Genomic DNA, 113,889 nt, shown 5'->3' with positions numbered 1-113,889 from the left:
CTGATAACGGAGAATGCCAACCGGGAAGGGAGGATATTGCTATAAACGATGCGGGCATTGCACCACCAACAGCGCTTTTTAACGTTATGGCGTCTGTTGTGTGGTGCGAATAGTGAGATTAGCTAAACATCAGGATTTAGTGATCAGGAAGCGGACCGTATCAGCATAGTTTTGTACGAACGCGTTAAGGTCATCAGATTTCAGTCCTTTCGGATTGATCATATATTTACCGTTGATAAAAATGGCGGGCACACCGGTTAAATCTACGGCTTTAGCCATTTCTTGCTGTTTGGCGGTTAGTGATTTCACGGCAAAACTATTCCATGCAGCATCATAATCACTGGCACTGACGCCCGCGCTGATAAATACGTTACGTATATCGTCCGCCGATTTAATGGTTTGTTTTTTCTGCACGGCATCAAAAAGCAACGGTTTAACTTTATCTTGCACGTTCAACAGCATGGCGACGGACCAGGCGTGCGTCATGTCTTGCCCCAGAGGGCCTAAAAAGTCGACGTGGTATTCGGTGAGTTTGACGTCAGCAGGCAAAACTTTTTTCACGTTATCAGTGATTTCAAAAACTTCATCGTACTGATAGCAGGAAGGACAATAGAATGAGAAAAACTTCAGCGCTGCCGGGGCTGAAGCGACGGGTTTTTCCAGTGAGATAAACTCTTTGCCGTCGGTAAATGGTGCTGCCTGAGCGCTAACGGTAAAAAGTAACCCAATCAGGGGTAATAAATATTTTTTCATTTCCATATACTCTAAATAACATTCAATAAACAAATTTTCTGCGAATGAATACGATCTTCATTGCGTCGGGCTATAATACGATAATCACCTAAAAATGCGCTGACCCTTACTTTCATTTACGCATCAATACGTAGCGGACAGTATTTATGTACTGTTATGGGAATATCCTTTGGTACTCTTCGTAAATAGTGAATGATCACTTCCGTGATATTTTCGTAATTACTTTGGCAATGTTATATTGTAATAAATAAAAACGGAAATATGATTAATTATCATTTGATTTATAAAACGTGAGCAGCAACGCGTTGCGCTATGTTCTGTCAACGCAGCCGTAAGATTTTCTTTTTCTTGTAGCGTTTGAATGAATAGGGTAAGTGTCAGTGATGAGCAACCAAAATGGATATCGCTATGATTGACCACCTGGATCATCTGGTATTGACCTCCAATAATGAAGAGGCATGCGTTCGTTTTTATGTCGAACTTTTAGGGATGAGGCTGGAAACCTTCGCGCAAGGGAGGAAAGCCTTCGTCTTTGGCAATCAGAAAATTAACCTCCACATTCGGGGAAAAGAGTTTGAACCCAAAGCTTACGCGCCAACGCCGGGGGCGCTGGATTTGTGTTTTATCACCACGCGTGCGCTGGAAGAGGTGATAGCCACGTTTCAAACGCACGGGGTCGATATTGTTGAGGGGCCGGTTGCACGAACCGGTGCGATGGGACCGATTCGCTCGGTTTATGTCAGAGATCCCGATCTCAATCTGATTGAAATCGCGGTATATCCTGCTGATGACAGGACATAACTTTACAGCGCAAAGGTTGCCAAAACCTGGTGAGTGGTTAAGATAACTCGCATCAATCAGTGAGGGTATAATGGCGAAACGTCAACGGATGGGATGGTGGTTCCTCTGTCTGGCATGTGTTGTGGTGATGGTTTGCACCGCACAACGCATGGCGGGTCTGCACGCGTTGCAGATGGACACCGTTGCCACAAGCGTGGTCGTAAGCGCACAAGCGCAGACCGATGAGGCCTCGTCCGTTACCCCTTGTGAACTGAGCGCGAAGTCATTACTGGCGGCGCCCCCGGTACTGTTCGAAGGCGCTATTCTGGTGCTGTGTCTGCTGCTGTCGCTGCTGGCGCCAGTGCGGGCGTTTCGTCTGCCTTTTTTCCCACCGCGAGCCATCTCGCCGCCCACGCTAAGGGTACATCTGCGATTTTGCGTCTTCCGTGAATGACAGAACAGCCGTTGCTGACTGTTAGATAATTATTCACGGAGAAAATATATGATGACTGTTTTCAGGCAGGCGCTGTTCTGTCTGTTATTGCTATGGCTGCCCGTATCCTGGGCGGCTGAACCCGGCTGGCTGCGTTCACCCGATAACGATCACGCCAGCGTACGGTTACGCGCTGATACGTCCTCAGGCGGCGAAACTCGTCTGTTGCTGGATGTTAAACTGGAGGACGGCTGGAAAACCTACTGGCGTTCGCCGGGCGAGGGAGGCGTCGCGCCATCTATCGCCTGGCAAGGGGAAATACCTGCGGTCGACTGGTTCTGGCCAACCCCTGCACGCTTTGAGGTCGCTAATATCACGACCCAGGGCTATCACGATAATGTGACGTTCCCGATGGTTGTGCGCGGCAGATCGCCCGCCACGCTTAGCGGTGTTTTGACGCTATCCACCTGTAGCAACGTTTGCCTGTTGACGGATTTTCCTTTTTCCGTGACCTCCACGACCCAGGACCCGACTTTTGCGCATGACTATGCGCAGGCAATGGGGCAGATCCCGCTTGCCAGCGGCCTGACCGATACTTTGCGCGCTGGCGCACGGGCCGGCGAGCTGGTCGTCGAGGCTCACCGCGCGGGAGGCTGGACTGCGCCTGGGCTGTATCTGGACGCCGTTGATGATGCTGATTTTGGCATGCCGCAAATTCACGTCGCAGGTGAGACGTTACGCGCCACGGTACCTGTTCATGACGGTTGGGGGGAAGGCGCGCCGGATTTACGCGGTAAGTCGGTCACGCTGGTGCTGGCAGATAACGGTGTTGCCCAGGAAAGTCGTCTTGCGATTGGCGAAGCCCCGGTTATTGAGAACGCCTCACTCCCATTGTGGCAGGTGGTGCTAATGGCGCTGCTGGGCGGTTTGATCCTCAACCTGATGCCCTGTGTGTTACCGGTTCTCGGCATGAAACTGGGCTCTATTTTGCTGGTTGAGGAAAAAAGCCGTCGCCAGATCCGCCGTCAATTCCTCGCATCGGTAGCCGGGATCCTGGTCTCCTTTATGGCCCTGGCGCTATTGATGACAGTGCTACGTTTAACCAATCAGGCGCTGGGCTGGGGGATCCAGTTTCAGAACCCGTGGTTCATTGGCGTCATGGTCGTGGTGATGCTGACGTTCAGCGCCAGCCTGTTCGGGTGGTTTGAATTCCGCCTGCCTTCGGCGATGACCACCACGCTGGCGACTCACGGTGGCAACGGCTTGTCGGGACATTTCTGGCAAGGCGCATTTGCGACCCTGCTCGCCACGCCGTGCAGCGCCCCGTTTCTGGGAACAGCGGTAGCGGTGGCATTGACCGCTTCGCTGCCAACGTTGTGGGGACTGTTTATCGCACTTGGTCTGGGGATGAGCTTGCCGTGGCTGCTGGTGGCTCTGCGTCCCGGTCTGGCGCTGCGTTTGCCGCGTCCGGGACGCTGGATGAATATTTTGCGGCGTCTTCTCGGTGTCATGATGCTGGGGTCGGCTATCTGGCTTGCGACGTTGCTGCTCCCACATTTAGGGCTGGCCGGACACGCTAGCGCTAAAGAAAGCGTGAACTGGCAACCGCTTAGCGAGCAGGCGATTGAGGATGCGCTTGCGCAACATAAGCGAGTGTTCATTGACGTCACTGCCGACTGGTGCATCACTTGTAAGGTCAACAAATACAACGTGTTGCATAAAGATGACGTACAGGCCGCTTTGCAACAGCCGGATGTAGTGGCGCTGCGCGGCGACTGGACGCTCCCTTCTGAAGCCATCACCGAATTTCTGAAAAAACGCGGCCAGGTTGCTGTGCCGTATAACCAAATTTATGGCCCCGGTCTGCCGGAAGGCCAGGCGTTACCAACGTTGTTAACCCGCGATGCGGTATTGCAAACGTTGACCGACGCCAAAGGAGTAACCCCATGAAAATAATGATTGTTCTGCTGTTAACCCTGTTTTCTGCCGTCAGCGTAGCGAAAGAGCCTGCACCGTTTACACCGGAACAGGAAAAGCAAATTGAAGCATTAATCCAGGAGGCCCTGTTTAACGATCCCAACAGCCCGCGGATTGGCGCTAAGCAGGCGAAACTGACCCTGATAAACTTCACCGATTACAACTGCCCGTACTGCAAGCAACTGGATCCCATGCTGGAAAAAATTGTGCAGAAATATCCTGACGTGGCGGTAGTGATTAAACCGCTGCCGTTTAAAGGGGAAAGTTCGGAACTGGCGGCGCGGACCGTGCTGACTACCTGGCTTGAGCATCCGCAGCAGTTTCTGGCGCTACATGAAAAACTGATGCAGAAAAAGGGTTACCATACCGACGTCAGTATCAAACAGGCGCAGGAAAAATCGGGAGCCAGTCCGGTGGCGTTGGATGCCCAAAGTGCTGAAACGCTAAGCACTAACCTGCAACTGGCGCGACTGGTGGGCGTGCAGGGCACCCCCGCAACGATTATTGGTGATGAGCTTATTCCCGGTGCGGTGCCGTGGGAAACCCTTGAGGAAGTGGTCAAAGAAAAGCTGGCGGCGGCCAATGCTCAGTAAACTGCGCCGCTGGCTGCGCGAAGGGCTGATCTTACTGGCGCTGTTGGCAGGGGCGATGCTGCTGATGGATGTCTGGCGCGCGCCGCAGCTCCCTGGATCTTTTGACAGCACGCCTTTGCAAACGCTGGATGGTGAAACCGTCACGCTGGCGGCGCTCAGCAAAGACGAGCCGGTGCTGCTTTATTTCTGGGCGAGCTGGTGCGGCGTTTGCCGCTTCACGACGCCGGAAGTCGCCAGGCTGCGTTCGGAAGGGGAAAACGTGATGACCATTGCGTTACGCTCCGGCAGTGAAGCTGAGGTGTCTCGTTGGCTGTCGCGTAAAGGCGTGGACTTTCCGGTCATCAATGATGCGAACGGGGCAATTTCCCGCAGTTGGGCGATTAGCGTCACGCCCACGCTGGTGGTAGTGTCACAAGGTCGGGTGGTGTCAACAACCAGCGGCTGGACCAGCTACTGGGGCATGAAGCTGCGGCTGTGGTGGGCAAAAACGTTCTGATAATGTGCCGGGGAAACCCGGCATTTTTTATATTATTACCCGTAAGCGGGAAGACATATTTCGTTGCCTGGCGAAGCGAGTGCCGCGATTAACGTCCAGAATGGGTCATCTTCTCTTTTTCAGGAAAGTGCAACATGACGAGTTCGTTAGCGTTTGGGCCCGCTCTGGTGATGATGATTGCCGCCACGTTTGTCCTCGCCGGGATGGTAAAAGGCGTCACTGGTATGGGATTGCCCACCGTGGCTATGGGGATCCTCGGATCGCTTATTTCGCCGGTTGCGGCGGCGGCCATGCTGCTGTTGCCTTCGCTGATTAGCAATCTGTTTCAGTTTGGCGGTGGCGGAAATACGCGTCAATTAGTCAAACGACTGTGGCCGATGTTATTGACGGTGGTGGTGGCGACATTGCTTGCCAGCGCCTGGATTACCGGCGGCGACACCACCCGTACCCAGTTTGCGCTCGGCGTGGCGCTGGTGGCTTACGCTATCTGGACGCTGGCCGGAAAGAAAATCGCAGTGGCTCCGCAGCATGAAAAACCGTACTCCCTCGTCATAGGATTTGTTACGGGCTTATTGACTGGTGGAACCGGTGTATTCGTGATGCCCGCCGTGCCCTGGATCCAGTCATTGGGTTTTGAGAAAGATGAGCTGGTTCAGGCGCTCGGGATCTCTTTTACGTTTTCGACATTGGCTTTGGCGCTTGGTCTGTGGTGGCACAACGCGCTGCCCGTACAGTCGTTGAGCTTATCGGCTTTGGCCATTGTTCCTGCGCTGATTGGTCAGTGGTTAGGAACCCGTGTACGACGGGTTATTTCTCCGCTCGTGTTTAAACGCTGTTTTCTGTTTTGTTTGGTCGGGTTGGGTATCGAGATGATGCTGCGTGCGGTGTGACCTGTGCGGTGACTTTAGAACGCATTCATGGCATCGTTAATTCAGACATTCAGGGTCAAAGAGGTCGCTATGGCATCAGTGATGTTAAGTGAGGAAGAGGGCGCTCTGGAGTCGCGAATGGCGCTCACCGCGGCGGCGATGGCCGATAAATCGCGCTCGCGAATGTTGTGCGCCCTGATGGATGGCCGCGCCTGGACCGCGACCGAACTCAGCGCAGTGGCGGATGTATCAGCGTCAACCGCCAGTGCGCATCTGGCGCGTCTGTGCGAACAACGTTTTGTTGTGGCGCTCGCGCAGGGCAGACATCGTTATTTTCGCCTTGCAGGCTCCGATATCGCTGAACTGCTGGAGCGCCTGATGGGCGTGGCGTGGGCTACATCTACGCCACGAAAAATCACGACGCCGCCAGGCTTACGACATGCCCGAACCTGCTACGATCATCTCGCTGGCGAGGTGGCGGTGAGGTTGTTCGATACGCTGGTTTCCCGTCAGTGGTTAACGCCGGATGGTGAAACGCTGACCTCTCTTGGGCAGGAAAAACTGGCACAAATGGGGATTGTCCTGGCTGCGAGCGCATCGCGGCGGAAATTAACCTGCGGTTGTCTGGACTGGAGTGAACGACGTTACCATCCCGGCGGTGTGCTTGGCGCATCGCTGCTACGCTGGCTGATTGAAAAACGATGGATAAAAACGGAGCTGAGTGGTCGCCGCGTCACCTTCACCCCGATTGGCATTCGCAAATTAGAAACCGAGTTCGGTATTAAAACGACACCGTAGATGGTGCGTTTTGCGAAAGCGTTCCGGGAAATATGTCATATTTCTGTCACACTCTGTTGTGATTGATAACAACAAGAGGTCGTAGGGATGAATAAATCGTTAATCGCCGCAGCCGTGGCAGGGGCTGTATTAATGTCAACCGCCGCGCAGGCGCAGACCGCGCCGGAAGGCTATCAGCTTCAGCAAGTATTGATGATGAGTCGGCATAACTTACGCGCACCTTTAGCCAATAATGGCAGTGTTCTTGAGCAGTCCACCCCCAAACAATGGCCAGAATGGGATGTCCCCGGCGGACAACTCACCACCAAAGGCGGCGTGCTGGAAATCTATATGGGCCACTATATGCGAGAGTGGCTGGCAGAGCAGGGGATGGTGAAATCGGGCGAATGTCCGGCGCCGGGTACGGTCTATACCTATGCTAACAGCCTGCAGCGTACGGTCGCGACGGCGCAGTTCTTTGTCACCGGTGCTTTCCCGGGTTGCGACGTCCCGGTCCATCATCAGGAAAAAATGGGCACCATGGATCCCACCTTTAACCCGGTGATCACCGATGATTCCGCCGCCTTCAGCCAGCAGGCGGTTCAGGCAATGGAGAAAGAGCGTAGCCAAATGCAGCTCAACGACAGCTATCAGTTGCTTGAGCAAATGACCGACTATAAAGACTCTCCGTCCTGCAAAGAAAAACAGCAGTGTTCCCTGACCGATGCCAAAGATACGTTTAGCGCGAAATACCAGCAGGAGCCTGGGGTTTCGGGGCCGCTGAAGGTCGGGAATTCGCTGGTTGATGCCTTCACGCTGCAATATTACGAAGGCTTCCCGATGGACAAGGTCGCCTGGGGCGAGATTAAATCCGATCAACAGTGGAAGGTTCTGTCGAAGCTGAAAAATGGCTATCAGGACAGCCTGTTCACCTCCCCGGAAGTGGCGCAGAATGTCGCCAAACCGCTGGTGAAGTATATTGATAATGCGCTGGTTACTGAACGCGTAAAAGCGCCAAAAATAACCGTGCTGGTGGGGCATGACTCAAACATCGCATCGCTGCTCACCGCGCTGGATTTCAAACCGTACCAGCTTCACGATCAGAACGAGCGTACGCCGATTGGCGGGAAGATTGTCTTCCAGCGCTGGCATGACAGCAACGCGAATCGTGATCTGATGAAAATCGAGTACGTGTATCAGAGCTCGCAGCAGTTGCGTAATGCAGACGTTCTGACTCTGAAATCCCCGGCGCAGCGTGTAACGCTGGAGCTGAAAGGGTGTCCGATAGATGCGGATGGCTTTTGCCCGATAGATAAGTTCGACAGCGTGTTGAATGAGGCGGCTAAGTAAAAGAAAAACTCCCCCGTGTTCGCGGGGGAGTCTGAGCGCTAGACGTTTTTGCGTTCGATAGTCTGTTCACCCCAAAAGAGCGAATCTTTGTCTGTTTTCTTAAAGGCTTTGATGAGCACCTCGTCGCTACCTTCTTCCCAAATTTTTTCTGCCAGTTTCTCGTCATAATGCGCGACTTCAAAAATGGCTTCGGCTATTTCCGGCGATGTATTGCGCAGACTTGCCCATTCGCCGACGCGATGGGCTTTCGCTTCTTGAGTTGGCATTCGAATCCTCCTGTTGAAGATTAGCCGTTGAGTTTTACTGCCAGACCTGCGACATATTCACCCTGATAGCGGGCGATAGATAATTCTTCCTGACTTGGCTGGCGTGAGCCGTCGCCTCCGGCGATGGTGGTTGCGCCGTAAGGGGTACCGCCGCGAACTTGAGAAACATCAAACAGCTCTTGCGCCGCGTAACCGATAGGCACAATCACCATCCCATGGTGAGCAAGCGTAGTCCAGGTTGATGTAATGGTTTGTTCCTGACCGCCGCCGGTTCCTGTCGAGCTGAATACGCTGGCGAGTTTGCCGTACAGGCCGCCTGAAGCCCACAGCCCGCCAGTCTGGTCGAGGAAGGTGCGCATCTGACCGGACATATTGCCAAAGCGTGTGGGGGTACCAAAAATAATGGCATCGTAATCTGCCAGTTCTTGCGGGGTTGCGACTGGTGCGTTTTGTGTTTTGCCGCCAGCTTTGAGGAAAATCTCCGGCTGCATGGTCTCTGGTACGCGTTTAATAATCACTTCCGCGCCATCAACCTTATTTGCGCCTTCTGCGACTGCATGGGCCATAGTTTCAATGTGTCCGTACATGGAATAATAAAGCACCAGAACTTTTGCCATTTTACACTACTCCTCGAGTTAACCGTGTCCGTAGCGACTCGCTACCTACCTTTAAAGATATGACGTACTGTCAGGAGTGCAAATTTCACAATCACTTCTTTGATTTATAACAATTTTTATAACAACTTCTCTTGTTGCAAAATGATACATATTTAACCGGGTGGAATTTGGTAGTCATAAGAAAGACTTATTGATTTCTCGCTGTGATTATTTCTCTATCACCGCCAATCCTGTTGCAGGATATTACAGTTAGCGGCTGCTCAGGCCACGCTTCACTATGCTTAATCCCACGCAGTTATTTTCAGGGTATCGCCCGTAACGCTGCGTGAGGTATCACTCCTCAGTACCTATGCAATATGATGTCTAATCAATGACGGAGGTCAGTAATGGCAAACCATCGAGGCGGTTCCGGCAACTTTGCGGAAGATCGCGAAAGAGCATCAGAAGCAGGTCGAAAAGGTGGCCAGCACAGCGGGGGCAACTTTAAGAATGACCCGCAACGCGCTTCAGAGGCAGGCAAAAAAGGGGGCAAAAATAGCCACGGCAACAACAAATCGTAATTGCTGGGCTAGCTGTCAGATATGCCGTGACGGCTGAGGATCAGAGTCAGACGTTACGTAGCCACCCACCGCCGCCGGTTTCTTCCGGCGGTTTTTTTTGTCTGCAAGGTTGAACTGTAACAAAACGCAACGCAGACTAACGACATTCAGTTAATCGGGTGTCTCATGTCATTACTTTCTCGTTATTCCTTCTCTGTTAAACCTCAGGAAGCGATCCTCATTGTGATCACTATGTTCTGGGGTGGCACGTTTTTGGCCGTGCAATATGCCGTTACCCTGAGCGGACCTTTTTTCTTTGTCGGCGTGCGTTTTGCCACCGCTGCGCTGGCGGTCGCGCTTTTGTCACTACGCACATTGCATAAACTGACGTGGCTGGAAGTCAAAGCAGGCGTTGCGATCGGTATCGCAATTGCGTTGGGCTATAGTCTGCAAACCTGGGGGCTACAGTTTATTCCCAGCAGTAAATCGGCGTTTATTACCGCGATGTATGTGCCGTTGGTACCGCTTTTACAATGGCTGTGTCTGGGGCGTATGCCCGGCCTGATGCCGTGTGTCGGCATTGTGCTGGCCTTTATCGGGTTGATTTTTCTCGCCGGACCAGGAGGCAATTTGCTGGCTTTAGGCGAAGGAGAGTGGATCACACTCGCCGGCGCGGTGGCGATTGCGGCAGAAATTATCCTGATTAGCGCGTGGGCGGGAAAAGTGGATGTGCGGCGGGTAACGGTGGTACAACTGGCAACCGCTTCGATAGTGGCGTTTATTGCCATGGCTCCGGCCGGAGAGTCCGTGCCGCCGATGTCTACGGGATTGCTGGTGGTGGCGCTGGGATTGGGGATTTTCAGTGCGATTATTCAGGTCACCATGAACTGGGCACAGCGCAGCGTTTCGCCGACGCGCGCGACGGTCATTTATACCGGTGAGCCGGTGTGGGCGGGGATCTTTGGTCGCCTTGCGGGGGAGCGCTTACCGCTACTGGCTTTGCTCGGCGCAGCATTCATTATTGTTGGCGTGCTGGTCAGCGAACTGAAGTTCAAAAAGAAAAAAGGGGGAGTGCAAGAGGCACCGCCGGAGTCGCTTTAATTTAACCATTCACCGCGTGATTTGGTATGCTGACGCCCTCACAAGAAGGAGAGGGCGCATGGTCCAACGCGCAGAGAAAAAAACAGGTAAGCGCTCGCAGGCCGTCAGTGCAAAACGCCAGGCCATATTAACCGCGGCATTAAATATCTTCTCCCAATATGGGATCCACGGCACGCGTCTCGAACAGGTCGCTGAGCAGGCGGGTGTGTCAAAAACGAATCTGCTTTATTACTTCCCGTCAAAAGAGGTGCTCTATATTGCCGTTTTGCGGCAAATCCTCGACGTCTGGCTGGCTCCGTTGAAGGCTTTTCGCGAAGACTTTGCGCCGCTGGTGGCCATTAAAGAATACATTCGCCTTAAGCTGGAAGTGTCGCGCGATTACCCTCAGGCTTCACGACTGTTTTGTATGGAGATGCTGGCAGGTGCGCCTTTATTGATGGCTGAATTAACGGGCGATCTCAAAACGCTAATTGATGAGAAATCGGCGCTGATTGCCGGTTGGATCAAAAGTGGGAAACTGGCTCCGGTCGATCCGCATCATCTGATTTTTATGATTTGGGCTTCAACCCAGCACTACGCCGACTTTGCCCCACAGGTAGAGGCGGTAACGGGCGCAACGCTGCGTGATGAAGCCTTTTTTAACCAAACGGTGGAGAGCGTGCAGCGGATGATTATTGAAGGGATCCGCGTGCGTTAACTGGCTGGCGGTAACGGACAGCTTAAATCGCCCTCTTCGCACTGTAAGAGTGAGGCGAGAAACGCTTCACGCTCGTTGGTTTTATCCGTCAGGCACTGGCTGGAAATCATCGCCTGGGCGCTACCGCCTTCGGTGCCGGAACTGATTAACGCGCAGTCCGCATCGCGCAGGGTTATCCATGAGATTTGCGCTTTTTTCAGTAAATCGCGCTGGGTCGGGGCGGCGCGCTTAAGCGCATTCTGATAAGTGTCATTAAGTTTGGTGTCGGCCGCCTTAAACTGCTCTGCCGCACAGGTGTTCATCTCAATCTGAGTGTTCGCGTTGGCGCAGTCATCCGCCAGCGCCTGGCCGCTCAACAGCAGCGCTGCACATGTCAGTACGATTCGTTTCATGCTTCCCTCTGGCTCCATAAAAAAGGCCCCGTTACCGGAGTCATGCTTGTCAGTTAACGAGGATGAGTGGCACATACGGAGGTAATGAATCTGTTGCCTCCGGTATATTGCTACGTTCACCTTATGTTTGTCACTTCTCTGAAACGATCCTCCCTGTGAACGTGTTAAGGGTACTATCGCCGTACCCTTAACAATCCCGGCTCCCGGCGGGAAAATTGCCACTTCGTGGTCCCCTCCGTTTATTCCTCCAGGCTACCGGGCCGGGCGCGAGGAAACTTCCCTGTAAAACGCGCCCTGAACCCGCATCCCTGCGGGTTCTCCCGGCCTTCCGGAAACACGTCGGCAATTTTCAGCCGGACCAGCCCACACCTGACCCCTGCGTTTTTTATCTGAACAGCAAAACAGTGTTAGCTGGAAGTCAGTGCGTTGCAGCGATGACCTCGTTCCGGCTGAAAATCGATGAGGCGTTGACGGCTGACCGGGTCTGCCCGCAGGGATGCGGGCAGAGGGGGCGGCCTGCAGGGACGCAGGCCCGGCCCCGACCCGAAGGCAGACGGCATAAGACGAATGAATCGCGCAGCGACGATTTTCCCGCCGGGAGCCTGGGATGCAAGGGAGGCGGCGGTGAGCCTCTCTTGCACGTTCACGGGTGTCTGAGCCTCAGAAAAGTGACACCACTGAGGTGAACGGAACCCTGAGCCGAAATCACATGTTCGCCGTAATGCTTAATTGACAGGCATTACCCCCTAACCGGAGCCTTAATTAACCACAACCTTAGCCGATTGTCATCAGGCTGGCGTTACCCCCGGCAGCGGCGGTATTGACGCTCAGGGAGCGTTCAATGTACAGCCTCTCCAGCAGAATATTGCTTTCGCCACGGGCAAAGCCCTGGACTGATACAATCGCCCCTTCGCGGGCAGCTACCGCTTCGCACAGTGAACGCAGTTGATCGGAATCGCCGTGGAAAATAACGGCATCAAACGGCTGCGTGGTGATGTTGTCCGCTTTGGCAAACTGAATGCGCCCGGAGACGGCGGCTGGCAGACGTTTTGCCAGTTCACGATGGAACGCATCATCTGGCCACAGGATTAAGCTACCAACGGAAGCCACGGCGGCAACCTGTACCAGCGCGTCCTGTTCATCATCAGCGATACACAGTACGCGTTCACGCGGCAACAGCGTCCAGGTATTGCGCTCGCCAGTGGGTCCTGGCAGCAGACGCTGAGTACCGGCCTGCGCCAGTTCGCCAAACTGCTGGCAGAGCGCATGCAGTGAGGGCCGATCGGTTGCCCATTCGCTGAGCGCTTCCAGCGGCTGAACGAGTGCAGCTTTAAGCTGCGCATCGACCGGGTAGTCTGCATCCTGACGGGCCAGCGTAATGCCTAATGCATTTTCTGGGCGGTTAGCCAGCAGGCGATACAGATACAGCGGTCCACCTGCTTTTGGCCCGGTACCAGACAAGCCTTCGCCACCGAATGGCTGAACGCCGACAACGGCACCGACCATATTGCGGTTAACGTACAGGTTCCCCACGTGTGCCGATCCTGTGACCTGGGCGATGGTTTCATCGATACGAGTGTGTACGCCCAGCGTCAGGCCGTAGCCGGAAGCATTAATTTGCTCAATCAGGTTGCCCAGATTGTTACGGGTGTAGCGCACGACGTGCAGTACCGGACCAAACACCTCTTTTTGTAATTCGTCGAAGCTTTCCAGCTCGATCAGAGTCGGAGCAATAAAGGTACCGGTTTGCCATTCACGCGCATCGTCGCTGTTTTCGCGCACGGCCTGAAACACCGGACGTCCTTTGGCGCGCATGGCCTGAATATGGCGTTCAATATTGGTTTTGGCTTCTTCATCAATTACCGGCCCAATATCGGTGGTCAGGCGACCTGGATTACCCATGCGACATTCCGCCATCGCGCCGCGCAGCATTTTCAGCGTATGGTCGGCTACATCATCCTGCAGACACAGGACGCGCAGCGCGGAGCAGCGCTGTCCGGCGCTGTCAAACGCTGAAGCCAGAACGTCGACCACGACCTGTTCCGTCAACGCGGAGGAGTCGACAATCATTGCGTTCATCCCACCGGTTTCGGCGATAAGCGGGATTGGACGCCCCTGAGCATCAAGGCGGGTGGCAATATTGCGTTGCAACAGCGTGGCGACTTCCGTTGAGCCGGTAAACATGACGCCGCGTACGCGCTCATCGGAAGTGAGCTGCGCCCCGACGGTTTCACCCTGACCAGGCAACAGTTGCACCACGCCCGGCGGTACACCCGCTTCGAGCAAAATAGCGATGCCCTGGGCGGCAATTAACGGGGTTTGTTCCGCCGGTTTCGCCAGCACGCTGTTACCCGCCGCCAGCGCGGCGGCAATCTGCCCGGTGAAAATGGCCAGCGGGAAGTTCCATGGGCTGATACAAACCACCGGTCCTAACGGTCGATGGGTTTCATTATCGAAATCATCGCGAACCTGACCGGCATAATAATGCAGGAAGTCTACCGCTTCGCGCACTTCCGCAATGGCGTTGCTGAAGGTTTTACCCGCTTCGCGTACCAGGATGCCAATCAACTGCTGCATCTGACCTTCCATCAGAACGGCGGCACGATGCAAAATGGCGGCGCGCTCTTGTGGCGGTGTGGCGAACCAGATCGGCGCGTTATTCGCTGCGTTCTGTAACGCCTGTTCTACTTCAGCGTGAGTCGCCTCACGCACGTAACCGACAATGTCTTTCGGCTCGGCCGGGTTAACGACTGGTGTCATTTCGCCGTCAGCAACCGGGTGTTCCAGAATGGGTTTAGCGTGCCATTTTTGTAGCGCGCTGTTGAGCAGGGCAGAGGACAGCGAGGCCAGACGATGTTCGTTAGCTAAATCCAGCCCGCCTGAGTTTTCGCGGCCTTTACCGTACAGGTCACGCGGCAGGGCAATCTTCGGATGCGGCAGACCGGCCTGACCTTCTTGCTGCGCCAGTTTTTCAACAGCCTCGACCGGATCGGCAACCAGTTCATCCAGCGGCAGGGTCGTGTCGGCAATGCGGTTGACGAACGAGGTGTTGGCGCCGTTTTCCAGCAGACGACGCACCAGGTAAGCCAGCAGCGTTTCGTGCGTGCCGACCGGTGCATAAATGCGGCATGGACGATTCAGTTTGCCATCCGCAACTTTGCCGGTGACCTGCTCATACAGCGGTTCGCCCATGCCGTGCAGGCACTGGAACTCGTACTGACCCGGATAGTAGTTTTGACCGGCTAACTGATAAATCGCCGCCAGCGTATGGGCGTTGTGGGTGGCGAACTGCGGGTAGATCAGATTCGGTACGGCAAGCAGCTTTTTCGCACAGGCCAGGTAGGAAACGTCGGTGTACACCTTACGGGTGTAGACCGGATAACCTTCCAGACCGTCCATCTGGGCACGTTTAATTTCGCTATCCCAGTAGGCGCCCTTAACCAGACGGATCATCAGGCGGCGGCGGCTGCGCGTGGCGAGGTCAATCAGGTAGTCGATAACATACGGGCAGCGCTTCTGGTAGGCCTGGATAACAAAACCGATCCCGTTCCAGCCTGCCAGTTCGGGTTCAAAGCACAGTTTTTCCAGCAGATCGAGGGAGATCTCCAGTCGGTCAGCCTCTTCGGCGTCGATATTAATGCCGATGTCGTACTGACGTGCCAGCAGAGTAAGCGAGTTCAGACGAGGATAGAGTTCATCCATCACGCGATCGTACTGCGCACGGCTGTAACGCGGATGCAGTGCCGACAGCTTGATAGAAATACCTGGCCCTTCGTAGATACCGCGCCCGTTAGAGGCTTTACCAATGGCGTGGATCGCCTGCTGGTATGAAACCATATAAGCCTGTGCATCGGCGGCGGTCAGGGCCGCTTCGCCCAGCATGTCATAGGAGTAACGGAAGCCTTTTTCTTCCAGTTTACGCGCGTTAGCCAGCGCTTCAGCGATGGTCTCCCCGGTGACAAACTGCTCGCCCATCAAGCGCATGGCCATGTCGACGCCTTTACGCACCAGAGGCTCACCGCTCTTGCCGATAATACGGTTGAGTGAGCGTGAGAGGCTGGCTTCGTTATGCGTTGAAACCAGACGACCGGTAAACAACAGCCCCCAGGTCGCCGCGTTGACGAACAGAGACGGGCTGCGGCCAATGTGCGACTGCCAGTTACCGTTGCTGATCTTGTCGCGGATTAACGCATCGCGGGTCGCTTTATCTGGAATACGCAGCAAGGCTTCGGCCAGACACATCAGCGCGACGCCTTCCTGTGAAGAAAGGGAGAATTCCTGCAATAAACCTTGTACCATCCCGGCGCGACCGCTGGCGGTATTCTGGTTACGCAGTTTGTCTGCCAGATCGTATGCCAGCTTATGCGCCTGCTCGGCGATGGGCTGCGGCAGACGAGCTTGCTCCATCAGCATAGGTACGGCGTCAGTTTCGGCGCGGCGGTAAGCAGCGGTGATTGCCGCGCGGGAAACTGACTGCGGCAGGATCTGTTCAGCAAATTCCAGGAAAGGCTGATGCGCTTCATTTTGCAGCGTGGTCGACTCATCGCCCTCATTCGCAGCACCCGCCAGCAGGGCCGGTAGTTCAGGAAGCGCGTCGTCATTTTCTAGTCTTTCGAGATAATTAAAAATGGCTTGTTTGATCAGCCAATGTGGCGTGCGATCGATTCGTGATGCTGCTGTTTTAATACGCTCGCGAGTGGCGTCATCCAGCTTAACCCCCATCGTGGTGGTTCCCATGCCGTTTACTCCTGTTGTACTGAAATACGGGTCTGATAGTTACCGAGAAATATCCACTATGTTGCAACTTTGTGCAACCGTGTTAAATGTGACTTGGTTTGCAAGCTTGGAAATGAATGAAATGTTAATAAACGTGAGTGTTTTGACGGGGGCTATAAAAGTTGCCGAATCTTTTTCTCTGCGGTAGTTAACACTTTTAAAAGGTGCAACCGAAAAAAGTGTGAGAGAGTGCAACCTACAGAAAAATGCTATCTACTCTGGATCAAATTTGATGTAAATGGTGTGTTAAATCGATTGTGAATGACCATCGCTTCCGGCAGGATACGGTCGCCCTGGTAAACATAGATATCTTTGCCACGTTCCGGCAGGGTAATAAAACGGCAAGCCACGGCATTGCTGATACATAATTTTGGAGAGTTTTGATGGCTATTAGCACACCGATGTTAGTGACATTCTGTGTCTATATTTTCGGCATGATATTGATAGGGTTTATTGCATGGCGTTCAACCAAAAACTTTGACGATTACATTCTGGGTGGACGCAGTCTGGGTCCATTCGTGACCGCGTTATCCGCCGGGGCATCTGACATGAGCGGCTGGTTGCTGATGGGGCTGCCTGGCGCGATTTTCCTGTCGGGGATTTCAGAAAGCTGGATCGCTATTGGCCTTATTTTGGGTGCGTGGATCAACTGGAAACTGGTGGCCGGACGTTTACGCGTGCATACCGAATACAATAACAATGCGCTGACGTTACCAGATTACTTTACCGGTCGCTTTGAAGATAAAAGCCGAATTTTGCGTATTATCTCCGCGCTGGTTATTCTGCTGTTTTTCACCATCTATTGTGCTTCCGGTATTGTGGCAGGGGCGCGTCTGTTTGAAAGCACCTTTGGCATGAGTTACGAAACAGCGCTGTGGGCGGGGGCGGCCGCGACGATTATTTATACCTTTATCGGTGGTTTCCTCGCGGTAAGCTGGACCGATACCGTCCAGGCCAGCCTGATGATCTTCGCCCTGATCCTGACGCCGGTGATGGTAGTCATTGGCGTGGGTGGGTTTGACGATTCGCTGGAAGTGATTAAACAAAAGAGCATTGAGAACGTGGACATGTTCAAAGGGCTGAATTTTGTTGCCATTATTTCCCTGATGGGCTGGGGTCTGGGCTATTTCGGTCAGCCGCATATTCTGGCGCGCTTTATGGCGGCTGATTCTCACCATAGCATTGTTCATGCCCGCCGCATCAGTATGACCTGGATGATCCTGTGTCTGGCAGGTGCAGTTGCCGTTGGCTTCTTTGGTATCGCTTACTTTAACAACAACCCACAGCTTGCCGGTGCCGTTAACCAGAACGCCGAACGCGTGTTTATTGAACTGGCGCAAATCCTGTTCAACCCGTGGATTGCCGGTATTCTGCTGTCTGCGATCCTCGCAGCGGTGATGTCGACCCTGAGCTGCCAGCTGCTGGTGTGTTCCAGCGCAATCACCGAAGACTTGTATAAAGCGTTCCTGCGTAAAAATGCCAGCCAGAAAGAGCTGGTATGGATTGGTCGCATCATGGTGCTGGTTGTGGCGCTGGTGTCTATCGCGCTGGCGGCGAACCCGGAGAACCGTGTGCTTGGTCTGGTAAGCTACGCCTGGGCCGGCTTTGGCGCGGCGTTTGGTCCGGTGGTTCTGTTCTCCGTAATGTGGTCGCGTATGACGCGTAACGGCGCGCTGGCCGGGATGCTCATCGGTGCGGTGACGGTAATCGTCTGGAAGCAGTTTGCCTGGTTGGGTCTGTATGAAATCATCCCGGGCTTTATTTTCGGCAGTATCGGTATTGTGGTCTTCAGCCTGTTGGGTAAAGCGCCTTCAGCCGCTATGCAGCAACGTTTTGCCGAGGCTGATGCGCATTATCACACAGCTCCGCCATCGCGTTTACAGGCAGAGTAATCCGCCTCGCTCCTTAAGCCCGCCGCGTGCGGGCTTTTTTATTTGTCCCCGCTGCAAAACCGCCCTAATCGTTACCCGCCTAACTGTTTACATTAAGTCATCATTCTCAAAACATTCTGCTTGAGTTTTTCTTTACTGTAATGATAATCACTATCACTGTAATTTACTTTTCTTTTCATCAATTGACTGAGAATAACGTTTAAGGGTTCTTCGCATGTTTGTTCCATTACTTATTATGTTGCGCGAAGGGTTAGAGGCCGCGCTGATAGTCAGCCTGATTGCCAGCTACCTGAAACGGACTCAGCGTGGTCGATGGATTGGTGTGATGTGGATTGGTGTTCTGCTGGCGGCGGCGTTATGCCTGGCGTTAGGCGTTTTCATCAATGAAACCACCGGTGAATTTCCGCAAAAGGAACAGGAGCTGTTTGAAGGCATCGTGGCGGTCATTGCCGTGGTGATCCTCACCTGGATGGTGTTCTGGATGCGTAAAGTTTCGCGCAACGTCAAAGTCCAGCTTGAACAGGCTGTCGATAACGCGTTGCAACGCGGCAATCATCACGGCTGGGCGCTGGTGATGATGGTCTTTTTTGCCGTTGCCCGTGAAGGCCTGGAATCGGTGTTCTTCCTGCTGGCGGCATTCCAGCAGGATGTAGGCATTTGGCCACCGTTAGGTGCGATGCTGGGGCTGGCCACCGCGGTGGTACTGGGTTACTTGATTTACCTCGGCGGCATTCGCCTCAACCTCGGGGCATTCTTCAAATGGACCAGCCTGTTCATTTTGCTGGTGGCCGCTGGTCTTGCCGCTGGGGCCATCCGCGCGTTCCACGAAGCCGGGTTATGGAATCATTTTCAGGATGTGGCGTTTGACATGAGCAGCGTGCTTTCAACGCATTCGCTGTTTGGCACATTGATGGAAGGTATTTTCGGCTATCAGGAAGCGCCGAGCGTCAGTGAAGTCGCCGTTTGGTTTATCTACCTGATTCCGGCATTGATTATGTTTGCACTGCCGCCGCGTTCAGGCACTACGGCATCGCGTACCGCACCCTGATAAAAACGCGATGCAGAATACTCATTAGTTACAACATACTTATTTATAGGGATAGGTTATGACGTTTAATTTTCGCCGTAGTGCGCTGCAGTTGGGTATTGCCGCGCTGTTTGCCTCCGCTTTTTCTGCACAAGCCGCCGATATTCCGCAGGTGAAAGTCACGGTTAACGACAAACAGTGTGAGCCGATGACGATCACGGTTAACGCTGGGAAAACGCAGTTCATCATCCAGAACCACAGCCAGAAAGCGCTGGAGTGGGAGATCCTTAAAGGGGTTATGGTGGTTGAAGAACGTGAAAACATTGCGCCGGGCTTTAGCCAGAAAATGACAGCTAACCTGCAGCCAGGTGAATATGATATGACCTGCGGTCTGTTGACCAACCCGAAAGGCAAACTAATTGTAAAAGGTAGCGCAACGGCGGATGCCGCGCAGGGCGATGCTCTGCTGAGCCTAAGTGGCGCGATTACTGAATACAAAGCCTATGTGACAGCCGAAACTGCACAACTGGTTGCGGGCACCAAAGCATTCACCGATGCGATTAAAGCTGGCGATCTGGAAAAAGCGAAATCGCTGTATGCGCCAACTCGTCAGCATTATGAGCGTATTGAACCGATTGCTGAACTGTTCTCCGATCTCGACGGCAGCATCGATGCACGTGAAGATGATTATGAGCAAAAAGCCGCCGATCCTAAATTCACCGGCTTCCACCGTCTGGAGAAAGCGTTGTTCGGCGACAACACCACCAAAGGTATGGACAAGTATGCCGACCAATTAAACCGCGATGTTCTTGACCTGCAAACGCGTATTAGCGAACTGGCCTTCCCACCGTCAAAAGTGGTTGGCGGGGCAGCAGGACTGATTGAAGAAGTCGCTGCCAGCAAAATTAGCGGAGAAGAGGATCGCTACAGCCATACCGATCTGTGGGATTTCCAGGCCAATATCGATGGCGCGCAGAAAATCGTCGATCTCCTGCGCCCTCAGTTACAAAAATCCAATGCTGAGCTGTTGGCGAAGGTGGATGCGAACTTCAAAAAAGTCGATACCATTCTGAGTAAGTACCGTACCAAAGACGGTTTTGAAACCTATGACAAACTGACCGACGCCGATCGCAATGCGCTGAAAGGGCCAATCACGACGCTGGCGGAAGACTTGTCGCAATTACGCGGTGTTCTGGGTCTGGATTAAGCAAAATGCAGCAAGATAATGAAAACGGCGTGAGCGAACCTTCACGCCGACGTTTACTGAAAGGGATGGGCGCCCTGGGTGGGGCGCTGGCGCTGGCGGGTGGATGTCCGGTTGCCCACGCGCAAAAACCACAAAGCGCGCCGGGAACGTTGTCCCCCGATGCGCGTAGTGAAGTGCAGCCGTTTTATGGTCAGCATCAGGCAGGGATCCTGACGCCACAGCAGGCATCGATGATGCTGGTGGCGTTCGATGTTCTCGCCAGCGATAAGGCTGATCTGGAACGCTTGTTCCGCTTGCTGACCACCCGATTTGCGTTTCTGACCACGGGCGGGCCGGCGCCGGATACGCCGAACCCGCGTTTACCCCCTATGGATTCCGGTATCCTCGGCGCATACATTGCGCCAGACAACCTGACGATGACGTTGTCAGTCGGCGCCTCGCTATTTGATGAACGTTATGGCCTGAAATCGCAGATGCCGAAAAAGCTGCAAAAAATGACCCGCTTCCCGAATGATTCGCTGGATGCGGCGCTGTGCCATGGTGATTTGCTGCTGCAGATTTGTGCCAACACGCAGGACACCGTTATCCATGCGCTGCGCGATATCATTAAACATACGCCCGATCTCCTTAGCGTGCGCTGGAAACGTGAAGGGTTTATTTCCGACCATGCCGCGCGCAGCAAAGGCAAAGAGACCCCGGTCAACTTGCTTGGCTTTAAGGACGGCACCGCGAATCCGGACGCGACGGATGCGAAGTTGATGCAAGACGTGGTGTGGGTTACGGACGGGCAGGGCGAACCTGTCTGGGCGCAAGGTGGTAGCTATCAGGCCGTCAGGCTCATTCAGTTTCGCGTCGAGTTCTGGGATCGTACGCCGCTGAAAGAGCAGCAAACGATATTTGGTCGAGATAAACACACCGGCGCGCCGCTGGGTATGCAGCACGAGCACGATGTGCCTGACTATGCCAGCGATCCCGAAGGTGAGGTGATTGCGCTTGACAGTCATATCCGCCTGGCGAATCCGCGCACGAAAGAGACCGAGTCCAGCCTGATGATGCGCCGTGGCTACAGCTATTCGCTCGGTGTGACCCCATCCGGTCAACTGGATATGGGACTGTTGTTTGTCTGCTATCAACACGATCTGGAAAAAGGCTTTTTGACTGTGCAGAAACGCCTCAACGGTGAAGCGCTGGAAGAGTATGTCAAACCAATTGGTGGGGGCTACTTCTTTGCTTTGCCGGGTGTCAAAACCGCTGATCAATATCTGGGACAATCTCTACTCGAAGCCTGATGATCACGCCCCGTTGTACAGCGGGGCTTTTCCTGACATCTGTATGAATGAACAAATTATTTTTTATGATCGGTATGAGACTGAAATAATTCTGTCATCTCTCTGCAAGAGACTGTCTCTGGTGATTAGATAGAATTTAAGTTAACGGCAAGTAAAAATATTGTTGCATTAACGAAAGATTATGATGTAATTATAAGAAACAGCGGTAGTTCCCGGCGGTGATAGTCGTTCACTATGGAGATCGCGATGGAAAAGTCCTGTATTGGACACATTTTTCACAGTAGCTGCAGTACGTTACGCGGACGTTTCTCTTCCGGTAGCCACCTCGTCACCGCTAAATCTCTCTCCCTTTCACTTCTTATCTTCGTAACTGACACCTTGTACGGTGCGCGTAGCCGTGTGTGGCGTCTTATCCGAAAGCAAGCAATGGCTTACAAGGAAGCCAACCCTCAGATGTTCGTGCGCATAATCGTGCCGCCAACGGCGCGTGTGATGTATACCTACAACTCAAGGTGCTATCCATGGGAAGACAAAAAGCAGTGATCAAAGCTCGTCGTGAAGCAAAACGTGTGCTGAGGCGGGATTCGCGTAGCCATAAACAACGTGAAGATGAATCGGTCACCTCGCTTGTACAGATGGGCGGCGTAGAAGCGATTGGTATGGCGCGTGATAGTCGCGACGCCACGCCAATCACGGCGCGGAATGAAGCTCAGGCCCAGTACCTGAATGCTATCGAGAGTAAACAGCTGATCTTCGCTACAGGTGAAGCCGGGTGTGGTAAAACTTGGATCAGCGCGGCAAAAGCAGCAGAGGCCCTGATCCACAAAGACGTGGACAGGATCATTGTAACCCGTCCAGTTCTGCAAGCTGATGAAGACCTCGGCTTCTTACCTGGAGATGTTTCCGAGAAGTTTGCGCCTTATTTTCGTCCAGTGTATGACGTGCTGGTGAAACGTCTGGGCGCCTCCTTCATGCAATATTGCCTGCGGCCTGAGATTGGTAAGGTGGAAATCGCGCCATTCGCCTATATGCGTGGACGCACATTTGAAAATGCAGTGGTCATTCTTGACGAGGCTCAGAATGTTACTGCAGCGCAGATGAAGATGTTTTTGACTCGCCTCGGAGAGAATGTGACGGTGATTGTGAACGGGGATGTGACCCAGTGCGATCTACCCGCCCACGTTCGCTCAGGGCTAAGCGATGCGCTGGCCCGTTTCGAAGAAGATGATATGGTTGGGATTGTTCGTTTCAATAAAGACGATTGCGTCCGTTCGGCACTCTGTCAGCGGACGCTCAATGCTTACAACTGATAAGTACTCCGTCTTCAAGGCCCGGGAAACCGGGCTTTGTTATTTGACGTCAGCAGATTACTTTCTTTTGCTGCTCCAGTAGTTGGCGCAGGCCTGGTCAAACAGCTGGTTATTTTCGTCTATTTTCTTTAGCGCTTGTGCCAGAAAGGTCAGCAGGTCATCCTTATAAATCCCGCCTACCGTAGTTTCTTTTCGTAAGATCCCATTGCTGGTGTAGGTTTTTTTAATGGTGACGTTATGCCTGACGTTGCAAATAACCATTCGCTGATACTCTTCGTAGAATCGGCTGTCAGGATCGAAAAACGTATTTATTTCATTCGGTGTACGTTTGAGGATTTTTCGCGAGAAAACCTTCAACGGAATAAATCCTGCTTCGTCTGCCTGCGACATGAGCTCATCAAGCAAAGTTCCTTCTATGTTTAACATGCCGTTATTTTCCTGATTGCTTGAGAAAGCGGTAGTTACAGAATAAGAGTGGTTTAGATAATGTGCAACGGGGCAGGGGATGATGCCTGATAGCACGTTGCTTATCAGACCTACAGGTTAACGCTATTCAGGACGGCTCACATGCGAAAAAAAAGCCCGTACTTGCGTACGAGCTCTTTCTCGAATATGGCGGTGAGGGGGGGATTCGAACCCCCGATACGTTGCCGTATACACACTTTCCAGGCGTGCTCCTTCAGCCACTCGGACACCTCACCATATTGTTGTTCCTGTGCTACCGGAACGGGCGCTAATTTAGGGAAATACCGCTCCGTCGTCAATCAACTTTTTGAAAAAAACGTGCATTTACACAAACTTCAATCAATGTGCAGCTTAAATAAGCGGGAATTGTTTTTTTTGCCAGCACCCTAAAATTTGCTACTCTGATGTTCCCTCGAAAAATGATGATTATAAGTGCGAGTACGTTCCGCATAACAATGTTCAGGAGACGCTATGGATATAATTTTCTATCACCCAACATTCGATACAACCTGGTGGCTTAATGCGCTGACAAAGGCCATACCTGGCGCGCGGGTCCGTGAGTGGAAGGCAGGTGATAATGCGCATGCTGACTACGCGCTGGTCTGGCATCCTCCGGTTGAAATGCTCGCCGGACGAAAATTAAAAGCCGTATTTGCGCTGGGTGCGGGCGTCGATTCTATTCTCAGTAAACTAAACGCTCATCCGGAAATGTTGGATGCGTCGATCCCGCTTTTCCGTCTGGAAGATACGGGGATGGGCCTGCAAATGCAGGAATATGCGGTTAGTCAGGTATTGCACTGGTTCCGTCGCTTTGATGACTACCAGGCATTAAAAAACCAGGCGAAATGGCAACCGTTGCCAGAATATACTCGCGATGAGTTTAGCGTCGGGATCATGGGCGCTGGTGTTTTAGGCGCAAAAGTTGCAGAAAGTCTGCAAGCATGGGGGTTCCCGCTACGCTGCTGGAGTCGTACGCGTAAATCCTGGTCTGGTGTGGAAAGCTTCGCCGGTACCGAGGAACTGAGCGCGTTTTTGAGTCAAACTCGCGTGCTGATCAACCTCCTGCCTAATACGGCAGAAACCGTAGGCATTATTAACGCTGATTTACTCAGCCAATTGCAGGATGGCGCTTACGTGCTCAACCTGGCGCGCGGCGTTCATCTCAATGAAGACGATCTTCTGGCATCGCTGGACAGCGGCAAAGTGAAAGGTGCCATGCTGGATGTCTATAGCCGTGAACCGCTGCCGGAAACCAGCCCGCTATGGAAACATCCGCGTGTGGCAATGACGCCGCATATCGCCGCGGTAACACGCCCGGCAGAGGCGGTGGACTACATCTCCCTTACGATTTTGGACCTGGAAAGTGGGAAATCCGTAACGGGTCAGGTCGATCGCGTTCGGGGATATTGATGGTAACCCGGCAAGTGCCGGGTTTGAGCTAATAAATGGCGACGATACCTGCTATCCTTGACGGAAAATGACTACAGGAGAGAGTTATGTATCCCGTTGACCTGCATATGCATACCGTCGCCAGTACCCACGCCTACAGCACCTTAAGTGATTACATCGCCGAAGCCCATCGCAAAGGCATCAAGCTGTTTGCCATAACCGATCATGGACCGGACATGGCGGATGCGCCTCATCACTGGCACTTTATTAATATGCGCATTTGGCCTCGTATCGTCGATGGCGTAGGGATCCTGCGCGGTATCGAGGCGAATATTAAGAATATTGAAGGCGAAATCGACTGTTCAGGTCCGATGTTTACCTCCCTGGATCTCATCATCGCGGGCTTCCATGAGCCGGTTTTTGCACCTCACGATAAGGACACCAATACCCAGGCAATGATAGCCACGATGGCCAGTGGTCACGTGCACATCATCAGCCATCCGGGGAATCCCAAATATCCCGTGGATATCACAGCGATTGCGCAGGCGGCGGCAAAATACCAGGTCGCGCTGGAAATCAATAACTCCTCGTTTTTGCATTCGCGTAAGGGGAGTGAGGACAATTGTCGCGCGGTCGCTGCGGCGGTGCGTGATGCCGGGGGCTGGGTGGCGTTAGGGTCGGATTCACATACCGCTTTCACACTGGGTGAATTTGGTGAATGCCGTAAAATTCTGGATGATGTAAATTTCCCGGAAGACAGAATTTTAAACGTCACCCCTAAACGCCTGCTGGCGTTTCTGGAATCGCGAGGCATGGAGCCGATCGCGGAATTTGCTGAACTGTAATTGTTACTAACTGGAATATATCAATGAACGAGTTTTCTATCCTGTGTCGTGTACTGGGCTCGCTGTTTTACCGCCAACCGCAGGACCCTTTACTGGTTCCTCTGTTTACCCTGATTAGTGAAGGTAAACTGTCCGCCAACTGGCCGCTGGAACAGGACGAACTGCTCACTCGTCTGCAGAAAAGCTGCGATATGCCTCAGCTGGCTGCGGATTACAACGCGCTGTTTGTCGGCGACGAGTGTGCGGTGCCGCCTTACCGTAGCGCCTGGGTAGAAGGGGCGAAAGAATCCGATGTTCGTGCTTTTCTTTCTGTCCGCGGAATGCCGCTGGCAGATACGCCTGCAGATCATATTGGCACGCTGTTGCTGGCGGCTTCATGGCTTGAAGACCAGTCTGCGGAAGATGAAAGTGAAGCACTCGAAACCTTGTTTGTGGAATACCTGTTGCCCTGGTGCGGCACGTTCCTTGGCAAAGTTGAAGCGCACGCAAACACACAGTTCTGGCGTACCATGGCACCGTTAACGCGTGATGCCATTGGCGCGATGTGGGACGAATTGCAGGAAGATACTGAAGAGTAAATGTGATTTAGATCTCATTAAACTGCAACTCAAATTACATCATTGCATGAATTGTGTGCACGATCTCATTCCCATGCCGTTTTTCTGCTAAGATACGCGGCATGAACATACTTCTCTCAATTGCAATCACAACGGGCATTCTCTCTGGGATTTGGGGATGGGTGGCCGTATCTCTTGGTTTACTCAGTTGGGCTGGCTTTCTGGGCTGCACGGCCTATTTTGCCTGTCCGCAGGGTGGGCTGAAAGGGTTGTGGATCTCGGCGTGTACGCTGCTAAGCGGTGTGGTGTGGGCGTTGGTGATTATTAACGGTAGCGCGCTTGCCCCGCATATGGACATTATTGGTTATGTCATGACGGGAATTGTCGCGTTTCTAATGTGTATTCAGGCAAAGCAATGGTTGCTTTCATTTGTGCCGGGTACCTTTATTGGCGCATGCGCAACGTTTGCAGGGCAGGGTGACTGGCAGTTGGTCGTGCCTTCTCTGGCGCTGGGGCTGGTATTCGGCTATGCGATGAAAAACAGCGGATTGTGGCTGGCATCTCGTCGTGAGAATCGGCTATCGTCGACGCTGACCAGTAAATAAAAAAGCGTGAGGGTTTTCCTCACGCTTTTTATGCTGTATCGACCACTCAGGATTCCGGAGGTACCGACAAATGGCGGTATTTAACCAGGATGTCATTATCAACTTGTTTCTTATCCTGCAAATCCCACAATCCGCGATCAATCCCGTCATTAATCAGGAAGATAACACCGGTTTCAATTGCTGACATCAGACAAAGCATAACCGGTTCGTTAGAGGTGTAGCCAATTTCACCTTCCAACAGTCGCTGGTAGTCAATGAAGCGGAATACCCCAGCCTGCACTTCATAAGACAAGATAGTTTTGCTGGTATTCACCGATGAGAGGATTTCACCGGTACTAACGTTAACCACACGCAGGTTGACCGCTATCTGGTCGAGCTGGTACTGCGTATCGGCGCCAATACCGAAATAGCGCGCACCAACGCCACCCGATTTAACGTTGCTTTCATAACCAATAATTGACCCTTCTACCATGATGTTTGCCGCGGTCAGAGACTGCAGAGGGATCCGGTTATTAATGGCAACTGTGCCGTTTTCCTGAGCCGCACGAATGATTTTTCGTTCGTTAAGCAAGTTCTGCAATCCCTGACGTTCCAGCGGAACGAACCAACGAGAATCCTTCAATGCGGTGACAAGCATCGCCGTGGCGCTTTGCGGGACGGCGGTTGAGAAGTTACTTGCCGGATAAGGTTTAAACTGGCCAGTCTCATCCTGAATATTGTATACCGAGACAAAAATCTTACCTGTAGGCATGGGCAGGTGCGTCAAGTCTTTATAGCTTTGGGCTCGGGGCATTAATGTCGGCTTAGCGGCTTCTTGCGGCGGGGCTGTTAAACATCCGCTGAGTAAAATTACTGCCACCATGATAAGTAAGCGCTGCATGATTTTTTCCTTTCGTGGCTATAATTTAGAAATCGGTCGACTGATTTTGTAAACCCGACACTTCAATAGTCGACGTTCTCCCCGTTTTCCTGTCCGTGACATTCAGTTGCAGTTGTCCATCCCGGTTGGCGATATCAACGATAAAATCGCTGGTTACCATCCTTCCCGGCTTACCGGTATTGATATTGGTAAGTAAGCCACCGAGTATTTGTGACTGGATCGCCTGGGTAAAGTTATCCAGCGCTGTTGGGGTTTCAATCCCGTAGTCGCCGGCACTCGGATCTTTATACGAGTTTTGCGCCTGGGCGCTGTTCAGTAAAAAAGAGCCGTTATTTGGGTTACCACCAAAGTTAGGGTTGCGGAACTGGAACGTCATATTTCCGGCCCAACTTAATGGTGAAATCAGCATGAGCAAAACCACTGCATGTTTGACACGCATGAAAGCCTCCGGACAAAATCATGTTTTAGAATTCATCGCGCGCTAAATCGCTCGTGCTTAATAGTGTTTGATCTATTTGCCGACGATTTAATGCTTCCTCTGTTTCTGCCAATGCAAAGACCACAATTTTGTCGAAGTCTCTTTTCGTCGGGAATAAAAAAGTCTGGAAGATAACGTCCTGATTGACCGTTATGGTGATCCAACTTCCCCAACGTGCACTGGGTCTTTCATTAATGGTTAAGTTTCCTGTGTACTTACTTTCCCACTTGTCACTAAAGGCCCGGTAAAAATCATGGCCAATGGAAGAGACAGTGTGGTCAGTTAACAGTCCGGGAACCTCCACCTCTACAGCCGCGTGTAGATTCCCGGCAGCAAGGAACAAATTTGCTGCCACAATCCAGGTCAAATAGCGTTTCATGGCTTTATCGCCTGAGGTTATCATTGGCCCACGAGACCGCCTGCGTACGATTTTTGACAGCTATCTTTTTGAAAAGATTATAAAGATGTGTTTTCACCGTATTTTCACTAATAAATAGTGAACGCGCGATTTCAATATTTGAGGCGCCGATACGCAGTTTATTAAGGATCTCTTTTTCACGGTGCGTAAGTAATGCCGACTCCGTGCTGTTATAGCGGTAGTTCCCGGAATGCGTAATCAGGTAGCTGGCGAGCTTTTGCGAAAAGTAGCATTCGCCCCGCAACACACCCTGCAAACCGCTGACTACACGCTGCTCATCTTCAGTTGCGTAAAATACGCCATTGATATGCGGCCAGTTTTCAATATCCCGGTAAGGATAATCATCTGGGGTATTCAACAATAAAGTTTTTATATTGTTGTTTTTTCTGCTCAAATTATCTTGCCAGTAATGGATCAGTTTTTTATCTGCCTCCATCATATCCAGTAAAACAATGCAGCTGGAGGATATATCATCCAGAGAACGTTGAATATTATGTAGTTTTCCGGTTAACGCCAGCGATTGCTTTAAATGCTGTAATAACGCAGTTGCCTGCAGGGATGGTTTAGTGATCAACAATAATGTATGACCATGAATACTATGGACTTCATTAAACATGATGAAACTCCACTTTTTTAGTCGCACACCTGACAGTTGCCTCTACTAAAATAGAGGCACCAGAAGTACTGACAGATGTTGCACTGCTGTGTAGAAATAAAACTTCGACCCAACGGGGTGAAAATATTAAAACAAATGGACTTCAACTGATTTCAATCTAGCTATTACAAATCTTAAAGCAAGTGTTAAACATGTTACATAATGTAAATTTATATATTAAAATGTGATTTTTGCGTTTTTGTGGAGTTTAGATTTGATAGTAAAGTTGTACATTTTAGCGTTACTGCATAGATTTAAAAAATCATACAAATTATAATATCTTATTGAATTTTAAGAGATAAAATTATAATTAGATGGTTTTAGATTTCTAATGAATTTTGATTTTTTTGTCTCACTTTAAGTTGAACAATTTTAGATAGAAAAAAATGACACTTGTCACGACTTGTACCGAGGACAATCCCACTACCGTCTGCAAGACCCAGAAAACGCGGGAAACGCGTTTTTTTGTTACTGCATAGAAATTCACTCATCGGGTTACAAAAGAAATAAAATCCAGAGCTATAACGGTGTTAATTGCGGTTAATTAGTACTTTGGGGTGAATCTGGATATAAAAATACAACTGGTGGGTGAGTTATTTAAAATGTTTCAACGGACATACTCTTCATCGTAACGTGGCGTTAACAAATGTAAGTCACGTTAACAATAATTTGAGTGGTAAATAATTTAACCTTATGTACGACCAGGTCCAGGGTGACAACATGAAAAACAAGTTGTTATTTATGATGTTTACAATGCTGGGTGTGCCTGGGATTGCATCCGCTACAAGTTATGATTTAGCTAACTCAGAATATAACTTTGCGGTAAATGAATTAAGTAAGTCTTCATTTAATCAGGCAGCCATTATTGGTCAGGTTGGCACTGCGAACAGTGCAAATACTCGACAGGGGGGCTCGAAGTTATTGTCGGTTATTTCGCAAGAAGGTTCTGGTAACCGAGCGAAAACAGACCAGACGGGATCATATAACTTTGCATATATTGATCAAACGGGTAGTTCCAATGACGCGAGTATTAAACAAGGTTCATACGGTAATACGGCGGTAATTATCCAGAAAGGTTCTGGTAATAAAGCCAATATTACTCAGTACGGTACACAAAAAACAGCAGTTGTGGTGCAGAGACAGTCGCAAATGGCAATTCGCGTTACTCAACGCTAATCCATTAACGACGATTAAATCAATCCGATGGGGGTTTACCATGAAACTTTTAAAAGTGGCAGCATTCGCAGCAATCGTAGTTTCTGGCAGTGCTCTGGCTGGTGTTGTTCCGCAATGGGGCGGCAATCATCATGGTGGCGGTAGTAATTATGGCCCAGACTCTTCACTGAGTATCTACCAATATGGGTCAAACAACGCTGCGAATGCTCTGCAAAGTGATGCGCGTAAATCAGATGTCACCATCACACAACAGGGGCGTGGTAACGGGGCTGTAGTTGGTCAGGGCGCTGATGACAGTACCATTAGCCTGAAACAGACTGGCTTCCAGAACAATGCCACTATCGATCAGTGGAATGCTAAAAATGCTGATATTAGTGTAACCCAGTTCGGTGGCCGTAACGGTGCGTTGGTTAATCAGACCGCTTCTGACTCCAATGTGCTGATTCAGCAAGTTGGCTTTGGCAACAACGCTACAGCTAACCAACACTAATTCAGTTTTCTGACTGATAATAAACAGGGCGTGAGCCCTGTTTTTTTTTCGGGAGAATATGATGCATACGCTATTACTCATTGCCGCGCTGGCAAATCAAATAACATTCAATACAACTCAGCAAGGTGATATGTACACCATTATTCCTCAGGTGACGTTAACCCAACCGTGCGTATGTGAGGTACAAGTCCTTGCCATACGTAAAGGGCAGGGGGGACAAAGCCAGTCGCAGCAGAAAATAAGCCTTTCGGTCCCTGCTAATCGACCGATTGAATTAACCAAACTGAGCTTTAATATTTCATCTGAGGACTCGGTCAAAATTATCGTTACCGTTTCAGATGGGCAGTCTCTGCATCTGTCGCAACAATGGCCTGACTCAAACAGTCACCCATAATTTTTTGCTGTATTTGCATTAAGGGTGTGGCTGGGAATGCGCTGCTGTTCTATGAATATAGAAGCGTGTGAGCGTTTGTATTTGATCGTTAATCGTAGCGGTGAAGGATCATTTCGATCCCTCAAAGATGGCTAATCATTGAGGAACCCTTATGTGTACATTATTAAAGCGTATTTTAAGTACCAGTTTATGTGCTTTTTCTCTTTTAACCCTCCCTGCAATTGCGCAGCAAATCACAACCGGCGGGGTTATTCATTTTCGCGGAGCGATAGTTGAATCACCTTGCGACGTTAACAGACAGCAGCAGCAAATTGAATTGTCATGTATCCGCAACGGCACCAACCAGAATAGTCTTTACAACCCGCAGCAGCTCGCGACAGCCCCTCAGAATGTGCAGGAAATTGCCACAGTCAAAATGCACTACCTCAATGAACAGAAAAACATGGCGATTCTTAATATTGAATATAAATGACTCGCTGTGGCGTAGATATGCACACTTACGGTTAAAAAGAGAGATTTAAGGGAAAACCCTGCTGTACACTTAACGAATGGTGTTTTGTCAGGGGGAACTTATGCAATCACGTGTTCATGTGTTACATGGCGATATTACGACTGTCGCTGTTGATGTGATTGTCAATGCGGCGAATTCATCGCTACTGGGAGGCGGTGGCGTCGATGGCGCAATCCATCGCGCTGCCGGACCTGCATTACTGGAGGCCTGCAAACAGGTTATCCAGCAACAAGGAGAATGCCCGACAGGGCATGCGGTGATCACTCTGGCGGGAGCGCTTGCGGCAAAAGCGGTCATTCATACCGTAGGACCCGTCTGGCAAGGGGGAGGTCATCATGAGGCCGAACGCCTCGAAGAAGCCTACTTAAACACCCTGCAACTGGCCCTGGCCAATGGTTATCACTCCATTGCTTTTCCGGCGATTAGCACCGGGGCTTATGGCTATCCACGCGCCGCAGCGGCAGAAATAGCGGTGAAAACGGTGCTGAAATTTATTACCCGCCGCGCACTTCCTGATCAGATATACTTCGTGTGCTTTGATGACGAAAACGCTCAACTTTATAAGAGATTGCTAACACAACAAGGCGATGATCACACGGACTGATATGACGCGACTCGAGCGTGCCATCACACCCCTTTGCGAAGACCACCCGGGAGAATGCGGCATTCTTGCGTTGGATGACAGCCTGGATGCGTTTGCTGCTCGCTATCGGTTAACGGAAATGGCGGAACGTACCCTGGATGTGCAGTATTACATCTGGGAAAACGACATGTCTGGGCTATTGTTATTTTCCGTTCTGCTGGCCGCAGCGAAGCGAGGCGTACGGGTGCGTTTGCTGCTGGATGATAACAACACGCCGGGTTTGGACGACACGCTGCGTCTGCTGGATAAGCACCCCAATATAGAAGTTCGCCTCTTCAATCCGTTTTCCTTTCGCATCCTGCGCGCGCTGGGCTATTTAACCGATTTTGCCCGGCTTAATCGGCGCATGCACAATAAAAGTTATACCGCTGACGGCGTGGTGACCCTCGTTGGTGGGCGTAATATTGGCGATGCCTATTTTGGCGCGGGTGAGCAACCGCTGTTTTCCGACCTGGACGTCATGGCTATCGGGCCGGTTGTCAAAGATGTGGCAGATGATTTTGAGCGTTACTGGCACTGTCGCTCGGTTTCAACGTTACAAAATGTGCTTGAGATGTCTGAGCCAGATTCTGTGCAGCGTATTGAGCTACCCGAATCCTGGTATAACGATGATATTACCCGCCGCTATCTGCATAAGCTGGAAACCAGCCAGTTTATGTCCAGTCTCGATCAAAGATCGCTGCCGCTGATTTGGGCCAAAACGCGTTTGCTGAGCGATGATCCTGCAAAAGGAGAAGGGAAAGCGCCGCGCCACTCGCTATTACCGCAGCGTTTGTTTGATGTAATGGGCTCGCCGACCGAACGTATTGATATTATTTCTGCCTACTTTGTGCCGACGCGTGCCGGTGTGGCGCAGCTCCTGAGACTGGTAAGAAAAGGCGTCAAGATTGCCATTTTAACCAATTCACTGGCGGCGAATGATGTGGCGATCGTCCATGCGGGCTATGCGCGCTGGCGAAAAAAACTACTGCGCTACGGTGTAGAATTATACGAACTTAAACCGACCCGCGATCGCGTCTCGGTCGTTCACGATCGTGGATTAACCGGGAATTCAGGGTCCAGCCTGCATGCGAAAACGTTCAGTATTGATGATCGCAAAGTGTTTATCGGCTCGCTTAATTTTGATCCTCGTTCGACGCTGCTCAATACAGAAATGGGATTTGTGATTGAGAGTGAAGTGCTGGCCGAATTGATTCATAAACGGTTTATGCAAAGCCAGCGTGATATGGCCTGGCAGCTACGCCTTGACCGTTGGGGGAGAATTAATTGGGTCGACCGACTTTCTGGCAGTGAACAGGTCCTGAAAAAAGAACCCGCCACAGGATTCTGGAAGCGGGTTCTGGTAAAGCTGGCGTCCGTGTTACCCATTGAATGGCTGCTTTGAACCACACAATGATTGAGGGAAAAACTAGCCGGCTACGGCCTTGTTTTTATCCTGCTTAACGGGCGGTTTACCCGAAAAGAGAAACTTCAGCACCGGTATGCGTAAATGGATTTCGTACAGTATTACCGCAATCCCAACCACAAACAGCAGACCGCAGAGAAAACCCAGCAGATTCGACGTGATATGCGGAGTGATGTAAGCGCCAAAAAACAGCGTTAACGGGTGGTGCACCAGATAGATAAACAGCGACGCGTTGACAAAATAGGTCACGCGGGCAGACTGGAAATTAAGCAAACGGTGACCCAACGAAAAGACGACGTTCACCATCCACAGTCCCATGACCATGGTAATGACATATTCGGTTTCATACATCCAGGCATCGCCGTTGCCATAACGCTGATTGAGCAGGTATGCCACAAATGCGAATGCAGCACCGAGCGTGCAACCGCGTGACGGTGTGGTAAACAGCGCTTTCAGATTCGGGTTGATAAACGCCAGTGCGCCGAGGATAAAGAATGGCGCATAGAACAGCGTTTGCATAACGATAAAATTGAACATGCCATCGCTGAGAATCGAAGGGTAGAGGATGAAAATTGTCCTTCTGACGGCAGCGTAACCGACACCTAACAAGATGAAGATCAGCGATAATTTAGTCATCGACACCGCCGGGGCGCTGGCGGCATCACTACGCGTCAGTCTGTTTTTCATCTGGGTGAACACCCACATGCTCACGGTCGTTAATACGACCAGAACCAGTAAAAACCACAGATGGGAAATCAGCTCCCAGGCCAGCGCATTGTATTTATCGTAGCCGCTGAGAGTATGCCAACTGTCTGCTTTTCCCTTTACGTATTGCAGCATGATAAATTGCGGCAGCGTAAGTAATGGAATCGCGGTCAGCATCGGGATCCCCACGCGTTCTACACGCACCTTCCACCAGCGCTTTAGCGGATAGCGCAAAAATAGCATGTAGGAAAAATAACCCGAAATGACAAAGAAGACCTGCATGCGAAAAGCATGGATAAAGTCGTTAAACAGGGTCAACCACCACGACGGTTCAGCACTGTTCACGTGCCAGGTGTGGGTCGAGTAAATCAATGAAATATGGAATGGGATCCCTAACAACATTAGCCAGGCACGGATGGAGTCAAGAAAATATTCGCGTGGTGGTGATACAGAGCTCATAGACAGTTATGTATTCTCAGACTTTTCGTCTTATCCCTAAGACGAATAATGGTTACATTCGAGGGCAACCCTACACGAAGTCCAACAACCTGTCTCCAGGATAAGCACGCAAAGTGAAAACAGGTAGTTGAACCTGATTAAACCATGAGCCAGCGCGCGAACAATACAGGGATTCAGTTGTCGGAATACCCGATTATCCATTAAAATGGATCGGATCAATATAAGCACACAAAGGGGGAAGTGCTTACTAATTATGAAACATAAACTACAAATGATGAAAATGCGTTGGTTGGGTGCAGCAGTTATGTTAACGCTGTACACATCATCGAGCTGGGCGTTCAGCATCGATGATGTTGCAAAACAAGCTCAATCCTTAGCCGGTAAAGGCTATGAGGCGCCAAAAAGTAACTTGCCCTCCGTTTTCCGCGACATGAAATATGCGGATTATCAGCAGATCCAGTTTAACCGCGATAAAGCCTACTGGAGCAATCTCAAGACCCCATTTAAGCTCGAGTTCTACCACCAGGGTATGTACTTCGACACGCCGGTCAAAATCAACGAAGTTACCGCTACAGCGGTGAAAAGAATCAAATACAGCCCGGATTATTTTAATTTTGGCGATGTTCAGCATGATAAAGACACGGTAAAAGATCTCGGTTTCGCCGGGTTCAAAGTGCTGTATCCGATCAACAGCAAAGATAAAAACGACGAAATCGTCAGCATGCTCGGTGCCAGCTATTTCCGTGTTTTGGGGGCAGGGCAGGTCTACGGTCTGTCTGCGCGCGGTCTCGCGATTGATACCGCTCTGCCTTCTGGCGAAGAATTTCCCCGCTTCCGTGAGTTTTGGATCGAGCGTCCGAAACCGACTGACAAACGTTTGACCATTTATGCCTTGCTGGATTCTCCGCGCGCAACCGGAGCGTATCGCTTTGTCATCATTCCGGGTCGTGACACGGTAGTCGATGTTCAGTCCAAAGTTTATCTGCGCGACAAAGTGGGCAAGCTGGGCGTGGCACCGTTAACCAGTATGTTCCTGTACGGACCAAACCAGCCTTCTCCGGCGACCAACTATCGTCCGGAACTGCATGACTCTAACGGTTTGTCGATCCACGCTGGCAACGGCGAGTGGATTTGGCGTCCGCTGAATAACCCGAAACATCTGGCGGTGAGCAGCTTTGCGATGGAAAATCCGCAAGGTTTCGGCCTGCTGCAGCGTGGCCGTCAGTTCTCGCGTTTTGAAGATATCGACGATCGTTACGATCTGCGCCCAAGCGCCTGGATCACGCCAAAAGGTGATTGGGGTAAAGGTAAGATTGAGTTAGTTGAAATCCCAACTAACGATGAAACGAACGATAACATCGTTGCGTACTGGACGCCGGATCAACTGCCTGAAGCCGGCAAAGAGATGAACTTCAAGTACACCCTGACGTTCACGCGTGACGAAGACAAGCTTCATGCCCCTGATAGCGCCTGGGTCCAGCAGACTCGTCGTTCTACCGGTGATGTAAAACAGTCTAATCTCATTCGTCAGCCTGATGGCACTATCGCGTTTGTGGTGGACTTTACCGGCACGGATATGAAAAAGCTGCCGCAGGATACCCCGGTTACCGCACAAACCAGTATTGGCGACAACGGCGAGATCGTTGAAAGTACTGTGCGCTACAACCCGGTAACTAAAGGTTGGCGTTTGGTATTGCGCGTGAAAGTGAAAGATGTGAAGAAAACCACTGAAATGCGTGCTGCCTTGGTCAATGCCGATCAGACGCTGAGTGAAACCTGGAGCTACCAGTTACCTGCCAATGAATAAGACAACTGAGTATATTGACGCAATGCCGCTTTCGGATATCGAAAAAGCGGCACTGCCGAAAACTGACATCCGCGCCGTTCATCAGGCGCTGGATGCCGAGCATCGTACGTACTCGCGCGAAGATGATTCACCGCAGGGTTCGGTGAAAGCTCGCCTGGAGCAGGCGTGGCCTGATTCTCTGGCCAAAGAGCAGTTGGTTAAGGACGATGAGGGGCGCGATCAACTGCAGGCGATGCCAAAAGCAACGCGTACCTCTATGTTCCCCGATCCCTGGCGTACCAACCCGGTTGGCCGCTTTTGGGATCGCCTGCGCGGGCGCGATGTGACTCCGCGTTATCTTTCGCGTTTGACGAAAGAAGAACAGGAGAGCGAGCAAAAATGGCGTACGGTTGGCACCATCCGCCGCTATACGTTGTTGATCTTAACGCTGGCGCAAACGGTCGTCGCAACCTGGTATATGAAGACGATCCTTCCGTATCAGGGTTGGGCATTCATTAATCCTGTTGACATGATGGGGCAGGATTTATGGGTCTCCTTTATGCAACTGCTGCCCTACATGCTCCAGACCGGCATTCTCATTTTGTTTGCCGTGCTTTTCTGTTGGGTTTCAGCAGGATTCTGGACCGCGCTGATGGGCTTCCTGCAACTGTTGATTGGGCGAGATAAGTACAGTATCTCCGCCTCAACGGTTGGGGACGAGCCGTTAAATCCCGAGCACCGGACCGCGTTGATTATGCCGATCTGTAACGAGGACGTTGACCGCGTATTCGCGGGACTTCGCGCCACGTGGGAGTCGGTCAAAGCGACGGGCAACGCCGAGCATTTTGATGTTTACATCCTGAGCGACAGCTACAACCCCGATATCTGCGTAGCAGAACAAAAAGCGTGGATGGAGCTGATTGCCGAAGTGCAAGGCGAAGGGCAGATTTTCTACCGTCGTCGTCGTCGTCGCGTGAAGCGTAAAAGCGGCAATATTGATGACTTCTGCCGTCGCTGGGGAAATCAGTACAGCTACATGGTGGTGCTGGACGCTGACTCCGTGATGAGCGGTGACTGTCTGAGCGGGCTGGTGCGCCTGATGGAAGCGAATCCAAATGCCGGGATTATCCAGTCTTCACCGAAGGCTTCCGGTATGGATACGCTGTATGCACGCTGTCAGCAGTTTGCGACCCGTGTTTATGGTCCGTTGTTTACCGCTGGACTTCACTTCTGGCAATTGGGGGAATCGCACTACTGGGGCCATAACGCGATTATTCGCGTGAAGCCGTTTATCGAACACTGTGCGCTTGCGCCGTTACCGGGCGAAGGCTCGTTTGCGGGTTCGATTCTCTCCCACGACTTCGTCGAAGCGGCGTTGATGCGTCGTGCCGGCTGGGGCGTGTGGATTGCTTACGATCTGCCGGGCTCTTATGAAGAGCTACCGCCGAACCTGCTGGATGAACTCAAGCGTGACCGTCGCTGGTGTCATGGCAACCTGATGAACTTCCGTCTGTTCCTGGTGAAGGGGATGCACCCGGTTCACCGTGCGGTGTTCCTGACCGGCGTTATGTCCTATCTTTCCGCGCCGCTGTGGTTTATGTTCCTCGCGTTATCGACCGCATTGCAGGTGGTGCATGCGTTGACGGAACCACAGTACTTCCTGCAACCGCGCCAGCTGTTTCCGGTATGGCCGCAGTGGCGTCCTGAACTGGCGATCGCGCTGTTTGCTTCTACGATGGTGCTGCTGTTCCTGCCGAAGCTGCTGAGTATTTTGCTCATCTGGTGTAAAGGGACGAAAGAGTACGGCGGGTTTATCCGCGTCACGCTGTCGCTGCTGCTGGAGGTTCTGTTCTCCGTGCTGCTGGCGCCGGTACGTATGCTGTTCCATACCGTCTTCGTCGTGAGCGCCTTCCTCGGTTGGGAAGTGGTGTGGAATTCACCGCAGCGTGATGACGATTCCACCCCGTGGGGTGAAGCATTTATGCGTCACGGTTCTCAGTTACTGCTGGGGCTGGTGTGGGCGGTAGGAATGGCCTGGCTGGATCTGCGTTTCCTGTTCTGGCTGGCGCCGATTGTCTTCTCGCTGATCCTGTCGCCATTTGTTTCCGTGATTTCCAGCCGTTCCACGGTTGGGTTACGTACCAAGCGCTGGAAGCTGTTCCTGATCCCGGAAGAGTATTCTCCGCCGCAGGTGCTGGTGGATACGGATACCTACCTGGTGATGAACCGCAATCGTACGCTGGACGACGGCTTTATGCATGCGGTGTTTAACCCGTCATTTAATGCACTGGCAACGGCAATGGCGACTGCACGCCACCGCGCGAGTAACGTGCTTGAGATTGCCCGTGACCGCCATGTGGAGCAGGCGCTGAACGAAACGCCGGAGAAACTAAACCGTGACCGCCGTCTGGTGCTGTTGAGCGATCCGGTGACGATGGCGCGTTTGCACTATCGCGTCTGGAATTCACCTGATAAGTATTCTTCGTGGGTGAATTACTACCAGGGACTGACCCTGAATCCGCTGGCGCTCAGGAAAAAGTAAGCGTTAAGTAACGTGAAAATACCGGCCTGGTGCCGGTATTTTTTTATACTAAATAAAAGAGCCGTGAGGTATCAGGTGCGAATATTGGCAGTAGCAATCATGGTGTGCTTGCTGAGTGGATGCGGCAGTATTATTAGCCGAACTATCCCAGGGCAAGGGCACGGAAACCAATACTATCCTGGCGTGCAATGGGATGTCCGGGACTCCGCGTGGCGCTACGTCACCATCCTCGACTTGCCATTTTCGCTGGTGTTTGATACCTTGCTGCTCCCGCTCGACATTCACCACGGACCTTACGAGTAAGCTATCGCTCATTCCATTCATCGGCCGCGGTCTGACCCTCTTCAGTATCCAGGGGAGGTTCCAACTGGAATTCACCTTCATCCCATTCGTGAAGCGTGTTTTCTTCCTGCCACTCCTGACGGATTTCAATTTCATCATAGTCGCCATCAAAAACGCTTTGGGCCGCTTCACCACTCAGCATTGGCAGGCATTCACCCTCGCCCTCATCCTCATCAGCAAAGAATTCCGCCTGCCACATAATGTCACCATCCTGTAGCACGTATTTTTGTACGCTTAGCTGTTGAACGCTGGCTTCGTCGGGCTCAAGGTCAGGGTTATCAGCCAGAAATTCTTCACGAGCGGCATCAATGGCTTCTTCCAGCGTGGCATACATGGTCATCAGAGTCTCCCTTTGATTTAATGAAGTATTCAGGGAAATAATAGTTGATTCTCCGATATTGCAAGTATGAATGCACAAAAATCATCCCGTGGCCTCAGTGTTCCGGCGACGGCGCAGACTATTCCACGAGTAGAAAGCGTTAAACAGTACGACGCCCGCGGTCACGCAGAAGACGGCGCGAAAACCGTAGTTGGCGGATATTGCCGCCCCCATTAACGGTCCCGTTACGTTACCGATATCGCGAAATGACTGGTTATAACTGAAAATACGCCCGGCGATCTGATTGGTTGAGTTATAGACCAGCAGCGTTTGAACTGCCGGGAGCAGAGCCCCGTCAGCGGCCCCCAATAAAAAGCGCAAAACGGCAAGTTGCCAGGGCGATTGTACAAACGACATTGGAATAAGCAGCAGCACGGAGATGACCAGAGCAACAATCAGGATCTTCTCTGGGCCAATTCGGTCACCTAATTTGCCGAGCCGCGGGGCGCTAATTAACGCAGCCACGCCTGGTACGGAAGCAATCATCCCGCTGATAAAGGCGATGTTACTGACGTTGCCAGCCAACTCTCGAACGTACAGCGTCAGAATTGGCGCGATGGACCCGGTTGCCACCTGGATTATCAGCGTTGTGACAAACAGGCTCAGCACCAGTTTGGGATTTTTTAACGAGGCCACGACTTCGCGAATGTGCAGCATCTCTTTCTTGCTCACCGGTTGGAAACGTTCGCGAATAAAAAATAGCGTCAGGATAAAACAGAGCAGCAGTACGCTGGCGGTGATGAAAAATACCGGGCGTAGTCCGTACTGATCCGCGAGCAGCCCGCCTGCCAACGGTCCGAGCAGTGCGCCGCTGACGCCGCCGGTGGAAAGCGTTCCCAGCGCCCAGCCGCTTTTATTGCGCGGAACCTGGGTGGCGATGAGTGCATTGGCGTTGGGAATGAAACCACCGAGCAGACCCAACAGGGCACGCAGGACCAGGAACTGCCAGATATTTTGCGCCAGCCCCATCAGCAGCATCACAATCGCCATACCCAATGCGGAACGCAGCAGCATGATTTTTCGCCCTTTGCGATCGGCAAGGCCACCCCAGAAAGGAGAGGCGATGGCGGAAAAGAGAAAAGTGATGCTGAAGACCAGACCTGACCACATATTCAGGGCGCTATGACCCGTGACGCCGAGGCTCTCGACATAGAGGGGCAAAAAGGGCATAACCAGGCTAAATGCTGCACCGGTTAAAAAACAACCCAACCAGGCAACGGTGAGGTTACGTTTCCAGTTTATGGGAGCATCTGAGGGTGACATAGCGTTCCGCAGTGTGGCGCGCTGTTTGCGCTATCGATTGAATATAAGCAAGCAGGCTAATTATGCGCCTGGTAGATAGTGGCTGCAATGCGGATAGCAGTTAAACCTAAAGCGGGCAGGGAAGGTGTTGCAGTCCACAGGACTGCAACCGTGCTTTAGTACAGGGAAGGTGAACCTTCAGGACGCGTCTTGAAACGACGGTGTAGCCACATATACTGCTCTGGGGCCATCATGATGCATTGCTCAACAATCTTATTCATCCACGCTGCCGTAGTCTCCGCGTTGTCTAACGGCGGTGAACACTCCGGAGGCAGCATAATCAATTGATAACCTTTACCGTCAGGTTTGCGGCGGGGAACAAACGGTACCAGGCAGGCATTCGACATGCGTGAAAGCATCCAGGTCCCGGAGGTTGTTGCGGCCTGTTCAACAGCAAAAAGCGGGACAAATACGCTGGCGCGGGGACCGTAGTCATGATCCGGCGCATACCAGACCACTTCGCCTTTTTTCAACGCTTTAATCATTCCTTTCAGGTCTTTACGATCGAGCATTGATTTATTAGAGCGCATACGGCCCCAGGTTTGTAGCCAGTCGAGCAGTGGGTTGTCGTTAGGGCGATATACGCCTATCCCCGGCTCCTGCAAACCAAACTGACGCGCACCCAGTTCAAGGGTCAGAAAGTGCAGACCCACTAACAAAATTCCCCGTTTTTGCGCCTGAACGTCGCGGATATGTTCCATCCCGATAACTTCCGTCCAGCGTGAAATGCGCTTGTCAGACCAAAACCAGGCCATTCCGGTTTCCATCACGCCCATGCCCACGGACTCGAAGTTCTTGATGATCATCTGCTGGCGTTCCTGCTCGCTCATTTGCGGGAAGCACAGTTCCAGATTACGGGAAACAATTTTTGCCCGACGTTTCATCAAACGTAATGCCAGACGACCTAATGCGCAGCCCAACTTGTAAAGAACCGGGTAGGGTAACTGCACGATTAACCAAAGGATGCCAATGCCCAGCCAGGTTAACCAATAACGTGGATGCAGTAACGCAGCCGAAAACTTGGGTAAATTCGTCATGTCTATCCTGTCTTCAAACGACCAATTGCCTGTATTGTCGCATTTTTTCGCGCATATCAAAAATTTGTGACGGGAGAACGGTGATTAAACCAGCAATTGTTGTTGCACTTTTATATTGGAGTAAGAAATGTAGCGTAAAATGTGTGGATGTAAATTGGCGGTGTTTGCTTTATTATGCCGCCGATTTTCATTTTCTCCCTATTTGCAGGATACGTACACCATGCCAGTGTTACACAACCGCATTTCGAACGATGCGCTCAAAGCCAAAATGTTGGCTGAGACCGAGCCGCGCACGACGATCTCATTCTATAAATATTTCACCATCGCCAATCCTCAGCACACGCGTGATGCGCTGTACCAGATGTTCATTGCATTGAGCGTCTTCGGGCGCGTTTATCTTGCCCATGAAGGAATCAATGCGCAAATCAGCGTACCGCAAAGCAACGTCGAGGCATTCCGCCAGCAGCTTTATGCGTTTGATCCCGCATTCGCCGGGTTACGTCTGAATATCGCGCTGGATGATGATGGTAAATCGTTCTGGGTGCTGCGCATGAAAGTGCGTGAACGCATCGTGGCGGATGGCATTGACGATCCGCAATTTGACGCCAGCAACGTAGGTGATTACCTGAAGGCGGCGGAAGTAAACGCCATGCTGGACGATCCTGACGCGGTATTCATTGATATGCGCAACCACTATGAATATGAAGTGGGCCATTTCGAGAATGCGCTGGAAATCCCGGCAGACACGTTCCGCGACCAGTTACCGAAAGCCGTTGAAATGATGCAGGCGCATAAAGATAAAAAAATCGTTATGTATTGCACGGGCGGGATCCGTTGTGAGAAAGCCAGCGCCTGGATGAAACACAACGGATTTAGCAAAGTCTGGCACATTGAGGGCGGTATTATTGAATATGCCCGCAAGGCACGTGAACAGGGGCTTCCTGTGCGTTTTGTCGGTAAAAACTTCGTTTTTGATGAGCGTATGGGCGAAAGGATTTCTGAAGATGTTATTGCACATTGCCATCAGTGCGGAACGGCGTGCGACAGCCATACTAATTGCAAAAATGATGGCTGCCATCTGTTGTTTATCCAGTGTCCGGCCTGCGCGCAGAAGTATAACGGCTGCTGTAGCGAGTTGTGTAGCGAAGAGAGTAAGTTGCCGGAAGAAGAGCAACGTCGTCTTCGCGCCGGACGTGAAAATGGCAACAAAATCTTTAATAAGTCACGCGGTCGCCTGAATACCAAACTGGGTATTCCGGATCCTGCGCAATAGTCATCATGCCGGATGGCGGCTTTAGCCCCATCCGGCAACTCATACGCTACTTCTGTTGGACGCCTTCCACTGAGATGATCAGATCGACTTCCTGAGACGCCGGGCCGAGATCGGTGGTGATGTTGAAGTCCTTCAGCTTAATTTTACCTTGTGCTTCAAAACCTGCACGCGTGCCACCCCACGGATCGCCGCCCTGACCGATCAGCTTCGCATCCAGCGTAACCGGTTTAGTGACGCCGTTCAGGGTGAGATTACCGGTGATATCCAGGTCGTTCCCCTCTTTCTTCACGCTGGTAGAGCTAAAGGTCGCCTGCGGGAATTTGGCCACGTTAAGGAAATCTGCGCTACGCAGGTGCTTGTCGCGTTCGGCGTGATTGGTGTCAACGCTGTTGGTGTTGATGGTGACGTTAACCTTATCGGCTGCGGGATTTTTTTCATCAAAGGTAAAAGTCCCGTCGAAATCTTTAAATGTGCCGTACAGCCAACTGTAACCCAGGTGCTGAATACGGAAATTAACAAAGGCATGCTGTCCTTCTTTGTCAATTTTGTAATCTGCCGCCACGGCTGACCCGGTGGTGAATAACAGAGAGGCGAGTGTAAGTCCCAGCAGGTTTTTTTTCATTTTAAGCTCCATAGTCAGATGACGATTTTCCCAACATGCGATTCAGGGTATCGTCGTTATCGATAAAGTGATGTTTCAGGGCCATCAGTCCGTGCAGAAGCGATAAAACCACCACAGTCCACGCAAGCCACAGGTGCAGACTACCGGCGAGGTCGGCCTGAGCGCCCGCATTGGCAAGGGTGGCAGGAATGTCGAACCAACCAAATACGCTTATCGCTTTGCCATCAGCGGTGGAAATCAAATACCCGCTGATGACAATTGAAAAGAGCAATGTGTATAGCGCGAGGTGACCCAGTGCCGCCGCGATGCGGGTGAAACGGGAATAACTTGCCAGCGCAGGAGGAGGAGGGGAGATCAACCGCCAGACGACGCGGATAACCAGCCCCATCATGAGCACAACGCCGATGCTTTTATGCAGTTCAGGGGCCTGGTGATACCAGCCGTCGTAATAGCTGAGTGTGACCATCCACAATCCCAGCGCAAACATGCCATATACAGCAATCGCAATCAGCCAGTGTAAAGCGGCAGACACCACGCCATAGCGTTGTGGAGTATTATTGAATTGCATAAGTGCACCGTTAGATATTTCAGAAGTGAATGAAAATGGCGCGTAAAAGACATTAATGCAACTAATAAATAACAATAATGGTGATATTTGTTTTTGATTCAATAAAATTGATTGAATTGTGAAGTAATCATCAAGGAATTAGTAGGGGTGGATGACATTAAGGCTTGGTTTCTGGGTGTTTAAGGTGTTTTTCTTGTTCAGTTAATTGCAATGAAAATTAAGTTAATATCAGTTTATGTCAATTAGTGTCAGCGTTGCGGGTTCAGAAAAACATAATATATATCACATCCATAATTGCCAGCAGCGACCATAAAATAATGTAGAGCATAAGATGCTCGCGAATATTATTAACCAGATAGTGAAAGATGCGGCGCATCAACGTTATTCCTGTCATTAAAAATGGCCTCACCAACGAGGCCATTCATTTATTATCGCTTAAAACGATTTAGCCTGAAGGGAGTCAGGTCAAAGTCAGACGGTTTGTCCTGGGCGAAGTCTGCCGCAATCTCTCCGAGGACGGCGGCAAACTTAAAGCCATGTCCGCTCAGCCCGGTGATGATCAGCGTGTTGTCATGCTCCGGTAGAGTATCAATAATAAAGTCTTCATCTGGTGAGTTATCATAGGTGCAGGACGCACCGTGCAGACAGCAGCCTACGCCTGGCAGAATTGTGCGCAGGAATGGGAAGGCTTCAGAACCATCGCTGGCTACAGCGGCAAACGGCTTGCGCTCTTCTGCCGAATGAATTACCTGTCCGCCATTGTGCTTACCAATTTTTAGCTCGTCGTTTTCTGCCGGGAAACCGTAGAATTGATCGCCATTTGGTAGCTCTCCGGTGAAGGCAGGGAAGTTATTCTTAACGCTGTAACGCCCATCGGCTTGATACCAGGCGAACACTTTGCGTACCGGTTGTATCGGTAGTTCAGGGACTAATGCCTGTACCCAGGTTCCGGCGCTGATCACCGCTTTTTGCGCGTGATAGTCACCATCGGCGGTTTCTACCGTGACGCCATCATCACTATGACGAATTGCGCTGACCGGGCATTTAAATAGCTGCGCACAGCCTGCTTCTTCCGCCAGACGGATCCAGGTTTTAATCGCTAACTCACTACGTAAAAAACCAGACTCCGCTTCAAACAGACCGATATAGTTTTCAGGTACGCGAATCTCTGGCCAGCGCGCCATAATGGCTGCTGCATCCAGTTGTTCAACATTGAGTTGCCACTGTTTTGCGCTTTGCGCCGCGGTCGCTAAGAAGGTTGAATCTGCCGGACCAAGGTTGATGACACCAGAGCGCACAAAAATCGGCTCTTCATTTTGGGTGGATAATTCATCCCATAATGTTTGCGCACGCAGCACCAGCGGAACATATTTTTCACCTTCGCCATAGGCATGACGAATTAATCGAGTGTCGCCGTGGTGGCTGCCCTGCTGATGCGGTGGCATATGCGCATCGATCATCAGAACCTTCAGACCGGCGCGAGTGGCATAGTATCCGGCTGCGGCGCCCACGGAACCGCTGCCAATTATGATTAAGTCGTATTTCATCCGCTTCTCTCTGCAATCGCGATAGTAGCAGGGTAAATAAGTGACCCGGAATATTCAACCTGGAAATAAGAAAGGCACCGGAAAGGTGCCTTTTGATGGTTGGATGTATCAGATTTAATGTCGCTGATACTCATTTACCTGGTAATCGCCGGATTCAATTTTAGCGATTCCTGCTTCTAATATCGAAATAAATTGCCTGGCAACATCAGTGGTTAACCAGAGCGTTTGACCAACTTCAGTCCCATCCGGGTCTGGACGATTCGGGGTCTGGTAGTGCAAACGCAGCATCAGCGCATCGTAGCTATCAACAGTGCTGATGTCCCATCCTACTAACGGATGAGTCTGAATGACTTCATTATTCTTTTCCATCATGCCCCCTAATTCGTGTTACTAGACAACGGTTTTCGAGGTTCAATGCGTTTTTTCTGAAGCAACTTCAGTATATCAATAAATAAGGGTATTCATTGAAAATTTAAAGAGGTAAGCACATAAAATTTTCGTTTTCAGCGTTATCTGACTAACAAACCGACATGTTATTCATTTTTTTTAAGCATGTTGCACAATTATTTTGGTGTTGTGGTTAAAAGATAACCAGGGATTTATTATTAAAATATAAGTTTGCCAGAAGGAATGAACGATTGATTAAAAGATGGTGTGTATAAAAAAGCCGGGGCGACCCGGCAAACAAACATCACTGCATATCATTATTTATTCATTGATGAACCAGTCATCCGCGCTTTCCCAGGTCTCCTGGAGGATCTCGCTGATGCGTTCTTTATCCTCTTTGGTGGCACCAATAACCGACAGATTGTTTGCGCCGGCATAACGGACGGTAACGTTACCTTCGTTATCCGGAAAATGGTGCTGAATACGGCGGGAGAGTTCACCTGCCAGCGCGTCAATTGCACCAGCAGGTAAAGGTGAAGTTTTGGCAATAGTGACTTCAATACGCATAGTAGCCCCCTGTGGAATATACTGTTTATTTATACAGTTATTCTCACCAGTTGGCTACACTTTTTTTAGCTTTTCACGGACCAGTGTACCGTTTCGCCACCCAGGAAAGGCACCAGCGTATCATCTTGCAGCGCAATGCTCTCCGGGACTTTGTGCTCCACGCGTTCCAGCTCAATAAAGGTGTCATTCACCGGCAAACCGTAGAACTGTGGGCCATTGAGTGAGCAGAAGGCTTCAAAATGGTCCAGCGCATTCATCTCTTCAAACACGGTGGCATAACTGCCCAGTGCGGTCGGCGCATTAAAGCAGCCCGCACAGCCACAGCTTGACTCTTTGCGATGACGCGCATGCGGCGCTGAGTCGGTACCGAGGAAGGCGCGGTTAAACCCGCTGGCGACCAGCTCACGCAGCGCCTGTTGATGGACGTTACGTTTGAGGATCGGCAGGCAGTACAGATGAGGGCGAATCCCGCCGACCAGCATGTGGTTGCGGTTAAACATCAGGTGCTGCGGCGTAATGGTCGCCGCCAGAAGGTCATTGCCGTCGCGCACGTATTCGGCAGCATCTTTAGTCGTGATATGTTCGAACACCACTTTCAGCGCAGTTAAACGCTGACGCAGTGGTTCCATTACCGTCTCAATAAAGCGCGCCTCGCGATCGAAAATATCGATATCCGCATGCGTCACTTCGCCGTGCACCAGCAGAGGCATACCCAATTTTTCCATCCGTTCCAGCACTGGCATGATGGCATCAATAGAGGTTACGCCATGCGTCGAGTTGGTGGTGGCATTGGCCGGATAGAGTTTTGCGGCGGTGAACACGCCTTCGTTGAATCCACGTTCCAGCTCATTGGGATCCAGCGTATCCGTTAAGTAGCAGGTCATTAATGGCGTGAAGTCGTGTCCGGCAGGTACCGCGTCAAGAATTCGCTGGCGGTAAGCGATAGCCGCGTCCACCGTGGTGACGGGCGGAGCCAGGTTCGGCATGACAATGGCGCGGCCATAAACTTCGCTGGTATAGGGCACGACAGTTTTTAACATGTCGCCATCGCGAAAGTGAAGATGCCAGTCGTCTGGGCGGCGGATCTTTAAAACCTGGGATGGTGCAGTCATCAATATGCTCCGGCTGAGGATAGTCTTTTTTGCCGGAAACAAAGGATAAGCGGAAACGTTTTCGTTTGCACGAAAAAAAAGGGCGCATCGGCGCCCTCTGTCATATTAGTCGGTGAACGGGATAATGATTTCTCCCGGTTTCACCTCAATGCCTTTCGCCAGTTTTTTCGCCAGCGCTTCCCCCTGGCTGCTGTCATCCCGCAGAATGTACGCTGGCTGCTGGTTGAAATAGTTGCGCAGCGACTGATTTAAATAAGGCATCAGCGTTTGCAGTACCGACTGCATTTTTTCCGGCGTGACGGTAGCGTCCACGACTTCCATTTCTTGCAGATAAATCGCGCCTTTTTCTTTATTGAAAACCGGTAAGGCTTTTAGCTTCAGCTTCATGGTCGCTTTCTGACTGCCAAACAGGGAGTTCATGTCCAGGTTGGCGTCTCCGGTCAGCGTCACTTTATTGGGTTCTTCACGGCCTATCTGGCTGGCGAGATTGTTCAGTACGATATGTGCTTCAGCGACACCAGGCAGACCGATATCTTTTGAAAAGTTATTATTCTTCGCCAGGGCCTGATTAATCTCTTGCTCGCTAACCGTGTATTGCGTGAGTTGATTACAACCAACCAACAGGCCGCTGACAATTAGTGCAGCGGCAAAAAAAAACTTTTTCATGGGGTTCCTCAACATGATGCTTGTGGTGTAATCGTGACACAAAGCATCATCGAGCACCAGCGCTGCGGGTAACAGCAGAAAAAACTGAAAAAAGCGCGTACGCCAGATTGGCTATCAGGCGTCAGGCTCCAGCATACCACGCGTTGGGCGTTTGAGACTGAATTGCCAGCCCAGCGCCAGGAAAGTGATAAAGCCGATAATGCCGAGCATCATCCAGGGCAGCTCCGGTTGTGCCAGGGCTTTACCCATGTCAAACAGCCAGCCGCCGCCGATATAACCAATGGCGCCGCCGATGGCGAGTCCCAGTCGACTGAAACCCATATAGCTTCCCCGGGCACGTGCATTCGCCAGCGAGGCGCTTAGGGTCTCACGCGCCGGTTCGGCGATGATTGAGCCAATATAGAACGTGCAAATCAGGGTGAACAACTGCTGCAAATTTCCGACCAGGCCGATGGGCATCATGCTTAAAGACATCACCAGCAGACCGGCCATCAGGCGATGCTCAAGGCGAAAGCGTTTTTCACTCCAGCGGGCAATCGGGTAGAGCAACGTTAAAGAGAGGCACGCCTCGATGGCATACATCCATTTCACAGCGGCCGGTGAGCCAGCGATGTCGTTTACCATTATTGGCAGCATCAGCATCACTTGTACCGCCAGCATGTAATAGCCCGCCAGCGTCAGCACATAAGTGACAAAGCGCTTGTCATGCATCACGTGGCTCATTCCTTCGCGCACCGGAATTTTCACCGTTGACAGCTTCCATGCCGGAAGTAGCCAGGCGTTAAACGCCGCGCACAGAACGAACAAAATTGCGCCGGTGGCACACACCAGACGGAAATCGTATTGCAATAACCAACTGCCGAGCAACGCGCCAACCACGGCCCCGGCGCTATCCTGCATCATCAGAATAGAGAAAAAACGCCCGCGCTTTTCCGGACGGATCAGTTTGACCACCAGCGCCGAGCGGGGAGGGTCGAACAACGTGCCGCCCAGCCCGGAAAGAAAGCAGGAAAACCATAGCAACCACGGTTCATGGGCAATGCCCATGGTGGCGAATCCGGCAGCGCGCATCAGCATGCCGGTGACGATCATCGGTTTTGCCCCGAAACGGTCAGCAATAGCACCGCCGAAGATACCTAAACCTTGCTGGATAAATTGACGTAATCCAAGCGCGATACCGACCATCACGGCGGCCCAGCCCATTTGATCGACGAAACGAATTGAGATCAGCGGGAAAACGACGAAGAAACCCAGCACGACCAGCATGTTATCGATAAGAAGGAAGTATTTACCCAGGTTCCTTGCCTGCGAGACTTGCGACATTTCCCCTCCAGGGAAAAACTCGTCACTCTGGATAGAGTTTAAAAGATAAGCACCTCCTATTCTGCGGTGTCGTCATCGCTTTTCCCACCCTTCGCGGGACAATATTTTTTTATCAAAAGTCCGTCTTGATAGAGAGTTTTCATCAAAATGTGTGAATAATTCAAAAAATGGCATTTTGCTCTTTTCACAGGGCGTATTTGCGCAGGTATAGTAATGCGAATAGCGTATTGAAGACGTTACGGGAAGGAGTAGGTATAGAATGTTTGGCTATCGCAGTAACGTGCCAAAAGTGCGCTTAACCACGGACCGCCTGGTCGTGCGTTTAGTGCATGAGCGTGATGCCTGGCGTCTGGCAGATTATTACGCAGAAAATCGTCATTTCTTAAAGCCCTGGGAGCCTATTCGCGATGAAAGCCACTGTTATCCATCAGGCTGGCAGGCGCGTCTGAGCATGATCTCTGAGTTTCATAAACAGGGCACCGCTTATTACTTTGCGCTGCTCGATCCGGAAGAAAAAGAGATTATTGGCGTCGCGAACTTCTCGAACGTCGTGCGGGGATCTTTCCACGCCTGTTATCTCGGTTACTCCATTGCGCAGAAGTGGCAGGGGCAGGGGCTGATGTATGAAGCCTTAACCTCGGCCATCCGCTATATGCAGCGCACGCAGCATATTCACCGCATTATGGCTAACTACATGCCACATAATAAACGCAGCGGTGACCTACTGGCGCGACTGGGTTTTGAAAAAGAAGGGTATGCCAAAGACTACCTGCTGATTGACGGGCAGTGGCGCGATCACGTGCTGACGGCGTTGACCACATCAGAATGGACCCCCGGCCGCTAAGTTTCAGATGCAGCCATGATTAATGGAGAAGACGATGAAATACGAATTAACCGCCACCGAAGCACGGGTGATTGGCTGTTTATTAGAAAAACAAGTAACTACGCCTGAACAGTATCCGCTCTCCGTTAACGGAGTCGTAACCGCCTGCAATCAAAAAACGAATCGTGAACCCGTGATGAACCTGTCGGAATCCGACGTGCAGGATCAGCTTGATAACCTGGTGAAACGGCATTTCCTGCGCACGGTGAGTGGCTTTGGTAATCGCGTCACCAAATATGAGCAGCGTTTCTGCAACTCTGAGTTTGGTAATCTTAAGCTCAGCGCGGGGGAAGTCGCGCTCATTACCACGCTGTTGCTGCGCGGCGCTCAAACACCAGGTGAACTGCGTAGCCGCGCCTCCCGGATGTACGAATTCAGCGACATGGCCGAAGTAGAGTCGACACTGGAGAAACTGGCAACCCGGGAAGATGGTCCTTATGTCGTTCGCCTGGCGCGTGAGCCGGGCAAACGTGAAAGCCGTTATATGCACCTGTTTTGCGGTGACGTTGATGAAGCGATGACAACGGTAGATGAACTTCCGGCAGCTTCGGGCGATCTACAGGCGCGCGTTGAAGCGCTGGAAACAGACGTCGCGGAGCTTAAGCAACGGCTTGATTCCTTGCTGGCGCACCTGGGAGACTGATGTGAATAAATTACGTATCGGCGTTGTCGGGCTCGGCGGGATTGCGCAAAAGGCCTGGCTGCCCGTGCTGGGCGCTAGTGCAGACTGGACGCTGGAAGGGGCATTTTCACCTTCGCGGGAAAAAGCGCAGCGTATCTGTGATACCTGGCGGATACCCTACGTTGATTCACTGGTTAATCTGGCGCAAACCTGCGATGCGGTTTTCGTCCATTCCAGTACCGCAACGCACTATGCGGTGGTCAGCGAACTGCTGAATGCCGGGGTTCACGTGTGCGTGGATAAACCGCTGGCGGAAAACCTGCGCGAGGCTGAACAATTGGTGGAGCTGGCCGAGCGGAAAAAGCTGACGCTGATGGTGGGGTTTAACCGTCGATTTGCGCCGCTGTATCAGGATCTCAAATCCCAGTTGGGCAATGCGGCGTCCGTACGCATGGATAAGCACCGGACGGACAGCGTCGGGCCGCACGATCTGCGCATCACTTTGCTGGACGACTATCTGCACGTTGTCGATACCGCATTGTGGCTGGCGGGAGAGAAAGCGCAGTTAAATAACGGTACGCTGTTAACCAATGACTCCGGCGCGATGCTCTATGCGGAGCACCATTTTTCTGCCGGGCAAATGCAGGTAACGACCAGTATGCATCGCCGCGCCGGTAGCCAGCGCGAGAGCGTGCAGGCGGTGACGGATGGTGGCCTGATTGACGTTACGGATATGCGGGAATGGCGGGAAGAGCGCGGGCAAGGTGTGGTGCACAAGCCGGTAGCAGGCTGGCAAACTACCCTGGAGCAGCGTGGTTTTGCCGGATGCGCACGTCATTTCATTGAGTGCGTGCAAAATCAGACGGTTCCCCAGACGGCAGGTGAGCAGGCGCTCCTGGCCCAGCGCGTTGTCGAAAAGCTGTGGCGGGAGGCAATGGCTGAATAACCCCCTGTAACATCTGGCGGTAGTAATTCATTGTAATCCAGGTACTATATGCCAACTCAAAAATAACACCTCTTTTCAACCATAGGCTGGTTTGTCGGCCTGATAAGACGCTACGGCGTCGCCATCAGGCACAGCAAAAGTGCCGGATGGCGGCGATCATGCCTTATCCGACCTACGGGCAGGTTTGTCGGGGTTTTGCCTCAGAGTCTGGAATACAACATAGATGAATTTATTAAAGTCGCTGGCAGCCGTCAGCTCGATGACGATGTTTTCACGTGTGCTGGGTTTTGCGCGTGATGCGATTGTCGCCAGAATCTTTGGCGCAGGGATGGCGACTGATGCCTTTTTTGTGGCGTTCAAACTTCCTAACCTGCTGCGCCGAATCTTTGCTGAGGGCGCTTTTTCGCAGGCGTTTGTGCCTATTCTTGCCGAATATAAAAGTAAGCAGGGTGAGGATGCGACCCGCGTCTTTGTCTCTTACGTTTCCGGGCTGTTGACTCTGGCGCTGGCCGTGGTGACGGTCGCTGGGATGCTGGCTGCCCCGTGGGTGATTTTAGTCACCGCGCCTGGGTTTGCCGACACCGCGGACAAATTTGCGCTGACCACTCAACTGCTACGGATCACCTTTCCGTATATTCTGCTGATCTCGCTGGCTTCGCTGGTGGGTGCGATCCTGAATACCTGGAATCGCTTTTCCATTCCGGCGTTTGCGCCGACCTTTCTGAATATCAGCATGATCGGTTTCGCGCTGTTTGCTGCGCCTTATTTTCACCCTCCGGTGCTGGCGCTGGCGTGGGCCGTTACCGTTGGCGGTGTGCTACAGCTGATTTATCAGCTTCCGCACCTGAAGAAAATTGGCATGCTGGTGCTGCCGCGCGTGAACTTCCGTGATGCGGGGGCGATGCGCGTCGTCAAGCAAATGGGCCCGGCGATCCTTGGGGTATCTGTCAGCCAGATTTCACTGATCATCAATACGATTTTCGCTTCATTTCTGGCCTCTGGCTCAGTGTCATGGATGTATTATGCTGACCGTCTGATGGAGTTTCCGTCTGGCGTACTTGGCGTCGCGTTGGGGACTATCCTGCTGCCCTCGCTGTCCAAAAGTTTTTCCAGCGGTAATCATGATGAGTATTGCCGTCTGATGGACTGGGGCCTGCGTTTGTGTTTTCTGCTGGCATTACCGAGCGCCGTGGCGTTGGGGATTCTGGCCAAACCGCTGACGGTTTCTCTGTTCCAGTACGGTAAATTTACCGCCTTTGACGCCGCGATGACGCAGCGCGCGCTGGTGGCATACTCGGTAGGTTTGATTGGCTTGATCGTGGTGAAAGTGTTGGCCCCAGGTTTTTATTCGCGCCAGGATATTAAAACGCCAGTCAAGATTGCCATTGTCACGCTGATTATGACCCAGGTAATGAACCTGGCGTTTATTGGACCGCTGAAACATGCCGGGCTGTCGCTGTCGATTGGTCTGGCGGCGTGTCTGAACGCTTCACTGCTGTACTGGCAACTGCGTAAACAGAAAATTTTTACCCCACAACCGGGTTGGGCCTGGTTCCTGGCGCGACTGGTGATTTCTGTGCTGGTGATGTCGGCGGCGCTGGTTGGGATGCTATACATCATGCCGGACTGGTCGCAGGGAACGATGTTATGGCGTCTGCTGCGTCTGATGGCCGTTGTGGTGGCAGGTATTGCTGCTTACTTCGCTGCGCTCGCGGTGCTGGGCTTTAAAGTGAAAGAGTTTGTGCGCCGGACGGCGTAACAGATTAATGCCGGATGGCGGCATGACGCCGTATCCGGCCTACAAACGCGTAGGCCTGATAAGCAAAACGTTATCAGGCTAGCATCAGATAGAGAATTTTTTCCCGCCGCGGTGCGCAGCAGAGGTTTGACCGTTTGCGCCATACAGCGCCGGTTCCTGGTGCGGTTTCAGCACTTGAATCGCTTGTTGATTGCGCTCGATCTGCCCTTCCAGCAGCCAACCGTTGTGCTGGTTGAGTTCGCGTAGGTCCTGTGTTTTCCGGGTAATGGTCTGCCAACGCTCGGCAATTTCATCATTGGCGCTGCGCGTGGCGTCATGCTCCAGACGGCGCTGCTGCTCCAGATAATCAAGGGTTGCCAGCAAAGAGCTTTTTTCTTCTGTAATACGCTGTAGCTGGCTGCCGTTAATATATCCTGCGGAAAGCTGCTGCTGTTCAGCATCCATTACCGTTTTCAGGTCATTGAGGACGGTCGTCATCTGGTCAAGGATTTCTGACAAACGAGTCATACTTTATTTACTCTGTAAGTAGCTCTGCGCCTCGCGGATCAGCGAGTCGGCAATTTTTCCGGTGTCCATTTTCAGCTCGCCATTACGGATCGCGGTTTTCAGTGCTTCCACGCGTTCCATATTGATGTCATTGGTGCCGGGCTGCATCAGTTTGGCCTGGGCGTCGCTCAGCATGACGCTGGTGCTGGTGGTGGCGGTGGTTTTTTCCTTCCGCGTTTTTTGTACCGGCGCATCGCTGGTTTCACGTGGCTGAACGGTACTTACTGGCTTCAATGGTGAGGTACGATCAATGCTCATTTTGTTTATCCTCATCGAGGGGTTACGCTATAGCGGCCCGCTGTAATCATTGGTTGTTTATCTATCGGCACACGCTAAAAAATCTTTAACCTATTATAGGTTAATAAGAATATTCCCATCAGAATCGACGACACCGCTCACCACCTGGCCTGAAATCATCCGTACTCGGGCATTCTGGGCGACGGCGGCATTGTTCAGCGCTTTACCTTCGGCATTCACCCGAAAGCCATCTCCGTTGGCGATAACCAGGACGCGCTGACCGGCCTTGATTCGCCATGCCTGGCGCAACATGGAAAGCTGTATCGGCTGACCAGGCACCAGATCGCGCAGGCTTACGGCATCCTGCACCTGATTCATATCCAGCACGGCGCGCGGAGGGAGTTGGTCCAGTCGACCTCGTTTCAGCGTTACGCTGGCCGAAGTCAGGGCGCTACCCCGAGCGACGGGCGCGGCGGCAACAACGTAGTTTCCCGTGGCCTGCACGTTCACCTGCAGATAACGTTTCTCGTTGGCGCAGCGCGCCAGCACGTTCACATTACCCCACAATTTTGCACTCCCGGACACGCTTAATGCTGGTTGTTCGCAGCTCGGCAATAAGTTTGGCGACGTTCGGATAGTAACGACGACCTCATCGCTAAATCCGGCCAGTCGCTGGGAAAACCATGCCGTCAGCTGTGAATTCAGGTCTTGCGCCAGCGTCATAGGACTGAACAGCAGTGCTGCCACGACGACTCCACGTTTAAACGTTTGCATCAAAACCTCGCGCTTTTTCAGGTAGTGACAGGATTCTACCTGTGTGACGCAGTCATCAACGCAACAAATAGCGACGCATTTTGCGTTTATTCCGGCGATAACGCGCGCGTAATGGGATTTAAGCTGTCGGCTGAATTTTGTCATTTGCGGAGGAGATATGCTCGATAAGCTCGACGCCGCCTTACGTTTTCAACAGGAAGCGCTGAATTTGCGCGCCCAACGCCAGGAAGTATTGGCGGCCAACATAGCCAATGCCGACACGCCGGGGTATCAGGCGCGCGACCTGGATTTCGCCAGTGAATTAAAAAAAGTCATGGTGCGAGGACGGGAAGAAACCGGCGGTGTCTCGTTGACGCTGACCTCTGCACAACACATTCCGGCCCAGACCGTTTCCGCTCCTTCTACGGAACTGCTCTACCGCATTCCTGATCAGCCGTCTCTCGATGGCAACACGGTAGATATGGACCGGGAGCGTACGCAATTTGCAGACAACAGCCTCAAGTATCAAATGGGGCTGACCGCGTTGGGTGGACAAATCAAAGGCATGATGAACGTGCTGCAAGGAGGGAACTAATTCGTGGCGCTGTTAAATATTTTTGATATCGCAGGCTCTGCGCTGACGGCTCAGTCTAAGCGCCTGAACGTGGCGGCCAGCAACATGGCGAATGCGGATAGCGTCACCGGACCTGACGGTCAGCCCTATCGCGCGAAGCAGGTTGTGTTTCAGGTTGATGCCGCGCCAGGTGCGGCAACCGGTGGCGTAAAAGTCGCTGACGTCATTGAAAGCCAGGCGCCGGATAAGCTGGTTTATGAACCCGGTAATCCGCTGGCCGATGCGAACGGTTACGTAAAAATGCCGAATGTGGACGTCGTCGGCGAAATGGTCAACACCATGTCAGCCTCGCGTAGCTACCAGGCAAACGTCGAAGTGCTCAATACGGTGAAAAGCTTGATGCTCAAAACGCTGACGCTAGGCCAGTAAAAGGAGGCGCACATGTCTATTGCTGTAAAAATGAATGACCCGAGCACGACGGGTGTGAATGACGCAACGGGGAAGAGTTCGCTGACGGGCAGCAACGCCGCGGACCTGCAAAGCAGCTTCCTTACGCTGCTGGTTGCACAGCTGAAAAACCAGGATCCAACCAACCCGCTGCAAAACAACGAACTGACCACCCAGTTGGCGCAAATCAGTACCGTGAGCGGAATTGAGAAACTGAACACCACGCTGGGATCGATCTCCGGGCAGATCGACAACAGTCAGTCGCTGCAGGCCAGTACGCTGATTGGCCACGGTGTCATGATCCCAGGCACCACCATCCTGACCGGTAAAGGTACGGAAGAGGGCGCAAAAACCACTACCACGCCGTTTGGCGTTGAACTGCAGCAACCGGCAGATAAGGTTACCGCAACCATTACCGATAAAGACGGCAAGGTGGTACGCACCATTGATATTGGTGGGTTGAAAGCGGGCGTTCATACCTTTACCTGGGACGGCACCATGACCGATGGCACGGATGCGCCAAGCGGTTCTTACAACGTGTCAATTGCTGCCAGTAATGGCGGAACACAACTGGTGGCTCAGCCGCTTCAGTTTGCGCTGGTGCAGGGCGTTATTCGCAGTAACGGCGGTAATACGCTGGATCTGGGCACCTATGGAACCACCACCCTCGACGAAGTACGGCAGATCATTTAAGCCTTCACACTTATCAGGAGTAAGTCATGGCCTTTTCACAAGCGGTCAGCGGTCTGAACGCTGCAGCGACCAACCTCGATGTCATTGGTAACAACATCGCCAACTCCGCCACCTACGGTTTTAAATCCGGTACGGCCTCGTTTGCCGATATGTTCGCCGGTTCTAAAGTGGGTCTGGGCGTTAAAGTTGCGGGCATTACCCAGGACTTTACCGACGGTACCACGACCAACACCGGTCGCGGGCTGGATGTCGCTATCAGCCAGAACGGTTTTTTCCGCATGGTAGACAGCAACGGTTCCGTTTTCTACAGCCGTAACGGTCAGTTCAAGCTCGATGAAAACCGCAATATCGTCAACATGCAGGGGCTACAGCTGACGGGCTATCCGGCTACCGGTACACCGCCAACGATACAGCAAGGTGCTAACCCGGCGCCGATCACTATCCCGAATACGCTGATGGCGGCTAAAACCACCACGACTGCGTCAATGCAGATCAACCTGAACTCCACTGACAAGGTGCCAACGAAGACCCCGTTTAATCCCAGCGATGCGGATTCCTACAACAAGAAAGGCACCGTTACCGTTTTCGATAGCCAGGGTAACGCCCATGACATGAATATTTTTTATGTCAAAAATGCGCAGAGCAACACCTGGGAAGTTCACACACAGGATGCTTCAACCGGAGCCGCTGCAAAATCAGCAGGGTTTATGCGCTTTAATGAAAATGGTGTGTTCTTAGGGATTAGCGCCACAGCCGCCGAGGCGGTACCAACGCCTCCTACCGTCTGGCCAAAGGAAATCAACATCACAACCGGGCAGATTAACGGTGCTGATGCGGCAAATTTCTCCCTGAGCTTCCTGAACTCCATGCAGCAGAACACTGGCGCCAACAACATCGTTGCCACGAATCAGAATGGCTACAAGCCGGGCGACCTGGTGAGCTACCAGATTAACAATGACGGTACTGTGGTCGGTAACTACTCCAACGAACAGCAACAGGTTCTGGGGCAGATCGTGCTGGCAAACTTTGCCAACAACGAAGGTCTGGCTTCTCAGGGTGACAACGTCTGGGCAGCTACTCAGTCTTCCGGCGTGGCGCTGCTGGGTACCGCAGGCGAGGGTAACTTCGGCAAGCTGACCAACGGCGCGCTGGAAGCATCAAACGTGGATTTGAGTAAAGAACTGGTGAATATGATCGTCGCCCAGCGTAACTATCAGTCGAACGCGCAGACCATCAAAACCCAGGACCAGATCCTCAACACGCTGGTCAACCTGCGCTAAGCGCCTGACGGGATGGCTTAATGGATCACGCAATTTATACCGCCATGGGCGCGGCCAGTCAGACGCTGAATCAACAAGCGGTGACGGCCAGCAACCTGGCAAACGCCTCAACGCCGGGTTTTCGTGCGCAACTCAATGCGCTGCGCGCGGTTCCCGTTGAAGGATTGTCTTTACCGACGCGTACGCTGGTGGTGGCCTCCACGCCGGGGGCCGATATGACGCCGGGTCAGATGGACTATACCTCACGTCCGCTGGACGTGGCGCTGCAACAGGATGGCTGGTTGGCTGTGCAGACCGCGGACGGTAGCGAAGGATATACCCGAAATGGCGCCATTCAGGTAAGCCCTACGGGGGAGCTGACCATTCAGGGACACCCGGTGATTGGCGAAGCCGGACCAATAGCCGTACCGGAAGGTTCAGAAGTCACCATTGCGGCAGACGGCACGATCTCGGCGCTCAACCCTGGCGATCCGGCTAACACCGTTGCGCCAGTTGGGCGACTGAAACTGGTGAAGGCCACGGGGAGTGAAGTGCAACGTGGCGATGACGGTATGTTCCGTCTGACTCAGGCCGCGCAGGCTACCCGTGGCGCTACGTTACAGGCCGACCCCAGCATTCGCGTTATGTCGGGTGTGCTGGAAGGCAGTAACGTTAAGCCGGTAGCCGCGATGAGTGACATGATTGCCAACGCCCGTCGTTTCGAAATGCAAATGAAGATTATCAGTAGCGTGGATGATAACGCGGGTCGCGCCAACCAACTGCTGTCGATGAGTTAATACAGGACATTTTATGATCAGTTCATTATGGATCGCCAAAACCGGCCTGGATGCGCAGCAAACCAACATGGATGTGATTGCCAACAACCTGGCAAACGTCAGCACCAACGGATTTAAGCGTCAACGTGCCGTGTTTGAAGATCTGTTGTACCAGACGATTCGCCAGCCTGGCGCACAGTCTTCTGAACAAACCACACTGCCGTCTGGTTTGCAGATTGGTACCGGTGTGCGCCCGGTCGCGACCGAGCGTTTACACAGCCAGGGGAACCTGTCGCAGACCAACAACAGTAAAGATGTGGCGATTAAAGGGCAGGGCTTTTTCCAGGTCATGCTGCCTGATGGCACGTCCGCCTACACCCGTGACGGTTCTTTCCAGGTGGATCAGAACGGTCAACTGGTGACTGCGGGTGGTTTTCAGGTTCAGCCGGCTATCACCATCCCGGCTAACTCGCTCAGTATCACCATTGGACGCGACGGTATCGTCAGCGTAACCCAGCAGGGCCAGGCAGCACCGGTTCAGGTTGGGCAGCTTAACCTGACTACTTTTATGAACGATACCGGTCTGGAAAGCATTGGTGAGAATCTGTACACCGAAACGCAGTCATCCGGTGCGCCGAATGAGAGCACTCCGGGGCTGAACGGCGCGGGTCTGCTGTACCAGGGTTATGTTGAAACCTCTAACGTCAACGTGGCGGAAGAGCTGGTAAACATGATCCAGGTTCAGCGCGCTTACGAAATCAACAGTAAAGCGGTATCGACCACCGATCAGATGCTGCAAAAACTGACGCAACTCTAAAGTGTGGCCCGGTGGGGTGAAAGCCTCACCGGCACACTGATTTTGAAGATGACCGCAATGCGAAAATACGCGCTTCACCCATACCCAATTTTAGCCCTGTTGGTGGTTTCACTGACAGGATGCGCCTGGATCCCGGCCACGCCCCTCGTGCAGGGCGCAACGTCTGCCCAGCCTGTTCCTGGCCCGACGCCGGTGGCGAATGGATCAATCTTCCAGTCGGCCCAACCGATTAACTACGGTTATCAGCCGCTATTCGAAGACCGCCGTCCGCGCAATATTGGCGATACGTTGACCATCGTATTGCAGGAAAACGTCAGCGCGAGCAAAAGTTCTTCGGCTAATGCCAGCCGCGACGGCAAAACCAACTTTGGTTTTGATACCGTACCGCGTTATTTGCAAGGACTGTTTGGCAACGAGCGTGCTGACGTAGAAGCTTCAGGCGGTAACACCTTTAACGGTAAAGGCGGCGCGAACGCCAGCAATACCTTCAGCGGTACGCTGACCGTAACGGTCGACCAGGTACTGGTGAATGGTAACTTACATGTTGTGGGTGAAAAACAGATCGCCATTAATCAGGGCACTGAATTCATTCGCTTCTCCGGGGTCGTTAACCCGCGCACCATCAGTGGCAGTAACTCCGTACCGTCAACTCAGGTTGCGGACGCACGTATTGAGTATGTCGGCAACGGCTACATCAATGAAGCGCAGAATATGGGCTGGTTGCAGCGTTTCTTCCTTAACTTGTCGCCGATGTAAGCGAGGTAGCCAGTGTTTAAATCTTTAGTTGGAATGGTACTGGTGCTGATAACCACCTTTGCGCATGCCGACCGTATTCGTGACCTGACCAGCGTTCAGGGCGTGCGGGAAAACTCGTTGATCGGTTATGGGCTGGTGGTCGGTTTGGATGGCACGGGTGACCAGACCACCCAGACGCCGTTTACTACGCAAACGCTCAACAACATGCTTTCGCAGTTGGGAATTACCGTGCCAACCGGCACCAATATGCAGTTGAAAAACGTGGCGGCGGTGATGGTGACCGCGCAATTCCCGGCCTTTGGTCGTCAGGGGCAAACCATTGACGTGGTGGTCTCTTCCATGGGGAACGCCAAAAGCCTGCGCGGCGGAACGTTGTTGATGACCCCGCTGAAAGGGGTCGATAGCCAGGTATATGCGCTGGCGCAGGGGAATATTCTGGTAGGCGGTGCAGGCGCGGCTGCGGGTGGCAGCAGCGTACAGGTAAACCAGCTCAATGGCGGACGTATTACCAACGGCGCGACCATCGAACGTGAATTACCCAGCCAGTTCGGCGGCGGTAACACCATTAATCTGCAGCTCAATAATGAAGATTTCACTATGGCGCAGCAGATAACCGACACCATTAACCGTTCGCGCGGCTTTGGTAGCGCCACTGCGCTGGACGCCCGGACGATTCAGGTACGCGTGCCAAGCGGCAACAGTTCGCAGGTGCGTTTCCTTGCTGACATCCAGAATATGGAGGTGAATGTCACGCCGCAGGATGCGAAAGTGATTATCAACTCGCGCACCGGATCCGTCGTTATGAACCGTGAAGTCACGCTGGATAGCTGTGCCGTCGCGCAAGGCAACTTGTCGATTACGGTAAACCGCCAGGCGAACGTCAGCCAGCCGGATACACCGTTTGGCGGTGGACAGACCGTGGTGACACCTCAAACCCAGATCGATCTGCGCCAGAGCGGCGGTTCGCTGCAAAGCGTGCGTTCCAGCGCCAACCTGAACAATGTTGTGCGTGCGCTTAATGCGCTAGGGGCAACGCCGATGGATCTGATGTCCATTCTGCAATCGATGCAGAGTGCGGGATGCTTACGCGCCAAACTGGAAATCATCTAATGATTGGTGACAGCAAACTGCTGACCAGTGCCGCCTGGGATGCGCAATCACTGAACGAACTGAAAGCGAAAGCGGGTCAGGACCCGGCGGCGAATATCCGCCCGGTTGCCCGTCAGGTTGAAGGGATGTTCGTACAAATGATGCTGAAAAGCATGCGTGAAGCGCTGCCGAAAGATGGCGTTTTTAGCAGTGATTCAACACGTTTGTATACCAGCATGTATGACCAACAAATTGCGCAGCAGATGACCGCAGGTAAAGGTCTGGGACTGGCTGAAATGATGGTTAAGCAGATGACTGAAGGGCAGGCGCAACCCGCAGACGATGCGCCGCAGGTGCCAATGAAGTTCTCTCTGGAAACGGTGACCAGCTATCAAAACCAGGCGCTGACGCAACTGGTCCGTAAAGCCATTCCCCGCGCGACGGAAAGCAATGATGAGCCGCTGTCAGGTGACAGCAAAGACTTCCTCGCCCAGCTATCGCTGCCGGCTAAGCTGGCAAGTCAGCAAAGCGGGGTTCCGCATCATCTGATTCTGGCGCAGGCGGCGCTGGAGTCCGGATGGGGCCAGCGACAAATCCGCCGTGAGAACGGTGAACCGAGCTTTAACATTTTTGGCGTGAAGGCTTCGGGAAGCTGGAAAGGCCCAACCACCGAAATCACCACCACCGAATATGAAAACGGCGAGGCGAAAAAGGTGAAAGCCCGATTCCGCGTCTATAGCTCTTACCTTGAGGCACTGTCGGATTATGTCGGTCTGATATCGCGTAACCCGCGCTATGCGGCGGTAACCGCCGCTGCTACCGCCGAGCAGGGGGCACAGGCTTTGCAGAATGCTGGTTACGCGACTGACCCTAACTATGCGCGTAAATTAACCAGCATGATCCAGCAGTTGAAATCGATGAGCGAAAAAGTGAGCAAAACCTACAGTACGAATATCGATAATCTCTTTTAAATAGCTCAAGTCTACCAACCTGCTGCCGATAATAACGAGTATTGAAGGATTACAAGGAACCTCCATGTCCAGCTTGATTAATAACGCGATGAGTGGACTCGCCGCAGCGCAGGCCGCGTTGAATTCTGCCAGTAATAACATCTCCAGCTATAACGTTGCCGGATACACCCGTCAAACGACAATTATGGCGCAAGCGAACAGCACGCTGGGTGCGGGGGGCTGGGTTGGCAATGGCGTCTATGTTTCTGGCGTACAGCGCGAGTATGACTCCTTTATCACGAATCAGTTACGTGCCGCGCAGAACCAAAGCAGCGGCCTGACAACGCGCTATGAACAAATGTCGAAAATCGACAATCTGCTCTCCAGCAAAACCAGTTCCATTTCGACCTCAATGCAGGACTTTTTTACCAGCCTGCAAACCCTTGTCAGTAACGCGGAAGACCCGGCGGCGCGCCAGGCGCTGATCGGTAAAGCTGATGGTTTAGTCAACCAGTTCAGAACAACCGACCAGTATCTGCGCGATCAAGACAAGCAGGTTAATACTGCGATCAAGGCCAGCGTTGACCAGATCAACAACTATTCAAAACAGATTGCCAGCCTCAACGATCAGATTTCCCGTCTGACCGGCGTCGGCGCGGGCGCATCGCCTAACGATTTACTCGACCAGCGCGACCAACTGGTCAGTGAACTAAACCAGATTGTTGGTGTTGAAGTCAGCGTTCAGGACGGCGGGACTTACAACATAACCATGGCGAACGGCTATTCACTGGTGCAGGGCAGCAATGCACGACAGCTGGCGGCTGTGCCCTCCAGTGACGATCCCAATCGTACCACAGTGGCCTACGTCGACGGGGTTGCCGGCGAGGTTGAAATTCCCGAAAAACTGTTGAATACCGGTTCACTGGGCGGGCTGTTGACCTTCCGTTCTCAAGAGCTTGACCAGACGCGTAACACGCTGGGCCAACTGGCGTTGGCGTTTGCCGATGCGTTTAACACCCAGCATAAAGAGGGTTTTGACGCGAACGGCGATCAGGGTAAGGATTTCTTTGCTATCGGTAGCCCGGCAGTATTCAACAACGCTAAAAATACAGGAACAGGATCGTTAAGCGCGAAGATTACCGACAGCTCTGCTGTACAGGCGACCGATTATAAAATCGTTTATGACGGGACGGACTGGCAGGTTACTCGCCTGGCGGATAATACCAGCTTCAAAGCTACCGTTACCGGTGGGAAGATGTCCTTTGACGGGATGGAAATCACCGTAAATACTGGCGCAAAAGCAAATGACAGCTTCACAGTGAAACCTGTCAGTAACGCCGTTGTTGATATGAAAGTCATGGTGACCGATGAGTCGAAAATCGCCATGGCCCAGGTCTCAAAAAATGATCCGGACCCGGATATTGATAAGGGAAAAAGCGATAACCGTAACGGTCAGAAACTGCTGGATCTGCAGACCAAAGCTACCGTGGGTAATAAGACCTTCAACGATGCATATGCCACGCTGGTAAGCGATGTCGGGAACAAAACCGCGACGCTGAAAACCAGCGCCATTACCCAGAACAACGTGGTAACGCAGCTTTATAAGCAGCAGCAGTCTATTTCCGGCGTCAACCTCGACGAAGAATACGGTAACTTACAGCGCTACCAACAGTATTACCTGGCTAACGCGCAAGTGCTGCAAACTGCAAATGCGCTGTTTGATGCACTGATTAATATTCGCTAAGGGAGAGGGACACAATGCGTATCAGCACCCAGATGATGTACCAGCAGAATATGCGTGGCATCACTAACTCTCAGGCTGAATGGATGAAGTTCGGCGAGCAGATGTCAACGGGCAAACGTGTGATTAACCCATCTGACGATCCGATCGCCGCCTCGCAGGCCGTGGTGCTTTCTCAAGCACAGGCGCAGAACAGCCAATATACGCTGGCGCGTTCATTTGCGACGCAAAAAGTATCGCTGGAAGAGAACGTACTGAGTCAGGTAACGACGGCAATTCAGACCGCGCAGGAAAAAATTGTCTATGCTGCGAATGGCACGTTAAGCGATGACGACCGTGCATCGCTGGCCACCGACCTGCAGAGGATCCGCGATCAACTGATGAACCTGGCGAACAGCACCGACGGTAATGGGCGCTATATTTTTGGCGGATATAAAACAGAATCTGCACCATTTGCTCAGGCAGATGGCGCTTACAGCGGCGGTACAACAAATGTGACCCAGCAGGTCGATGCCTCCCGTACCATGGTGATTGGTCATACTGGCGATAAAGTATTTGTTAATCTGACCAGCAATGCCGTACCGGAACCAGGCGGCGGTACTCAGGAAAAGAACCTGTTCAAAATGCTGGATACCGCTATTGATGCGCTCAAAACCCCGATTGAGGGTAATGACGCGGCAAAAGCTACTGCCTCTGCAGCCATTGATAAAACCAGTCGTGGCCTGAAAAATTCACTGAATAACGTGCTTTCTGTTCGTGCAGAATTAGGGACTCAGCTCAGCGAGTTAAGTTCACTGGATTCACTGGGCGCCGATCGCGCATTGGGCCAGACTCAGCAGATGAGCAATCTGGTGGATGTTGACTGGAACGCAGCGATTTCGTCCTACGTGATGCAGCAGGCCGCACTGCAGGCATCGTACAAAACGTTTACCGATATGCAGGGAATGTCGCTATTTCAACTGAACCGGTAACACCTTTTTGAACATATCATGAAACTGGATATGTTTGTCTGCCCGCTCCTTTAACACCCCGGAGCGGGCATTTTTTTAGGCCACTGTTATTTTCTCAGCGACAGATTCCCCGTTAATCTTATTTCCCACGCAATCGCACCGCTAAAGATTGCCAGCGTAACCACGCCTTCTCAGTTTGCCAGTGCGTAGAGCAGAGATAAAAAAAAGCCGACCCGAAGGTCGGCTTTGATGTTGATTATGACTTACTCAACGGGCTGCGGGCGCGTTGCTGGCGCAGTCGCCTGGTGCGTGGCGCTGTGTCCACCTGCGGCACCTTTACCTTCAAAGGTGAATTCCGGGCGTTGCCAGTCGCTATGACGCGGCGCTTCAGGCACATACTCTGGTGCCGGAGCACGGGTCATCGGGGCGGCCGCGTGGCTGTGAAGATGTTCTGCGTCAATGCGGGTTGCGACAACTTCAGCCTTAGCGACTGTGTCTTCGACGACAGGTGCGGCAACAACCTCTTGCGGCGCGGCAACTTCTTCAGCCACTGGCGCTGTTTCCACAACCTCGGCAATCTCTTCAGCCACTTCAGGCTGAGAAATAACAACCTCCGCAGATTCTTCGACAACCGGCGCAGCCACAATTTCAGCGACAGGTTCGGCTTTCGCCGCGGTATCCTCAGCAACAGGCGCGTCAGATTCAGCGATAATTTGCGGTTGTTCCTCGACCGGAGTAGCGATGACTTCCGGATGCGTGGTTTCAACGACGGTAGCCTGAGGTTCAGCAATGACCACCTCTGGCTGTACGGTTTCAACCGACGCAGGGGCGTTCACAATATGCTCAACGGCAGCTGCAGCAACCTGAGGCTCTACGGCGACTGGCGTTTCCTGCTCGCGCTGCTCTGCAACCTGCTGATCCTGAGGACGAGCAACAGGGTAGCGGATCCAGACTTTACCGGACGCTAATTCTGGAGATGCGCAGGCAACCATTAACGGCATCGGCGACTGAACCGGGTAACGCTCGTCACGATAGCGACGACGGCGTTGTCCACTGACGCGCAGATGGCGAGGTGAGCGACGGGAACGACGCGGCATACCATTAGAGTCACGCGCTTCGCTGTTGTCTTCCTGCTCAGTCGCAACGACGGCAGGCAGATCAACTTTCGCCAGTTCAGTACGCTGTGCCGGTACGGGCTGTTCAGTTGGTTGAGCGACAGCCGTTTCAGTGACCACCTCGGCAGTAGCGACTTCGGCTTCAACAGCCGGGCTGTCTGTGTAACGAACTTTCTGAGTCAGCTGACGCTGTTTACGGCGAGTCTGAGGCTGACGAACGCGCTCTTCCTGCTCGGTATCCTGCGCAGGTTGTTCTGCCAGGTTCAGCTCTTTAACTTCCTGCTGCGCCTGACGCTTATCATCGTTGCGACGGCGGTTGCGCTCGCGACGCGGAGCCTGCTGGTCATCACCGGATTTCGCTTTGTCGGCGACCTCAGTAGACTGCTGGCGGTTATCGCGCGCTTCCGCATTTTGCTGCTGCGACTGACGGCGGTTACGGCGGTTATCTTCACGGTTTTCGCCGCTTTCTGAACGCTCGTTACGGTTATCACGCTCGCCACGGTTGTCGCGATTATCACGACGATCGTTACGGTCGCGACGATTGTTCTGACGCGGTTTACGACGATCCTGCTGGCGATCGGTTTTCTCTTCAGCTTTCGGCGCAGGTTGTTCAACCGGTTTCACTTCTTCGCTACCGCTGAAGATGGACTTCAGTGCGCCGAAGAAACGGCTAATCAAACCTGGCTGCGCGGCGACGGCCGCGGTCGCTGCTGCGGCTTTAGGCGCGGCGGCCTTCGCAGTAGGTTCCTGCAAAGCAGGGGCTGGCGGCACCTCTGGCATAGCAAAGGTGGCCAATGCCGGCTGCTCTGGCTGTTTACGCTCGACGAACTCTTCTTCCGTCGGCAATGCCATCGCTTCTTCATGCAGTTTCGGCAGCAGGTAGCTCAGGGTTGGTGTTTCTTCCCCTTTGCGTACGCGCAGCACGGAGTAATGCGGAGTTTCCATCTGATCGTTTGGCACAATCACACAGCGCACGCCATTCTGACGCGTCTCGATGGCATTTACCGCGGTACGTTTTTCGTTGAGCAGGTAGGATGCGATCGGCACAGGAACAATAGCGTGAACTTCCTGCGTATTTTCTTTCAGCGCTTCTTCTTCGATCAGACGCAGAATAGACAGCGACAGTGATTCGTTATCACGTACGGTACCCGTGCCGGAGCAGCGTGGGCATACGTGATGGCTGGATTCACCCAGCGACGGGCTCAGACGCTGGCGGGACATCTCCAGCAGGCCGAAGCGAGAAATATGGCTGATCTGAATACGCGCTCTGTCCTGACGCACGGCTTCACGCAGACGGTTTTCAACCGCACGCTGGTGACGAACCGGCGTCATATCAATGAAGTCGATTACGATCAGGCCGCCGAGGTCACGCAGACGCAACTGACGAGCAATTTCATCGGCTGCTTCAAGGTTGGTGTTGAACGCAGTTTCTTCGATGTCGCCGCCGCGGGTCGCGCGTGCGGAGTTGATATCGATGGCGGTCAGCGCTTCTGTGCTGTCGATAACGATTGAGCCGCCGGACGGCAGACGCACTTCGCGCTGGAACGCGGACTCAATTTGAGATTCGATTTGATAGTGGCTGAACAGCGGGATTTCACCGGTGTACAGTTTGATTTTGCTGCTGAAATCCGGACGACCCAGCGCGGCGATGTGCTGACGCGCCATCTCCATAACTTTCGGGTTGTCGATGAGGATTTCGCCGATGTCCTGACGTAAATAGTCACGGAATGCGCGAACGATAACGTTGCTTTCCTGATGGATCAGGAACGGAGCAGGGCGGCTGTCAGCGGCTTTTTGAATCGCTTCCCAGTGCTTCAGGCGGAAACTCAGGTCCCACTGCAGCGCTTCGGCAGATTTGCCGACACCTGCGGTACGCACGATAAGCCCCATGCCATCAGGCAGTTCCAGGCTTGCCAGCGCTTCTTTTAATTCGGTACGGTCGTCGCCTTCAATGCGACGGGAGATGCCGCCCGCGCGCGGGTTGTTCGGCATCAGAACCAGATAACTACCTGCCAGGCTGATAAAGGTGGTCAGCGCAGCACCTTTATTGCCGCGTTCTTCTTTATCGATCTGAACAATGACTTCCTGACCTTCGCGCAACACGTCTTTAATGTTGGGACGACCATGGGAGTTGTAGCTAGCGGGGAAGTATTCGCGGGCAATTTCTTTTAACGGGAGGAAACCGTGACGTTCAGCGCCGTAATCAACAAAAGCAGCTTCCAGACTCGGTTCAATACGGGTAATTTTGCCTTTATAGATGTTGGCTTTTTTCTGTTCGTGTCCAGGACTTTCGATATCCAGATCGTACAGACGCTGCCCATCTACAAGGGCGACACGCAACTCTTCCTGCTGAGTCGCGTTAATTAACATTCTTTTCATCGTAACTTACTCATTATTCTTACATTGACGACTAAGCTGCGGGCAGAGTAATGCCTTTCCGGGTGTGAACCGATGGCCTCGTGTCTATTCGCGTCGCCAACCTCACGGTTATCGTCAGCTCAAAGAGGCGCAGAGTGTCGGTTGCCTGTATTTCATACGGAAACACAGCGCAATTATCAGGGGAACAGTCTGGGTGTTACTCTCCAGAGAAGCTTCCATTGTGCTTATCGTCTTTCACGCTGTGGGTGCGTTGGCTTCATCTTCTTACCCCAACCACTTACAGGAGTAAGCACCTGGGGTTCCCAGACTTGCCGCCTTCCTACAACGCGAAATCTATAGAGCACTTACCGGTAAGGACTGCAACCCGCAGCCCGCTAACTGCCTGAAAGATCAATACGTCTTACGCCATTGCTGCGTTGATGATCGGTCGGGCAAAATTGGGTCATTCCGGAAAAGTTCTTGTTTTAACAAGATTCAACACGGAAACAACCTCATTATTCCACTGCTAACCTTGTTATAGCAAGATGACTTTTGCCATTTATCACCCGGTTACTCACAGTTTTTTCACTTCCGCGTAGTGATTGCTTTAATAACCACCAAATCGGCTATGTCAAACTTAAGTAATAAGGTATAGCAGTTAATATAAGCATAGAAAAATGTGTGGCGCGAATCTTGATGGCTATTTAAAATCGGCCCCCATGAAAACAGAGACTCCAGCCGTAAAAACAGTTGCCATTACTGCCGACGAAGCAGGGCAACGCATCGACAACTTTTTGCGCACCCAGCTCAAGGGCGTGCCGAAAAGTATGATTTATCGCATTTTGCGTAAAGGCGAAGTGCGGGTGAACAAAAAACGCATTAAACCCGAGTACAAACTCGAAGACGGGGACATTGTGCGTATTCCACCTGTACGTGTCGCTGAACGTGAAGAAGAGGCCATTTCACCGAATTTGCAGAAGGTCGCGGCGCTGACCGATGTCATTTTATATGAAGATGACCACATTCTGGTGCTTAACAAGCCTTCAGGTACGGCCGTGCATGGTGGAAGCGGATTAAGCTTTGGCGTCATTGAAGGCTTACGTGCGCTGCGCCCGGAAGCGCGTTTCCTTGAGCTGGTGCATCGCCTCGACCGGGATACCTCCGGCGTGCTGCTGGTGGCCAAAAAACGATCTGCCTTGCGTTCGTTGCATGAACAACTGCGTGAAAAAGGCATGCAGAAAGACTACCTCGCGTTGGTACGCGGCCAGTGGCAGTCCCATGTCAAAACCGTGCAGGCCCCGCTGTTAAAGAACATTCTGCAAAGCGGCGAGCGCATTGTGCGGGTGAATCAGGAAGGCAAACCATCGGAAACACGCTTTAAAGTGGAAGAGCGTTATGCGTTCGCTACGCTTGTGCGCTGCAGTCCCGTGACTGGACGAACGCACCAGATTCGCGTGCATACACAATATGCCGGACATCCGATTGCCTTTGACGACCGCTATGGCGATCGTGAGTTCGATAAGCAACTGGCGGATACCGGGCTGAGCAGGCTCTTTTTGCACGCCGCTGCGTTGAAATTTACTCATCCTGGGACGGGGGAAGTAATGCGTATTGAAGCGCCAATGGATAAGCAGTTGAAGCGCTGCCTCGAGGTGTTACGCAGTAAAGGCTGATGCGCATTGATATTATCGCGCATTACCTGTAGACCTGATGGCGTTGTGCCTATCAGGCCTACAGGATTAGGCCTAAACAGCCGTCAACCCGTCAGGCTTTTAACGGGTTCATATCTTCTCGTCGCAGCATTTGACACAGTGCGATTAGCGGTAAACCGATTAAAGTATTTGGGTCACGACCTTCCAGGCGCTCAAAAAGTGCAATGCCCAATCCTTCGCTTTTAAAACTACCGGCACAATGCAGCGGGCGCTCTTTGCGCACGTAATCTTCAATTTCCGTTTCGCTTAAATGACGAAAATGCACGTCGAACGGTTCAACTTCAGTTTGTAAATGTCCGGTCGCAGAATTATACAGCGCCAGTCCGGTATAAAACGTCACAATATTGCCACGGGCTTTGAGTAACTGCTGGCGTGCATTTTCTTCTGTTAACGGTTTGCCGGTTATTTCACCATCGAGAACACAAATTTGATCGGAACCAATAATAAGGTGCGATGGATAACGGTGGGCGAGAGATTGCGCTTTTTTCTGCGCCAGTCGCAAGACTAAGTGCCGGGGGGCTTCGCCCGGTAACGGCGTTTCATCAACCTCTGGTGCTGCGCATTCGAACGGGATTGCCAGTTTTTCTAGTAAAGCGCGACGCCAGGGAGAGGTAGAAGCAAGAATAAGTTGAGGCATATTTTTTCCCTCGCATATAGCGTATTGATGAGAGCCATTTTAAACTATGGACTTCGTCCTACAAGCTGGCTGTAATGGCTTGTGTTGAGCGATTTTAAGTCGATGACCCGCAATGTGTGCGAATTATTGGCAAAAGGCAACCACAGGCTGCCTTTTTCTTTGACTATATGACGTTACAAAGTTAATATGCGCGCCCTATGCAAAAGGTAAAATTACCCCTGACTCTTGATCCGGTTCGTACGGCTCAGAAACGCCTCGATTATGAAGGTATCTATACTTCTGATCTGGTTGAGCGTGTCGCCGATTCTGTAGTCAGTGTGGACAGTGATGTGGAATGCTCCATGTCGTTCGCTATCGATAACCAGCGCCTTGCCGTTATAACCGGTGATGCAAAGGTGTCGGTTACGCTCGAATGTCAGCGTTGCGGGAAACCGTTCCCACTTCATGTTCACACAACATATTGTTTTAGTCCTGTCCGTTCTGACGAGCAGGCTGAAGCACTCCCGGAAGCGTATGAGCCGATTGAGGTTAACGAATTCGGTGAAATCGATCTGCTTGCAATGGTTGAAGATGAGATTATCCTCTCCTTGCCGGTAGTTCCGGTGCATGATTCTGAACACTGTGAAGTGTCCGAGGCGGACATGGTCTTTGGCGAATTGCCTGATGAAGCGCAAAAACCAAACCCATTTGCCGTATTAGCCAGCTTAAAGCGTAAGTAATTGAGGAGTAAGGTCCATGGCCGTACAACAGAATAAACCAACCCGTTCCAAACGTGGCATGCGTCGTTCTCATGACGCTCTGACCGCAGTCACCAGCCTGTCTGTAGACAAAACTTCTGGTGAACAACACCTGCGTCACCACATCACTGCCGACGGTTTTTACCGTGGCCGTAAGGTAATCGCTAAGTAATCACGCATGACTCAATGGCTTTCCCGCTACGGTGAGAAAGACAAAGAGCACACGCGTGATGAAGCTTAGTGAGGCTTTCCCCGGGTAACTGGGGAAACACCTAACCGGGCAGCGACGATACCTTGACACGTCTAACCCTGGCGTTAGATGTCATGGGGGGTGATTTTGGCCCTACCGTGACAGTGCCTGCAGCATTGCAGGCACTGAATTCTAATTCGCAACTCACACTTCTTTTAGTCGGGGATCCCGATACAATCACGCCATTACTTGCCAAAGCTGACTTCGAACAAAGTTCACGTCTGCAGATTATCCCTGCTCAGTCAGTTATTGCCAGTGATGCCCGGCCCTCGCAAGCTATTCGCGCCAGTCGTGGAAGCTCAATGCGCGTTGCCCTGGAGCTCGTGAAAGAAGGACGAGCGGAAGCCTGTGTGAGCGCCGGTAATACAGGTGCGCTAATGGGTCTTGCGAAGTTATTGCTCAAACCCCTTGAGGGGATTGAGCGTCCTGCGCTGGTGACGGTTTTACCCCATCAGCAAAAGGGCAAAACGGTGGTGCTGGATTTGGGCGCCAACGTGGATTGTGATAGCACGATGTTGGTGCAATTTGCCGTCATGGGTTCCGTGCTGGCAGAAGAGGTGGTTGGAATTGCCAATCCCCGTGTTGCGTTGCTCAATATCGGTGAAGAAGAAACCAAGGGTCTCGACAGTATTCGGGATGCTTCTGCAGTGCTAAAAAGAATCCCTTCTATCAATTATATCGGCTATCTTGAAGCCAATGAGTTACTAACTGGCAAAACTGATGTGTTGGTCTGTGACGGCTTTACAGGTAATGTCACATTAAAGACGATGGAAGGTGTTGTCAGAATGTTCCTTTCACTGCTGAAGTCTCAGGGTGAGGGCAAAAAACGGTCGTGGTGGCTGCTGTTATTAAAACGTTGGTTACAAAAAAGCCTGACAAGGCGATTTAGTCACCTCAACCCCGACCAGTATAATGGCGCCTGTCTGTTAGGATTGCGCGGCACGGTGATTAAGAGTCATGGTGCGGCCAATCAGCGAGCATTTGAAGTCGCGATTGAACAGGCAGTGCAGGCGGTGCAGCGACAAGTTCCTCAGCGAATTGCCGCTCGCCTGGAATCTGTATACCCAGCTGGATTCGAACTGCTGGACGGTGGCGAAAACGCAAACTCGCGAGCACACAGATAACGGTGCGTTTGTGAATGCTGCCAACGTATCAGCGATTTGCTCGTGGCGGTATATAACCAAAAAGTGACTGAGCGTACATGTATACGAAGATTATTGGTACTGGCAGCTATCTGCCTGAACAAGTGCGTACTAACGCCGATTTGGAAAAAATGGTTGAGACATCTGATGAGTGGATCGTCACTCGCACAGGTATCCGTGAACGCCATATTGCAGCGCCAAATGAAACAGTTGCGACGATGGGCTTTGCCGCCGCAAACCGTGCAATTGAAATGGCGGGCATCGACAAAGAACAAATTGGTCTGATTGTGGTTGCCACCACATCATCCACACACGCATTTCCAAGTGCGGCATGCCAGATCCAAAGTATGCTGGGGATCAAAGGCTGTCCGGCGTTTGACGTTGCAGCCGCTTGTGCCGGTTTCACCTACGCCCTGAGCGTTGCCGACCAGTACGTTAAGTCTGGCGCAGTGAAGCATGCTCTGGTGGTTGGCTCAGATGTCCTCGCTCGTACCTGTGATCCAACCGATCGCGGGACGATCATTATTTTCGGCGATGGCGCAGGTGCGGTTGTACTGAGCGCATCAGAAGAGCCCGGCATTCTCTCTACGCATCTGCACGCTGATGGTCGCTATGGCGAACTGTTGACGCTGCCTAATGCCGATCGCGTGAACCCGGAAAACCCGATTCACCTGACGATGGCGGGTAACGAAGTATTTAAAGTCGCGGTGACCGAGCTTGCACACATCGTTGATGAAACGCTGGAAGCAAATAATCTCGATCGTTCTGCACTGGACTGGCTGGTGCCGCATCAGGCAAACCTCCGCATTATTAGCGCAACCGCGAAAAAGCTGGGTATGTCGATGGATAATGTTGTCGTGACGCTCGACAGACATGGCAATACCTCCGCGGCCTCCGTACCGTGCGCGCTGGACGAAGCCGTCCGCGACGGGCGTATTAAAGCTGGGCAGTTGATATTGCTTGAAGCCTTTGGGGGTGGATTCACCTGGGGCTCTGCGCTGATTCGTTTCTAGTATAAGGATTTAAACATGACGCAATTTGCATTTGTGTTCCCGGGGCAGGGTTCCCAGACCGTTGGGATGTTGTCTGAAATGGCAGCAAACTACCCAATTGTTGAAGAAACTTTTGCTGAAGCATCAGCTGCGCTGGGCTATGATCTGTGGGCGTTGACTCAGCAGGGACCGGCCGAAGAGCTGAATAAAACCTGGCAGACGCAGCCAGCACTGTTGACTGCCTCTGTTGCGCTTTATCGCGTATGGCAGCAGCTGGGTGGTAAAACACCTGCGCTGATGGCTGGTCACAGCCTGGGCGAATACTCTGCGCTGGTGTGTGCGGGTGTTATCGGTTTTGCCGATGCCGTACGTCTGGTTGAACTGCGTGGCAAATTCATGCAGGAAGCGGTACCGGAAGGCACTGGCGGCATGTCTGCTATTATCGGTCTGGACGACGCTGCTATCGCTAAAGCGTGTGAAGAGTCTGCCGAAGGTCAGGTGGTTTCACCGGTAAACTTTAACTCACCGGGTCAGGTGGTTATTGCCGGGCATAAAGAAGCCGTAGAACGTGCCGGCGCAGCCTGTAAAGCGGCTGGCGCTAAGCGTGCTCTGCCACTGCCGGTCAGCGTTCCTTCTCACTGCGCGCTGATGAAGCCAGCTGCTGAGAAACTGGCCGTTGAACTGCAAAAAATTACTTTTAACGCGCCGACTGTTCCGGTTGTGAACAACGTCGACGTGAAGTGCGAAACAGACGCAGACGCTATTCGCGATGCGCTGGTTCGCCAGCTGTACAGCCCGGTTCAATGGACTAAAACCGTTGAATTCATGGCGTCCCAGGGCGTAGAGCACCTGTATGAAGTTGGTCCGGGCAAAGTTCTGACCGGTTTGACGAAACGTATTGTTGACACCCTGACTGCTTCGGCAATGAATGAGCCGGCGGCATTATCTGCGGCGCTAGAGCAATAAAAGAGGAAGACCATGAGTTTTGAAGGAAAAGTCGCGCTGGTTACCGGTGCAAGCCGTGGCATTGGCCGCGCAATTGCTGAAACACTCGTTGCCCGTGGCGCGAAAGTTATCGGTACTGCAACCAGCGAAAGCGGTGCGCAGGCCATTAGCGATTACTTGGGTGCAAATGGTAAAGGTCTGATGTTGAACGTGACCGATCCGGCATCTATCGAATCTGTTCTGGGAAATATTCGCGCAGAATTTGGTGAAGTCGATATCCTGGTCAATAATGCCGGGATTACTCGTGATAACCTGTTAATGCGCATGAAAGATGACGAGTGGAACGATATCATCGAAACCAACCTGTCATCTGTTTTCCGTCTGTCAAAAGCGGTAATGCGAGCTATGATGAAAAAGCGTCATGGGCGTATTATCACTATCGGTTCTGTGGTTGGTACCATGGGAAATGCGGGTCAGGCAAACTACGCTGCGGCGAAAGCGGGTCTGATCGGCTTCAGTAAATCACTGGCGCGCGAAGTTGCGTCTCGTGGCATTACTGTAAACGTTGTTGCTCCGGGCTTTATTGAAACGGACATGACGCGTGCGCTGTCTGATGATCAGCGTGCGGGTATTCTGGCGCAGGTTCCTGCGGGTCGCCTTGGCGGCGCTCAGGAAATCGCCAGTGCGGTTGCATTTTTAGCTTCTGACGAAGCAAGTTACATCACAGGTGAGACTTTGCACGTCAACGGCGGGATGTACATGGTTTAACCACGAGATAAAAAAATTTGCGTTATTAGGGTGAATGCCCTCAAAATAACGTAAAATCGTGGTAAGACCTGCCGGGATTTAGTTGCAAATTTTTCAACATTTTATACACTACGAAAACCATCGCGAAAGCGAGTTTTGATAGGAAATTTAAGAGTATGAGCACTATCGAAGAACGCGTTAAGAAAATTATCGGCGAACAGCTGGGCGTTAAGCAGGAAGAAGTAACCAACAATGCTTCCTTCGTTGAAGACCTGGGCGCAGATTCTCTTGACACCGTTGAGCTGGTAATGGCTCTGGAAGAAGAGTTTGATACTGAGATTCCGGACGAAGAAGCTGAGAAAATCACTACCGTTCAGGCTGCCATTGATTACATCAACGGCCACCAGGCGTAAGTGAACATCTCCAGGCGGTCATTCGACCGCCTGAGTTTTATCTTTTTATCCCACTTGAATTATTTTCCCTCCCTGGAGGACAACCGTGTCTAAGCGTCGTGTAGTTGTGACCGGACTGGGCATGTTGTCTCCTGTCGGCAATACCGTAGAGTCTACCTGGAAAGCTCTCCTTGCCGGTCAGAGTGGCATCAGCCTGATCGACCATTTCGATACTAGCGCCTATGCAACGAAATTTGCTGGCTTAGTAAAGGATTTTAACTGTGAAGACATTATCTCGCGCAAAGAACAGCGCAAGATGGATGCTTTCATTCAATATGGAATTGTCGCTGGCGTTCAGGCCATGCAGGATTCTGGTCTCGAAATTACGGAAGAGAACGCTCACCGTATTGGCGCCGCTATCGGCTCTGGTATTGGCGGTCTCGGATTGATCGAAGAAAACCACACCTCTTTGGTGAATGGCGGTCCACGTAAGATCAGCCCGTTCTTCGTTCCGTCAACGATTGTTAACATGGTGGCAGGTCACCTGACCATCATGTACGGCCTGCAAGGGCCAAGCATCTCCATTGCGACCGCCTGTACTTCAGGTGTGCATAACATTGGTCATGCAGCACGTATCATTGCATACGGCGATGCAGACGCGATGGTTGCGGGTGGTGCAGAAAAAGCCAGTACCCCGCTGGGCGTGGGTGGTTTTGGCGCGGCACGTGCGCTGTCTACACGTAATGATAACCCGCAAGCGGCAAGCCGTCCGTGGGATAAAGAACGTGATGGCTTTGTGCTGGGCGACGGCGCAGGCATGGTGGTACTGGAAGAGTACGAGCATGCGAAAGCGCGCGGTGCAAAAATCTATGCTGAAGTCGTTGGTTTTGGCATGAGCAGCGATGCTTACCACATGACGTCACCACCTGAAAACGGTGCGGGCGCTGCGCTGGCAATGGTCAACGCACTACGCGATGCTGCTATCGAAGCGGGTCAGATTGGCTATGTCAACGCGCATGGCACGTCTACTCCTGCTGGCGATAAAGCCGAAACCCAGGCAGTGAAATCTGTCTTTGGCGATGCGGCAAGCCGTGTGATGGTAAGCTCCACTAAATCCATGACCGGACACCTGTTGGGTGCGGCGGGCGCGGTAGAGTCTATTTTCTCTATCCTGGCGCTGCGCGATCAGGCTATTCCGCCAACCATCAACCTGGATAACCCGGATGAAGGTTGTGACCTGGACTTCGTACCTCACGAAGCGCGTCAGGTTAGTGGTCTGGAGTACGCACTGTGTAACTCCTTCGGCTTTGGCGGGACTAACGGTTCGTTGATCTTTAAAAAGATTTAAGTCTGCCAGGTGGTGCGTTAGCATCGATAGCAATTTAAAAAGGTCCGCTTGTCGGGCCTTTTTTTATTCGGTTTTCCACCCTTGTCCTGTGTTGTTCATCCTGCCAAACTAGCGGACCAGAAATAAGGAGCCACCATGTTCTTAATTAATGGCTGCGAGCAGAATATGCTGGCCGCAAGCGATCGAGCGACCCAATTCGGTGATGGCTGTTTTACCACTGCGCGTATTATTGACGGCGAAATTTGCCTCTTTGCAGCGCATCTTGCGCGTTTACAAGACGCCTGCCAAAAATTGCTGATCTCTTTCGAAGATTGGTCAGAGCTGCAAAGTGAAATGAAAATGCTGGCGCAAGGGCATGCGCGGGGCGTGTTAAAAGTGATTATCAGCCGTGGTAGCGGTGGCCGTGGTTACAGCGGCGCAAACTGTCGCAGTGCCACACGTATTCTCTCTGTTTCAGCCTGGCCCGATCATTACGATCGTTGGCGACTGGAGGGGATAACGCTGGCGTTAAGTCCAGTGCGTCTGGGGCGTAATCCGTTGCTTGCCGGACTTAAGCACCTGAATAGACTGGAACAGGTGTTGATTCGCTCTCATCTTGAGCAGACGGCAGCTGATGAAGCACTGGTTCTTGACAGTGAGGGATGGGTTACGGAATGCTGTGCGGCTAATTTGTTCTGGCGTAAGGGGGATGTGGTTTACACTCCCCGGCTGGATCAGGCCGGAGTGAACGGCATTATGCGACAATTCTGTATCCGGATGCTGGCACAATCGTCGTTCAGCATTGTCGAAGTGTATGCCGGGTTGGAAGAGGTTATGCAGGCCGATGAAATCGTCGTCTGTAATGCGTTAATGCCTGTTATTCCCGTACGCACCTGTGGCGACACGCTGCTGTCTGCACGTATGTTGTTCGATTTTTTAGCCCCACTTTGTGAGCACCCGAATTAGTCATGAAAAAACTGTTACTTGTTGTCCTGTTATTGCTGGTTGTGCTGGGCATAGCTGCGGGAGTGGGAATGTGGAAAGTTCGCCATCTGGCGGACAGTAAGTTATTGATTAAAGAAGAGACGATTTTTACGCTGAAAGCGGGTACGGGCCGTCTGGTTCTCGGTGAACAGTTGTATGCGGACAACGTTATCAATCGTCCGCGTGTATTCCAGTGGCTGCTGCGTGTGGAACCCGAACTGTCGCATTTTAAAGCCGGAACCTACCGTTTTACGCCCGACATGACGGTACGGGACATGTTGCAACTGCTGGAAAGCGGTAAAGAGGCGCAGTTCCCGTTACGTCTGGTTGAAGGGATGCGTCTGAGCGACTACCTCAAACAGCTGCGTGACGCCCCGTACATCAAACATACGCTGAGCGATGATAATTACGAGACCGTTGCACAGGCGCTGAAGCTGGAAAACCCGCAATGGGTGGAAGGCTGGTTCTGGCCAGATACCTGGATGTATACCGCCAATACAACTGACGTGGCGTTACTAAAACGCGCACATCAGAAAATGGTTAAAGCGGTAGACTCGGTCTGGGAAGGGCGCGCTGAAGGCCTGCCTTATCAGGACAAAAATCAGCTGGTAACCATGGCCTCTATTATCGAAAAAGAGACTGCGGTTGCCAGCGAGCGTGACCAGGTGGCTTCCGTCTTTATTAACCGCTTACGGATTGGCATGCGTTTACAGACCGATCCGACGGTGATTTACGGGATGGGGTCACGGTATAATGGCAAGCTGTCGCGTGTGGATTTAGATACCCCGACCGCCTATAACACCTATACCATTACGGGGTTGCCGCCTGGCCCGATTGCCATGCCGGGAGAGGCCTCATTGCAGGCCGCGGCGCATCCGGCAAAAACGCCGTACCTCTATTTCGTGGCTGACGGTAAAGGCGGTCACACGTTTAACACCAATCTTGCCAGCCACAACCGGTCCGTGCAGGATTACCTGAAAGTGCTTAAGGAAAAAAATGGGCAGTAACTATATCGTCATCGAGGGCCTGGAAGGCGCCGGAAAAACCACTGCGCGTAACGTGGTGGTAGAGACACTTGAGCAACTCGGTATTCGTGACATGGTTTTTACCCGCGAACCGGGGGGAACTCAGCTCGCGGAGAAACTAAGAAGTCTGGTGCTGGACATTAAGTCGGTGGGTGACGAGGTCATCACTGACAAAGCTGAAGTTCTGATGTTTTACGCCGCGCGCGTACAGCTGGTCGAAACCGTTATTAAACCTGCGCTGGCAAAAGGCGCATGGGTAATTGGCGACCGTCACGATTTGTCGACCCAGGCGTATCAGGGGGGCGGACGCGGCATCGATCAAAACATGCTGGCAACCCTGCGCGATGCTGTGCTCGGTGATTTTCGCCCGGACCTGACGCTCTATCTGGACGTGACTCCAGAAGTCGGATTGAAGCGTGCCCGTGCGCGCGGCGAGCTGGATCGTATTGAGCAGGAATCTTTCGATTTCTTTAATCGCACCCGCGCGCGCTATCTTGAACTGGCTGCCAAAGATGCCAGCATTCGTACCATCGACGCTACGCAGCCGCTGGAAGCTGTGATGGCTGATATCCGCAATACCATCACCCAGTGGGTGCAGGAGCAGGGCGCATGAAATGGTACCCATGGTTACGGCCAGATTTTGAAAAACTGGTAGCCAGCTACCAGGCGGGTCGTGGTCACCATGCGTTACTGATTCAGGCATTACCCGGAATGGGTGACGACGCGCTGATTTACGCGCTCAGTCGCTATTTAATGTGCCAGCAGCCGGAAGGGCATAAAAGCTGCGGACACTGCCGGGGCTGTCAGCTGATGCAGGCGGGGACGCATCCTGACTACTATTCGCTGCTGCCGGAAAAAGGCAAAAGCACGCTGGGGGTTGATGCGGTACGTGAAGTGAGTGAAAAACTGTACGAGCATTCACGCCTTGGCGGTGCGAAAGTGGTGTGGATCCCTGATGCTGCCCAGTTAACTGATGCTGCTGCCAATGCTCTGCTAAAAACGCTGGAAGAACCGCCAGCACAAACCTGGTTTTTCCTCGCCAGCACAGAGCCTGCGCGATTGCTGGCGACATTGCGCAGCCGCTGCCGGTTACACCATCTTGCGCCGCCGGCTGAGTCGTACGCAATCTCCTGGCTCGCCCGCGAAGTGACCGCATCTCCAGAAGCGCTGTTGAGCGCATTACGCCTGAGCGCGGGTTCGCCTGGTGCGGCACTCTCGTTGTTACAGGCTGAAAGCTGGGCGCATCGCACAGATTTTTGTGCGGCACTGGCAAACACATTAAACGCAGGTGACTGGTATATCCTGCTCGCGGCGTTAAACCACGATCAGGCCGCCGCCCGTTTACACTGGCTGGCAACGTTGTTGACGGATGCCTTGAAGCGTCCGTATGGGGTTTCCCATTTAACCAATCCTGATGCGCTGGACCTGATATCTTCTATCGCAGAACGGTTATCCGTCGCCCGGATACAGGCGATACTCGGTGACGTTTGTCATTGCCGTCAGCAGTTGCTGAACGTAACAGGCGTAAACCGTGAACTGGTGTTAACCGATCTTATCCTGCGTATTGAGCATTACCTGCAACCAGGCACCGTACTGCCTGTTCCCCATCTTTGAGAGAGACATTATGTTTTTAGTCGACTCACACTGCCATCTTGATGGCCTGGATTATCAATCTCTGCATAAGGACGTGGATGACGTGCTGGCGAAAGCAGCCGCACGCGATGTGAAATTCTGTCTTGCCGTCGCGACCACTCTGCCAGGATACCGCAGTATGCGCGAACTGGTCGGTGAACGTGACAATGTGGTGTTCTCCTGCGGCGTGCATCCGTTAAATCAGGATGAAGCCTATGATGTTGAAGACCTGCGCCGTTTTGCCGCCGAAGAGGGTGTTGTGGCGATGGGGGAAACCGGGCTGGACTATTTCTATACGCCGGAAACAAAGGTGCGCCAGCAGGAATCTTTTATCCATCATATTCAGATTGGCCGTGAGTTACAAAAGCCAGTTATCGTACATACCCGCGATGCGCGGGCCGATACGCTGTCTATTCTGCGCGAAGAAAAAGTGACGGATTGTGGTGGCGTACTACACTGTTTTACAGAAGACAGAGAAACGGCGGGCAAATTGCTGGACCTCGGATTTTATATCTCGTTTTCCGGCATCGTCACGTTCCGTAACGCAGATCAGCTCCGTGATGCCGCCCGCTATGTTCCTCTGGATCGGTTGCTGGTTGAGACGGATTCTCCCTACCTTGCGCCTGTACCGCATCGTGGAAAAGAGAACCAGCCCGCCATGACCCGTGACGTTGCGGAGTATATGGCCGTAGTGAAAGGTGTTGCCGTTGAAGAACTGGCGCAGGCAACCACTGATAACTTTGCCCGCCTGTTTCACATCGACGCTTCTCGCCTGCAATCCGTTCGTTAACTGACTTTTTTTAAAGCTCGTAATTAATAAGCAAAGCGAGTAAAGTTCACCGCCTCAAAATGGGCGGTGAATAACCGGTTTGACACATTCAGAAACGCATTTTATCGGAATGTGCGGATTTTACGGCCATCCACGACTGAATTGTGATAGCCGTCAAACAAAAACAAACTGAATTATTTTACTCTGTGTAATAAATAAAGGGTACTTAGATGCCCTGTACACGGCGAGGTTCTCCCCCCTCGCTAATGCGTGAGAACGTAGAAAAGCACAAATACTCAGGAGCACTCTCAATTATGTTTAAGAATGCATTTGCTAACCTGCAAAAGGTCGGTAAATCGCTGATGCTGCCGGTATCCGTACTCCCGATTGCAGGTATCCTGCTGGGTGTCGGTTCCGCTAACTTCAGCTGGCTGCCAGCCGTTGTATCGCACGTAATGGCAGAAGCAGGCGGTTCTGTTTTTGCAAACATGCCGCTGATTTTTGCCATCGGTGTCGCGTTAGGCTTCACCAATAACGACGGCGTATCTGCACTGGCATCCGTTGTTGCCTACGGCATTATGGTTAAGACCATGGCTGTTGTTGCGCCGCTGGTTCTGCATTTACCTGCTGAAGAGATCGCAGCTAAACACCTTGCTGATACGGGTGTTCTCGGGGGGATTATCTCCGGTGCGATTGCAGCGTATATGTTCAACCGTTTCTACCGTATCAAATTGCCTGAGTATCTTGGCTTCTTTGCGGGTAAGCGCTTCGTTCCTATCATTTCTGGTCTGGCCGCTATCTTCACCGGTGTGGTTCTGTCCTTCATTTGGCCGCCGATCGGGACTGCTATTCAGACGTTTTCCCAGTGGGCTGCATACCAGAACCCGGTCGTAGCGTTCGGTATCTATGGCTTCATTGAACGCTGCCTGGTGCCGTTTGGTCTGCACCATATCTGGAACGTTCCATTCCAGATGCAGATCGGTGAATACACCAATGCTGCGGGCCAGGTATTCCACGGCGATATCCCTCGCTATATGGCGGGTGACCCGACTGCGGGCAAACTGTCTGGTGGCTTCCTGTTCAAAATGTACGGTCTGCCGGCTGCCGCTATCGCTATCTGGCACTCTGCTAAACCAGAAAACCGCGCGAAAGTGGGCGGTATCATGATCTCCGCGGCGCTGACCTCGTTCCTGACCGGTATTACCGAACCGATCGAGTTCTCGTTCATGTTCGTGGCACCGATCCTGTACATCATCCACGCAATTCTGGCTGGTCTGGCATTCCCGATCTGTATCCTGCTGGGTATGCGTGACGGTACGTCGTTCTCCCACGGTCTGATCGACTTTATCGTTCTGTCCGGTAACAGCAGCAAACTGTGGCTGTTCCCGATTGTTGGTATCGGTTATGCGATTGTTTACTACACCATCTTCCGTGTGCTGATCAAAGCGCTGGACCTGAAAACTCCGGGTCGTGAAGATGCTACCGAAGATACCAAAGCGGGTGCGTCCGGCGAAATGGCTCCGGCCCTGGTTGCGGCATTCGGCGGTAAAGAAAACATCACTAACCTCGATGCGTGCATCACTCGTCTGCGTGTCAGCGTCGCTGACGTTGCCAAAGTGGATCAGGCTGGCCTGAAGAAACTGGGTGCGGCGGGCGTTGTAGTGGCGGGTTCCGGTGTTCAGGCTATCTTCGGTACTAAGTCCGATAACCTGAAAACTGAAATGGATGAGTACATCCGTCACAGCTAAGCAGTAAAAAGTTGGGGAGAATTAAGGCAGCCTGCGGGCTGCCTTTTTTAATGCATTAATTGGCCTGAACGCGAATCGGCGCAGTGGCGGCGAACAACCACGGACGAGCCTCTGCGTTCACGCGTGGGGATAACGTCTCTCTGACCTGCTGGTGGTAATCATCAATCCACTGCTTTTCAGCCTCACTTAGCAGATGCAGTTCAACCAGACTTAAATCAATTGGCACCAGCGTCAGCGTTGAGAAGCGACAGAAGCCAGGACGACTGTTGATAATCTCCACCTGATTCTCAATACGGATCCCATATTCTCCGGCCAGATAATAACCCGGCTCGATGGTAATGATATTGCCCGCAACCAGGGGCCAGGGGTTTACTTTTTTGGCAATGCGATGGGGCTGCTCATGGATCAGGAGCTGATGGCCTACGCCGTGTCCCGTACCGTGATCAAAATCCAGACCCAGATCCCACAGCGCCCGACGGCTAAAGGCATCCAGCTGATGACCCTGAGTGCCGCTGGGAAATTGCAGCGAGATAAGCGACAAAAAGCCTTTCAACACAGCGGTGTAATGCAGACGACGCTGCGGATCCTGTGGACCAAACGCGAGGGTGCGCGTTGTATCCGTCGTACCATTATGGTACTGGCCGCCGGAATCATTCAGATACATGGCCTGAGAGGTAATGGGCGTATTGGTTTTTTCGCTGGAATGGTAATGGCACATTGCGGCATTGCTGGCTGAGGCCGAAATCGTGTTGAAGCTTTGCTCGATAAATCCCGGCTGCTGCTGGCGAAATTCCAGTTGCCTGGCCTGAGCTTCCAGCTCAGTGACCGGATTGCCTGCCGCTTCGCGCAAGGGAACTTCATGCGTAAGCCATGCCAGAAAGTTAACCCAGGCCGCGCCATCTTGTTCATGGCATTCCCGATAGCCCGCCAGTTCAACGTCATTCTTGTGCGCTTTCATCAAGGTGATGGGATCGGGTGCCCATAAGACTTCGCCACCGTGTTCTACAATGGCAAAACGCAGCGCGACCGGGGCGTAGTCTTTATCGACCAAAAAGCGTTTCCCTTTGGCTAACTGCTGGCAGCGGGCAAGAAAACTCTCTTGTGGGGCCAGCGTGAGCGTATTCAGCAGTGCAGCAGGGAGCTGCTGGGTTTTGTTGCTATCAACAAACCATTCCAGCTCGCCGCTGCGATGGAGCAGGGCGAACGAAAACGGCACTGGCACCATTGGCAGATCGGAACCGCGCACATTCAGCAGCCAGGCAATGTTATCCGGCAGCGTGATCGCCAGAACGTCGGCCTGTTGTTGCGTGAGCAGATCCACGACGCGGGCACGTTTTTGTGTGCTGCTTTCCCCGCTGATTTCAATGGGCATTTCACGAATGATGCCGCAGGGGGCTGCCGGGCGGTCAAGCCATACCTGGTCGAAAGGATCTTGCTCAAGAGGCGCCAGCTCGCAATGGGTCGCCGACAGTGCTTCAAACTGGCTGTTGACCATCAGCAACGGTTCAAAACCGATACGCGCGCCCGCAGCAACGTGAGACTGCAAATAGTCGGCCAGCGGTTCGTCATGTAAATGGTGAATTTCAAAATCATCCAGCGAGACTTCATTGCGCACCTGGACCTGATAGCGTCCATCGACAAACATTAATGCGCGGTCGCGCAGGACCAACGCGAGACCAGCGGAGCCGCTAAAACCGGTCAGCCAGGCCAGCTTATTGTCATGCGGTGTACAATCTTCGCTTTGGTAAGCGTCGGCGCGCGGAACAATCATGCCATCCAGCCCTTGCGCTAACAGCAGGTTGCGCAGAGCGGAAAGAGGAGTTGAGTTGTGCATAGTTACCTTCAGGCCTTAACGGAACGGCGGTTCGTTGAACGTACGTAATTTACGGGAGTGCAGTCGATCGCCTTCAGCACGCAGACGATCGATTGCCCGGATACCTATTTGCAGGTGCTCGGAAATGGCACCTTCATAAAAACGGTTGGCCTGACCAGGCAGTTTGATCTCGCCGTGCAGCGGTTTATCGGAAACGCACAGCAGCGTGCCGTAAGGGACACGGAAGCGGTAACCCTGGGCGGCGATGGTGGCGCTTTCCATATCAATGGCCACCGCGCGACTGAGGTTAAAACGCAGCGCAGAAGCGGAATAGCGTAACTCCCAGTTGCGATCGTCGGTGGTGACGACGGTACCGGTACGCAGGCGCTGTTTAACTTCTTCGCCGGGCATGCCGCTGACTTCTTTGGTGGCGTCATACAGTGCACGTTGTACTTCCGCAATGCTCGGAATCGGAATATCCGGCGGCAGGACGGCATCCAGCACGTGGTCGTCACGCAGATAAGCGTGGGCCAGAACATAGTCGCCAATCGCCTGGCTTTCACGCAGGCCGCCACAGTGTCCAATCATCAGCCAGACGTCAGGGCGCAGTACGGCCAGATGATCACAAATGGTTTTAGCGTTAGACGGGCCAACGCCGATATTGACCAGCGTGATCCCCTGACCGTCGGCGGTGATTAGATGCCAGGCGGGCATCTGATGTTTCTTCCAGGCGAGATCGGAGATGGCCTCTTCTGGAGCTTCCGTTTCAGCGGTGATCCAGATCCCGCCCGCGCATGACAGCGCGATATAGGGGCTGTTCGGATCGAGGATCTGGCTGCAGCCCCAGCGCACGAACTCATCGACATAGCGGGTGTAGTTGGTGAACAGCACAAATGGCTGGAAATGTTCAACCGGCGTTCCCGTGTAGTGACGCAGTCGTGCGAGCGAAAAATCTACTCGTCGGGCGTCGAAGTGCGACAGCGGGGAGAATTCCGCCGGATGATAGGTACCATCGGCTGTTTCATCTCCAATTTGTGACAACTCGGTAGTGGGGAAATGGCGCGTTAATCCGGCGCTCATTGAGCGGTCGAGCGTCAGCTCAGAACCGTCAATCACATAGGGATAAGGGATTTCATGCTGCGACGGTTCGACGGAGATATGCGCATCATAATCCTGATACAGCAGCGTGAGTTGTTCTTCAAGATAGGGACGAAAAAGCGACGGACGGGTGATCGTAGTGGTATAGCTACCCGCATGGGTAAAACGGCCATAAGCGCGGGTTTTCGGGGGATTGGTGGCGCTGCCATCCCAGGTGACACAAAGCGATGGGTAAACAAAAAGACCATTATGGCGGGCGATTATGTCAGGGAGCGTCCCTGTTTCAATGTACTTACCAATGGCGCTACGCAGTGCTTTAACCGACTGCTCGTACAGCGCGTCCAGTTTATCCAGTGCCTGAGTTGGGGTCAGGCTAGAGCCCTTATTGTTCATGTCTGTCTCCTTGTTCCACAGATGTACTGCTCTCCCGATAGTATGTCACAGGAATATGAAACAAAAGTCAGACGTTGAGGAAGATTGTGCGAAGGCCGAATGACCTTCGCATCAGGGCTTAACTGTGCTGCTTATCCCGCATCAGCAATGCAGTGGCGGCGGAAATAAGACACCCGGCCATCAGATAAATGGCCACGCTGTGCCAGTCTCCTCCAGAGAATGTCACCAGTGCCGCAGCAATGAAGGGGGTAAAACCACCGCCAACCACACTTGCCACCTGATAGCCAACGCCTGCGCCGCTGTAGCGATAACTTGCGCCAAACAAACCGGTAAACATAGGCTGCTGTACACAGACCACCATATCGTGCGCAATATTGGCCAACATAATCGCGAAGAACACGATCCAGAAAATAGACTGTGCTTCCAGCGCCATAAAGAACGGGAAGGCGCTCAGCGTACCGACCAGTGCACCGGTAATGTACACGCGCCGTCGACCAAAGCGGTCGGCAAGCCAGGCAAAGCAGGGGATGGTCAGACAGCTCAGTCCTCCCACTAACAAACCGATATTCAGAAACAGCTCGCGGGGTAGGCCCAGGTTCTGCGTAGAGTAATTAAGGGCAAACGCGGTGACGATATACATCGTCAGCAGTTCACATAAGCGCAAGCCGATAATTTTTAAGAATGCGCCCGGATGGCGGATTAACGCCTCGACCACCGGTAACCGCTTTTTCTCTGGTTGCGCTGCCTGTTGCTGCTGTTCGAATTCGGCTGATTCATCCATTCTGTTACGCATCCACAACGCGCCCAAAACCAGTACGATGCTGAACAGGAACGGAATACGCCAGCCCCAGCTCAGGAACTGCTCATCGGTGGTTTGCGAGCTAATCAGTGAGACCAGACCGGTAGAAAGCAGCAGTCCGACGCCGTAACCGACCTGAACGCCACTGCTGTAGAAGGCTTTTTTATTTTTCGGCGCGCTTTCGACCGAGAGCAACGCCGCGCCGCCCCATTCACCACCAACGGCGAATCCCTGAATGGCGCGTAGCGTCACCAGCAGCACAGGGGCCCACCAGCCAATAGTGTCAAAAGAAGGAATAATCCCTATCAGCGCAGTGGCAATCCCCATCATCCAGACGGTGAGCATCAGCATGCGTTTACGGCCAAGGCGATCGCCAAAGTGGCCGAAGATAACCCCGCCTAACGGACGGAACAAAAATCCGACGCCAAAGGTGGCAAATGCGGCAAGTGTTCCCATTGCCGGGCTAACCTGCGGGAAGAACTCGCGATTAAAGACCAGTGCGGCGGTGATGCCATAAAGCAGAAAATCATACCAGTCGACCACGGCGCCAGCGAAGCTACCAAGCGCAGCGCGTCGGGCACGATGAAGCGAAGAGACGTCCTCTTGGGGACCCGCGGAGGTGAGAGTGGAATCCATAGTTATCCTGTCTGTACTGTCTTTTAGTTATTAGTATTTGAATTGGGCTACACACATTGCAGTCGATATATTAACGACCGTTATGAGATTACCGCGACAGACGGGAAGAGAAAACGATTATCTCCCTCACCAGAGGGCTACATGAAAAATAAGATGAATGAAAAACAGAAAAGCAAAAAGCCTGCTTAGTTTCCTAAGCAGGCTTCTTAAATTTGGCTCCTCTGACTGGACTCGAACCAGTGACATACGGATTAACAGTCCGCCGTTCTACCGACTGAACTACAGAGGAATCGTTTGAACGAGGCGCATATTAGCGAGGGCGATGAGGCTTGTCAAAGGGGGAAATACATTTGTGCGTTCGTTTGCTGACAAAATCAGCAAAGCGGCGATCTTTCCGTCTTTTTATGCTTTTGCCCCATTCTGGTGCGCGTCTACCTCTTCCAGGGCAGCCAGAATGAGAGATTCAGGTGTGCAAAAAGTCCATTCTTCACCTTTGAGCCTGACTTTACGCGGTTTTAACCGTAAAACACGGCTGCTGACTAAACTGGCAAGCATCTTGCAATCCTGAAATTAATGACTGCCAGCACGGGTTCTGGTATTCCGACAGGAGGCAAAATGAACTTCAGACGACTGAAATATTTCGTGAAAATCGTCGATATTGGTAGCCTGACCCAGGCAGCGGAAGTGTTGCATATCGCGCAACCCGCGCTGAGCCAGCAGGTTGCTACGCTGGAAGGCGAACTGGATCAGCAACTGCTGATTCGCACCAAACGCGGCGTCACACCGACGGAAGCGGGGAAAGTGTTGTATGCCCATGCGCGGACGATTTTACGCCAGTGCGAGCAGGCGCAACTTGCGGTCAATAACGTGGGTCAGACCCTGGGGGGACAGGTCTCTATTGGCCTGGCACCGGGGACGGCGGCGTCAGCCATCACTATGCCGTTATTACAGACAGTACGAGCAGAGCTGCCCGATGTGCTGGTCTATTTGCATGAAAACAGTGGGGCGGTGCTGAATGACAAGCTGCTCAGTGGGCATTTAGACATGGCGGTGCTCTACGAGCGCTCACCCGTGGCGGGTATCAGCAGTCAACCGTTGCTTAAAGAGGATCTGTACCTGGTCGGGACGCGTGATTGCCCGGGGCAAAGCGTTGATTTAGCCGCGGTGGCGCAGATGAATCTGTTTTTGCCACGGGATTACAGCGCAGTTCGCCTGCGTGTAGATGAAGCTTTTTCGCTTCGTCGCCTGACGGCCAAAGTGATTGGCGAAATTGAATCTATCGCCACCTTAACGGCTGCCATCGCCAGTGGGATGGGCGTCACAGTGTTGCCTGAGTCGGCGGCCCGTTCATTATGTAATGCCGCTAACGGCTGGATGGCGCGGATAACAACCCCATCGATGAATCTGCCATTATCGCTGAACGTCTCAGCCAGAGGGAGCTTATCGCCGCAGGCACAGGCCGTGAAGGAGATCCTGTTGTCGCTGGTAAGCCGTCCGGCACTGGAAAACCGCGAGCTACAGCTGGTCAGCTAAACCTTATTCCCTCCAGGAATAAGATGCGGGTTTTTATTATTTGTTATGCCGGGCATCAGACTTTAACAATAGCGTAATGTCTGATGCGCCCGGAGCGAAAAGTGAATTTCCAGCAACTTAAAATAATCCGCGAGGCGGCCCGTCAGGATTACAACCTGACGGAAGTCGCGAATATACTGTACACCTCGCAGTCGGGAGTCAGCCGACATATTCGTGAACTTGAAGATGAACTTGGCATTGAGATTTTTATCCGTCGCGGTAAACGCCTGCTGGGCATGACCGAACCGGGCAAAGCCTTGCTGGTTATTGCCGAGCGTATTCTGAATGAGGCCAGCAACGTTCGCAGACTGGCGGATCTGTTTACCAATGACACGTCCGGTGTACTGACGATTGCCACCACGCATACACAGGCACGCTATAGCCTGCCCGCGGTGATTAAAGCCTTTCGTGAGCTCTTCCCTGAGGTGCGTCTGGAACTGATCCAGGGTACACCGCAGGAGATTGACGTACTGTTGCAAAACGGTGGGGCAGACATCGGGATTGCCAGCGAGCGACTGAGCAGCGATCCGCTGTTGGTAGCTTTTCCCTGGTTTCGTTGGCACCACAGCCTGCTTGTTCCTCACGATCATCCCTTGGTGAAAACGTCTCCTCTCACACTGGAATCTATCGCCCACTGGCCATTAATTACGTATCGTCAGGGGATTACGGGGCGTTCCCGTATCGATGAGGCATTTGCCCGTAAAGGGTTAGTGCCGGATATTATCCTCAGCGCCCAGGACTCGGATGTGATTAAAACCTATGTGTCGCTGGGGCTGGGAATCGGGCTGGTGGCAGAACAATCCAGTGGAGAGCAGGAGGAGGGGAGCTTAACCCGTCTGGATACCCGGCACTTATTTGATGCAAATACCGTCTGGCTGGGCCTGAAACGCGGGCAACTGCAGCGCAACTATGTCTGGCGATTTATTGAGCTATGCAACGCAGGGTTATCCGTCGATGAAATCAAGCGCCAGGCGATGGAGCCAGATGAAGCCGTGATTGATTATCAGATATAATGCAAAAAGCCTGCTTAGTTTCCTAAGCAGGCTTCTTAAATTTGGCTCCTCTGACTGGACTCGAACCAGTGACATACGGATTAACAGTCCGCCGTTCTACCGACTGAACTACAGAGGAATCGTGTGAACGAGGCGAATATTAGCGATGCCACTCAGCGTTGTCAAAGCCTGAATAGATAAATGCGATTGTTTGCTGAAATATTCCCCATTTCGCCGCTTATTCAGACGCAACCGGTTGTTTTATGCACTTTTCACGCTCGGGGCGAGGATATTTCCATAACCAGCGGCCTGTAACCATACGCCAGTAAAATAACGCGGCGCGCACGGCCCAGTCGAAGAACATCCCTAGCCAAACGCCGACTACGCCCCATCCTAATACAATTCCCAAGGTGTAACCCGCCACAACGCGACAGCCCCACATGCCCAACATCGATACCCACATCGCAAAACGCACATCACGTGCGCCCTTAAACCCTGATGGTAGCACCCAAGATGCTGCCCATATCGGCATAAACGCTGCGTTGAGCCAAATTAGGATGACAATGACCTCTTTTACATCCTGATCGTGAGTATAAAATGAGGCCATAACGCCGGCAAAAGGGGCGGTTAGCCAGGCGATGGCGGTTAAGCCGATTGTTGAGAGCCAGAATATATGGCGTAACTGGATTTCCGCTTGGGCTATCTGACCATTTCCCAGACGCCTGCCGGTAATGATTGTCGACGCTGAGCCTAAAGCATTCCCCGGCAGGTTGATGAGCGCGGCGATGGAAAAGGCAATGAAGTTTCCGGCAATTACGCTGGTTCCCATGCCGGAGACAAACATCTGCGTTAACAGTTTACCGCCATTAAATAGCACTGACTCAATACTTGCCGGAATACCGATCCCCATAACTTCCCAGATAATGGCGAGATTGAGCGGCTTAAAATAGCTTTTGAAGGGAATTCGCAGCGCCGGATTAAAACCAATCATCAGCACCCAGATAATGGCGAACGCACCGATGTAGCGTGAAATGGTCAGCCCGAGTCCTGCCCCCACAAATCCCAGCCCTTGCCAGGAAAAGACCCCGTAGATCAGGATGCTGCTGATGATGATATTTAGGATATTCATACCGCCATTAATCAACAGCGGAATTTTGGTATTTCCGGCTCCGCGAAGTGCGCCGCTACCGATCAAAGCAATGGCTGCCGCCGGGTAGCTGAGCACCGTTAGCTCCAGATAGGTGAGTGCCAAAGCCTTAACGTCGGGAGTTGCTTCACCGGCGACAACGTCAATAATCTGTTCACCAAAATAGTGAATGACCGCTGCCAGCACGGTAGCAAAAATCGTCATGATCACCAGCGATTGTCTGGCTGCTGACCTTGCCCGTCGACGATCTCGTTTTCCCAGGCTAAATGCTACCACCACCGTGGTTCCCAGATCGATGGCGGCAAAAAACGCCATGATGACCATGTTGAAACTGTCGGCGAGACCAACGCCAGCCATTGCTTCTTTTCCCAACCAGCTAACAAGGAAGGTACTCAGTACGCCCATCAACAGCACACAGGTGTTTTCCAGAAAAATGGGGACCGCAAGCGGAGTGATTTCGCGCCAAAAGAGAACCTTATAACTCTTGCGTTTAGCATACCAGGGCGTGCGGGAAGCGACCTGGCGTAAGGCAGCGGAGACGTTCAAAGTGGACCTTAAAGAAGAAAGTTGAAACCTCATTTCAAATGATGAGGGAGAATCCAAAAAGCTGCAAAGTTTTTTCCATTTAAAATGTCTGGAAATGCAACAAACTGTCGAGAGAAGCATCAATTGAAACTTATTCGGGGAAATGGGGTTTGACAAAAATTTTTTCGCCGCTAAGATAAGCCTCCACAACGATTCCTCTGTAGTTCAGTCGGTAGAACGGCGGACTGTTAATCCGTATGTCACTGGTTCGAGTCCAGTCAGAGGAGCCATATTTAAGAAGCCCGCTTAAGGAAACTTAAGCGGGCTTTTTTTTTTCTCAGTCCAGTGCATCCACCTGACGAGCAGGTGGAGCGTGATGTGTTTCGAATCAGAACTGATAGCTGGCGGTGACGCTGACGTTGCGCGGCTCGCCATAGACGATAGATCCGTCGACATTGGTGTCGTAGGTTTTATCGAACAGGTTATTGAGGTTACCCTGCACAGAGACGTTTTTCGTCACCTGATAGCGAGTGAATAAATCGACCAGGGCGTAGCTTCCCTGTTCCGCACGGAATGTGCCAAACGGCGTGACCGTATCTCTATAAACACGATTCTGCCAGTTATCGGTGATCGCACCGTTAACTTCGAATTCGACCCCTTTGCTAACCGTACCCTCCATCGCTTTATAGGCCGTGTCGCCATTGCTACCGGCAATTGGTACGCCGGTTGATTGGCCCACGTTATCCTGTTCAATGCGGAACACCGCGAGGGTGGTGGTTAAACGGCTGTTCATCCAGTCGGACTTCAGGCCAAGTTCATAGTATTGCCGGTAATTGGGGAGAGATATTTACCGGAACTGTCGCGCTTGTTCTGCGGCTGGAAGATTGAGGTATAGCTGGCGTAGGTAGACCAGTTATCGTCAATGTCATACACCAGGCCCGCATACGGCGTGGTGTGGTTTTGTTCCATGCTGTAGGCGAGGGTGTCGATACGCCAGTTGGTATAACGCGCGCCGACAATCAAATGCAGTGGGTCGGCTAGCGAAATACGTGTTGCGGCGTAGAGCGATTTCATGTGCGTGGTATCGTCCTGGGCCAATGACTGCGGGTTCCAGTTGGTTTCCGGGAAGTTACCATCGAAGGTATAGAAGCTGCCGATTTCGTTGGGGAATACGTTCGCCCACGCGCTTTCGTAACGGTTATTCTGTTTGCTGTAGCTGCCGCCCAGCATCAGATTATGCTGACGACCAAACAGGTCGTAACCGCTGTCGGCGAACAGATCGACGGCATCCACCTTACGCTTGCCGCTGTTCCAGCCGGTACCTCCGACGTAGTCATAGCCCGGACCATAGCTGCCATACGGGCCAATCAGCGTACCATCGGCTTTATTGACATAGGCATCGACGTACATCATTTTACTGTCAAATTTGACCTCGGAGTGGGTGGCTTCATGGTCGCCTGCCAGGTATCGGCCAAACGTTGCTGGCGTCGTTATTCTGGTAGCCCTCAACGATCACCGTCTCTTCAGCAGGGGCTGCGAGGCTGGTGGAGGGCATAAGTGAAATGTTGTTTCAGTACTATGCTTAAGCAATAGCGACGGGAAATGGTTATAAGAACAGCAGTGGCAGGGCTTTTTGCTTAAAAAATCGAGGGTTAAAGTTGAAAGAGCGTGAGTAACTCGCTCATACTCTATACTCGCAGAGTGACCCGGCGTAGCATGGCATAACGCTTGGGCTGTTAATGAAAAAGGAAAACGTCGTGGCAGAAGAAACTATATTCAGCAAAATTATCCGTCGTGAAATTCCGTCAGATATCGTGTACCAGGATGAACTGGTCACTGCGTTTCGTGATATTTCCCCTCAGGCACCTACGCACATTCTGATCATTCCTAACGTCCTGATCCCGACCGTCAACGATGTGACGGCGGAACACGAGCAGGCGCTGGGTCGCATGATCACCGTAGCGGCGAAAATCGCCGAGCAGGAAGGCATTGCTGCGGATGGGTATCGTTTAATTATGAATACCAATCGTCACGGCGGTCAGGAGGTGTATCACATTCATATGCACCTGCTGGGCGGGCGGGCGCTGGGTCCAATGCTTGCGCATAAAGGTCTGTAAGCATGACCAGAGGATGCATTGCACTTTCACTGAGCTTGCTGCTACTGGCTGGCTGTCGGGCACATCCTGAAATTCCGGTAAGTGATGAACAGTCGCTGGTGATGGAATCAACGATTCTGGCTGCGGGCATTACAGCAGAACAGCCGACGTTAACCACGTCTGATATTCAGGCCTCAGCATCCTCGCGACTTTATAACGAAAGACAAGAACCCGTTACCGTTCATTATCGGTTTTACTGGTATGACGCCAGAGGACTGGAAATGCATCCTCTGGAAGCGCCACGCAGCGTGACTATCCCGGCTCATTCGTCGGTGACGCTGTACGGCAGCGCCAATTTTCTGGGGGCGCACAAGGTTAGACTTTATCTTTATTTGTAAGGGGTGAATCTTGATGATCAAAATGAATCGCTACGCACTGATTGCCGCGCTGGCGATGTTTCTCTCTGGCTGTGTGGCGCAACGTGAGCCCGCCCCCGTAGAGGAAGTGAAGCCGGTGCCGGAACAGCCCGCGCAGCCGCAACAGCCGGTGCCGGTTGTACCAACGGTGCCAAGCATACCGCAGCAGCCGGGTCCGATTGAGCACGAGGACCAAACGGCGCAGCCGACGCCACGTCAACGTCACTATGACTGGAACGGGGCTATGCAGCCGATGGTCGGTAAAATGCTGCAGGCTGACGGCGTCAAAGCGGGAGGTGTTCTGCTGGTTGATAGCGTGAATAACCGGACCAACGGCTCGTTGAATGCCGGTGAAGCCACCGAGACCTTGAGGAACGCGCTGGCGAATAACGGCAAGTTTACCTTGGTTTCCGCCCAGCAGTTGGCTGTCGCCAAACAGCAGTTAGGTTTGTCGCCGAACGACAGTCTGGGAACGCGCAGCAAAGCGATTGGTATCGCCCGTAACGTTGGCGCACAGTATGTGCTCTATTCCAGCGCCTCCGGCAACGTCAATTCGCCGGCCCTGCAAATGCAATTAATGCTGGTACAAACTGGCGAGATAATCTGGTCAGGTAAAGGTGCCGTACAGCAACAATAACCGGCTGACGCGCGACGAGGTGTTGTCGCGCTATTTCCCGCAGTATTATCCCGTCGTAGCCAACCAGAGCGGCCTGAGCGGCGGGAGCTGCATCATCGAACACGATACCCACCGCTTAGTGTTGCGCTGTCATCACGACCCTGACGCGCCGGAATCGCATTTCTTACGCCACTATCACGCGTTAAAGCACCTGCCTGAAAGCCTTGCGCCGCGCCCCCGCTTTTATATACGAGGGTGGATGGCGGTCGACTTTTTTCACGGTAAGGTAGAATCCAGATTGCCGGACGCCGACGAACTCGCTGGCTTATTGTATCATCTGCACCAACAACCCCAATTGGGCTGGCGAATCAGTCTGCTGCCGCTACTCGAACAGTACTGGCAGTGTGGCGATCCGGCGCGTCGTACGCCATGCTGGTTGCGAGCGTTGAAGCGGCTCAGGAAAAGCGGTGAGCCTCGACCTTTGCGTCTGGGGCCTCTGCATATGGATGTCCACGGTGACAACATCGTACGTACAGCATCAGGGCTGCGGCTGATTGACTGGGAATATGCCGGAGACGGTGATATCGCTCTGGAGCTGGCGGCGGTTTGGGTCAAGGACGAATCTCAGCACCAACGGCTGGTTAGCGCCTACGCCCAACGAGCGCACATTGAACAAAACGCGCTGTGGCGGCAGGTCAGACGATGGCGGCCTTGGGTCATAATGCTGAAAGCGGGGTGGTTTGAGTATCGCTGGCGACAAACTGGCGATCGACAATTTATCAGGCTGGCCGATGAAACCTGGCGGCAGCTAATAATGAAAGGATAAGGAGAGCAGTGTGGGCCCAGTAATGTTGGATGTCGAAGGGTATGAGCTGGACGCTGAAGAGCGTGAGATTCTGGCGCATCCGCTGGTAGGTGGGTTGATCCTCTTTACCCGAAATTATCATGACCCGGAACAGTTGCGTGAATTAGTGCGCCAGATTCGCGCGGCATCACGCAATCATCTGGTGGTGGCGGTAGATCAGGAAGGCGGCAGGGTACAGCGTTTTCGCGAAGGATTTACGCGTCTGCCCGCGGCCCAATCCTTTGCTGCGCTGCACGGTCTGGAAGACGGCGGCAATCTGGCTCAGGACGCCGGATGGCTAATGGCCAGCGAAATGATCGCAATGGATATAGATATCAGTTTTGCGCCGGTGCTGGATGTGGGGCATATCAGCGCGGCGATTGGCGAACGCTCTTACCATGCCGATCCGCGGAAAGCGCTGGCTATGGCGACCCGCTTCATTGACGGTATGCATGCTGCTGGCATGAAAACTACCGGTAAACATTTCCCCGGGCATGGGGCAGTGACGGCGGATTCGCATAAAGAAACCCCAACCGATCCACGTTCAGAAGCCGAAATTCGTGCAAAAGATATGTCCGTGTTCCAGACATTGATTACGGAAAACAAACTCGATGCCATTATGCCTGCGCATGTCATCTACAGTGACGTGGACCCGCGTCCGGCGAGCGGTTCGCCACACTGGCTGAAAACGGTGCTGCGTCAGGAGCTTGGTTTCGATGGCGTCATTTTCTCCGATGATTTGTCGATGGAAGGGGCGGCGATTATGGGAAGCTATGCGGAGCGTGGTCAGGCATCGCTGGATGCGGGTTGCGATATGATCCTGGTCTGCAATAATCGTAAAGGCGCGGTCAGTGTGTTAGATAATCTGTCGCCGATCAATGCAGAACGTGTTACACGTTTGTATCATAAAGGTTCATTTTCACGTCAGGAACTGATGGACTCGGCACGCTGGAAGACGGTAAGCGCCCAGCTCAACCAGCTTCATGAGCGCTGGCAGGAAGAGAAAGCAGGTCATTAACGCAAGTTTGGCGAGGATGCGATGATTATCTATTTACACGGTTTTGACTCTAACAGCCCGGGCAACCACGAAAAGGTGTTGCAGCTGCAGTTCATCGACCCGGATGTCAGGCTGATTAGCTACAGTACGCGGCATCCTAAACATGACATGCAGCATCTACTGAAAGAAGTGGACAAAATGCTGCAGCTTAATGTGGACGACCGTCCGCTGATTTGTGGCGTGGGGCTCGGGGGATATTGGGCTGAACGGATTGGTTTCCTGTGTGATATTCGTCAGGTAGTGTTTAATCCCAACCTGTTCCCGTATGAGAACATGGAAGGAAAAATCGACAGGCCTGAAGAGTATGCCGATATCGCGACAAAATGCGTGACCAATTTCCGCGAAAAGAATCGCGATCGCTGCCTGGTGATCCTGTCACGTCATGATGAAGCGCTCAATAGTCAGCGTTCGTCAGAAGAGCTGCATCATTTTTACGAGATAGTCTGGGACGAAGAGCAGACGCACAAGTTTAAGAATATCTCCCCGCATTTGCAGCGCATCAAAGCGTTCAAGACGTTAGGTTAATCCTCAATGAACGTGTAAAAAACCAGCCTTCGGGCTGGTTTTTTTGTTCTTAAAGTTCGTGTTGTCTATCTTTTCAGCATCAAAACTTGATACACATCAATTTTGGTATGACCAATGCACCGTTCGTGTTATTCTCACTCTCGAAGAACATTTTCATTATCGTAACTTGTTGTTAATTAAAGGCTATACCTATAACTTTTAATTAACAATTGGTTAATGAATTTAAGGGGGTCACGTTGACTACACCATTAAAAAGAATCGTGATTGTCGGCGGCGGTGCTGGCGGACTGGAAATGGCGACGCAGCTGGGTAAAAAGCTGGGGCGCAAGAAAAAGGCCAAAATCACGCTGGTGGACAGAAACCACAGCCATTTATGGAAACCGTTACTGCATGAAGTCGCGACGGGTTCCCTGGACGAAGGCGTGGATGCGCTGAGCTATCTGGCGCATGCCCGTAACCACGGTTTCCAGTTTCAGTTGGGTTCGGTGGTGGATATCGATCGCGAAGCGAAAACCATTACTCTTGCCGAACTGCGCGATGAGAAGGGCGAGCTGCTGGTTCCTGAGCGCAAAGTCCCGTATGACACGCTGGTGATGGCGTTGGGTAGTACCTCCAACGATTTCAATACGCCGGGCGTCAAAGAAAACTGCATTTTCCTGGATAACCCGCATCAGGCGCGTCGTTTCCACCAGGAGATGCTGAATCTGTTCCTGAAGTATTCCGCGAATCTGGGCGCTAACGGCAAAGTAAATATCGCCATTGTCGGCGGCGGTGCGACGGGGGTTGAACTCTCAGCCGAGCTGCACAATGCGGTAAAACAGCTGCACAGCTATGGTTACAAAGGGCTGACCAACGAAGCGCTGAACGTTACGCTGGTAGAAGCCGGTGAGCGTATTCTGCCTGCGTTGCCGCCGCGTATTTCCAGTGCTGCGCATAATGAGTTAACCAAACTGGGCGTACGCGTACTGACCCAGACGATGGTAACCAGCGCTGATGAAGGCGGCCTGCATACCAAGGATGGCGAGTACATTGAAGCCGATCTGATGGTGTGGGCTGCGGGGATCAAAGCGCCAGACTTTATGAAGGACATTGGCGGTCTGGAAACCAATCGTATTAACCAACTGGTGGTTGAGCCGACTCTGCAGACCACGCGCGATCCCGACGTGTACGCGATTGGCGACTGCGCTTCCTGCGCTCGCCCGGAAGGTGGTTTTGTGCCGCCGCGCGCTCAGGCTGCGCACCAGATGGCAAGCTGCGCAATGAACAACATTTTGGCGCAGATGAACGGCAAGCCGCTGAAAGCGTATCAGTACAAAGACCACGGCTCTCTGGTTTCACTTTCTAACTTCTCTACCGTGGGTAGCCTGATGGGTAACTTGACCCGTGGTTCGATGATGGTAGAAGGGCGTATTGCGCGCTTTGTGTACATCTCACTGTACCGCATGCACCAGATTGCTCTGCACGGTTACTTTAAAACCGGTCTGATGATGCTGGTTGGCAGCATTAACCGGGTGATCCGCCCGCGTCTGAAACTGCATTAATACGGCTTATGGCGTCGGATGATTGTACTTATCCGGCGCCTTCCTTCAGAGTTCTCCGAATCATCCTGCCTTCGCTCCTCCTCGTGCTATTTTCATCCGTAATCTGATTGGCATTCCTTACCTTCTGTTGCAAAGTTGTTGCTAATAGCAAAAAAGGAGGAAGTCCCGTGAATAAATCTATGTTGGCGGGTATAGGGATTGGCGTAGCTGCTGCGCTGGGTGTTGCAGCGGTGGCCAGTCTTAACGTTTTCGAGCGTGGCCCACAGTATGCACAAGTTGTCTCTGCAACACCGATTAAAGAGTCGGTAAAAACACCGCGCCAGGAGTGTCGGAACGTGACGGTCACGCACCGTAAGCCGGTACAAGATGAAAACCGTATCGCGGGTTCCGTGTTGGGTGCGGTTGCTGGTGGCGTTATCGGCCATCAGTTTGGCGGCGGACGCGGTAAAGATATTGCTACCGTGGCCGGTGCTTTAGGCGGCGGTTATGCAGGTAACCAGATCCAGGGTTCGATGCAAGAAAATGATACGTACACTACTACGCAGCAGCGTTGTAAAACGGTGTATGACAAATCTGAAAAAATGCTGGGCTACGACGTGACGTACAAAATTGGCGATCAGCAGGGGAAAATCCGTATGGATAAGGACCCCGGCGCGCAAATTCCGTTGGATAACAACGGACAGTTGGTACTAAATAACAAAGCGTAAAATAGCATTATCCTGAACATTAGCCCCCCATTCGCTCAGGCTGGGGGGCTTTTTTTATCAGAAGGTTAAGGCGTAGTTCAGACCAAACGTGCGGCCCCGGCCCTTGTATTCATACAGTGACGGGCTACCGTAGGTTGGGCTGTACAGCAGTGGCGCACGTTGTCCCCACAGCGTGGTGTATTCTTCATTCAGCAGGTTTTCCACGCTAAAGGTCAGTTTACCCAACGGGAGCTGATAGCTGCCGATAAAGTCCATCGTGTTATAGCCGTCCAGCTTATTGCCGCTGGCGTCCGTCAGATCAAATGTTTGCTGGCTCTGTACGCGCAATGTCCACGGTTCAGGTGCCCAGCCGACCCACGCGGTGGCTTTGGACGGGGAAGCCAGGGTGACATCCCATTTCTGCCACTTACCGTTTTGCTTCACTTCCGATTTAATGACGTTGAAGTTGCCGCCCAGACTCCAGTCCGTATCCGCAATGAAATAATCCACCGCACCTTCAAGGCCATAAATGCGGCGATCGTCGGGCTGGACGTTAATGGTCATATCGCTGCGGTTGATAACGATCGATTTATCCGAAGTAGAGTAGTAAGCGGCCAGCTGCGTGCGCAGACTGTCGCCAGTGTAGCGCCATCCCAGTTCGTAGGAGTTAACTTTAATCCCCTCCAGGCGTGAGTCCCCCACGTTGACGCTGCGCTGGAGCTGGTAATGATCGCCAACCAGGGAATAGGTGCCGTTACCGTAATATTTCCCCGGGTCCGGAAGCTCCACGCCCTGAGAGAAGTTAAACCATGTCTGCTGACGGTCGGTCAGGTGGGCGAGAATACCGGCGTTAAACAGGAAATTATCGTAATCGGTTTTACCGCCAGGAATGGTATCGGCGGAGTTTGCCAGGCCGGTGGCAATTCCCTGTTGTTGGGCATAACCCACGAAATCATCCACCCTGTTTTCGGTCCATTGATAGCGCACACCGCCGCTGAGGGTAAAGATGTCGTTAATGTCATAGCTGTTCTGCAGGAAAGGCGCGAAGTTGGTGATGCTGTAACCGGGGTAACGCCCGGTGGTATAAGCGGTTCGGTTGTCCATACCGCCGGAGGGCAGGGACCAGGCCAGATCGAAGAATTTCTGATTGGAATCGAAGGTTTCGTGATCGGCATCGACACCCCAGGTCAGCTCCCAGTTGTCCATCAGCTGGCTGTTGAGGGTGATTTTGGCACCAAACTGGTCTGTGTCCTGCTGCGATGCGGAGAAACTGGTGACCTTGCCTTTGCTCAGCGTAGGGAAGGGGTAGAATTTCAGCGATTCGTCACGGTAATAGATTTGGCTGACCAGGTTCTGGCCGAAGAAATCCGCGTCTGAATACTGCAGGCTGATCAGATGACGCTCGGTGCCGGGAATACGATCGGAATTCAGTCCGCTGCTGGTATAAGCCTTACCGATTCCCGTCACGGCGGACATGTTCTCGCCAAGATCCAGTCCGTAATCGTCGTCCCCCTGGCTCTTATAATACTGCGTAACCAGTTGTAACTGACGGTTGTCGTCAAGCTCAATCGTTCCGGTGCCCATCACGTCCAGACGATCGGAGTGCTGCAGGCCGGTTTGGGTGTTATCCAGCAGCAGGGCATCGTGATTGCCGTCATACCAGCCGCCAAACCGTTGATACGCGACGGACATGCGCCCGGAAGCGCGATCGGTTCCTCCGCTCACCGCCGCGGCAACGCGTTCATCATGATCGTTACTGTTATTGAAGCCGCTTTTACTCCCCAGTTCGAGTTCAACTTCACGCTCCGGCTGGCCTTTTTTGGTGACAATGTTGATTAACCCACCGGTACTGCCGCCGCCATACAGTGAGGTTGCACCCGAGATGACTTCAATGTGTGCGATGTTAAACGGATCAATAGAATCAAGTTGACGACTGTCAGTACGCGAGGAGTTCAGACGGACACCGTCTATCAGTACTACGATGGCACGACCGCGCATATTCATGCCGTAGTTTGTGCGCCCCTGGCTGCTGACATCGATTCCTGGGATTAACTGAGCAAGAACATCTTTGAACTCTTTCCCCCCCTGAACCTGCTGTTCAATCTCACTTCCTTCAATAACCCAGGTCGTTTGCGCCATTTCTGCCACGGTGCGTTGACTACGGTTGGCACTGACGATGAGGTTATCTTCCTCAGCCGCGATGGCTGGGAGAGTTAAAGACAACAAGAGAGGATTGAGCACCCAGAGACGCTTATGCATTTGTATTCCTTTTAAAAAGAGTCGATCTGTTTTTGTTATGGCGGTAGAGAAACCGATAGTTACATTGTGAAACAGGCGTTAAAACAAATGCGAATATTGCTGATAATAATTGTTGTTATCAATACATTTTACAAAAAATGATCGGATAAGATGATGAAAACACTGAATAATGTAGGGGTAATCCGCGGAAATCTAACCGGGGGCTTAATCAGCTCCCGGTGGTGTCAGTACTGCGGGGAAATAGCGGGAAAGGGTTAAACTTTGATAAGTTCAGGCCACAGTCGCAGAGTCGTGTGTGCGATCTGCATCAGTTTTTCAAACGTTGCGCCTTCACGGGCGCTGATCGACATACCCTGTAAAATACAGTTCAGGTATTCGGCCAGTTTTTGTACATCGCAATGGGCCGGAATTTCGCCTCGTTGCTGGCGCTGGTGAAGGAACTGGGTAAGCGTCTGTTCCTGCATGGCATGGCGGGATTTCACCGTGTGCGCAATATCCCGGGAGGAGGCCGCCAGTGTCGCGGATGTGTTAATCATGAAACATCCCGCCGGGGTGTCTTTACTGGTAAAGCAGGTCGCTATTGCGGTGAAATAGTCTTCCAGCGCGCACTCAAGACTTTTTTCTTCACAAAATAACTGGGCTTCATGTTTCGCCGCGAAGCGGGTGATGTAGCGGTCCAGTACGGCACGAAACAACCCCTCTTTATTGGTGAACTCCGCATACAGCGTGGGCGCTTTTGCGCCGGTTGCTTCTACGAGATCGGCGAGCGATGTCGCTTCATACCCGTGCTGCCAGAAGAGTGTCATGGCCTTATCAAGCGCGGCTTCCCTGTCGAACACTTTTGGTCGGCCACGGCTTTTTTTAGCACAACCTGTCATTTCAGTTGTCATGGCGCCGATGTACCTTTGTTGGGTTTATTGAATAACCATTATAAAAATATTCGACTGCACACTCCAGCGGATTAGCGATAAAAATAATTTAACGCTATTGATATGAAAAATAAGGTCTTTGTATTTTATATAACGATCATTATAAAAAAATGTTGACGTGTGACCTGGATCACATCTATGATTTACCTATCGATCGTTAAGTTAATATTTGCGACACACATTCATCTGCTAAAGGTCACTATCATGAAAAACGTAAAAACTCTGTTTGTTGCTGCTGTTCTTAGCTCACTCTCATTTGCAAGCTTTGCTGCCGTTGAAGTTCAGGCCACACCTGCGGGCCAACAGAAAGTCGGTACTATTTCTGCGAATGCGGGGACTAACTTAGGTTCTCTGGAAGATCAACTGGCGCAGAAAGCGGATGAGATGGGGGCGAAGTCTTTCCGTATTACTTCTGTTACCGGTCCTAACACCCTCCACGGGACTGCAGTTATCTACAAATAAGATTTAACCCATCGCAATGCCACTGCGAGTTAAATAAAAACCCCCGCGGAATAAAATCCAGCGGGGGTTTTTTATGCGCTGAGTTTACAGCGGTTGTTGAGCAACGTCGTGATGACGGGTGACATCGACCGGCATGCCTGAGCGAATCTCCATCGCATGTTCCATGACGGCAGAGTCCGTTTGCGCCGCATTCTTAAACGTCTGCATGGATGCGTTCAGCACGATCGGCAGCAATTGCGGGTCGTCATTGATTTTTTCGGACAACGGCTGGTGCACTTCAACCAGGCGCACGCCGTTAGGTTCAACAGATGCTTTGATTGGCGTATTGATAATATTGACCTTGGTTCCTGGCTTCACCTGACGGAACAGGGTTTCGATATCACCGTCGCGTAGACGAATACAGCCGGAACTGACGCGCATTCCGATGCCAAAGTCAGCATTAGTTCCGTGCAGCAGGTACACACCGCCGTATGCCGCTAAGCGAATGGCATGATGGCCCATCGGGTTATCCGGCCCGGCAGGCACCACGGCAGGAAGGTCGATCCCGTTCGCTTTGTATCGCGCGCGGATATTTGCCGTAGGCGTCCAGGTCGGGTTGGCACGTTTATCAGAGATGGTGGTTACCATTGTGGGCGTCAGCGTGTCACCGCCTAACTGGCCAATACCAATAGGATACACGGTCACCGAATTTGTCCCTGGCTGGTAATAATAAAGACGCAGTTCGGCGAGGTTGATAACAATGCCTTCGCGCGGCGCGTCCGGCAGCAGAGTTTGTAACGGAATAGTCAGCACGCTGCCCGGACGTGGTACGTAAGGGTCAACGCCGGGGTTGGCCTGTAGCAGCGCCAGAAAGCCGACATTGTATTTTTTCGCAATCGCTTCCAGAGAACCGCCATTGTCTTCGACAACATGAACGGCATTCTGACCCACCACGCGGCTTCCCGGTGGCGGCAGCGGCCAGGTATTTGCCTGGGCCGGAAGTGCTAACGCGAAGGTCGCGGCAAGCGTAAAAAATGCTAACCAGCGAGAGAGTCGTTTATTGTTTAACATCACCATAAATCCATTGTTTTTACGTGGTTTTTATTATGTAAAAGTAAACAAGAATTATGGCGGTTTGCAGTGTCGGGAAGTGCAGGGAAGTGCAAAGAGTTTGTAAATTCATCAGGCCGGGTGAGCGGAGGGCTCACCCGGCTTGACGCTAGGCTATGGCGTTCTCTTCAAGCTGGCGCATAAACTGGCGAACCCAGTCGATCCGTGCTTTACGCTCGCCCAATTCCTGCATGAATTTCAGGCGTGTTGGACCATCCAGACGGAAGTGCTGCGGTTGTTTTTGCAGTAAACCAATTAGCCAGACTGGGTTAACATGGTTTTTCTCGGCAAACTCAATAGTACCGCCTTTTTCATTGCCTTCGAGCTTTCTGATCCCCAGTTTCTGCGCCTGCTGGCGTAAACGGGCAATATCCAGCAACGTCCGGGCCGGGTCGGGCAGCAGGCCAAAACGGTCTATCAGCTCGACCTTAATTTCTTCCAGCTCGGTTTCGCCTTTCGCACTGGCAATGCGCTTGTAGAACGACAGTCGCGTGTTGACATCCGGGATATAGTTATCCGGCAGAAGCGATGGCATGCGCAGTTCGACTTCGGTTTGCTGGCTGGTGAGATCTTCCAGCGACGGTTCACGCCCTTCTTTGAGCGCATCGACAGCGTTTTCCAGCAGCTCCATATACAGTGAGAAACCGATGCTTTCCATGGAGCCACTTTGATCTTCGCCCAGCAGTTCCCCTGCGCCGCGAATTTCGAGGTCGTGGGTCGCCAGCGCAAAACCTGCACCTAAATCTTCCAGTGAGGCGATGGCTTCCAGGCGTTTTTGTGCGTCGGTGGTCATCGCTTTTGGATGCGGCGTTAGCAGCCAGGCGTATGCCTGATGGTGTGAGCGTCCCACACGACCCCGTAGCTGATGCAATTGCGCTAAACCGAAGTGGTCAGCTCGTTCAATGATGATGGTGTTGGCAGTGGGAATGTCGATCCCGGTTTCGATAATGGTGGTACACACCAGCACGTTAAAACGCTGGTGGTGGAAATCGTTCATCACGCGTTCCAGCTCGCGCTCGCGCATTTGCCCGTGGCCGATACCAATGCGCGCTTCCGGCACCAGTTCCGCTAATCTGTCAGCGGTTTTCTGGATATTTTCGACGTCGTTAAAGAGATAATAAACTTGTCCCCCGCGCATAACTTCACGCAGGATAGCCTCGCGTACCACCAGGTTGTCATATTCGCGCACAAAGGTTTTGACCGCCAGACGACGAGCGGGTGGTGTGGCGATGATCGACAGATCGCGCATGCCGCTCATCGCCATGTTGAGCGTGCGCGGAATTGGCGTTGCCGTCAGAGTCAGAATATCCACATCCGCGCGCATTGCCTTGATACGTTCTTTGTGGCGAACGCCGAAACGGTGCTCTTCATCGACAATCAGCAGCCCCAGATCTTTTAGCTTCACATCCGCTTGCAGCAGTTTGTGAGTGCCGATGAGAATATCGATTTTACCTTCGGCAACCTGCTCCAGAATCTGCGCTTGCTCTTTGGCGCTACGGAAACGGGACAGCATCTCAATGCGTACCGGCCAGTTGGCAAAGCGGTCGCGGAAGTTGTCGAAGTGCTGCTGAGCGAGCAGGGTGGTCGGTACCAACACGGCAACCTGCTTGTGATTCTCTACGGCGAGGAAGGCGGCACGCATCGCGACTTCGGTTTTACCAAAGCCGACATCGCCACACACCAGGCGGTCCATGGCCAGCGGTTGACACATATCGCTGAGTACCGCGTTGATCGCCTGCGCCTGGTCCGGCGTGGTTTCAAATGGGAAGCTGTCGCAAAACAGCTGATACTGTTCACGGTCATGCTTAAAGGCAAAGCCTTCTTTCGCTGCGCGCTGGGCATAAATATCCAGCAGCTCAGCCGCGACATCGCGGACTTTCTCAGCGGCTTTCTGTCGGGCGCGTGACCAGGCATCGCCGCCCAGTTTATGCAGCGGCGCATTCTCTTCCGCGCCGCCGGCGTAGCGGCTGATCAGATGCAGCGACGACACCGGCACATACAGTTTGGCGTCGTTGGCATAGGTGAGCATCAGGTATTCACCGGTAATGCCGCCTGCTTCCAGCGTGGTCATACCGGCATAGCGACCGACGCCGTGCTCCAGATGCACCACTGGCTGACCGGGATGCAGCTCCGCGAGGTTACGAATTAACGTGTCCGGGTTGATGGTGCGACGAGAATCCTGGCGGCGACGCGCCACACGTTCACCGAGCAGATCGCTTTCACAAATCAGCGCCAGATTGCGTTTGCTATCGATGAAGCCGTGCTCGGCTGAGCCAATCATCAGATAACGACCGTTGTCTACGGCTTCGTCGAGTCGCAATATCCGCTTCGGCGCGACTTTGATGCGGGCGAGCAGTTCGCCTAGCGCTTCCCGGCGTCCTTCACTTTCCACCGAGAAAATTACCGGACCGGTAAAGCCCTCCAGGAATTTACGTAATGCATCTAACGGTGCTTTTTGCTGTGCCTGAACGGCGATATCTGGCAGCTTCTGGAACCCGAGGTTGGTATTCGCCGCTTTCTTCGGCAGACTCTCGGTTTTCAGCTGAACACGCGGCCAGCGTTTAAGTTCAGAAAACAGCTCATCAACCCGCAGCCACAGCGATTCCGGTGGCAGAAGCGGGCGCATCGGATCAACGCCGCGATTCTCAAAGCGTGACAGGGTATCGGCCTGGAAGCGTGCAGCGCTGGTCTCGATATCGCCGGTATTTACTAATAACGTATTGGTGGGGAAGTAGCTGAACAGCGGCGGCAGCGGCTCGCTGAAAAACAGCGGTTGCCAGTATTCAATCCCCGTAGGTAATGTGCCTTTGCTGACCTGTTGATAAATATGCTCGGCGTCGCGTTTTACCTCAAACGTATCACGCCACTGACTACGGAACAGCTCAATGGCCGTTTTGTCAGTCGGGAATTCGTGTGCGGGCAGCAAATTAATGGCATCGACTTCTTCCAGCGTGCGCTGAGTGTCAGTATCAAACAGACGCAGGCTGTCGATTTCGTCATCAAAGAAATCCAGACGATAAGGCAATTCGCTGCCCATCGGGAACAGATCTAACAACGCGCCACGTGTGGCGTATTCGCCGTGTTCCATGACCTGATCAACATGGCGGTAGCCAGCACTGTCCAGTTGTTCGCGCAGGGCGTCGCGCGAAAGCCGCTGGCCTTTTTTCATGACCAGCGCATGACCGTGCAGATAACTGTGCGGACAGACACGCTGCATCAGCGTATTTACCGGAACGATCAGCACGCCGCGCTGCATGGCGGGCAGTTGATACAGCGTGGATAGCCGTGAGGAGATAATCTCCTGATGGGGAGAAAAGCTGTCATAGGGAAGCGTTTCCCAGTCAGGCAGGTTCATCACCATCTGGTCAGTAAACTGACGAATTTCATCATGCAGACGCAAAGCATTTTGCATGTCCGGCGCGATCAGCACCACTGGACCCGCGTGACGTTCGGCGATTTCGGCGACCAGCGTTGCGCAGGCGGCACCCGTAAGCTCACCCAACTGGCGCTGATCGGAAGCGCCCGTTGGGAGCGTGTAACGATGTTGTTCAGGCATTCGGTTGTCAGGATCTCGTTTAGATATACATCTGATAAGCAATGTTCTTTATTATCCGTGATCGTTTCTCATAAGCAAATTGATTCGCCCCCGAATGGGGGCAAAAAGCGCGAAGGGGTTAGCGCGAGGCGAGCGATAAAGAGGGCGGGGAAAAGAGCAGATCGGCCACGGTTTTTTGTGAAATCTTACGCACCAGCAGGCCAAACAGGGTGCACAGCAGCAGACAGGCGAACGGATACACCAGTAGCAGGGCCAGCTCCGCGTATGCAGGCCAGGCGGCATGATTGATTTTGGGGATAAGCGTTAAGCTGAACAGCTCAACCAGAATACGGTGTGTGGTGTAGATGGCGATGGTATTGGCGCCAATCACGCTTAACGGACTGGACGCGCGCATGCCAAAGTGGAGCTCGAACTGATAAAACAGCTTCATGATCAGCACAATGGAAAGGAGAGAAAGCAATAGCGAGACATTTGCCAGCCACGCGACGACGGCGACGATTGTGCAACCCAGAACAATGACCGCATGGCGGCGCAGGGGCACCTCCTTGATCCACGCCATCAGCGTTGCGCCAAACCATGCGCCGAGGCTATACCAGGGCAAATTGCGAATCACGCTGTTCATTCCCCACCACGGGGTCGGGAAAAAATTGATCGCCACGCTCAGCGCCACAAATAATGCTAACAACGGCATCGCCCAACGGCTGAAAATTTTACACAGAACAAAATAGACAATCAGCGCGTACAGATACCACAGGCTGGTGCTGGCGGTCAGCATCCCGTGGGTAAAACCCGCAATCGAATCCGCATAAGCGGCGTTGGCGGCATGGGTCAGATCGCGCTGCGGGGCGAGCCAGTTATTGAGCGCCACCAACGCCAGCCATTGCACCACACCCCAAAGCACAAGCACCCAGGCGATACTCCAGATCCGTTTATCCACGCAGGTTGTCCACGGGACGTTATCGATGTAGCGACGGATCAGATACCCCGAAATAAAGAAAAACACCGGCATGCGAAACGGTGCCAGGTACAAATTGAGGTAAATCCAGCATTTGCTCAACACCTCTGACAGTGGATGCTGAAAAGTGGTGAGGTGCGGGTAAAATGTGATCACCGAGTGGTAAATCACCACCAGACAAATGCATAACCCCTTGATTTGATTAATCCATAGTTCTTTTTTATTCATTGAGACGGCGCATCCATATTGATTGCAATAGCCTGCCATCCTGCGCAACCCGCTGTGTGCTGTAATGCGTAACTGTCTGCATTTTGTTTTTTTAGGATAAAGGTCAGGGATCAGGGTTGCAGGGGAGAGGGACAACTTTAGCGGTTTGATTTATTTATACTTTTAAGAATAGTGCTGACGAACACTTACGGTTCAGTCATTTACCCATTCCGCTTTCGCTTATATACTCGTGACTTTGCTAACAGCAACCAGACGGATTTCATGTACCAACCTGTCGCTCTATTCATCGGCCTGCGTTATATGCGTGGGCGTGCAGCAGATCGCTTCGGTCGCTTCGTTTCCTGGCTCTCCACCATTGGCATTACTCTCGGGGTAATGGCGCTGGTTACGGTGTTGTCGGTGATGAACGGTTTCGAGCGCGAGCTGCAAAACAATATTCTTGGCCTGATGCCTCAGGCCGTCCTCTCGTCTGAACAGGGTTCTCTAAACCCGCAACAGCTACCGGAAAAAGCGGTGGTGTTGAACGGCGTCAACCGCGTTGCACCGATAACCACGGGGGATGTGGTACTGCAAAGTGCGCGTAGCGTGGCAGTCGGCGTGATGCTGGGTATTGACCCGGCGCAAAAAGATCCATTAACGCCATATCTGGTCAATGTGAAGCAAACAGATCTGCAGCCGGGTAAGTATAATGTCATCCTCGGAGAGCAGCTTGCCGGGCAACTGGGTGTTAATCGTGGCGATCAAATTCGCGTGATGGTGCCCTCAGCCAGCCAGTTTACCCCCATGGGGCGTCTGCCGAGCCAGCGTCTGTTTACGGTAATTGGCACCTTCGCCGCCAACAGCGAAGTCGACGGCTACCAGATGCTGACCAACATCCAGGATGCATCACGTTTGATGCGTTACCCGGTGGGCAATATTACCGGCTGGCGTCTGTGGCTGAACGAACCGTTAAAGGTTGATACGCTGAGCCAGCAAACGCTGCCGCAAGGCACCAAATGGCAGGACTGGCGCGAGCGCAAAGGGGAATTGTTCCAGGCCGTGCGTATGGAGAAAAACATGATGGGGCTGCTGCTTAGCCTGATCGTGGCGGTGGCGGCATTTAATATTATTACCTCGCTGGGTCTGATGGTAATGGAGAAGCAAGGGGAAGTGGCGATTCTACAAACGCAGGGGCTGACGCCGCGGCAGATAATGATGGTGTTTATGGTGCAGGGGGCCAGTGCCGGGATTATCGGCGCGCTGCTGGGCGCGGTGCTGGGCGCATTACTCGCCAGTCAACTGAACAACCTGATGCCAATTATCGGTGTGCTTCTGGATGGGGCTGCGCTGCCGGTCGCCATTGAGCCGCTGCAGGTTATCGTCATTGCGCTGGTGGCGATGGCCATCGCGCTGCTGTCTACGCTTTATCCTTCCTGGCGCGCTGCCGCCACTCAACCCGCTGAGGCTTTACGTTATGAATAAGATCCTGTTGCAATGCGACAACCTGTGCAAACGCTATCAGGAAGGCACAGTGCAGACCGATGTACTGCACGATGTCAGTTTTTGCGTCGGTGAAGGTGAGATGATGGCGATTGTCGGCAGCTCCGGTTCCGGTAAGAGTACGTTGCTGCATCTGTTAGGCGGGCTGGATACGCCAACTTCCGGCGATGTCATTTTTAGCGGTCAGCCGATGAGCAAACTCTCGTCGGCGGCGAAAGCGGAACTGCGCAATCAGAAGCTGGGCTTCATTTATCAGTTCCACCATCTGCTGCCGGACTTTACCGCGCTGGAAAACGTGGCGATGCCGTTGCTGATCGGCAAGAAAAAACCGGCTGAAATCACCGAGCGCGCACGGGATATGCTGAAAGCAGTAGGGCTGGACCATCGTGCCAGCCATCGTCCGTCTGAACTGTCAGGCGGTGAACGCCAGCGCGTGGCCATCGCTCGTGCGCTGGTGAATAACCCGCGCCTGGTACTGGCGGATGAGCCAACGGGTAACCTTGATGCGCGTAACGCGGACAGCATTTTCGAGCTTCTGGGTGAGCTGAACCGCTCTCAGGGCACGGCATTTTTGGTGGTGACACACGATCTGCAACTGGCGAAGCGCATGAGCCGCCAGCTTGAAATGCGCGATGGTCGCCTGACGGCTGAACTGAGCCTGATGGGAGCTGAGTAATGGCTTCGCCTTTATCGTTATTGATTGGTCTGCGTTTTAGCCGTGGTCGGCGGCGCGGCGGCATGGTCTCGTTGATCTCCGTGATTTCCACCGTTGGCATTGCGTTAGGCGTCGCGGTGTTGATCGTCGGCTTAAGCGCCATGAACGGATTTGAGCGTGAGCTGAACAACCGTATTCTGGCCGTGGTGCCGCACGGTGAGATTGAAGCCGTGAATCAGCCGTGGAACAACTGGCAGGAAGCGCTCGACAAGGTACAGAAGGTACCAGGCATTGCTGCTGCGGCGCCTTATATTAACTTTACCGGGCTGGTGGAGAGTGGGGCGAACCTACGCGCAGTGCAGGTGAAGGGCGTTGACCCGCAGCAGGAGCAGCGTTTAAGCGCGCTACCCTCGTTTGTGCAAAACCACGCATGGGATAATTTCAAAGCGGGTGAGCAACAAATCATTATTGGTAAGGGAATTGCCGATGCGCTGAAGGTGAAGCAGGGCGACTGGGTATCGATTATGATCCCTAACGCCAGT

The 113,889-nt window shown here is 52.5% G+C and carries 113 protein-coding genes, 4 tRNA genes and 1 pseudogene (1 of these 118 only partly in view); 76 read left to right on the top strand and 42 right to left on the bottom strand.

Annotation, left to right across the window (positions count from 1 at the left end):
• Window positions 1-129 precede the first annotated feature (129 nt).
• Window positions 130-753 (bottom strand): thiol:disulfide interchange protein DsbA, encoded by a 624-nt coding sequence (gene dsbA, locus O6D90_RS14615; protein ID WP_016156157.1) that lies wholly within the window; start codon window positions 751-753, stop codon window positions 130-132.
• Between the two features lie 396 nt (window positions 754-1,149).
• Between dsbA and O6D90_RS14610 the strand changes: the two genes are divergently transcribed.
• The 8 genes from O6D90_RS14610 to agp all read left to right on the top strand — a co-directional run bounded on the left by O6D90_RS14610 (window position 1,150) and on the right by agp (window position 8,028).
• Window positions 1,150-1,554, top strand: coding sequence for a VOC family protein (locus O6D90_RS14610; RefSeq protein WP_016156158.1), 405 nt, complete (start codon window positions 1,150-1,152; stop codon window positions 1,552-1,554).
• Between the two features lie 70 nt (window positions 1,555-1,624).
• Entirely contained in the window at window positions 1,625-1,987 is a 363-nt protein-coding gene (locus tag O6D90_RS14605) for a hypothetical protein (protein ID WP_016152574.1), read from the top strand.
• A 48-nt stretch (window positions 1,988-2,035) separates the two neighbouring features.
• Window positions 2,036-3,916 carry a protein-disulfide reductase DsbD family protein gene (locus O6D90_RS14600; RefSeq protein WP_016156159.1) on the top strand — a complete coding sequence of 627 codons (1,881 nt, stop codon included), beginning with the start codon at window positions 2,036-2,038 and terminating at the stop codon, window positions 3,914-3,916.
• Window positions 3,913-4,536, top strand: coding sequence for a DsbA family protein (locus O6D90_RS14595; RefSeq protein WP_016156160.1), 624 nt, complete (start codon window positions 3,913-3,915; stop codon window positions 4,534-4,536). Before O6D90_RS14600 ends, O6D90_RS14595 begins: the two co-directional genes overlap by 4 nt.
• Complete coding sequence (locus tag O6D90_RS14590; protein WP_016152577.1) at window positions 4,526-5,032, top strand: protein disulfide oxidoreductase; 507 nt, start codon at window positions 4,526-4,528, stop codon at window positions 5,030-5,032. Before O6D90_RS14595 ends, O6D90_RS14590 begins: the two co-directional genes overlap by 11 nt.
• A 134-nt stretch (window positions 5,033-5,166) precedes the next feature.
• Entirely contained in the window at window positions 5,167-5,922 is a 756-nt protein-coding gene (locus O6D90_RS14585; RefSeq protein WP_016156161.1) for a sulfite exporter TauE/SafE family protein, read from the top strand.
• Window positions 5,923-5,991: 69 nt separating this feature from the next.
• A complete protein-coding gene (locus tag O6D90_RS14580) occupies window positions 5,992-6,699 on the top strand; it encodes an ArsR/SmtB family transcription factor (protein WP_016156162.1) in 708 nt (235 codons plus the stop codon).
• An 87-nt stretch (window positions 6,700-6,786) separates the two neighbouring features.
• Window positions 6,787-8,028, top strand: a complete 1,242-nt coding sequence (gene agp / locus O6D90_RS14575; RefSeq protein ID WP_016156163.1) for a bifunctional glucose-1-phosphatase/inositol phosphatase — start codon at window positions 6,787-6,789, stop codon at window positions 8,026-8,028.
• A gap of 38 nt (window positions 8,029-8,066) precedes the next feature.
• Here agp and O6D90_RS14570 read toward each other — a convergent pair whose 3' ends face one another.
• Both O6D90_RS14570 and wrbA read right to left on the bottom strand, forming a co-directional pair.
• Window positions 8,067-8,294 carry a YccJ family protein gene (locus O6D90_RS14570; protein WP_016152581.1) on the bottom strand — a complete coding sequence of 76 codons (228 nt, stop codon included), beginning with the start codon at window positions 8,292-8,294 and terminating at the stop codon, window positions 8,067-8,069.
• Between the two features lie 20 nt (window positions 8,295-8,314).
• The gene (gene wrbA / locus O6D90_RS14565) at window positions 8,315-8,911 is read right to left on the bottom strand and encodes an NAD(P)H:quinone oxidoreductase (RefSeq protein ID WP_003832057.1); all 597 of its coding nucleotides are present in this window, start codon (window positions 8,909-8,911) and stop codon (window positions 8,315-8,317) included.
• Between the two features lie 386 nt (window positions 8,912-9,297).
• Between wrbA and O6D90_RS14560 the strand changes: the two genes are divergently transcribed.
• From O6D90_RS14560 to rutR, 3 genes are all read left to right on the top strand, one after another.
• Entirely contained in the window at window positions 9,298-9,471 is a 174-nt protein-coding gene (locus tag O6D90_RS14560; protein WP_003036022.1) for a general stress protein, read from the top strand.
• A gap of 165 nt (window positions 9,472-9,636) precedes the next feature.
• Window positions 9,637-10,551: a DMT family transporter gene (locus tag O6D90_RS14555; RefSeq protein WP_016156164.1), complete on the top strand. Its 915-nt coding sequence runs from the start codon at window positions 9,637-9,639 to the stop codon at window positions 10,549-10,551.
• 58 nt (window positions 10,552-10,609) lie between these two features.
• Window positions 10,610-11,248 carry an HTH-type transcriptional regulator RutR gene (rutR, locus tag O6D90_RS14550; RefSeq protein ID WP_016156165.1) on the top strand — a complete coding sequence of 213 codons (639 nt, stop codon included), beginning with the start codon at window positions 10,610-10,612 and terminating at the stop codon, window positions 11,246-11,248.
• On the opposite strand, the gene O6D90_RS14545 is transcribed toward rutR, so the two are convergent.
• Window positions 11,245-11,640: a lysozyme inhibitor LprI family protein gene (locus O6D90_RS14545; protein ID WP_016156166.1), complete on the bottom strand. Its 396-nt coding sequence runs from the start codon at window positions 11,638-11,640 to the stop codon at window positions 11,245-11,247. The two genes, rutR and O6D90_RS14545, sit on opposite strands and share 4 nt — an antisense overlap.
• Before the next feature lie 774 nt (window positions 11,641-12,414).
• The gene (gene putA, locus O6D90_RS14540) at window positions 12,415-16,377 is read right to left on the bottom strand and encodes a trifunctional transcriptional regulator/proline dehydrogenase/L-glutamate gamma-semialdehyde dehydrogenase (RefSeq protein ID WP_218731477.1); all 3,963 of its coding nucleotides are present in this window, start codon (window positions 16,375-16,377) and stop codon (window positions 12,415-12,417) included.
• 422 nt (window positions 16,378-16,799) lie between these two features.
• Between putA and putP the strand changes: the two genes are divergently transcribed.
• From putP to phoH, 6 genes are all read left to right on the top strand, one after another.
• Window positions 16,800-18,308: a sodium/proline symporter PutP gene (gene putP / locus O6D90_RS14535; protein WP_016152586.1), complete on the top strand. Its 1,509-nt coding sequence runs from the start codon at window positions 16,800-16,802 to the stop codon at window positions 18,306-18,308.
• Window positions 18,309-18,522: 214 nt separating this feature from the next.
• On the top strand, window positions 18,523-19,356 hold the full coding sequence (gene efeU, locus O6D90_RS14530; RefSeq protein ID WP_271143124.1) for an iron uptake transporter permease EfeU: 834 nt from the start codon (window positions 18,523-18,525) through the stop codon (window positions 19,354-19,356).
• Window positions 19,357-19,414: 58 nt separating this feature from the next.
• A complete protein-coding gene (efeO, locus tag O6D90_RS14525; RefSeq protein WP_016156169.1) occupies window positions 19,415-20,542 on the top strand; it encodes an iron uptake system protein EfeO in 1,128 nt (375 codons plus the stop codon).
• 5 nt (window positions 20,543-20,547) lie between these two features.
• Window positions 20,548-21,831, top strand: coding sequence for an iron uptake transporter deferrochelatase/peroxidase subunit (efeB, locus tag O6D90_RS14520; RefSeq protein WP_016156170.1), 1,284 nt, complete (start codon window positions 20,548-20,550; stop codon window positions 21,829-21,831).
• 246 nt (window positions 21,832-22,077) lie between these two features.
• Window positions 22,078-22,374 carry a hypothetical protein gene (locus O6D90_RS14515; protein WP_016152591.1) on the top strand — a complete coding sequence of 99 codons (297 nt, stop codon included), beginning with the start codon at window positions 22,078-22,080 and terminating at the stop codon, window positions 22,372-22,374.
• Window positions 22,353-23,141 (top strand): phosphate starvation-inducible protein PhoH, encoded by a 789-nt coding sequence (phoH, locus tag O6D90_RS14510; RefSeq protein ID WP_016152592.1) that lies wholly within the window; start codon window positions 22,353-22,355, stop codon window positions 23,139-23,141. The genes O6D90_RS14515 and phoH overlap by 22 nt, the downstream gene beginning before the upstream one ends.
• 57 nt (window positions 23,142-23,198) lie before the next feature.
• Here the strand turns inward: phoH and O6D90_RS14505 are convergent, their stop codons facing one another.
• Both O6D90_RS14505 and O6D90_RS14500 read right to left on the bottom strand, forming a co-directional pair.
• The gene (locus O6D90_RS14505) at window positions 23,199-23,567 is read right to left on the bottom strand and encodes a hypothetical protein (RefSeq protein ID WP_016156171.1); all 369 of its coding nucleotides are present in this window, start codon (window positions 23,565-23,567) and stop codon (window positions 23,199-23,201) included.
• A gap of 187 nt (window positions 23,568-23,754) precedes the next feature.
• Window positions 23,755-23,842, bottom strand: a tRNA-Ser gene (locus O6D90_RS14500).
• A gap of 235 nt (window positions 23,843-24,077) precedes the next feature.
• Between O6D90_RS14500 and ghrA the strand changes: the two genes are divergently transcribed.
• From ghrA to O6D90_RS14480, 4 genes are all read left to right on the top strand, one after another.
• Window positions 24,078-25,016, top strand: coding sequence for a glyoxylate/hydroxypyruvate reductase GhrA (ghrA, locus tag O6D90_RS14495; RefSeq protein ID WP_016156172.1), 939 nt, complete (start codon window positions 24,078-24,080; stop codon window positions 25,014-25,016).
• Between the two features lie 86 nt (window positions 25,017-25,102).
• Window positions 25,103-25,840, top strand: a complete 738-nt coding sequence (locus O6D90_RS14490; protein ID WP_016156173.1) for a phosphatase — start codon at window positions 25,103-25,105, stop codon at window positions 25,838-25,840.
• A gap of 23 nt (window positions 25,841-25,863) precedes the next feature.
• Window positions 25,864-26,418, top strand: a complete 555-nt coding sequence (locus tag O6D90_RS14485) for a TorD/DmsD family molecular chaperone (protein WP_016156174.1) — start codon at window positions 25,864-25,866, stop codon at window positions 26,416-26,418.
• A gap of 101 nt (window positions 26,419-26,519) precedes the next feature.
• The gene (locus O6D90_RS14480; RefSeq protein ID WP_016156175.1) at window positions 26,520-27,002 is read left to right on the top strand and encodes a DUF1097 domain-containing protein; all 483 of its coding nucleotides are present in this window, start codon (window positions 26,520-26,522) and stop codon (window positions 27,000-27,002) included.
• 46 nt (window positions 27,003-27,048) lie between these two features.
• On the opposite strand, the gene csgG is transcribed toward O6D90_RS14480, so the two are convergent.
• Genes csgG through csgD form a run of 4 tightly spaced genes read right to left on the bottom strand, consistent with a single transcriptional unit; the run spans window position 27,049 to window position 29,394 of the window.
• Window positions 27,049-27,882 (bottom strand): curli production assembly/transport protein CsgG, encoded by an 834-nt coding sequence (csgG, locus tag O6D90_RS14475; RefSeq protein ID WP_016152598.1) that lies wholly within the window; start codon window positions 27,880-27,882, stop codon window positions 27,049-27,051.
• 25 nt (window positions 27,883-27,907) lie between these two features.
• The gene (csgF, locus tag O6D90_RS14470) at window positions 27,908-28,321 is read right to left on the bottom strand and encodes a curli production assembly/transport protein CsgF (RefSeq protein WP_016152599.1); all 414 of its coding nucleotides are present in this window, start codon (window positions 28,319-28,321) and stop codon (window positions 27,908-27,910) included.
• A gap of 25 nt (window positions 28,322-28,346) precedes the next feature.
• Window positions 28,347-28,739, bottom strand: a complete 393-nt coding sequence (gene csgE / locus O6D90_RS14465; protein ID WP_016152600.1) for a curli production assembly/transport protein CsgE — start codon at window positions 28,737-28,739, stop codon at window positions 28,347-28,349.
• Window positions 28,740-28,743: 4 nt separating this feature from the next.
• A complete protein-coding gene (gene csgD, locus O6D90_RS14460) occupies window positions 28,744-29,394 on the bottom strand; it encodes a biofilm master transcriptional regulator CsgD (protein ID WP_003036091.1) in 651 nt (216 codons plus the stop codon).
• Window positions 29,395-30,153: 759 nt separating this feature from the next.
• On the opposite strand from csgD, the gene csgB reads away from it, so the two are divergent.
• The 6 genes from csgB (at window position 30,154) to O6D90_RS14430 (ending at window position 34,031) form a co-directional block, all read left to right on the top strand.
• On the top strand, window positions 30,154-30,609 hold the full coding sequence (gene csgB, locus O6D90_RS14455) for a curli minor subunit CsgB (protein ID WP_019076446.1): 456 nt from the start codon (window positions 30,154-30,156) through the stop codon (window positions 30,607-30,609).
• 40 nt (window positions 30,610-30,649) lie between these two features.
• The gene (csgA, locus tag O6D90_RS14450; RefSeq protein ID WP_016156176.1) at window positions 30,650-31,099 is read left to right on the top strand and encodes a curli major subunit CsgA; all 450 of its coding nucleotides are present in this window, start codon (window positions 30,650-30,652) and stop codon (window positions 31,097-31,099) included.
• A 61-nt stretch (window positions 31,100-31,160) separates the two neighbouring features.
• Complete coding sequence (gene csgC / locus O6D90_RS14445) at window positions 31,161-31,493, top strand: curli assembly chaperone CsgC (RefSeq protein ID WP_016152602.1); 333 nt, start codon at window positions 31,161-31,163, stop codon at window positions 31,491-31,493.
• A gap of 151 nt (window positions 31,494-31,644) precedes the next feature.
• Complete coding sequence (locus O6D90_RS14440; RefSeq protein ID WP_016152603.1) at window positions 31,645-31,965, top strand: type 1 fimbrial protein; 321 nt, start codon at window positions 31,645-31,647, stop codon at window positions 31,963-31,965.
• A gap of 100 nt (window positions 31,966-32,065) precedes the next feature.
• Window positions 32,066-32,608, top strand: a complete 543-nt coding sequence (gene ymdB / locus O6D90_RS14435) for an O-acetyl-ADP-ribose deacetylase (protein WP_016156177.1) — start codon at window positions 32,066-32,068, stop codon at window positions 32,606-32,608.
• Window positions 32,592-34,031 carry a phospholipase D family protein gene (locus tag O6D90_RS14430; RefSeq protein ID WP_152903216.1) on the top strand — a complete coding sequence of 480 codons (1,440 nt, stop codon included), beginning with the start codon at window positions 32,592-32,594 and terminating at the stop codon, window positions 34,029-34,031. Before ymdB ends, O6D90_RS14430 begins: the two co-directional genes overlap by 17 nt.
• A 24-nt stretch (window positions 34,032-34,055) precedes the next feature.
• Here O6D90_RS14430 and mdoC read toward each other — a convergent pair whose 3' ends face one another.
• Window positions 34,056-35,216, bottom strand: a complete 1,161-nt coding sequence (gene mdoC, locus O6D90_RS14425; protein ID WP_016152606.1) for a glucans biosynthesis protein MdoC — start codon at window positions 35,214-35,216, stop codon at window positions 34,056-34,058.
• 271 nt (window positions 35,217-35,487) lie between these two features.
• On the opposite strand from mdoC, the gene mdoG reads away from it, so the two are divergent.
• The 3 genes from mdoG to O6D90_RS14410 all read left to right on the top strand — a co-directional run bounded on the left by mdoG (window position 35,488) and on the right by O6D90_RS14410 (window position 39,847).
• The gene (gene mdoG, locus O6D90_RS14420; RefSeq protein WP_085951042.1) at window positions 35,488-37,023 is read left to right on the top strand and encodes a glucans biosynthesis protein MdoG; all 1,536 of its coding nucleotides are present in this window, start codon (window positions 35,488-35,490) and stop codon (window positions 37,021-37,023) included.
• Window positions 37,016-39,544: a glucans biosynthesis glucosyltransferase MdoH gene (gene mdoH, locus O6D90_RS14415; RefSeq protein ID WP_019076449.1), complete on the top strand. Its 2,529-nt coding sequence runs from the start codon at window positions 37,016-37,018 to the stop codon at window positions 39,542-39,544. Before mdoG ends, mdoH begins: the two co-directional genes overlap by 8 nt.
• Before the next feature lie 99 nt (window positions 39,545-39,643).
• Window positions 39,644-39,847: a YceK/YidQ family lipoprotein gene (locus O6D90_RS14410; protein WP_153647167.1), complete on the top strand. Its 204-nt coding sequence runs from the start codon at window positions 39,644-39,646 to the stop codon at window positions 39,845-39,847.
• A 1-nt stretch (window position 39,848) separates the two neighbouring features.
• Here the strand turns inward: O6D90_RS14410 and O6D90_RS14405 are convergent, their stop codons facing one another.
• The 3 genes from O6D90_RS14405 to O6D90_RS14395 form a co-directional block, all read right to left on the bottom strand.
• Window positions 39,849-40,226, bottom strand: coding sequence for a MysB family protein (locus O6D90_RS14405; RefSeq protein ID WP_016156179.1), 378 nt, complete (start codon window positions 40,224-40,226; stop codon window positions 39,849-39,851).
• Window positions 40,227-40,307: 81 nt separating this feature from the next.
• Window positions 40,308-41,528 (bottom strand): multidrug efflux MFS transporter MdtG, encoded by a 1,221-nt coding sequence (mdtG, locus tag O6D90_RS14400; protein WP_016156180.1) that lies wholly within the window; start codon window positions 41,526-41,528, stop codon window positions 40,308-40,310.
• 155 nt (window positions 41,529-41,683) lie between these two features.
• Entirely contained in the window at window positions 41,684-42,604 is a 921-nt protein-coding gene (locus O6D90_RS14395; protein WP_016152612.1) for a Kdo(2)-lipid IV(A) acyltransferase, read from the bottom strand.
• A 220-nt stretch (window positions 42,605-42,824) separates the two neighbouring features.
• Between O6D90_RS14395 and O6D90_RS14390 the strand changes: the two genes are divergently transcribed.
• Window positions 42,825-43,877, top strand: coding sequence for a rhodanese-related sulfurtransferase (locus tag O6D90_RS14390; protein WP_271143123.1), 1,053 nt, complete (start codon window positions 42,825-42,827; stop codon window positions 43,875-43,877).
• Window positions 43,878-43,923: 46 nt separating this feature from the next.
• On the opposite strand, the gene O6D90_RS14385 is transcribed toward O6D90_RS14390, so the two are convergent.
• From O6D90_RS14385 to mdtH, 9 genes are all read right to left on the bottom strand, one after another.
• Entirely contained in the window at window positions 43,924-44,499 is a 576-nt protein-coding gene (locus tag O6D90_RS14385) for a YceI family protein (protein WP_003832130.1), read from the bottom strand.
• 1 nt (window position 44,500) lies between these two features.
• The gene (locus O6D90_RS14380) at window positions 44,501-45,067 is read right to left on the bottom strand and encodes a cytochrome b (protein ID WP_016152615.1); all 567 of its coding nucleotides are present in this window, start codon (window positions 45,065-45,067) and stop codon (window positions 44,501-44,503) included.
• A gap of 262 nt (window positions 45,068-45,329) precedes the next feature.
• Complete coding sequence (locus tag O6D90_RS14375; protein ID WP_003036148.1) at window positions 45,330-45,443, bottom strand: YceO family protein; 114 nt, start codon at window positions 45,441-45,443, stop codon at window positions 45,330-45,332.
• Between the two features lie 52 nt (window positions 45,444-45,495).
• A complete protein-coding gene (gene solA, locus O6D90_RS14370; protein WP_016156182.1) occupies window positions 45,496-46,614 on the bottom strand; it encodes an N-methyl-L-tryptophan oxidase in 1,119 nt (372 codons plus the stop codon).
• A gap of 114 nt (window positions 46,615-46,728) precedes the next feature.
• Window positions 46,729-46,983, bottom strand: a complete 255-nt coding sequence (bssS, locus tag O6D90_RS14365) for a biofilm formation regulator BssS (protein ID WP_003036154.1) — start codon at window positions 46,981-46,983, stop codon at window positions 46,729-46,731.
• 339 nt (window positions 46,984-47,322) lie between these two features.
• Window positions 47,323-47,568 carry a DNA damage-inducible protein I gene (gene dinI, locus O6D90_RS14360; protein ID WP_003036157.1) on the bottom strand — a complete coding sequence of 82 codons (246 nt, stop codon included), beginning with the start codon at window positions 47,566-47,568 and terminating at the stop codon, window positions 47,323-47,325.
• A gap of 65 nt (window positions 47,569-47,633) precedes the next feature.
• Window positions 47,634-48,680: a dihydroorotase gene (gene pyrC / locus O6D90_RS14355; RefSeq protein ID WP_016156183.1), complete on the bottom strand. Its 1,047-nt coding sequence runs from the start codon at window positions 48,678-48,680 to the stop codon at window positions 47,634-47,636.
• Window positions 48,681-48,785: 105 nt separating this feature from the next.
• Window positions 48,786-49,346: a lipoprotein gene (locus O6D90_RS14350; RefSeq protein WP_016152618.1), complete on the bottom strand. Its 561-nt coding sequence runs from the start codon at window positions 49,344-49,346 to the stop codon at window positions 48,786-48,788.
• A 114-nt stretch (window positions 49,347-49,460) separates the two neighbouring features.
• On the bottom strand, window positions 49,461-50,669 hold the full coding sequence (mdtH, locus tag O6D90_RS14345) for a multidrug efflux MFS transporter MdtH (RefSeq protein WP_016156184.1): 1,209 nt from the start codon (window positions 50,667-50,669) through the stop codon (window positions 49,461-49,463).
• Between the two features lie 259 nt (window positions 50,670-50,928).
• Between mdtH and rimJ the strand changes: the two genes are divergently transcribed.
• From rimJ to murJ, 4 genes are all read left to right on the top strand, one after another.
• Window positions 50,929-51,513 (top strand): ribosomal protein S5-alanine N-acetyltransferase, encoded by a 585-nt coding sequence (gene rimJ, locus O6D90_RS14340; RefSeq protein ID WP_006685101.1) that lies wholly within the window; start codon window positions 50,929-50,931, stop codon window positions 51,511-51,513.
• Between the two features lie 34 nt (window positions 51,514-51,547).
• Window positions 51,548-52,195, top strand: a complete 648-nt coding sequence (locus O6D90_RS14335; protein WP_049040969.1) for a YceH family protein — start codon at window positions 51,548-51,550, stop codon at window positions 52,193-52,195.
• A 1-nt stretch (window position 52,196) separates the two neighbouring features.
• Window positions 52,197-53,120 (top strand): Gfo/Idh/MocA family protein, encoded by a 924-nt coding sequence (locus tag O6D90_RS14330; RefSeq protein ID WP_016156186.1) that lies wholly within the window; start codon window positions 52,197-52,199, stop codon window positions 53,118-53,120.
• Window positions 53,121-53,343: 223 nt separating this feature from the next.
• A complete protein-coding gene (murJ, locus tag O6D90_RS14325) occupies window positions 53,344-54,879 on the top strand; it encodes a murein biosynthesis integral membrane protein MurJ (protein WP_016152622.1) in 1,536 nt (511 codons plus the stop codon).
• Window positions 54,880-54,963: 84 nt separating this feature from the next.
• Here murJ and flgN read toward each other — a convergent pair whose 3' ends face one another.
• The 3 genes from flgN to flgA form a co-directional block, all read right to left on the bottom strand.
• Window positions 54,964-55,386, bottom strand: coding sequence for a flagella biosynthesis chaperone FlgN (flgN, locus tag O6D90_RS14320; protein WP_016152623.1), 423 nt, complete (start codon window positions 55,384-55,386; stop codon window positions 54,964-54,966).
• 3 nt (window positions 55,387-55,389) lie between these two features.
• Window positions 55,390-55,683, bottom strand: a complete 294-nt coding sequence (gene flgM, locus O6D90_RS14315) for a flagellar biosynthesis anti-sigma factor FlgM (protein WP_016152624.1) — start codon at window positions 55,681-55,683, stop codon at window positions 55,390-55,392.
• A gap of 93 nt (window positions 55,684-55,776) precedes the next feature.
• Window positions 55,777-56,436, bottom strand: a complete 660-nt coding sequence (gene flgA / locus O6D90_RS14310; RefSeq protein WP_016156187.1) for a flagellar basal body P-ring formation chaperone FlgA — start codon at window positions 56,434-56,436, stop codon at window positions 55,777-55,779.
• A gap of 157 nt (window positions 56,437-56,593) precedes the next feature.
• On the opposite strand from flgA, the gene flgB reads away from it, so the two are divergent.
• From flgB to flgL, 11 genes are all read left to right on the top strand, one after another.
• Complete coding sequence (gene flgB, locus O6D90_RS14305) at window positions 56,594-57,010, top strand: flagellar basal body rod protein FlgB (protein ID WP_016152626.1); 417 nt, start codon at window positions 56,594-56,596, stop codon at window positions 57,008-57,010.
• Between the two features lie 3 nt (window positions 57,011-57,013).
• Window positions 57,014-57,418, top strand: coding sequence for a flagellar basal body rod protein FlgC (flgC, locus tag O6D90_RS14300; protein WP_006685091.1), 405 nt, complete (start codon window positions 57,014-57,016; stop codon window positions 57,416-57,418).
• A 12-nt stretch (window positions 57,419-57,430) separates the two neighbouring features.
• Window positions 57,431-58,129 (top strand): flagellar hook assembly protein FlgD, encoded by a 699-nt coding sequence (gene flgD, locus O6D90_RS14295; RefSeq protein ID WP_016152627.1) that lies wholly within the window; start codon window positions 57,431-57,433, stop codon window positions 58,127-58,129.
• A 26-nt stretch (window positions 58,130-58,155) separates the two neighbouring features.
• Entirely contained in the window at window positions 58,156-59,409 is a 1,254-nt protein-coding gene (gene flgE, locus O6D90_RS14290; protein ID WP_016152628.1) for a flagellar hook protein FlgE, read from the top strand.
• A 20-nt stretch (window positions 59,410-59,429) separates the two neighbouring features.
• Window positions 59,430-60,185, top strand: coding sequence for a flagellar basal body rod protein FlgF (locus O6D90_RS14285; protein WP_016156188.1), 756 nt, complete (start codon window positions 59,430-59,432; stop codon window positions 60,183-60,185).
• A 13-nt stretch (window positions 60,186-60,198) separates the two neighbouring features.
• Entirely contained in the window at window positions 60,199-60,981 is a 783-nt protein-coding gene (gene flgG, locus O6D90_RS14280; RefSeq protein ID WP_003036202.1) for a flagellar basal-body rod protein FlgG, read from the top strand.
• A 57-nt stretch (window positions 60,982-61,038) separates the two neighbouring features.
• The gene (flgH, locus tag O6D90_RS14275; RefSeq protein ID WP_016152630.1) at window positions 61,039-61,737 is read left to right on the top strand and encodes a flagellar basal body L-ring protein FlgH; all 699 of its coding nucleotides are present in this window, start codon (window positions 61,039-61,041) and stop codon (window positions 61,735-61,737) included.
• A 33-nt stretch (window positions 61,738-61,770) separates the two neighbouring features.
• The gene (locus tag O6D90_RS14270) at window positions 61,771-62,847 is read left to right on the top strand and encodes a flagellar basal body P-ring protein FlgI (RefSeq protein ID WP_019076467.1); all 1,077 of its coding nucleotides are present in this window, start codon (window positions 61,771-61,773) and stop codon (window positions 62,845-62,847) included.
• Window positions 62,847-63,797, top strand: a complete 951-nt coding sequence (gene flgJ, locus O6D90_RS14265) for a flagellar assembly peptidoglycan hydrolase FlgJ (protein ID WP_016152632.1) — start codon at window positions 62,847-62,849, stop codon at window positions 63,795-63,797. Before O6D90_RS14270 ends, flgJ begins: the two co-directional genes overlap by 1 nt.
• A 64-nt stretch (window positions 63,798-63,861) precedes the next feature.
• Entirely contained in the window at window positions 63,862-65,520 is a 1,659-nt protein-coding gene (flgK, locus tag O6D90_RS14260) for a flagellar hook-associated protein FlgK (RefSeq protein ID WP_016152633.1), read from the top strand.
• Window positions 65,521-65,534: 14 nt separating this feature from the next.
• On the top strand, window positions 65,535-66,488 hold the full coding sequence (flgL, locus tag O6D90_RS14255; protein ID WP_271143122.1) for a flagellar hook-associated protein FlgL: 954 nt from the start codon (window positions 65,535-65,537) through the stop codon (window positions 66,486-66,488).
• Between the two features lie 242 nt (window positions 66,489-66,730).
• Here flgL and rne read toward each other — a convergent pair whose 3' ends face one another.
• Window positions 66,731-69,961: a ribonuclease E gene (rne, locus tag O6D90_RS14250; protein ID WP_016156190.1), complete on the bottom strand. Its 3,231-nt coding sequence runs from the start codon at window positions 69,959-69,961 to the stop codon at window positions 66,731-66,733.
• Window positions 69,962-70,659: 698 nt separating this feature from the next.
• Between rne and rluC the strand changes: the two genes are divergently transcribed.
• Window positions 70,660-71,613: a 23S rRNA pseudouridine(955/2504/2580) synthase RluC gene (gene rluC / locus O6D90_RS14245; protein WP_049259723.1), complete on the top strand. Its 954-nt coding sequence runs from the start codon at window positions 70,660-70,662 to the stop codon at window positions 71,611-71,613.
• A 91-nt stretch (window positions 71,614-71,704) separates the two neighbouring features.
• Here rluC and O6D90_RS14240 read toward each other — a convergent pair whose 3' ends face one another.
• Window positions 71,705-72,289 (bottom strand): Maf family protein, encoded by a 585-nt coding sequence (locus O6D90_RS14240; RefSeq protein ID WP_016152637.1) that lies wholly within the window; start codon window positions 72,287-72,289, stop codon window positions 71,705-71,707.
• A gap of 197 nt (window positions 72,290-72,486) precedes the next feature.
• On the opposite strand from O6D90_RS14240, the gene yceD reads away from it, so the two are divergent.
• The 14 genes from yceD (at window position 72,487) to ptsG (ending at window position 84,979) form a co-directional block, all read left to right on the top strand.
• Entirely contained in the window at window positions 72,487-73,008 is a 522-nt protein-coding gene (yceD, locus tag O6D90_RS14235; protein ID WP_003036239.1) for a 23S rRNA accumulation protein YceD, read from the top strand.
• A 16-nt stretch (window positions 73,009-73,024) separates the two neighbouring features.
• Window positions 73,025-73,198, top strand: coding sequence for a 50S ribosomal protein L32 (gene rpmF, locus O6D90_RS14230; protein ID WP_003036242.1), 174 nt, complete (start codon window positions 73,025-73,027; stop codon window positions 73,196-73,198).
• A gap of 122 nt (window positions 73,199-73,320) precedes the next feature.
• Window positions 73,321-74,400, top strand: a complete 1,080-nt coding sequence (gene plsX, locus O6D90_RS14225; RefSeq protein WP_071600302.1) for a phosphate acyltransferase PlsX — start codon at window positions 73,321-73,323, stop codon at window positions 74,398-74,400.
• 77 nt (window positions 74,401-74,477) lie between these two features.
• Window positions 74,478-75,431 (top strand): beta-ketoacyl-ACP synthase III, encoded by a 954-nt coding sequence (fabH, locus tag O6D90_RS14220; RefSeq protein ID WP_016152639.1) that lies wholly within the window; start codon window positions 74,478-74,480, stop codon window positions 75,429-75,431.
• A gap of 15 nt (window positions 75,432-75,446) precedes the next feature.
• Complete coding sequence (gene fabD / locus O6D90_RS14215) at window positions 75,447-76,376, top strand: ACP S-malonyltransferase (protein ID WP_016156192.1); 930 nt, start codon at window positions 75,447-75,449, stop codon at window positions 76,374-76,376.
• 12 nt (window positions 76,377-76,388) lie between these two features.
• Window positions 76,389-77,123 carry a 3-oxoacyl-ACP reductase FabG gene (gene fabG, locus O6D90_RS14210; protein ID WP_016152641.1) on the top strand — a complete coding sequence of 245 codons (735 nt, stop codon included), beginning with the start codon at window positions 76,389-76,391 and terminating at the stop codon, window positions 77,121-77,123.
• A 155-nt stretch (window positions 77,124-77,278) separates the two neighbouring features.
• Complete coding sequence (gene acpP / locus O6D90_RS14205) at window positions 77,279-77,515, top strand: acyl carrier protein (protein ID WP_000103754.1); 237 nt, start codon at window positions 77,279-77,281, stop codon at window positions 77,513-77,515.
• Between the two features lie 85 nt (window positions 77,516-77,600).
• Window positions 77,601-78,842: a beta-ketoacyl-ACP synthase II gene (fabF, locus tag O6D90_RS14200; protein ID WP_003036260.1), complete on the top strand. Its 1,242-nt coding sequence runs from the start codon at window positions 77,601-77,603 to the stop codon at window positions 78,840-78,842.
• 135 nt (window positions 78,843-78,977) lie between these two features.
• The gene (gene pabC, locus O6D90_RS14195; protein ID WP_016156193.1) at window positions 78,978-79,787 is read left to right on the top strand and encodes an aminodeoxychorismate lyase; all 810 of its coding nucleotides are present in this window, start codon (window positions 78,978-78,980) and stop codon (window positions 79,785-79,787) included.
• 2 nt (window positions 79,788-79,789) lie between these two features.
• Window positions 79,790-80,812: a cell division protein YceG gene (gene yceG / locus O6D90_RS14190; protein ID WP_016156194.1), complete on the top strand. Its 1,023-nt coding sequence runs from the start codon at window positions 79,790-79,792 to the stop codon at window positions 80,810-80,812.
• Window positions 80,802-81,443 (top strand): dTMP kinase, encoded by a 642-nt coding sequence (gene tmk, locus O6D90_RS14185; RefSeq protein ID WP_016156195.1) that lies wholly within the window; start codon window positions 80,802-80,804, stop codon window positions 81,441-81,443. Before yceG ends, tmk begins: the two co-directional genes overlap by 11 nt.
• The gene (gene holB, locus O6D90_RS14180; protein WP_016152653.1) at window positions 81,440-82,444 is read left to right on the top strand and encodes a DNA polymerase III subunit delta'; all 1,005 of its coding nucleotides are present in this window, start codon (window positions 81,440-81,442) and stop codon (window positions 82,442-82,444) included. Before tmk ends, holB begins: the two co-directional genes overlap by 4 nt.
• Before the next feature lie 10 nt (window positions 82,445-82,454).
• Window positions 82,455-83,252, top strand: coding sequence for a metal-dependent hydrolase (locus tag O6D90_RS14175; RefSeq protein WP_016156196.1), 798 nt, complete (start codon window positions 82,455-82,457; stop codon window positions 83,250-83,252).
• A 293-nt stretch (window positions 83,253-83,545) separates the two neighbouring features.
• Window positions 83,546-84,979, top strand: coding sequence for a PTS glucose transporter subunit IIBC (ptsG, locus tag O6D90_RS14170; protein WP_016152655.1), 1,434 nt, complete (start codon window positions 83,546-83,548; stop codon window positions 84,977-84,979).
• Window positions 84,980-85,034: 55 nt separating this feature from the next.
• Here the strand turns inward: ptsG and O6D90_RS14165 are convergent, their stop codons facing one another.
• The 5 genes from O6D90_RS14165 to O6D90_RS14145 form a co-directional block, all read right to left on the bottom strand.
• Window positions 85,035-86,813, bottom strand: coding sequence for an aminopeptidase P family protein (locus O6D90_RS14165; protein WP_271143121.1), 1,779 nt, complete (start codon window positions 86,811-86,813; stop codon window positions 85,035-85,037).
• Window positions 86,814-86,828: 15 nt separating this feature from the next.
• Complete coding sequence (locus tag O6D90_RS14160) at window positions 86,829-88,283, bottom strand: AMP nucleosidase (protein ID WP_016152657.1); 1,455 nt, start codon at window positions 88,281-88,283, stop codon at window positions 86,829-86,831.
• A gap of 118 nt (window positions 88,284-88,401) precedes the next feature.
• Window positions 88,402-89,718 (bottom strand): shikimate transporter, encoded by a 1,317-nt coding sequence (shiA, locus tag O6D90_RS14155; protein ID WP_016156198.1) that lies wholly within the window; start codon window positions 89,716-89,718, stop codon window positions 88,402-88,404.
• A 213-nt stretch (window positions 89,719-89,931) separates the two neighbouring features.
• Window positions 89,932-90,007 (bottom strand) — tRNA-Asn (locus O6D90_RS14150).
• A gap of 113 nt (window positions 90,008-90,120) precedes the next feature.
• The gene (locus O6D90_RS14145) at window positions 90,121-90,273 is read right to left on the bottom strand and encodes a hypothetical protein (protein ID WP_016156199.1); all 153 of its coding nucleotides are present in this window, start codon (window positions 90,271-90,273) and stop codon (window positions 90,121-90,123) included.
• Window positions 90,274-90,333: 60 nt separating this feature from the next.
• Here O6D90_RS14145 and nac point away from each other — a divergent pair, with 60 nt between their 5' ends.
• Together nac and cbl are read left to right on the top strand one after the other, a co-directional pair.
• On the top strand, window positions 90,334-91,251 hold the full coding sequence (gene nac / locus O6D90_RS14140) for a nitrogen assimilation transcriptional regulator NAC (RefSeq protein ID WP_016156200.1): 918 nt from the start codon (window positions 90,334-90,336) through the stop codon (window positions 91,249-91,251).
• Window positions 91,252-91,352: 101 nt separating this feature from the next.
• The gene (cbl, locus tag O6D90_RS14135; protein ID WP_016152661.1) at window positions 91,353-92,303 is read left to right on the top strand and encodes an HTH-type transcriptional regulator Cbl; all 951 of its coding nucleotides are present in this window, start codon (window positions 91,353-91,355) and stop codon (window positions 92,301-92,303) included.
• 42 nt (window positions 92,304-92,345) lie between these two features.
• On the opposite strand, the gene O6D90_RS14130 is transcribed toward cbl, so the two are convergent.
• Together O6D90_RS14130 and O6D90_RS14125 are read right to left on the bottom strand one after the other, a co-directional pair.
• A tRNA-Asn gene (locus O6D90_RS14130) sits at window positions 92,346-92,421 on the bottom strand.
• Between the two features lie 99 nt (window positions 92,422-92,520).
• On the bottom strand, window positions 92,521-94,008 hold the full coding sequence (locus O6D90_RS14125; protein ID WP_278085702.1) for an EmmdR/YeeO family multidrug/toxin efflux MATE transporter: 1,488 nt from the start codon (window positions 94,006-94,008) through the stop codon (window positions 92,521-92,523).
• A 160-nt stretch (window positions 94,009-94,168) separates the two neighbouring features.
• Here O6D90_RS14125 and O6D90_RS14120 point away from each other — a divergent pair.
• Window positions 94,169-94,244: transfer RNA gene (locus tag O6D90_RS14120), tRNA-Asn, on the top strand.
• Between the two features lie 98 nt (window positions 94,245-94,342).
• On the opposite strand, the pseudogene O6D90_RS14115 reads toward O6D90_RS14120, so the two are convergent.
• Window positions 94,343-95,438, bottom strand: a pseudogene (locus O6D90_RS14115) (TonB-dependent receptor domain-containing protein); the annotation flags it as partial.
• A 273-nt stretch (window positions 95,439-95,711) separates the two neighbouring features.
• Between O6D90_RS14115 and hinT the strand changes: the two are divergent.
• From hinT to O6D90_RS14075, 8 genes are all read left to right on the top strand, one after another.
• Entirely contained in the window at window positions 95,712-96,071 is a 360-nt protein-coding gene (gene hinT / locus O6D90_RS14110; RefSeq protein ID WP_016156204.1) for a purine nucleoside phosphoramidase, read from the top strand.
• Between the two features lie 2 nt (window positions 96,072-96,073).
• Window positions 96,074-96,448: a YcfL family protein gene (locus tag O6D90_RS14105; protein WP_016152672.1), complete on the top strand. Its 375-nt coding sequence runs from the start codon at window positions 96,074-96,076 to the stop codon at window positions 96,446-96,448.
• Window positions 96,449-96,461: 13 nt separating this feature from the next.
• Window positions 96,462-97,103, top strand: a complete 642-nt coding sequence (lpoB, locus tag O6D90_RS14100; protein WP_016152673.1) for a penicillin-binding protein activator LpoB — start codon at window positions 96,462-96,464, stop codon at window positions 97,101-97,103.
• The gene (gene thiK / locus O6D90_RS14095) at window positions 97,084-97,908 is read left to right on the top strand and encodes a thiamine kinase (RefSeq protein WP_016156205.1); all 825 of its coding nucleotides are present in this window, start codon (window positions 97,084-97,086) and stop codon (window positions 97,906-97,908) included. The genes lpoB and thiK overlap by 20 nt, the downstream gene beginning before the upstream one ends.
• A gap of 10 nt (window positions 97,909-97,918) precedes the next feature.
• Window positions 97,919-98,944, top strand: a complete 1,026-nt coding sequence (nagZ, locus tag O6D90_RS14090) for a beta-N-acetylhexosaminidase (protein ID WP_016152675.1) — start codon at window positions 97,919-97,921, stop codon at window positions 98,942-98,944.
• A gap of 21 nt (window positions 98,945-98,965) precedes the next feature.
• Entirely contained in the window at window positions 98,966-99,508 is a 543-nt protein-coding gene (gene ycfP / locus O6D90_RS14085) for an alpha/beta hydrolase YcfP (protein ID WP_003030817.1), read from the top strand.
• 236 nt (window positions 99,509-99,744) lie between these two features.
• Window positions 99,745-101,049 (top strand): NADH-quinone dehydrogenase, encoded by a 1,305-nt coding sequence (gene ndh, locus O6D90_RS14080; protein WP_016152676.1) that lies wholly within the window; start codon window positions 99,745-99,747, stop codon window positions 101,047-101,049.
• A 167-nt stretch (window positions 101,050-101,216) separates the two neighbouring features.
• Entirely contained in the window at window positions 101,217-101,756 is a 540-nt protein-coding gene (locus O6D90_RS14075; protein ID WP_003030814.1) for a glycine zipper 2TM domain-containing protein, read from the top strand.
• Window positions 101,757-101,813: 57 nt separating this feature from the next.
• Here O6D90_RS14075 and O6D90_RS14070 read toward each other — a convergent pair whose 3' ends face one another.
• Both O6D90_RS14070 and comR read right to left on the bottom strand, forming a co-directional pair.
• Complete coding sequence (locus O6D90_RS14070; RefSeq protein WP_088583134.1) at window positions 101,814-103,994, bottom strand: TonB-dependent siderophore receptor; 2,181 nt, start codon at window positions 103,992-103,994, stop codon at window positions 101,814-101,816.
• Window positions 103,995-104,248: 254 nt separating this feature from the next.
• Window positions 104,249-104,884 carry a TetR family copper-responsive transcriptional repressor ComR gene (gene comR / locus O6D90_RS14065; RefSeq protein ID WP_016156207.1) on the bottom strand — a complete coding sequence of 212 codons (636 nt, stop codon included), beginning with the start codon at window positions 104,882-104,884 and terminating at the stop codon, window positions 104,249-104,251.
• Between the two features lie 243 nt (window positions 104,885-105,127).
• Here comR and bhsA point away from each other — a divergent pair, with 243 nt between their 5' ends.
• On the top strand, window positions 105,128-105,385 hold the full coding sequence (gene bhsA / locus O6D90_RS14060; protein WP_029139491.1) for a multiple stress resistance protein BhsA: 258 nt from the start codon (window positions 105,128-105,130) through the stop codon (window positions 105,383-105,385).
• An 84-nt stretch (window positions 105,386-105,469) separates the two neighbouring features.
• Here bhsA and ldtC read toward each other — a convergent pair whose 3' ends face one another.
• The 3 genes from ldtC to O6D90_RS14045 form a co-directional block, all read right to left on the bottom strand.
• The gene (ldtC, locus tag O6D90_RS14055; RefSeq protein WP_016156209.1) at window positions 105,470-106,435 is read right to left on the bottom strand and encodes a L,D-transpeptidase LdtC; all 966 of its coding nucleotides are present in this window, start codon (window positions 106,433-106,435) and stop codon (window positions 105,470-105,472) included.
• 148 nt (window positions 106,436-106,583) lie between these two features.
• Window positions 106,584-110,030 (bottom strand): transcription-repair coupling factor, encoded by a 3,447-nt coding sequence (gene mfd, locus O6D90_RS14050; RefSeq protein WP_016156210.1) that lies wholly within the window; start codon window positions 110,028-110,030, stop codon window positions 106,584-106,586.
• A 118-nt stretch (window positions 110,031-110,148) separates the two neighbouring features.
• Window positions 110,149-111,213, bottom strand: coding sequence for an acyltransferase family protein (locus tag O6D90_RS14045; protein ID WP_016156211.1), 1,065 nt, complete (start codon window positions 111,211-111,213; stop codon window positions 110,149-110,151).
• 261 nt (window positions 111,214-111,474) lie between these two features.
• Here O6D90_RS14045 and lolC point away from each other — a divergent pair, with 261 nt between their 5' ends.
• The 3 genes in view from lolC to lolE are tightly spaced (each overlapping or abutting the next) and all read left to right on the top strand, a layout consistent with a single transcriptional unit that may run on beyond the window.
• Complete coding sequence (lolC, locus tag O6D90_RS14040) at window positions 111,475-112,674, top strand: lipoprotein-releasing ABC transporter permease subunit LolC (RefSeq protein ID WP_003030806.1); 1,200 nt, start codon at window positions 111,475-111,477, stop codon at window positions 112,672-112,674.
• Complete coding sequence (lolD, locus tag O6D90_RS14035; RefSeq protein ID WP_003832278.1) at window positions 112,667-113,368, top strand: lipoprotein-releasing ABC transporter ATP-binding protein LolD; 702 nt, start codon at window positions 112,667-112,669, stop codon at window positions 113,366-113,368. The genes lolC and lolD overlap by 8 nt, the downstream gene beginning before the upstream one ends.
• A protein-coding gene (gene lolE / locus O6D90_RS14030) for a lipoprotein-releasing ABC transporter permease subunit LolE (RefSeq protein WP_016152683.1) crosses the window boundary here: on the top strand, window positions 113,368-113,889 show its start. It continues 723 nt past the right edge of the window; 522 of the gene's 1,245 nt are visible here — the first part of the coding sequence; the start codon lies at window positions 113,368-113,370; the stop codon falls past the right edge of the window. The genes lolD and lolE overlap by 1 nt, the downstream gene beginning before the upstream one ends.

This window comes from Citrobacter sp. 21OH12SH02A-Citro, from assembly GCF_027919895.1.
Lineage (GTDB): Bacteria > Pseudomonadota > Gammaproteobacteria > Enterobacterales > Enterobacteriaceae > Citrobacter > Citrobacter braakii.
This window is presented reverse-complemented; position numbering and strand designations above follow the sequence as displayed.

Excerpts from the sequence above, each read along its gene's own strand:
- dsbA (WP_016156157.1), bottom strand. The coding sequence starts at position 753 with ATGAAAAAATATTTATTACCCCTGATTGGGTTACTTTTTACCGTTAGC.
- O6D90_RS14610 (WP_016156158.1), top strand. The coding sequence starts at position 1,150 with ATGGATATCGCTATGATTGACCACCTGGATCATCTGGTATTGACCTCC.
- O6D90_RS14605 (WP_016152574.1), top strand. The coding sequence starts at position 1,625 with ATGGCGAAACGTCAACGGATGGGATGGTGGTTCCTCTGTCTGGCATGT.
- O6D90_RS14600 (WP_016156159.1), top strand. The coding sequence starts at position 2,036 with ATGATGACTGTTTTCAGGCAGGCGCTGTTCTGTCTGTTATTGCTATGG.
- O6D90_RS14595 (WP_016156160.1), top strand. The coding sequence starts at position 3,913 with ATGAAAATAATGATTGTTCTGCTGTTAACCCTGTTTTCTGCCGTCAGC.
- O6D90_RS14590 (WP_016152577.1), top strand. The coding sequence starts at position 4,526 with ATGCTCAGTAAACTGCGCCGCTGGCTGCGCGAAGGGCTGATCTTACTG.
- O6D90_RS14585 (WP_016156161.1), top strand. The coding sequence starts at position 5,167 with ATGACGAGTTCGTTAGCGTTTGGGCCCGCTCTGGTGATGATGATTGCC.
- O6D90_RS14580 (WP_016156162.1), top strand. The coding sequence starts at position 5,992 with ATGGCATCAGTGATGTTAAGTGAGGAAGAGGGCGCTCTGGAGTCGCGA.
- agp (WP_016156163.1), top strand. The coding sequence starts at position 6,787 with ATGAATAAATCGTTAATCGCCGCAGCCGTGGCAGGGGCTGTATTAATG.
- O6D90_RS14570 (WP_016152581.1), bottom strand. The coding sequence starts at position 8,294 with ATGCCAACTCAAGAAGCGAAAGCCCATCGCGTCGGCGAATGGGCAAGT.
- wrbA (WP_003832057.1), bottom strand. The coding sequence starts at position 8,911 with ATGGCAAAAGTTCTGGTGCTTTATTATTCCATGTACGGACACATTGAA.
- O6D90_RS14560 (WP_003036022.1), top strand. The coding sequence starts at position 9,298 with ATGGCAAACCATCGAGGCGGTTCCGGCAACTTTGCGGAAGATCGCGAA.
- O6D90_RS14555 (WP_016156164.1), top strand. The coding sequence starts at position 9,637 with ATGTCATTACTTTCTCGTTATTCCTTCTCTGTTAAACCTCAGGAAGCG.
- rutR (WP_016156165.1), top strand. The coding sequence starts at position 10,610 with ATGGTCCAACGCGCAGAGAAAAAAACAGGTAAGCGCTCGCAGGCCGTC.
- O6D90_RS14545 (WP_016156166.1), bottom strand. The coding sequence starts at position 11,640 with ATGAAACGAATCGTACTGACATGTGCAGCGCTGCTGTTGAGCGGCCAG.
- putA (WP_218731477.1), bottom strand. The coding sequence starts at position 16,377 with ATGGGAACCACCACGATGGGGGTTAAGCTGGATGACGCCACTCGCGAG.
- putP (WP_016152586.1), top strand. The coding sequence starts at position 16,800 with ATGGCTATTAGCACACCGATGTTAGTGACATTCTGTGTCTATATTTTC.
- efeU (WP_271143124.1), top strand. The coding sequence starts at position 18,523 with ATGTTTGTTCCATTACTTATTATGTTGCGCGAAGGGTTAGAGGCCGCG.
- efeO (WP_016156169.1), top strand. The coding sequence starts at position 19,415 with ATGACGTTTAATTTTCGCCGTAGTGCGCTGCAGTTGGGTATTGCCGCG.
- efeB (WP_016156170.1), top strand. The coding sequence starts at position 20,548 with ATGCAGCAAGATAATGAAAACGGCGTGAGCGAACCTTCACGCCGACGT.
- O6D90_RS14515 (WP_016152591.1), top strand. The coding sequence starts at position 22,078 with ATGGAAAAGTCCTGTATTGGACACATTTTTCACAGTAGCTGCAGTACG.
- phoH (WP_016152592.1), top strand. The coding sequence starts at position 22,353 with ATGGGAAGACAAAAAGCAGTGATCAAAGCTCGTCGTGAAGCAAAACGT.
- O6D90_RS14505 (WP_016156171.1), bottom strand. The coding sequence starts at position 23,567 with ATGTTAAACATAGAAGGAACTTTGCTTGATGAGCTCATGTCGCAGGCA.
- ghrA (WP_016156172.1), top strand. The coding sequence starts at position 24,078 with ATGGATATAATTTTCTATCACCCAACATTCGATACAACCTGGTGGCTT.
- O6D90_RS14490 (WP_016156173.1), top strand. The coding sequence starts at position 25,103 with ATGTATCCCGTTGACCTGCATATGCATACCGTCGCCAGTACCCACGCC.
- O6D90_RS14485 (WP_016156174.1), top strand. The coding sequence starts at position 25,864 with ATGAACGAGTTTTCTATCCTGTGTCGTGTACTGGGCTCGCTGTTTTAC.
- O6D90_RS14480 (WP_016156175.1), top strand. The coding sequence starts at position 26,520 with ATGAACATACTTCTCTCAATTGCAATCACAACGGGCATTCTCTCTGGG.
- csgG (WP_016152598.1), bottom strand. The coding sequence starts at position 27,882 with ATGCAGCGCTTACTTATCATGGTGGCAGTAATTTTACTCAGCGGATGT.
- csgF (WP_016152599.1), bottom strand. The coding sequence starts at position 28,321 with ATGCGTGTCAAACATGCAGTGGTTTTGCTCATGCTGATTTCACCATTA.
- csgE (WP_016152600.1), bottom strand. The coding sequence starts at position 28,739 with ATGAAACGCTATTTGACCTGGATTGTGGCAGCAAATTTGTTCCTTGCT.
- csgD (WP_003036091.1), bottom strand. The coding sequence starts at position 29,394 with ATGTTTAATGAAGTCCATAGTATTCATGGTCATACATTATTGTTGATC.
- csgB (WP_019076446.1), top strand. The coding sequence starts at position 30,154 with ATGAAAAACAAGTTGTTATTTATGATGTTTACAATGCTGGGTGTGCCT.
- csgA (WP_016156176.1), top strand. The coding sequence starts at position 30,650 with ATGAAACTTTTAAAAGTGGCAGCATTCGCAGCAATCGTAGTTTCTGGC.
- csgC (WP_016152602.1), top strand. The coding sequence starts at position 31,161 with ATGCATACGCTATTACTCATTGCCGCGCTGGCAAATCAAATAACATTC.
- O6D90_RS14440 (WP_016152603.1), top strand. The coding sequence starts at position 31,645 with ATGTGTACATTATTAAAGCGTATTTTAAGTACCAGTTTATGTGCTTTT.
- ymdB (WP_016156177.1), top strand. The coding sequence starts at position 32,066 with ATGCAATCACGTGTTCATGTGTTACATGGCGATATTACGACTGTCGCT.
- O6D90_RS14430 (WP_152903216.1), top strand. The coding sequence starts at position 32,592 with ATGATCACACGGACTGATATGACGCGACTCGAGCGTGCCATCACACCC.
- mdoC (WP_016152606.1), bottom strand. The coding sequence starts at position 35,216 with ATGAGCTCTGTATCACCACCACGCGAATATTTTCTTGACTCCATCCGT.
- mdoG (WP_085951042.1), top strand. The coding sequence starts at position 35,488 with ATGATGAAAATGCGTTGGTTGGGTGCAGCAGTTATGTTAACGCTGTAC.
- mdoH (WP_019076449.1), top strand. The coding sequence starts at position 37,016 with ATGAATAAGACAACTGAGTATATTGACGCAATGCCGCTTTCGGATATC.
- O6D90_RS14410 (WP_153647167.1), top strand. The coding sequence starts at position 39,644 with ATGGTGTGCTTGCTGAGTGGATGCGGCAGTATTATTAGCCGAACTATC.
- O6D90_RS14405 (WP_016156179.1), bottom strand. The coding sequence starts at position 40,226 with ATGACCATGTATGCCACGCTGGAAGAAGCCATTGATGCCGCTCGTGAA.
- mdtG (WP_016156180.1), bottom strand. The coding sequence starts at position 41,528 with ATGTCACCCTCAGATGCTCCCATAAACTGGAAACGTAACCTCACCGTT.
- O6D90_RS14395 (WP_016152612.1), bottom strand. The coding sequence starts at position 42,604 with ATGACGAATTTACCCAAGTTTTCGGCTGCGTTACTGCATCCACGTTAT.
- O6D90_RS14390 (WP_271143123.1), top strand. The coding sequence starts at position 42,825 with ATGCCAGTGTTACACAACCGCATTTCGAACGATGCGCTCAAAGCCAAA.
- O6D90_RS14385 (WP_003832130.1), bottom strand. The coding sequence starts at position 44,499 with ATGAAAAAAAACCTGCTGGGACTTACACTCGCCTCTCTGTTATTCACC.
- O6D90_RS14380 (WP_016152615.1), bottom strand. The coding sequence starts at position 45,067 with ATGCAATTCAATAATACTCCACAACGCTATGGCGTGGTGTCTGCCGCT.
- O6D90_RS14375 (WP_003036148.1), bottom strand. The coding sequence starts at position 45,443 with ATGCGCCGCATCTTTCACTATCTGGTTAATAATATTCGCGAGCATCTT.
- solA (WP_016156182.1), bottom strand. The coding sequence starts at position 46,614 with ATGAAATACGACTTAATCATAATTGGCAGCGGTTCCGTGGGCGCCGCA.
- bssS (WP_003036154.1), bottom strand. The coding sequence starts at position 46,983 with ATGGAAAAGAATAATGAAGTCATTCAGACTCATCCGTTAGTAGGATGG.
- dinI (WP_003036157.1), bottom strand. The coding sequence starts at position 47,568 with ATGCGTATTGAAGTCACTATTGCCAAAACTTCACCTTTACCTGCTGGT.
- pyrC (WP_016156183.1), bottom strand. The coding sequence starts at position 48,680 with ATGACTGCACCATCCCAGGTTTTAAAGATCCGCCGCCCAGACGACTGG.
- O6D90_RS14350 (WP_016152618.1), bottom strand. The coding sequence starts at position 49,346 with ATGAAAAAGTTTTTTTTTGCCGCTGCACTAATTGTCAGCGGCCTGTTG.
- mdtH (WP_016156184.1), bottom strand. The coding sequence starts at position 50,669 with ATGTCGCAAGTCTCGCAGGCAAGGAACCTGGGTAAATACTTCCTTCTT.
- rimJ (WP_006685101.1), top strand. The coding sequence starts at position 50,929 with ATGTTTGGCTATCGCAGTAACGTGCCAAAAGTGCGCTTAACCACGGAC.
- O6D90_RS14335 (WP_049040969.1), top strand. The coding sequence starts at position 51,548 with ATGAAATACGAATTAACCGCCACCGAAGCACGGGTGATTGGCTGTTTA.
- murJ (WP_016152622.1), top strand. The coding sequence starts at position 53,344 with ATGAATTTATTAAAGTCGCTGGCAGCCGTCAGCTCGATGACGATGTTT.
- flgN (WP_016152623.1), bottom strand. The coding sequence starts at position 55,386 with ATGACTCGTTTGTCAGAAATCCTTGACCAGATGACGACCGTCCTCAAT.
- flgM (WP_016152624.1), bottom strand. The coding sequence starts at position 55,683 with ATGAGCATTGATCGTACCTCACCATTGAAGCCAGTAAGTACCGTTCAG.
- flgA (WP_016156187.1), bottom strand. The coding sequence starts at position 56,436 with ATGCAAACGTTTAAACGTGGAGTCGTCGTGGCAGCACTGCTGTTCAGT.
- flgB (WP_016152626.1), top strand. The coding sequence starts at position 56,594 with ATGCTCGATAAGCTCGACGCCGCCTTACGTTTTCAACAGGAAGCGCTG.
- flgD (WP_016152627.1), top strand. The coding sequence starts at position 57,431 with ATGTCTATTGCTGTAAAAATGAATGACCCGAGCACGACGGGTGTGAAT.
- flgE (WP_016152628.1), top strand. The coding sequence starts at position 58,156 with ATGGCCTTTTCACAAGCGGTCAGCGGTCTGAACGCTGCAGCGACCAAC.
- O6D90_RS14285 (WP_016156188.1), top strand. The coding sequence starts at position 59,430 with ATGGATCACGCAATTTATACCGCCATGGGCGCGGCCAGTCAGACGCTG.
- flgG (WP_003036202.1), top strand. The coding sequence starts at position 60,199 with ATGATCAGTTCATTATGGATCGCCAAAACCGGCCTGGATGCGCAGCAA.
- flgH (WP_016152630.1), top strand. The coding sequence starts at position 61,039 with ATGCGAAAATACGCGCTTCACCCATACCCAATTTTAGCCCTGTTGGTG.
- O6D90_RS14270 (WP_019076467.1), top strand. The coding sequence starts at position 61,771 with ATGGTACTGGTGCTGATAACCACCTTTGCGCATGCCGACCGTATTCGT.
- flgJ (WP_016152632.1), top strand. The coding sequence starts at position 62,847 with ATGATTGGTGACAGCAAACTGCTGACCAGTGCCGCCTGGGATGCGCAA.
- flgK (WP_016152633.1), top strand. The coding sequence starts at position 63,862 with ATGTCCAGCTTGATTAATAACGCGATGAGTGGACTCGCCGCAGCGCAG.
- flgL (WP_271143122.1), top strand. The coding sequence starts at position 65,535 with ATGCGTATCAGCACCCAGATGATGTACCAGCAGAATATGCGTGGCATC.
- rne (WP_016156190.1), bottom strand. The coding sequence starts at position 69,961 with ATGAAAAGAATGTTAATTAACGCGACTCAGCAGGAAGAGTTGCGTGTC.
- rluC (WP_049259723.1), top strand. The coding sequence starts at position 70,660 with ATGAAAACAGAGACTCCAGCCGTAAAAACAGTTGCCATTACTGCCGAC.
- O6D90_RS14240 (WP_016152637.1), bottom strand. The coding sequence starts at position 72,289 with ATGCCTCAACTTATTCTTGCTTCTACCTCTCCCTGGCGTCGCGCTTTA.
- yceD (WP_003036239.1), top strand. The coding sequence starts at position 72,487 with ATGCAAAAGGTAAAATTACCCCTGACTCTTGATCCGGTTCGTACGGCT.
- rpmF (WP_003036242.1), top strand. The coding sequence starts at position 73,025 with ATGGCCGTACAACAGAATAAACCAACCCGTTCCAAACGTGGCATGCGT.
- fabH (WP_016152639.1), top strand. The coding sequence starts at position 74,478 with ATGTATACGAAGATTATTGGTACTGGCAGCTATCTGCCTGAACAAGTG.
- fabD (WP_016156192.1), top strand. The coding sequence starts at position 75,447 with ATGACGCAATTTGCATTTGTGTTCCCGGGGCAGGGTTCCCAGACCGTT.
- fabG (WP_016152641.1), top strand. The coding sequence starts at position 76,389 with ATGAGTTTTGAAGGAAAAGTCGCGCTGGTTACCGGTGCAAGCCGTGGC.
- acpP (WP_000103754.1), top strand. The coding sequence starts at position 77,279 with ATGAGCACTATCGAAGAACGCGTTAAGAAAATTATCGGCGAACAGCTG.
- pabC (WP_016156193.1), top strand. The coding sequence starts at position 78,978 with ATGTTCTTAATTAATGGCTGCGAGCAGAATATGCTGGCCGCAAGCGAT.
- yceG (WP_016156194.1), top strand. The coding sequence starts at position 79,790 with ATGAAAAAACTGTTACTTGTTGTCCTGTTATTGCTGGTTGTGCTGGGC.
- tmk (WP_016156195.1), top strand. The coding sequence starts at position 80,802 with ATGGGCAGTAACTATATCGTCATCGAGGGCCTGGAAGGCGCCGGAAAA.
- holB (WP_016152653.1), top strand. The coding sequence starts at position 81,440 with ATGAAATGGTACCCATGGTTACGGCCAGATTTTGAAAAACTGGTAGCC.
- O6D90_RS14175 (WP_016156196.1), top strand. The coding sequence starts at position 82,455 with ATGTTTTTAGTCGACTCACACTGCCATCTTGATGGCCTGGATTATCAA.
- ptsG (WP_016152655.1), top strand. The coding sequence starts at position 83,546 with ATGTTTAAGAATGCATTTGCTAACCTGCAAAAGGTCGGTAAATCGCTG.
- O6D90_RS14165 (WP_271143121.1), bottom strand. The coding sequence starts at position 86,813 with ATGCACAACTCAACTCCTCTTTCCGCTCTGCGCAACCTGCTGTTAGCG.
- O6D90_RS14160 (WP_016152657.1), bottom strand. The coding sequence starts at position 88,283 with ATGAACAATAAGGGCTCTAGCCTGACCCCAACTCAGGCACTGGATAAA.
- shiA (WP_016156198.1), bottom strand. The coding sequence starts at position 89,718 with ATGGATTCCACTCTCACCTCCGCGGGTCCCCAAGAGGACGTCTCTTCG.
- O6D90_RS14145 (WP_016156199.1), bottom strand. The coding sequence starts at position 90,273 with ATGCTTGCCAGTTTAGTCAGCAGCCGTGTTTTACGGTTAAAACCGCGT.
- nac (WP_016156200.1), top strand. The coding sequence starts at position 90,334 with ATGAACTTCAGACGACTGAAATATTTCGTGAAAATCGTCGATATTGGT.
- O6D90_RS14125 (WP_278085702.1), bottom strand. The coding sequence starts at position 94,008 with ATGAGGTTTCAACTTTCTTCTTTAAGGTCCACTTTGAACGTCTCCGCT.
- O6D90_RS14105 (WP_016152672.1), top strand. The coding sequence starts at position 96,074 with ATGACCAGAGGATGCATTGCACTTTCACTGAGCTTGCTGCTACTGGCT.
- lpoB (WP_016152673.1), top strand. The coding sequence starts at position 96,462 with ATGATCAAAATGAATCGCTACGCACTGATTGCCGCGCTGGCGATGTTT.
- ycfP (WP_003030817.1), top strand. The coding sequence starts at position 98,966 with ATGATTATCTATTTACACGGTTTTGACTCTAACAGCCCGGGCAACCAC.
- O6D90_RS14070 (WP_088583134.1), bottom strand. The coding sequence starts at position 103,994 with ATGCATAAGCGTCTCTGGGTGCTCAATCCTCTCTTGTTGTCTTTAACT.
- comR (WP_016156207.1), bottom strand. The coding sequence starts at position 104,884 with ATGACAACTGAAATGACAGGTTGTGCTAAAAAAAGCCGTGGCCGACCA.
- bhsA (WP_029139491.1), top strand. The coding sequence starts at position 105,128 with ATGAAAAACGTAAAAACTCTGTTTGTTGCTGCTGTTCTTAGCTCACTC.
- ldtC (WP_016156209.1), bottom strand. The coding sequence starts at position 106,435 with ATGTTAAACAATAAACGACTCTCTCGCTGGTTAGCATTTTTTACGCTT.
- mfd (WP_016156210.1), bottom strand. The coding sequence starts at position 110,030 with ATGCCTGAACAACATCGTTACACGCTCCCAACGGGCGCTTCCGATCAG.
- O6D90_RS14045 (WP_016156211.1), bottom strand. The coding sequence starts at position 111,213 with ATGAATAAAAAAGAACTATGGATTAATCAAATCAAGGGGTTATGCATT.
- lolC (WP_003030806.1), top strand. The coding sequence starts at position 111,475 with ATGTACCAACCTGTCGCTCTATTCATCGGCCTGCGTTATATGCGTGGG.
- lolD (WP_003832278.1), top strand. The coding sequence starts at position 112,667 with ATGAATAAGATCCTGTTGCAATGCGACAACCTGTGCAAACGCTATCAG.